99 protein-coding genes are annotated in these 115,343 nt (G+C 61.9%); 59 read left to right on the top strand and 40 right to left on the bottom strand.

The genetic code is table 11. The features are described from left to right. The 4 genes from repA (at position 1) to T8A63_RS18000 (ending at position 5,643) form a co-directional block, all read left to right on the top strand. A complete protein-coding gene (gene repA, locus T8A63_RS17985) occupies positions 1-1,176 on the top strand; it encodes a plasmid partitioning protein RepA (protein WP_067628715.1) in 1,176 nt (391 codons plus the stop codon). Next, positions 1,176-2,171: a plasmid partitioning protein RepB gene (gene repB, locus T8A63_RS17990; protein ID WP_322345962.1), complete on the top strand. Its 996-nt coding sequence runs from the start codon at positions 1,176-1,178 to the stop codon at positions 2,169-2,171. The genes repA and repB overlap by 1 nt, the downstream gene beginning before the upstream one ends. Positions 2,172-2,349: 178 nt before the next feature. Then, positions 2,350-3,504 (top strand): plasmid replication protein RepC, encoded by a 1,155-nt coding sequence (gene repC, locus T8A63_RS17995; protein ID WP_322345964.1) that lies wholly within the window; start codon positions 2,350-2,352, stop codon positions 3,502-3,504. A gap of 153 nt (positions 3,505-3,657) precedes the next feature. Beyond that, positions 3,658-5,643 carry a cache domain-containing protein gene (locus tag T8A63_RS18000; protein ID WP_322345966.1) on the top strand — a complete coding sequence of 662 codons (1,986 nt, stop codon included), beginning with the start codon at positions 3,658-3,660 and terminating at the stop codon, positions 5,641-5,643. A 15-nt stretch (positions 5,644-5,658) separates the two neighbouring features. On the opposite strand, the gene T8A63_RS18005 is transcribed toward T8A63_RS18000, so the two are convergent. From T8A63_RS18005 to T8A63_RS18025, 5 genes are all read right to left on the bottom strand, one after another. Next, positions 5,659-6,711: a M42 family metallopeptidase gene (locus T8A63_RS18005; protein ID WP_322345968.1), complete on the bottom strand. Its 1,053-nt coding sequence runs from the start codon at positions 6,709-6,711 to the stop codon at positions 5,659-5,661. A 95-nt stretch (positions 6,712-6,806) separates the two neighbouring features. Next, positions 6,807-8,120 (bottom strand): TRAP transporter large permease, encoded by a 1,314-nt coding sequence (locus T8A63_RS18010; RefSeq protein WP_322345970.1) that lies wholly within the window; start codon positions 8,118-8,120, stop codon positions 6,807-6,809. Further along, positions 8,117-8,620 (bottom strand): TRAP transporter small permease, encoded by a 504-nt coding sequence (locus T8A63_RS18015; protein ID WP_067628726.1) that lies wholly within the window; start codon positions 8,618-8,620, stop codon positions 8,117-8,119. The genes T8A63_RS18010 and T8A63_RS18015 overlap by 4 nt, the downstream gene beginning before the upstream one ends. 58 nt (positions 8,621-8,678) lie before the next feature. After that, a complete protein-coding gene (locus T8A63_RS18020) occupies positions 8,679-9,698 on the bottom strand; it encodes a TRAP transporter substrate-binding protein (protein WP_322345972.1) in 1,020 nt (339 codons plus the stop codon). 138 nt (positions 9,699-9,836) lie between these two features. Beyond that, complete coding sequence (locus tag T8A63_RS18025; protein WP_067936449.1) at positions 9,837-10,331, bottom strand: MarR family winged helix-turn-helix transcriptional regulator; 495 nt, start codon at positions 10,329-10,331, stop codon at positions 9,837-9,839. 137 nt (positions 10,332-10,468) lie between these two features. Here T8A63_RS18025 and T8A63_RS18030 point away from each other — a divergent pair, with 137 nt between their 5' ends. From T8A63_RS18030 to T8A63_RS18065, 8 genes are read left to right on the top strand one after another with little or no spacing between them, the layout of a single operon-like run. Further along, on the top strand, positions 10,469-11,419 hold the full coding sequence (locus tag T8A63_RS18030; RefSeq protein WP_067936446.1) for a PDR/VanB family oxidoreductase: 951 nt from the start codon (positions 10,469-10,471) through the stop codon (positions 11,417-11,419). A gap of 11 nt (positions 11,420-11,430) precedes the next feature. After that, positions 11,431-12,765, top strand: coding sequence for an aromatic ring-hydroxylating dioxygenase subunit alpha (locus T8A63_RS18035; protein WP_322345975.1), 1,335 nt, complete (start codon positions 11,431-11,433; stop codon positions 12,763-12,765). Further along, positions 12,762-13,241 carry an aromatic-ring-hydroxylating dioxygenase subunit beta gene (locus T8A63_RS18040; RefSeq protein ID WP_322345977.1) on the top strand — a complete coding sequence of 160 codons (480 nt, stop codon included), beginning with the start codon at positions 12,762-12,764 and terminating at the stop codon, positions 13,239-13,241. The genes T8A63_RS18035 and T8A63_RS18040 overlap by 4 nt, the downstream gene beginning before the upstream one ends. Next, a complete protein-coding gene (locus tag T8A63_RS18045; protein WP_322345979.1) occupies positions 13,238-14,863 on the top strand; it encodes an AMP-binding protein in 1,626 nt (541 codons plus the stop codon). Before T8A63_RS18040 ends, T8A63_RS18045 begins: the two co-directional genes overlap by 4 nt. Further along, a complete protein-coding gene (locus T8A63_RS18050; protein WP_322345981.1) occupies positions 14,860-16,029 on the top strand; it encodes a thiolase family protein in 1,170 nt (389 codons plus the stop codon). The genes T8A63_RS18045 and T8A63_RS18050 overlap by 4 nt, the downstream gene beginning before the upstream one ends. Further along, the gene (locus T8A63_RS18055; protein WP_322345983.1) at positions 16,026-17,273 is read left to right on the top strand and encodes an SDR family NAD(P)-dependent oxidoreductase; all 1,248 of its coding nucleotides are present in this window, start codon (positions 16,026-16,028) and stop codon (positions 17,271-17,273) included. The genes T8A63_RS18050 and T8A63_RS18055 overlap by 4 nt, the downstream gene beginning before the upstream one ends. After that, a complete protein-coding gene (locus T8A63_RS18060) occupies positions 17,270-18,052 on the top strand; it encodes a cyclase family protein (RefSeq protein ID WP_322345984.1) in 783 nt (260 codons plus the stop codon). The genes T8A63_RS18055 and T8A63_RS18060 overlap by 4 nt, the downstream gene beginning before the upstream one ends. Further along, a complete protein-coding gene (locus T8A63_RS18065; RefSeq protein WP_067942336.1) occupies positions 18,049-18,774 on the top strand; it encodes an SDR family NAD(P)-dependent oxidoreductase in 726 nt (241 codons plus the stop codon). Before T8A63_RS18060 ends, T8A63_RS18065 begins: the two co-directional genes overlap by 4 nt. 9 nt (positions 18,775-18,783) lie before the next feature. Here T8A63_RS18065 and T8A63_RS18070 read toward each other — a convergent pair whose 3' ends face one another. Then, a complete protein-coding gene (locus tag T8A63_RS18070; RefSeq protein WP_322345986.1) occupies positions 18,784-19,656 on the bottom strand; it encodes an NAD(P)-dependent oxidoreductase in 873 nt (290 codons plus the stop codon). A gap of 180 nt (positions 19,657-19,836) precedes the next feature. On the opposite strand from T8A63_RS18070, the gene T8A63_RS18075 reads away from it, so the two are divergent. Then, positions 19,837-21,333 carry an aldehyde dehydrogenase family protein gene (locus T8A63_RS18075; RefSeq protein WP_322345988.1) on the top strand — a complete coding sequence of 499 codons (1,497 nt, stop codon included), beginning with the start codon at positions 19,837-19,839 and terminating at the stop codon, positions 21,331-21,333. A gap of 49 nt (positions 21,334-21,382) precedes the next feature. On the opposite strand, the gene T8A63_RS18080 is transcribed toward T8A63_RS18075, so the two are convergent. From T8A63_RS18080 to T8A63_RS18135, 12 genes are all read right to left on the bottom strand, one after another. Next, on the bottom strand, positions 21,383-22,666 hold the full coding sequence (locus tag T8A63_RS18080) for a TRAP transporter large permease (protein ID WP_322345990.1): 1,284 nt from the start codon (positions 22,664-22,666) through the stop codon (positions 21,383-21,385). Next, complete coding sequence (locus T8A63_RS18085) at positions 22,659-23,177, bottom strand: TRAP transporter small permease (RefSeq protein ID WP_067942339.1); 519 nt, start codon at positions 23,175-23,177, stop codon at positions 22,659-22,661. The genes T8A63_RS18080 and T8A63_RS18085 overlap by 8 nt, the downstream gene beginning before the upstream one ends. 67 nt (positions 23,178-23,244) lie before the next feature. Further along, positions 23,245-24,228 (bottom strand): TRAP transporter substrate-binding protein, encoded by a 984-nt coding sequence (locus T8A63_RS18090; RefSeq protein WP_067628759.1) that lies wholly within the window; start codon positions 24,226-24,228, stop codon positions 23,245-23,247. 191 nt (positions 24,229-24,419) lie between these two features. Further along, a complete protein-coding gene (locus T8A63_RS18095) occupies positions 24,420-25,133 on the bottom strand; it encodes a FadR/GntR family transcriptional regulator (RefSeq protein ID WP_322345993.1) in 714 nt (237 codons plus the stop codon). Further along, positions 25,130-25,972 carry a sulfite exporter TauE/SafE family protein gene (locus T8A63_RS18100; RefSeq protein ID WP_317389132.1) on the bottom strand — a complete coding sequence of 281 codons (843 nt, stop codon included), beginning with the start codon at positions 25,970-25,972 and terminating at the stop codon, positions 25,130-25,132. Before T8A63_RS18100 ends, T8A63_RS18095 begins: the two co-directional genes overlap by 4 nt. 4 nt (positions 25,973-25,976) lie before the next feature. Continuing rightward, complete coding sequence (locus T8A63_RS18105) at positions 25,977-26,738, bottom strand: DUF1028 domain-containing protein (protein WP_322345996.1); 762 nt, start codon at positions 26,736-26,738, stop codon at positions 25,977-25,979. Positions 26,739-26,741: 3 nt separating this feature from the next. Beyond that, complete coding sequence (locus tag T8A63_RS18110) at positions 26,742-28,535, bottom strand: gamma-glutamyltransferase family protein (protein ID WP_322345997.1); 1,794 nt, start codon at positions 28,533-28,535, stop codon at positions 26,742-26,744. 11 nt (positions 28,536-28,546) lie between these two features. Beyond that, positions 28,547-29,446, bottom strand: coding sequence for an ABC transporter permease (locus tag T8A63_RS18115; protein WP_067942343.1), 900 nt, complete (start codon positions 29,444-29,446; stop codon positions 28,547-28,549). Continuing rightward, a complete protein-coding gene (locus T8A63_RS18120; protein WP_067628831.1) occupies positions 29,446-30,390 on the bottom strand; it encodes an ABC transporter permease in 945 nt (314 codons plus the stop codon). The genes T8A63_RS18115 and T8A63_RS18120 overlap by 1 nt, the downstream gene beginning before the upstream one ends. Before the next feature lie 67 nt (positions 30,391-30,457). Further along, positions 30,458-31,972 carry an ABC transporter substrate-binding protein gene (locus tag T8A63_RS18125; protein WP_120352332.1) on the bottom strand — a complete coding sequence of 505 codons (1,515 nt, stop codon included), beginning with the start codon at positions 31,970-31,972 and terminating at the stop codon, positions 30,458-30,460. A gap of 41 nt (positions 31,973-32,013) precedes the next feature. Further along, positions 32,014-33,123: an ABC transporter ATP-binding protein gene (locus tag T8A63_RS18130; RefSeq protein ID WP_067628768.1), complete on the bottom strand. Its 1,110-nt coding sequence runs from the start codon at positions 33,121-33,123 to the stop codon at positions 32,014-32,016. After that, a complete protein-coding gene (locus T8A63_RS18135; protein ID WP_322345999.1) occupies positions 33,120-34,139 on the bottom strand; it encodes an ABC transporter ATP-binding protein in 1,020 nt (339 codons plus the stop codon). The genes T8A63_RS18130 and T8A63_RS18135 overlap by 4 nt, the downstream gene beginning before the upstream one ends. 347 nt (positions 34,140-34,486) lie before the next feature. Between T8A63_RS18135 and T8A63_RS18140 the strand changes: the two genes are divergently transcribed. From T8A63_RS18140 to T8A63_RS18170, 7 genes are all read left to right on the top strand, one after another. Then, positions 34,487-35,185: a GntR family transcriptional regulator gene (locus T8A63_RS18140; protein WP_259950303.1), complete on the top strand. Its 699-nt coding sequence runs from the start codon at positions 34,487-34,489 to the stop codon at positions 35,183-35,185. Positions 35,186-35,317: 132 nt separating this feature from the next. Next, complete coding sequence (locus T8A63_RS18145; RefSeq protein ID WP_067628772.1) at positions 35,318-36,280, top strand: dihydrodipicolinate synthase family protein; 963 nt, start codon at positions 35,318-35,320, stop codon at positions 36,278-36,280. Positions 36,281-36,472: 192 nt separating this feature from the next. Further along, positions 36,473-37,246, top strand: coding sequence for a cyclase family protein (locus tag T8A63_RS18150; RefSeq protein WP_416153255.1), 774 nt, complete (start codon positions 36,473-36,475; stop codon positions 37,244-37,246). 51 nt (positions 37,247-37,297) lie between these two features. Beyond that, entirely contained in the window at positions 37,298-37,729 is a 432-nt protein-coding gene (locus tag T8A63_RS18155) for a MarR family winged helix-turn-helix transcriptional regulator (RefSeq protein WP_120352448.1), read from the top strand. 9 nt (positions 37,730-37,738) lie between these two features. Then, the gene (locus tag T8A63_RS18160) at positions 37,739-39,889 is read left to right on the top strand and encodes an indolepyruvate ferredoxin oxidoreductase subunit alpha (RefSeq protein ID WP_322346002.1); all 2,151 of its coding nucleotides are present in this window, start codon (positions 37,739-37,741) and stop codon (positions 39,887-39,889) included. Beyond that, complete coding sequence (locus T8A63_RS18165; protein WP_322346003.1) at positions 39,886-41,430, top strand: indolepyruvate oxidoreductase subunit beta family protein; 1,545 nt, start codon at positions 39,886-39,888, stop codon at positions 41,428-41,430. Before T8A63_RS18160 ends, T8A63_RS18165 begins: the two co-directional genes overlap by 4 nt. Before the next feature lie 128 nt (positions 41,431-41,558). Next, positions 41,559-42,161, top strand: a complete 603-nt coding sequence (locus T8A63_RS18170; RefSeq protein ID WP_322346005.1) for a LysE family translocator — start codon at positions 41,559-41,561, stop codon at positions 42,159-42,161. Here the strand turns inward: T8A63_RS18170 and T8A63_RS18175 are convergent. Next, a complete protein-coding gene (locus T8A63_RS18175) occupies positions 42,158-43,933 on the bottom strand; it encodes a glycoside hydrolase family 15 protein (protein WP_322346006.1) in 1,776 nt (591 codons plus the stop codon). The genes T8A63_RS18170 and T8A63_RS18175 overlap by 4 nt on opposite strands. A gap of 45 nt (positions 43,934-43,978) precedes the next feature. After that, complete coding sequence (otsB, locus tag T8A63_RS18180; RefSeq protein WP_300053050.1) at positions 43,979-44,728, bottom strand: trehalose-phosphatase; 750 nt, start codon at positions 44,726-44,728, stop codon at positions 43,979-43,981. A gap of 221 nt (positions 44,729-44,949) precedes the next feature. Between otsB and T8A63_RS18185 the strand changes: the two genes are divergently transcribed. The 3 genes from T8A63_RS18185 to T8A63_RS18195 all read left to right on the top strand — a co-directional run bounded on the left by T8A63_RS18185 (position 44,950) and on the right by T8A63_RS18195 (position 48,182). Continuing rightward, on the top strand, positions 44,950-45,924 hold the full coding sequence (locus T8A63_RS18185; RefSeq protein ID WP_322346008.1) for a DNA topoisomerase IB: 975 nt from the start codon (positions 44,950-44,952) through the stop codon (positions 45,922-45,924). Between the two features lie 93 nt (positions 45,925-46,017). Then, positions 46,018-46,614, top strand: a complete 597-nt coding sequence (locus tag T8A63_RS18190) for an exopolysaccharide biosynthesis protein (RefSeq protein ID WP_067628788.1) — start codon at positions 46,018-46,020, stop codon at positions 46,612-46,614. Between the two features lie 164 nt (positions 46,615-46,778). Next, complete coding sequence (locus T8A63_RS18195; protein ID WP_322346010.1) at positions 46,779-48,182, top strand: alpha,alpha-trehalose-phosphate synthase (UDP-forming); 1,404 nt, start codon at positions 46,779-46,781, stop codon at positions 48,180-48,182. A gap of 9 nt (positions 48,183-48,191) precedes the next feature. Here the strand turns inward: T8A63_RS18195 and T8A63_RS18200 are convergent, their stop codons facing one another. Continuing rightward, a complete protein-coding gene (locus T8A63_RS18200; protein WP_322346086.1) occupies positions 48,192-48,959 on the bottom strand; it encodes a DeoR/GlpR family DNA-binding transcription regulator in 768 nt (255 codons plus the stop codon). 196 nt (positions 48,960-49,155) lie between these two features. Between T8A63_RS18200 and glpD the strand changes: the two genes are divergently transcribed. The 9 genes from glpD to T8A63_RS18245 all read left to right on the top strand — a co-directional run bounded on the left by glpD (position 49,156) and on the right by T8A63_RS18245 (position 59,487). Continuing rightward, the gene (glpD, locus tag T8A63_RS18205) at positions 49,156-50,769 is read left to right on the top strand and encodes a glycerol-3-phosphate dehydrogenase (RefSeq protein ID WP_322346012.1); all 1,614 of its coding nucleotides are present in this window, start codon (positions 49,156-49,158) and stop codon (positions 50,767-50,769) included. Positions 50,770-50,782: 13 nt separating this feature from the next. Beyond that, positions 50,783-51,868 carry an ABC transporter ATP-binding protein gene (locus tag T8A63_RS18210; protein WP_067936725.1) on the top strand — a complete coding sequence of 362 codons (1,086 nt, stop codon included), beginning with the start codon at positions 50,783-50,785 and terminating at the stop codon, positions 51,866-51,868. Next, positions 51,868-52,953, top strand: a complete 1,086-nt coding sequence (locus T8A63_RS18215; protein WP_322346014.1) for an ABC transporter ATP-binding protein — start codon at positions 51,868-51,870, stop codon at positions 52,951-52,953. Before T8A63_RS18210 ends, T8A63_RS18215 begins: the two co-directional genes overlap by 1 nt. Continuing rightward, positions 52,950-53,822, top strand: a complete 873-nt coding sequence (locus T8A63_RS18220; protein ID WP_067628794.1) for a carbohydrate ABC transporter permease — start codon at positions 52,950-52,952, stop codon at positions 53,820-53,822. The genes T8A63_RS18215 and T8A63_RS18220 overlap by 4 nt, the downstream gene beginning before the upstream one ends. Continuing rightward, positions 53,822-54,709, top strand: coding sequence for a carbohydrate ABC transporter permease (locus T8A63_RS18225; protein WP_067628796.1), 888 nt, complete (start codon positions 53,822-53,824; stop codon positions 54,707-54,709). The genes T8A63_RS18220 and T8A63_RS18225 overlap by 1 nt, the downstream gene beginning before the upstream one ends. Positions 54,710-54,722: 13 nt before the next feature. Continuing rightward, on the top strand, positions 54,723-54,995 hold the full coding sequence (locus T8A63_RS18230; RefSeq protein ID WP_067936718.1) for a DUF2160 domain-containing protein: 273 nt from the start codon (positions 54,723-54,725) through the stop codon (positions 54,993-54,995). 85 nt (positions 54,996-55,080) lie between these two features. Further along, on the top strand, positions 55,081-56,778 hold the full coding sequence (locus T8A63_RS18235) for an ABC transporter substrate-binding protein (RefSeq protein ID WP_322346088.1): 1,698 nt from the start codon (positions 55,081-55,083) through the stop codon (positions 56,776-56,778). 76 nt (positions 56,779-56,854) lie between these two features. Then, complete coding sequence (glpK, locus tag T8A63_RS18240; RefSeq protein WP_322346018.1) at positions 56,855-58,351, top strand: glycerol kinase GlpK; 1,497 nt, start codon at positions 56,855-56,857, stop codon at positions 58,349-58,351. Further along, positions 58,315-59,487, top strand: coding sequence for an iron-containing alcohol dehydrogenase (locus tag T8A63_RS18245; protein ID WP_322346020.1), 1,173 nt, complete (start codon positions 58,315-58,317; stop codon positions 59,485-59,487). Before glpK ends, T8A63_RS18245 begins: the two co-directional genes overlap by 37 nt. Before the next feature lie 36 nt (positions 59,488-59,523). On the opposite strand, the gene T8A63_RS18250 is transcribed toward T8A63_RS18245, so the two are convergent. The 7 genes from T8A63_RS18250 to T8A63_RS18280 form a co-directional block, all read right to left on the bottom strand. Further along, positions 59,524-60,918, bottom strand: coding sequence for a M20 family metallopeptidase (locus tag T8A63_RS18250; RefSeq protein ID WP_322346021.1), 1,395 nt, complete (start codon positions 60,916-60,918; stop codon positions 59,524-59,526). After that, positions 60,915-62,504, bottom strand: coding sequence for a gamma-glutamyltransferase (locus T8A63_RS18255; protein ID WP_322346023.1), 1,590 nt, complete (start codon positions 62,502-62,504; stop codon positions 60,915-60,917). The genes T8A63_RS18250 and T8A63_RS18255 overlap by 4 nt, the downstream gene beginning before the upstream one ends. 4 nt (positions 62,505-62,508) lie before the next feature. Then, positions 62,509-63,504, bottom strand: coding sequence for an ABC transporter ATP-binding protein (locus T8A63_RS18260; protein WP_300053010.1), 996 nt, complete (start codon positions 63,502-63,504; stop codon positions 62,509-62,511). Continuing rightward, positions 63,501-64,499: an ABC transporter ATP-binding protein gene (locus T8A63_RS18265; RefSeq protein ID WP_322346024.1), complete on the bottom strand. Its 999-nt coding sequence runs from the start codon at positions 64,497-64,499 to the stop codon at positions 63,501-63,503. The genes T8A63_RS18260 and T8A63_RS18265 overlap by 4 nt, the downstream gene beginning before the upstream one ends. 3 nt (positions 64,500-64,502) lie before the next feature. Continuing rightward, positions 64,503-65,405, bottom strand: coding sequence for an ABC transporter permease (locus T8A63_RS18270; protein ID WP_322346026.1), 903 nt, complete (start codon positions 65,403-65,405; stop codon positions 64,503-64,505). A gap of 1 nt (position 65,406) precedes the next feature. After that, a complete protein-coding gene (locus tag T8A63_RS18275; RefSeq protein ID WP_322346027.1) occupies positions 65,407-66,324 on the bottom strand; it encodes an ABC transporter permease in 918 nt (305 codons plus the stop codon). Positions 66,325-66,438: 114 nt separating this feature from the next. Then, positions 66,439-67,956, bottom strand: coding sequence for an ABC transporter substrate-binding protein (locus T8A63_RS18280; RefSeq protein ID WP_067628811.1), 1,518 nt, complete (start codon positions 67,954-67,956; stop codon positions 66,439-66,441). Between the two features lie 165 nt (positions 67,957-68,121). Here T8A63_RS18280 and T8A63_RS18285 point away from each other — a divergent pair, with 165 nt between their 5' ends. Beyond that, positions 68,122-68,904 carry an IclR family transcriptional regulator gene (locus tag T8A63_RS18285; RefSeq protein ID WP_067936249.1) on the top strand — a complete coding sequence of 261 codons (783 nt, stop codon included), beginning with the start codon at positions 68,122-68,124 and terminating at the stop codon, positions 68,902-68,904. A 38-nt stretch (positions 68,905-68,942) separates the two neighbouring features. Here the strand turns inward: T8A63_RS18285 and T8A63_RS18290 are convergent, their stop codons facing one another. From T8A63_RS18290 to T8A63_RS18315, 6 genes are all read right to left on the bottom strand, one after another. Next, positions 68,943-71,006 carry a catalase gene (locus tag T8A63_RS18290; RefSeq protein ID WP_322346031.1) on the bottom strand — a complete coding sequence of 688 codons (2,064 nt, stop codon included), beginning with the start codon at positions 71,004-71,006 and terminating at the stop codon, positions 68,943-68,945. A gap of 101 nt (positions 71,007-71,107) precedes the next feature. Next, the gene (locus T8A63_RS18295) at positions 71,108-72,154 is read right to left on the bottom strand and encodes a glycosyltransferase family A protein (protein WP_322346033.1); all 1,047 of its coding nucleotides are present in this window, start codon (positions 72,152-72,154) and stop codon (positions 71,108-71,110) included. Next, positions 72,151-72,714, bottom strand: coding sequence for a class I SAM-dependent methyltransferase (locus T8A63_RS18300; RefSeq protein ID WP_067628818.1), 564 nt, complete (start codon positions 72,712-72,714; stop codon positions 72,151-72,153). Before T8A63_RS18300 ends, T8A63_RS18295 begins: the two co-directional genes overlap by 4 nt. Continuing rightward, on the bottom strand, positions 72,714-73,412 hold the full coding sequence (locus T8A63_RS18305; RefSeq protein ID WP_322346037.1) for a PIG-L family deacetylase: 699 nt from the start codon (positions 73,410-73,412) through the stop codon (positions 72,714-72,716). The genes T8A63_RS18300 and T8A63_RS18305 overlap by 1 nt, the downstream gene beginning before the upstream one ends. Continuing rightward, positions 73,409-74,497 (bottom strand): acyl-CoA dehydrogenase, encoded by a 1,089-nt coding sequence (locus T8A63_RS18310; protein ID WP_322346038.1) that lies wholly within the window; start codon positions 74,495-74,497, stop codon positions 73,409-73,411. The genes T8A63_RS18305 and T8A63_RS18310 overlap by 4 nt, the downstream gene beginning before the upstream one ends. A gap of 173 nt (positions 74,498-74,670) precedes the next feature. After that, complete coding sequence (locus T8A63_RS18315) at positions 74,671-75,300, bottom strand: glutathione S-transferase family protein (protein ID WP_322346040.1); 630 nt, start codon at positions 75,298-75,300, stop codon at positions 74,671-74,673. Positions 75,301-75,434: 134 nt separating this feature from the next. Between T8A63_RS18315 and T8A63_RS18320 the strand changes: the two genes are divergently transcribed. Further along, positions 75,435-75,938 (top strand): CinA family protein, encoded by a 504-nt coding sequence (locus T8A63_RS18320; protein WP_300052978.1) that lies wholly within the window; start codon positions 75,435-75,437, stop codon positions 75,936-75,938. Next, a complete protein-coding gene (locus T8A63_RS18325) occupies positions 75,935-77,998 on the top strand; it encodes an NAD(+) synthase (RefSeq protein ID WP_322346042.1) in 2,064 nt (687 codons plus the stop codon). Before T8A63_RS18320 ends, T8A63_RS18325 begins: the two co-directional genes overlap by 4 nt. A 6-nt stretch (positions 77,999-78,004) precedes the next feature. Here T8A63_RS18325 and T8A63_RS18330 read toward each other — a convergent pair whose 3' ends face one another. Continuing rightward, the gene (locus tag T8A63_RS18330) at positions 78,005-79,225 is read right to left on the bottom strand and encodes an MFS transporter (RefSeq protein ID WP_067916452.1); all 1,221 of its coding nucleotides are present in this window, start codon (positions 79,223-79,225) and stop codon (positions 78,005-78,007) included. A 313-nt stretch (positions 79,226-79,538) separates the two neighbouring features. Between T8A63_RS18330 and T8A63_RS18335 the strand changes: the two genes are divergently transcribed. From T8A63_RS18335 to T8A63_RS18345, 3 genes are all read left to right on the top strand, one after another. Continuing rightward, on the top strand, positions 79,539-80,651 hold the full coding sequence (locus T8A63_RS18335) for an efflux RND transporter periplasmic adaptor subunit (RefSeq protein ID WP_300052969.1): 1,113 nt from the start codon (positions 79,539-79,541) through the stop codon (positions 80,649-80,651). After that, positions 80,648-83,767 (top strand): efflux RND transporter permease subunit, encoded by a 3,120-nt coding sequence (locus T8A63_RS18340; protein WP_322346044.1) that lies wholly within the window; start codon positions 80,648-80,650, stop codon positions 83,765-83,767. Before T8A63_RS18335 ends, T8A63_RS18340 begins: the two co-directional genes overlap by 4 nt. 92 nt (positions 83,768-83,859) lie before the next feature. After that, on the top strand, positions 83,860-85,425 hold the full coding sequence (locus T8A63_RS18345; protein WP_322346046.1) for a phospholipase D-like domain-containing protein: 1,566 nt from the start codon (positions 83,860-83,862) through the stop codon (positions 85,423-85,425). Here T8A63_RS18345 and T8A63_RS18350 read toward each other — a convergent pair. From T8A63_RS18350 to T8A63_RS18370, 5 genes are all read right to left on the bottom strand, one after another. After that, positions 85,422-86,684, bottom strand: a complete 1,263-nt coding sequence (locus tag T8A63_RS18350; RefSeq protein WP_322346047.1) for an OpgC domain-containing protein — start codon at positions 86,682-86,684, stop codon at positions 85,422-85,424. The two genes, T8A63_RS18345 and T8A63_RS18350, sit on opposite strands and share 4 nt — an antisense overlap. Further along, positions 86,671-88,476, bottom strand: a complete 1,806-nt coding sequence (gene mdoH / locus T8A63_RS18355) for a glucans biosynthesis glucosyltransferase MdoH (protein WP_322346049.1) — start codon at positions 88,474-88,476, stop codon at positions 86,671-86,673. The genes T8A63_RS18350 and mdoH overlap by 14 nt, the downstream gene beginning before the upstream one ends. Before the next feature lie 5 nt (positions 88,477-88,481). Further along, on the bottom strand, positions 88,482-88,652 hold the full coding sequence (locus tag T8A63_RS18360) for a hypothetical protein (RefSeq protein ID WP_322346051.1): 171 nt from the start codon (positions 88,650-88,652) through the stop codon (positions 88,482-88,484). Continuing rightward, positions 88,649-90,148 (bottom strand): glucan biosynthesis protein G, encoded by a 1,500-nt coding sequence (locus T8A63_RS18365; RefSeq protein ID WP_322346090.1) that lies wholly within the window; start codon positions 90,146-90,148, stop codon positions 88,649-88,651. The genes T8A63_RS18360 and T8A63_RS18365 overlap by 4 nt, the downstream gene beginning before the upstream one ends. A gap of 397 nt (positions 90,149-90,545) precedes the next feature. Next, positions 90,546-91,574: an Ldh family oxidoreductase gene (locus tag T8A63_RS18370; RefSeq protein WP_322346053.1), complete on the bottom strand. Its 1,029-nt coding sequence runs from the start codon at positions 91,572-91,574 to the stop codon at positions 90,546-90,548. A gap of 105 nt (positions 91,575-91,679) precedes the next feature. Between T8A63_RS18370 and T8A63_RS18375 the strand changes: the two genes are divergently transcribed. The 21 genes from T8A63_RS18375 to T8A63_RS18475 all read left to right on the top strand — a co-directional run bounded on the left by T8A63_RS18375 (position 91,680) and on the right by T8A63_RS18475 (position 115,299). Then, complete coding sequence (locus tag T8A63_RS18375) at positions 91,680-93,197, top strand: aldehyde dehydrogenase (NADP(+)) (RefSeq protein ID WP_322346054.1); 1,518 nt, start codon at positions 91,680-91,682, stop codon at positions 93,195-93,197. 244 nt (positions 93,198-93,441) lie between these two features. Continuing rightward, on the top strand, positions 93,442-94,248 hold the full coding sequence (locus tag T8A63_RS18380) for a transporter substrate-binding domain-containing protein (protein ID WP_067624957.1): 807 nt from the start codon (positions 93,442-93,444) through the stop codon (positions 94,246-94,248). Positions 94,249-94,308: 60 nt separating this feature from the next. Further along, positions 94,309-94,974, top strand: coding sequence for an amino acid ABC transporter permease (locus tag T8A63_RS18385; protein WP_067624959.1), 666 nt, complete (start codon positions 94,309-94,311; stop codon positions 94,972-94,974). 13 nt (positions 94,975-94,987) lie between these two features. Further along, entirely contained in the window at positions 94,988-95,641 is a 654-nt protein-coding gene (locus tag T8A63_RS18390; RefSeq protein ID WP_067260889.1) for an amino acid ABC transporter permease, read from the top strand. Then, a complete protein-coding gene (locus T8A63_RS18395) occupies positions 95,634-96,356 on the top strand; it encodes an amino acid ABC transporter ATP-binding protein (RefSeq protein ID WP_322346057.1) in 723 nt (240 codons plus the stop codon). Before T8A63_RS18390 ends, T8A63_RS18395 begins: the two co-directional genes overlap by 8 nt. Then, a complete protein-coding gene (locus T8A63_RS18400; protein ID WP_322346058.1) occupies positions 96,356-97,579 on the top strand; it encodes an NAD(P)/FAD-dependent oxidoreductase in 1,224 nt (407 codons plus the stop codon). Before T8A63_RS18395 ends, T8A63_RS18400 begins: the two co-directional genes overlap by 1 nt. An 8-nt stretch (positions 97,580-97,587) precedes the next feature. Next, positions 97,588-98,589 carry a 4-hydroxyproline epimerase gene (locus T8A63_RS18405; protein WP_300052934.1) on the top strand — a complete coding sequence of 334 codons (1,002 nt, stop codon included), beginning with the start codon at positions 97,588-97,590 and terminating at the stop codon, positions 98,587-98,589. Between the two features lie 16 nt (positions 98,590-98,605). Further along, positions 98,606-100,303: an aconitase family protein gene (locus T8A63_RS18410; RefSeq protein ID WP_322346061.1), complete on the top strand. Its 1,698-nt coding sequence runs from the start codon at positions 98,606-98,608 to the stop codon at positions 100,301-100,303. Further along, entirely contained in the window at positions 100,296-101,327 is a 1,032-nt protein-coding gene (locus T8A63_RS18415; protein WP_322346063.1) for a trans-3-hydroxy-L-proline dehydratase, read from the top strand. The genes T8A63_RS18410 and T8A63_RS18415 overlap by 8 nt, the downstream gene beginning before the upstream one ends. A gap of 202 nt (positions 101,328-101,529) precedes the next feature. Further along, a complete protein-coding gene (locus tag T8A63_RS18420) occupies positions 101,530-103,146 on the top strand; it encodes a peptide ABC transporter substrate-binding protein (RefSeq protein ID WP_322346065.1) in 1,617 nt (538 codons plus the stop codon). 94 nt (positions 103,147-103,240) lie between these two features. Beyond that, positions 103,241-104,158 carry an oligopeptide ABC transporter permease OppB gene (oppB, locus tag T8A63_RS18425; protein ID WP_067625840.1) on the top strand — a complete coding sequence of 306 codons (918 nt, stop codon included), beginning with the start codon at positions 103,241-103,243 and terminating at the stop codon, positions 104,156-104,158. 1 nt (position 104,159) lies between these two features. Further along, positions 104,160-105,074 (top strand): ABC transporter permease, encoded by a 915-nt coding sequence (locus T8A63_RS18430; RefSeq protein ID WP_322346067.1) that lies wholly within the window; start codon positions 104,160-104,162, stop codon positions 105,072-105,074. After that, positions 105,074-106,042, top strand: coding sequence for an oligopeptide/dipeptide ABC transporter ATP-binding protein (locus T8A63_RS18435; RefSeq protein WP_322346069.1), 969 nt, complete (start codon positions 105,074-105,076; stop codon positions 106,040-106,042). The genes T8A63_RS18430 and T8A63_RS18435 overlap by 1 nt, the downstream gene beginning before the upstream one ends. Next, positions 106,039-107,046: an oligopeptide/dipeptide ABC transporter ATP-binding protein gene (locus tag T8A63_RS18440; protein WP_322346070.1), complete on the top strand. Its 1,008-nt coding sequence runs from the start codon at positions 106,039-106,041 to the stop codon at positions 107,044-107,046. The genes T8A63_RS18435 and T8A63_RS18440 overlap by 4 nt, the downstream gene beginning before the upstream one ends. A gap of 186 nt (positions 107,047-107,232) precedes the next feature. Further along, the gene (locus T8A63_RS18445; RefSeq protein WP_322346072.1) at positions 107,233-108,291 is read left to right on the top strand and encodes a LacI family DNA-binding transcriptional regulator; all 1,059 of its coding nucleotides are present in this window, start codon (positions 107,233-107,235) and stop codon (positions 108,289-108,291) included. Continuing rightward, positions 108,288-109,583 (top strand): xylose isomerase, encoded by a 1,296-nt coding sequence (gene xylA, locus T8A63_RS18450; protein ID WP_322346075.1) that lies wholly within the window; start codon positions 108,288-108,290, stop codon positions 109,581-109,583. The genes T8A63_RS18445 and xylA overlap by 4 nt, the downstream gene beginning before the upstream one ends. Positions 109,584-109,602: 19 nt before the next feature. Then, on the top strand, positions 109,603-110,658 hold the full coding sequence (locus T8A63_RS18455) for a sugar phosphate isomerase/epimerase (protein ID WP_322346077.1): 1,056 nt from the start codon (positions 109,603-109,605) through the stop codon (positions 110,656-110,658). Next, the gene (locus tag T8A63_RS18460) at positions 110,658-111,794 is read left to right on the top strand and encodes a Gfo/Idh/MocA family protein (protein WP_067915841.1); all 1,137 of its coding nucleotides are present in this window, start codon (positions 110,658-110,660) and stop codon (positions 111,792-111,794) included. Before T8A63_RS18455 ends, T8A63_RS18460 begins: the two co-directional genes overlap by 1 nt. Next, the gene (locus T8A63_RS18465) at positions 111,791-113,308 is read left to right on the top strand and encodes a sugar ABC transporter ATP-binding protein (RefSeq protein WP_322346079.1); all 1,518 of its coding nucleotides are present in this window, start codon (positions 111,791-111,793) and stop codon (positions 113,306-113,308) included. The genes T8A63_RS18460 and T8A63_RS18465 overlap by 4 nt, the downstream gene beginning before the upstream one ends. 11 nt (positions 113,309-113,319) lie before the next feature. Then, positions 113,320-114,318 (top strand): ABC transporter permease, encoded by a 999-nt coding sequence (locus T8A63_RS18470; protein WP_322346080.1) that lies wholly within the window; start codon positions 113,320-113,322, stop codon positions 114,316-114,318. A gap of 33 nt (positions 114,319-114,351) precedes the next feature. Continuing rightward, on the top strand, positions 114,352-115,299 hold the full coding sequence (locus T8A63_RS18475; RefSeq protein ID WP_322346081.1) for an ABC transporter substrate-binding protein: 948 nt from the start codon (positions 114,352-114,354) through the stop codon (positions 115,297-115,299). Positions 115,300-115,343: the final 44 nt, after the last annotated feature.

A 115,343-nucleotide genomic window follows, 5' to 3' on the forward strand; every position in this document is an offset into this window, starting at 1 on the left:
GTGACGGACACTGTACACATCAATACACGGATCCGCCGTAATGCGGAAACGCTTTCCGAGGCGTTGGAAAGTCACATGTTGAAGGTCTTTGCGCCCGACGCGCGCAAGGAGTTACGCCGCTTTTCAGCCGGGGAAGCCGCTGAATTGCTTGGAATTTCAACCAGCTTCCTTCGCAAGCTCCATTTCGACAATAAGGTCGTCGATGTTCAGACAAGCCCGGGCGGGCGGCGGCATTACAGTGCTGAAGATCTGCTCTCGATCCGGCGCACGCTTGAGTCCACTGCCAAATCACGCGGTGCCTACCAGCGTGGGCGGCGTGATGGGGACAAACTGCAAGTATTGTCCTTTTTGAACTTCAAAGGCGGCAGCGGGAAGACGACGAGCGCAATCCATGCCGCGCAACGATTGGCCTTGAAGGGCTACCGTGTGCTCTGCGTCGATATTGACCCGCAAGCGTCTCTAACAACGCTTTTTGGCTATCGGCCAGAGTATGATTTCCTGAACTCGGGGACCATTTACGATGCCATCCAATATGACGATCCGGTCCCTTTGGCCGATGTCATTCAGAAAACATTCTTTACTGGCATTGATCTTGCTCCCGGAGGGTTGATGCTTCAGGAGTTTGAGCATGAGACACCCCAGGCTCTGCTGAACAACACCCAGCCAGCATTTTTCGCTCGGTTGGCGACCTCTTTGCAGGACGTAGAGCAGAATTACGACGTCGTTATCTTCGATTGCCCGCCGCAACTGGGGTACCTCACGATGTCGGCGCTTTGCGCATCGACGGGCGTGTTGATCACAGTGGTCCCGAACATGCTCGACGTCGCATCAATGTCGCAGTTCCTGCAGATGAGCGCGGACCTGCTTGACGTAGTCTCTAATGCAGGGGCGAGCATGGAATTTGATTTCCTGCGTTTCCTGATCAATCGGTACGAGCCGAATGACGGGCCGCAACAGCAGGTTCTATCCTTCCTGCGCCAGCTCTTTGACGAAGAAGTCATGGTCGCACCGATGCTGAAATCAACCGCGATTTCGGATGCCGGGCTGACCCATCAGACAATCTATGAGGTCGACCGGTCCCAATTTCACCGATCAACCTATGACCGGGCGGTGGATTCACTCAATCTTGTGAATGATGAGATCGAAAGCATGATCCAGAAAGCATGGGGGCGGTAATGGCACGTAAAGGCATTTTATCTTCTGCACCGGCGAATGTTGAGCAGCCAGAAAAGCCTAAATCCCCCGCGATAGAGCCTAATAAGAGCCGGGGTAAGGCCAATTTAATGCCGCGCGGCGCGGTGGGGGCGCTTCAGTCTTCGTTGAACCGGATGCAAGAAAACGCGGTTCAGGAATTGGACGGCAATCTTATCGACATGGCTGGTGTCGAAGACCGTTTAGGCACTGATACGCAGGCTCAAAAGCAGCTGCAAGAAAGCCTCAGAACCTACGGGCAGCAGGTTCCTGTGCTCGTTCGACCCCACCCCAAAACCCCCGGCCGGTTTGAAATTGTCTACGGGCGGCGGCGGCTTCAGGCACTGAAAGCGCTTGGGATGCCCGTGAAGGCAATGGTCCGCCAGTTGGACGATCATGCGCTGGTAATGGCGCAGGGGCAGGAGAATACCGCGCGACAGGATCTGTCGTTTATCGAAAAGGCGAGCTTTGCTGCTCAGTTAGATGTGGGCGGGCATGACCGGCAGACAATCGCAGACGCGCTGTCGATCGATCTGCCGATGGTCAGTCGCATGCTCAAGGTTGGTCATGCGTTTGAGCTACCTTTTTTGCGCCAGATCGGTTCTGCCCCGTCCATCGGCCGGGACCGCTGGATGGCTTTGGTCAAGCTTTTTGAGCAACCCGCAGCAAAAGCGCGGGCGGACAAACGGATGTCGCACGCCGACTGGGAAGGGTTCAATTCAGATGAACGGTTCGAGGCGATCTTTGCCGAAGCCTCAGCCCAGCCCGAGAAAGCTGCCGCCTCCCCTGCCCCATCGGCCAAGCCCCGCACCCTTCGGAGCCGTGATGGCAAAGCTTTGGCGGACATTCGCAGCGGCAAACGTGGTGTCACGGTGACCGTCCCTGCCCGCTCTGCCGAGGGGTTTGATACATGGCTCGATGCGCATGCAGAAGAGCTTTTGCAAGAGATTCACGACCGCTGGCAAAAGACGCGCGCGTGAGACATTGAGGAAGTAGCAACAGGAGGCACATCCAAGACCACAAAAGAAAAGCCCCCCAGGATAAATCCCGGAAGGCCCTTCTCAAACTTTGCACCTTCGAGATAGCCCCAAAGATTTATCGATGTCAACTCTACCCGATGGGATAGGGCCGGTATTTTGTTGTCTTTCGTGATTTTAGATGGAAAACACGTTCCGAACTGCGTTCGGGCGGCCGAAATCGGCTACCCAAGTGTCGTGCGAGGGGCCGGACAAATGGGCTTTGCTCGACCGGCTGACAACTGCGGCTGACTGTTTTGAATTGTCGCACCGCACCCTCACCGTATTAAAGGCGTTGCTCAGCTTTCTGCCGAGCCGTCATATTCCAGATGGCGCGGCAGGGATCGTATTTGCCTCGAATGCTCGGCTGTCCGAGCGGTTACACGGGATGCCAGAAAGCACGCTTCGACGGCATCTTGCCCAGCTTGTGCGTACTGGGCTTATTGCCCGGCACGATAGCCCCAATCGCAAACGCTTTGCACGAAACCGGGGCGGCGCGATTGCGCTGGCCTTTGGCTTTGACCTCTCCCCCCTTGTCGTTCAGTCAGACCTGATTGAGATCGCCGCTGAGGCAGCCGAAGTGCTACGTGAACGGCTGCAAGCGCTGAGGGACCGGGTGCTTGTTCTGAGGCACGCGCTGATCCGTCAGGGTGGTGCTGAAGGGGTGGCAGATGAGGCGGGGCGTGTTCTTCGACGTAAGCCGGATGAAGCGGCATTGACCCTGCTCGAGAATGCGTTACGTGAAGCGCTTGAGAGCACGGCCAGCATCGTTGATGAGGCCGAAGCAGAACCGGTTTCCCCTGCCCCATCTACAGACCAAATGATCGCCAGTGACGGCGAAAATGAGCGGCACATACAGGATTCAATTAAACCCTATTTTGACTCTGAACAGCAGACCGGTCCGAAAGTCGCTCTCCCTCACTCGGCTGACAACATTGACAGTGAAGGCAACGAGCCGAAGAAAGGGGTCACTTTGGCTGAGGTGGTCGCGGCTTGCAAAGAAGTTCAAAGTTTCTTCCCAGAAGCGATGCGCAATTGGAGCGATATTGTACGGATCGGAGATCAGATTGCCCCAATGCTGGGGATTGACCTGCCGGTCTTAAATGAGGCAAAACGGGACATGGGTGCGGAGAGCGCAGCGGTGACAGTCCTTTGTCTGTTAGAGAAAGCCGCGACCATCCGAAGCCCGGGCGCATATCTTCGCCGTTTGACCCAAATGGCCCGTGATGGCGCATTTTCCCTTAATCCCATGGTGGCGGCACTGGTAAATCAGCGCAATTGTCAGCTGACAATTTGAAAAACTTTGTTTTTACAGTGGGTTAGGTATATGTACGGCTGGCAATTTGGACCAGAAAACTGAATCGGTGGGATTTGTCGGGCAAAATACGCCCCCACACTTCACCCTTGAAGGCGCAGCGGCTAAATTGGCCTCAGTTTTCCGGGAAAGCCCATGACCTCCGTTCGCCTACGCCTGCTGATCCTCGCGCTAACACCGCTTATCGTGTTGATGCCGCTGCTACTGGTTTTGGGCATGTCGCGTTGGACGGCGGACTATGACGAAGTGCTCATCGCGAATGTCGAGAGCGAGTTGAGGATCGCCAACCAGTATCTCGCGCGGTTGTTGGCGCAGACCGGCAATGAACTGGATGCCGTCGCAGGCTCTGTCGAATTTGCCCGCGTGTTTGAGATGTCGCCAGCAGATCGCGCGGCCTTCTTTGCCAAGATACAGGATCGGCTGGGCTTGGATTTTCTGCGCTTCCTCCCCCTCGAAACAGCGGTCGATGAAGGCGAGGATTGGCCGGTGATCGCCCGCGCGGCGCGGGGGGCCAGCGGGGCGGAAATCGACGTGTTTAGCAATGCACGGCTGACAACTTTGAACGACGCGCTCGCGGTACGCGCGCAGGTGCCGGTGATCGACACGCCCGCCGCCGTGCCCACCAACCGGAAAGTCGAAGACCGCGGGATGGTGGTCCATGCGGCAAGCCCGGTGGCGCTGAACGGCAGGCAGGGCGTTTTGGTTGGCGGAATGCTTTTGAACCGAAACCTCGACTTCATCGATACGATCAACGATCTGGTCTATTTGAACGCGGTAACCGGCGGCGACCGGCAGGGGACCGCGACGCTGTTCCTCGATGATCTGCGCATCTCGACCAATGTGCGCCTGTTCGAGGATGTGCGCGCCCTTGGCACGCGCGTCTCGTCCGAAGTGCGGGAGGCCGTGTTGATCGAAGGGCGCACCTGGCTCGACCGGGCTTTTGTGGTGAACGATTGGTATATCTCTGGCTACCAGCCCATCACCGACAGTTTCGGGGAGCGGGTAGGGATGCTCTATGTCGGCTTTCTCGAGGCGCCCTTTGCGCAGGCGAAGCGCGAGGCGTTCTGGTGGATGCTGGCGGCATTCTTTGCCGTGCTGGCCCTCTCGGCGCCGGTGTTCCTGTGGCTGGCGCGGGGCATCTTTTCGCCGCTTGAACGGATGACAAAGGTCATGCATCGCGTCGGCAAGGGAGAGCTTTCGGCGCGGATCGGGCCGGTGCCCGCGCGGGATGAGATCGGCGCCGTGGCGCATCACCTAGATTGGTTGCTGGAGCAGGTTCAAGAACGCGACCGGCAGTTGCGCAGTTGGAATGATGAGCTGAACCAGCGCGTGGATCAGCGTACCGGTGAATTGCGCGAGGCGAATGAGAAGTTGGAGCAGACCTTCCGCCAGTTGGTGATGAGCGAAAAGCTCGCCTCCATCGGGGAAATCACCGCCGGGGTCGCCCATGAGATCAACAACCCGGTCGCGGTCATCATGGGCAATGTCGATGTCATCCGTGAGACTCTAGGCGAGGATGCCGCGCCCGTGGCCACGGAACTGGGGCTGATCGACAGACAACTGTCGCGGATCGAGGTGATCGTCGGCAAATTGCTGAAGTTCGCCGCGCCGTCTGAGTTTTCCGACTGTGAACATAATATCGCGCTACGGCCCTTGGTGCAGGATTGCCTCGTGCTCGTTGACCATCTGATCAGCCGGGGCGGGATTGAGGTGGATTGCGATTTTGAAGAGGTCCCGCCCGTGCGCGCGGACTCGGGCGAGATTCAGCAAGTCGTGGTGAACCTTGTGGTCAATGCCGTGCAGGCGATGCGGGGGGCAGGGCGGTTGGATCTGTATCTAAGGTCTGAGGAGCGCGACGCTTTGCCCGGTGTCGCGCTTTCTGTCCATGACAGTGGGCCGGGGGTGCCAGAGGCGTTGCTCGGCTCGCTGTTCGATCCCTTCTTTACCACGAAACCCGGAGAGGGGACGGGGCTGGGCCTGTCGATCTCTCAGACGCTGATCCAGCGCGCCGGGGGGATCATCACGGTGCGCAACCGGGACGAGGGAGGCGCGGCCTTTACCGTCTGGCTGCCGCAAGCGCCCGATGATGGAGGCCCCCCTGAACGCGCGCGGCGCGTTTAGGGGGGGCAGGGGGCTCTAGGCGGCCTTGCCGTCGAAGCCTTCCAGATAGGCCACGAGGATATCCAGCGCCGCCTGTAGGTCACTCTTGGAGACCATCTCCGTCACCGTGTGGATGTAGCGGGTGCCAACCACGATCCCCACGGCCCGCGCGCCAGCGGCGGCCTGCTGCGCCGCTGCACCGTCTTGGCCGCCGGCGGCGAGCATGGTGCGTTGAAAGGGGATTTTGCGGGCCTCGGCCAGCTTTTCGATGTCGCGCACCAAATCCACATCGGCGATGAAGCTGCTGTCACGCACGTGTAAGCCAAAGCCCTTCCCGAGGCGTGTGGTGGACAGATGCTCGGGCACGCCGGGCGTGTCGCAGGCCAGCGTCGTGTCGATGCCAAGACCGATGTCGGGCTGTACCTTATAGGCTGCCGTGCGCGCGCCGCGCAGTCCGACTTCCTCCTGACAGGTGAAGGCCACGTGAATTTCCGCCCCGCGCCCCTTGTCGGCCAACTTGCGGATCGCTTCGATCCCCAGCCAGCAAGCCACCCGGTTGTCGAGCGCCTTGGACACGAACTGATCGCCCATTTCGAGGAAGGGTTCATCCATCACCACGAAGTCACCGACCTTGACGATGTCCTTGGCCTTCTCGCCCAGTCCCAGATCGACGAAGAACTCCGACACTTCGGGAATTTTCTTGCGGTCTTCGGCAGAAGAGATGTGAATGGGTTTGCCGCCGGGGTTCATCACGCCTTTCAGATCGCCCTGATCGGTGCAGACCAACACTCGGCGCGAGAACAGGTTGCGCGGATCAAAGCCGCCTACGGGTTGAAGGTACAAAAACCCGTCTTTCGAGATATGGCTGACCAGAAAACCGATCTCATCCATGTGGCAGAGCAGCATGATCTTGGGCGCTTTGCCATCGCCCGCCGTCGCATCCCGGCGGCAGAGGAGAGATCCCATGGCGTCGGTCTCTACATGGTCGAACAGCCCCTCGATTTGCTGGGTGATCAGGTCACGCACGCGGTGCTCGCGCCCCGGCACGCCGGGGGTTTCGCAAAGGTCTTTGAGTAGGTCGATGTTCATGCTGGCCTCATCCTTGGTGATTTGGCCGCACTATCGCGCCGCGTTGGTCGAAGTGCAAACAGACGCGGCACGATGAGGCTGAAAGGGCAGGGGGCCTACATTTGCCCCGGTAGGAAAAGCACCAGCGCGGGGAAGATCAGCAGCAGGATCAGGCGCAGGATATCGACCAGCCAGAAGGGCGTGACGCCGCGAAAGATCGTCCCGGTCGAGACATCGCCAACCACGCCCTTAAGCACAAAGACGTTCAGACCCACGGGTGGGGTAATCAGGCTGATCTCTGTCACCACAACGACGATGATGCCGAACCACACCGGATCAAACCCAAGGCTGGTGACCAGTGGAAAGAAGATCGGCACCGTCAGCAGCAGCATCGACATGCTCTCGAAAATGCAACCAAGCGCGATGTAGATCAAAAGGATCAGCCCCATGACCACCCATGGGCCAAGGTCCAGCGCCGTGACGGTCGCAAGCAGCCCTTCGGGCAGGCCCGCGAGGTTCACGAAGTTTGAGAAAATCCACGCGCCGATCAGCACCGAGAAAAGCGAGGCGGAGGTAAGCGTGGTTTCCTCCAGCACCTCACGCAGTCCAGCCCAGCTGAGCCCGCCACGCGCCCAAGCGATCAGGAAAGCACCTGCAGCGCCCATGCCCGCCGCTTCGGTCGGGGAGAAGGCGAGGTGAATGGGCCAGAAATCAAGCACACCGTAGAGCCCGCCGATCACCAGCGCGAAGAGCGCCAGCACCGACCAGACGTGGTTAAGCGCGCGCAGCCGCTCACCCCATGTGGCGCGGGGGCCAGCGGGGCCTGCCTCGGGGTTCATGGCGACGGAAAAGCGGACCGCGCAGAGGTAGAGCAGGATGCCAAGCGCCCCGGGCACGATGCCCGCGATGAACAACGCGCCGATAGAGGTCTCGGTCAGCAGCCCATAGATCACAAGGATCACCGACGGCGGGATCAGGATGCCGAGCGTGCCGCCAGCGGCAATGGACGCGGTCGAAAGACTGTCAGCATAGCCGTATTTGCGCATCTCTGGCATGGCGACTTTGGACATGGTCGCCGCCGTGGCCAAGGATGAGCCACAGATCGCCGCAAAGCCCCCGCAAGCGACGATGGTGGCCATGGCCAAGCCGCCCCGGAAGTGGCCCAAAAAGGCGTTGGAGACTTGGTAAAGCTCGCGGCTGATGCCGCCTTTGTTGACGAAAAGTCCCATGAGGATGAAAAGCGGGATCACCGACAGCCCGTAGTCTTGGCTGGTGTCGATGATCAGCCGCGACACCATGGAGATCGACGCGTGGTAGCTGGTCTCATAGACCAGCCCGATCATCCCAACGAGGCCCATGGCAAAGGCAATCGGCAGGCGCAGCAAGACGAGGACGAAAACGGCGGCAAAGCCGATGGCAGATGCGATCATGTGGCAGGGTCCAGAAGTTGCGGCGCAAAGAGGCGCAAAAGCCCGCGCAGGATCAGCACAACGGCGGTGAGATAGGTCATCACCGCGATGAACATGCCGATGTAAAAGGTCGGAATTTCAAGGTATTCTGTCACGTCACCATAGCTCAGCGCGCGGTAGGCTAGGTCCACCACTCGCCCGGCTGGAAACCACAGCATCACCCCGCACCCCAGCGTCACCAGCCCGTCGCGCCAGCGTTGCAGCCCCCAATTTTCAAAGGGGCGGTCCAGCAGGTCAGCAGCGATATGCCCCTCGCGGCCCGACAGAACGGGCAGGGCAGAGAAAACGATCAAGGCGATGCCGATGCGGATCAGTTCCGTCGCGGCCTCAATGGGCGCGTTGAACACCGAGCGCATGATGACATCGGCAAAGGTCAGCACCATCAGCGCGAAAAGCGCGACAGAGGCCATCGTCATCGGCAGGGCCGAGAGGGCGGTGGTGAGGCGGATCAAAGAGCGCATGGCGGTTCCCTGGCTGGGGGCCGACCGCCTGTGCGACCGGCCCCTTTGGCGGTGGGGGTTACTGGCTAGCGTTGGCCATTTCCTCACGCATCATCTCATAGGCGGCCTGACCGTCTACCCCGGCTTCGTCGAGTTCGGCGATCACCTTGTCGCGCACCTTGGCGGCCATTTCGGCAAAGCGGGCCTGATCCTCTTCAGAGGCGGTGACGATCTTGTTGTCGCCTGCGGCCTCGGTGGCCTCACGCGCGTCCACGTCGCTCTGATCCCAGACGGCACCCATCATGCGGCTCGCCGTCTCGCCAAAAACTTCGCTGTCGAGCTTTTGCTGAACGTCTTCCGGCAGGCCATCAAAGGTCTCTTGGCTCATGATGACCGAGAAGGAGCCACGGTAAAAACCGCCGGGCATTTCATAGACGTTCTTGGCGACTTCGTTCAGCTTGAAGCTGATCCGCTCGCCCATGTTCATCGCTACCGCGTCAGCGGCACCGGAATCGAGGGTTTCGTAAACCTTGGGCGCGGGCACCTGAATGCCGACGAGGCCAAGCTCCGCCCCCACATCCGCCGAAACACCGCCACCAAGACGGGTTTTCAGCCCTTGGAGGTCTTCCAGCGAGGCGACTTCTTTGTTGGAGTGAATCTGCCCCGGACCGTGGGTCGTCAGCGCGATCACTTTCACGCCGCGGTGCTCGTCCAACTCGGCCAGCATCGCCTCATGGACGCGCCAATGGGCAACCGATGCGGCTTCGGCATTGCCCTCGTATCCGGGAATTTCCACCAGCTTGGTGCCGACGAAACGACCGGGCGTGTAGCCATGAAACAGGATCGCGATATCGGCGGCACCGTCCAGCAGCAGGTCCATCTGCGCGGGCGGCGGGGCAAGGCCGTTTTTCAACTCGGTCTCGATCAGCCCATCGCTGGCTTCCGACATCATGTCGGTCAATTGCGTGAACATGCCAGTGTTGACCGGGTGGCTTGGCGGCAGCCAAGTGGAAATGGTCAGCGTCTCGGCAGCAAATGCGCCGGTCGCGGTGCAGAGCGCAAGCGCACTCGTCGTGAGAAACTTGGTGAATTTGGTCATTTTGGGCTCCTCCCCATACCGTTCGATATGCCTTGGCGGGGTTCTCCCAAACCCGTGTCGCCAAGTATATGCTTTTTCATGTATTCACATTTACAGCACGATTGGAACCATTTTTTGCGCGCAGGGCAAGGGCTGCGATCAGCCGCGTTGATCCGCAGTGTCGTCCAAGGCGGCCAGCAAGGATTTCAGCGCTGGTTTCAATTGCGCGCCCTCATTGCCCTTGAGCATTTCCATCAAAGCGGCCTCATGACGGCGCGCTTGCGGCACCAGTTCGGCGGCCAGCGCCCGGCCCGCACCGGTCAGATAGACCCGCACCCGGCGGCCATCGGCGGGGTCACTGCGGCGGATCAGCAGGCCGCGTTCCTCCATTTGGGCGATGATCCGGGTGAGTCGTGATTGCTCGGCCAGCGCCTGCCGGGCCAGTTGCGTAATCATCGCGCCATCAGTGTCCGACAGACAGGCCAGCACGCGCCATTCCGGCACGCGCAGCCCCGCCTTGCGCACCTGCGCGTGGAACTGTGCGCTCGCCACATCGCTGGCCGCCGCCAACAAATAGAGCAGGTAATCGGAGACGAATCCCCCCTCCTGACCCGTGTCTTTGTCAGAGGTTGCGTCGGTCTTTTGCTGCGTCACACCTGTTAAGCCTTTGATGAAAAGAGGGCTCCTTGCGCCTCGGCACCTCTAAATGGCGGTCAAATTCGCGCTTGGCAAGAAAACCCTTGACCAAAACTATATGAAAAATCATATTGTTTACCACGGGAGGACACCACATGTCGAAGATCAACGCTATTGTGCGCGAGGTCACAGCGCTGACCGATCGCATCAGTGAGTTCCAGATCGCTGCCGCAGATGGCAGCGCGTTGCCGCAGTGGGAGGCGGGGGCCCATGTGCTTTTCGATCTGCCCGACGGCGACACCCGCGCCTATTCTCTAATCTCCTTCGACCCGATCCCCGAAGCCCCCGAAAGCTACCGCATCGCGGTCCAGCGTGAGCCTGAGGGCAAGGGCGGCTCAACCCATATGCACGGGCTGAAACCGGGGGCAGAGATCACCTGCGCCGCGCCAAAGAACGATTTTGCCCTGACCCCGGACGCGCCTGCTGTGCTGTTGGCCGGGGGGATTGGCATCACGCCGATGATCTCAATGGCGACGACGCTCAAGGCCGCTGGTCAGGCGTTTGCATTTCACTACTCTGGCCGCAGCGCGCCGCTCATGGCCTATCGCGATCCCCTTCGCGAGACCTTCGGCAATGCCTTGCATCTGCATTGTGACGACGATGACAGCGCGCTGGACCTTGATGCGGTGGTTGCCTCTACGAGTGCTGACGCGCACCTCTATGTCTGTGGCCCCAAGGGGCTGATCGACGCGACCAAGGCAAAAGCCGAAGCCGCAGGCATCGCCGCTGAGCGCATCCATTTCGAACTCTTCGACGCACCCCAAGAGCAGCAGGGCGACAGCGCCTTTGAGGTCGAGTTGGCCTCAAGCGGGGAAATCTTCACCATCCCGCCCGGCCAATCCATCATCGACGTGCTGGAGGCGGGCGGCGTCGACGTCATGTATGACTGCCAGCGCGGCGACTGCGGCATCTGCCAATGCGATGTGCTCAGTGGCGCCCCCGATCACCGCGACGTGGTGCTGTCCGAGGCCGAACGCGCGGCAGGCAATGTCATGCAAATCTGCGTTAGCCGCGCCAAGTCACCGCGCCTTGTACTCGACATCTGAGGGAGGAACTCATGGGACGTTACGACAGCCCGGCGGCACTGGCCGCTCTCGTGCAGCCACATCAGGTGCACCGCGATATCTACACCGACGCGGAGGTGTTCCAACAAGAGATGAAGCATCTTTTCGCCAATGCGTGGGTCTTTGTCGGCCATGAAAGTCAGACGCCGAACAAGGGCGATTATTTCAGCACCCATATCGGCAACCAACCGGTCATTCAGGTGCGTCATTCCACCGGCGACATCCATGTGCTGCTGAACCGTTGCCCGCATAAGGGCACGAAAATCGTCATCGACCGGCAGGGCAACACCGGCAAGTTCTTCCGCTGCCCCTATCATGCATGGAGCTTCAAAACTGACGGCTGCCTTTTGGCGATCCCGCTCAAAAAAGGCTACCAAGATACCGGGCTGGAAGAGACCGACAGCGGCAAGGGCATGCGCAGCGTTGGCGATGTGAAGAACTACCGCGGCTTCATCTTTGCCCGGCTCGCGGAAGAGGGCATCAGCTTCGAAGAGTTCTTTGGCGCGAGCCTGACCTCGCTCGACAATATGGTGGACCGTTCCCCCGCCGGACGGCTCGAAGTCGTCGGCCCGCCGCTGCGTTACATGCATCATTGCAACTGGAAGATGCTGGTCGAAAATCAGACCGACACCTGCCACCCGATGGTAGCCCACGAAAGCTCTGCCGGGACGGCGGTGAAACTCTACGAGGAAATGGACCTCCCCGAAGGTGCCCCCAAGCCCCCCGCGATGGAGATCATCGCCCCCTTCATGTCTCCTTACGAATTCTTCGAAGGCATGGGCATCCGCACTTGGCCCAACGGCCACGGGCACACGGGCGTAAACCATTCAATCCACTCCGATTATTCCGCCATCCCCGGTTATTTCGAAGCACTCTGCGAAAGCTATGGAGAGGAAAAAGCCAAGGCGATCCTGGACGAAAACCGCCACAACACGGTCTATTTCCCCAACATCATGATCAAGGGGCCGATCCAGCAGCTGCGCGTATTCATCCCCCTCGCGGCAGACCGCACGGTAGTGGAAAGCTACATCTACCGCCTTGTCGATGCCCCGGATGAGCTGACCGCCCGCACCGCGATGTACAACCGCATGATCAACGCGCCGACCTCCATCGTCGGCCATGACGATTTGGAAATGTACGAACGCGCCCAAGAGGGTCTGATGGTCGACGGTTTGGAATGGGTGAACATCCAGCGCCTGATCGAAGACGACGAAGATTTTGAAGTGGAAGCGGTCGAAAACGGCACCACCGAACGGCAGATGCGCAACCAATTCCACGCTTGGGTCAAGTTCATGACCATGGGCCAAACGGCGGAGGCTGCGGAATGAGCGTGACGCGCGACACCCTAATCGACTTCATCTATGACGAAGCGCGCATGTTGGACGAGGGGCGCTATACCGAATGGCTGAACCTATGGCTGGCGGACGGGCATTACTGGATGCCGCTGGACTATCAGCAGACCGATCCGATCAACGAAACGTCGTTGATGTATGAGGACATATTCATGCTCAAACTTCGCGTCGAACGGCTCAACGGCGCGCGGACCTTCAGCCAAAAGCCAAAAAGCCGCTGCCATCATGTGATCCAGCGGCCTTTCGTGGATGAGATGGATATGGAGGCGGGGCGCTTCGTCACGACCACCTTCATGCACTACGTCGAGACGCGGCTTGATGAGCAGCAACTGCTCGCCGTCACCGCGCGGCATGAGTTGGCCATGGTCGATGGCGCGCTGCGGATTGCCAACAAACGGGTCGATATCGTCAATTGCGATGCGGCCTTTCGCAACATTCAGTTGCTGCCATGATCGCGCCAGAGATCGAAACGGTTTGCGCGGCGTTTGAGGACGCCGCCGCGCGGCATCCCAACCGCGCCTTTCTCAATGTTTTGCCAGAAACGGCGGAAATCTACGGCATCGCGGCGGGAGAGGTGAGCTATGCCGCAGCCGCGCGCGAGGTTGCGGCTTTGCGTGAAAACATCGCGGCGGCGGGCTACCTTCCCGGCCAGCGGGTCATGCTACTGATGGAGAACCGCCCGGCGTTTTTCCTTTGGTGGCTGGCGCTGAACGGTTTGGGTCTGTCGGTCGTGCCGGTGAACCCCGACCTGCGGGCGGCGGAGCTCAGCTATATGATCGACCACGCCGAGCCTGTTTTGGCCGTGGCGCTCCCTTCACGGGGCGATGATCTGCGCGCGGCGGCGCAGCAAGCGGGGCGCGACATGCCGATGATTGCACCGGAGGATCCCCTGCCCGCACCCGTCACGACCCAAACCATCGCGGCACGGCAGGGCGGGGCGGAGGAGGCCGAGGCGGCACTCCTCTACACCTCCGGCACCACGGGCCAGCCCAAAGGCTGCATCCTCACCAATACCTATTTCCTAGATGCCGGACGCTGGTACGCAGACACCGGCGGGCTCTGCGCCCTGTCGCAAGACGGCGAGCACATGATCACGCCCCTGCCGATCTTCCACATGAACGCGATGGCCTATTCTTTCATGGCGATGATCGCCGTGGGCGGCTGCCTGACCGCGCTCGACCGCTTCCACCCGCGCAGCTGGTGGGCCTCGGTCCGCGCCTCGGGGGCGACCTGCCTGCACTACCTGGGTGTCATGCCATCCATGCTGATGGGGGCCGAAGAAAGCGAAGCCGACCGCGACCATGCCGTGCGCTTCGGCTTCGGCGCAGGGGTGGACCCCAAATTGCATGCCGCCTTCGAGGCGCGTTTTGGCTTTCCGCTGGTCGAGGCTTGGGCCATGACCGAAACCGGCGCGGGTGCCGTGATCTGCGCCAACCGCGAACCGCGCCGCGTGGGTGAAAGCTGCCTCGGCGCGCCCGAAGGGGGGCTGGAGGTCCGGCTGCTCGACGATGCCGGGCAAGTGGCCGATCAAGGCGAGCTTCTGGTGCGCCGCGCCGGTGCCGACCCGCGGCGCGGGTTCTTTGCGGGCTACTTCAAGAATGCCGAAGCCACGGATGAGGCTTGGACAGATGGTTGGTTTCACACCGGCGACATCGTGCGCCGCGCCCCCGATGGTGCGATGTATTTCGTCGACCGCAAAAAAAACGTGATCCGCCGCTCGGGCGAAAACATCGCGGCGGTCGAGGTGGAATCGACCCTTATGCGCCACCCCGCCGTGGCCAGTGCCGCCGTGGCCGCCGTGCCTGACGCGGTGCGGGGGGATGAGGTTTTCGCCTGTATTGTACCGAAGGACGCAGGCGCTGACCCTGCCGTCTTGGCCCGTGAAATCACCGAATGGTGCCTCACCCAGCTTGCCTATTACAAAGCCCCCGGCTTCATTGCCTTTGTCGAGGCGCTGCCCCTGACCGCCACCCAAAAACTCCAACGAGGGGTGCTGAAAACGCTGGCCGCCGACCTGCTCGCCGACCCTGCCACGCAAGACCTGCGCAGGCTGAAGAAACGGACAGCGGCATGAGGCGTCAGGGCTATGACGGTGTGGTGCTCGCGGCACCCACCTCGGTTCCCTACGCGCGCTACAGCACCGAGACCGCGCACTGGTGGATCGCCCGCGCCCTGCGCGAGATGTTGGGCGAAGCGGGGATCGCGCCGGGAGAGTTGGACGGATTTTCGGTTTCTAGCTTCTCGCTTGCCCCCGACACGCCGGTCGGGTTGACCCAACATCTTGGGCTTTCCCCGCGCTGGCTCGATACCGTGCCCACAGGCGGGGCAAGCGGGGTGATCGCGCTGCGCCGTGCGGCGCGGGCGGTGCAAGCGGGCGACGTGGATGTGGTCGCCTGCGTGGCGGGGGACGCAAACCGGATCGACAGTTTTCGCACCCTGCTCAGCGGCTTTTCGCGCTTTTCGATGGATGCGACCTTTCCCTATGGGTTCGGCGGCCCCAACGCCAGTTTTGCGCTGCTGATGGACCGCTATATGCAAGAATTCGGCGCCACGCGCGAGGATTTCGGCCATATTGCGGTGTCGCAACGCGCAAATGCGCTGAACTATCCTGCGGCTTTAATGAAGACTCCGCTAACCTTGGCGCAGTATATCGACGCCCGGATGATCTCAGACCCCATCGCGCTCTTCGACTGCGTCATGCCCTGCGCCGGGGCCGAGGCATTTTTGGTCATGCGCGAGGACGAGGCCCTGCGCCGCGACCTGCCCTTCGCCCGGATCAGCGGCACGATCGAGCGGCACAACGCCTACCCCGAAGACCCGATGCAACTGCGCGGCGGTTGGGGTGTGGATATTGGGAAACTCTACGAGCTGGCGGGTCATGGCCCCGAGGGTGTCGACCTGTTGCAGACCTATGACGACTACCCGGTGATCTCGATGATGCAGTTCGAAGACCTCGGATTTTGCGCCAAGGGGGAGGGGGCCGCCTTTGCCCGCCAGCGTGATCTCACGACCAACGGCGACTTCCCGCATAACACCTCGGGCGGGCAGTTGTCGGTCGGGCAAGCCGGGGCCGCGGGCGGCTATCTGGGACTGGTTGAGGCGATCCGGCAGGTGACGGGGCAGGCCGAAGGCACGCAGGTGGCGAACGCCCGGCGGGCGCTGGTTTCCGGCTTTGGCATGATCAACTATGACCGGGGCGTCTGTTCGGCGGCGGCGATCATCGAAGGGGGCGAGGCATGACCGAGCCATTGATGCCGCCGCAAAAGAAGAACCCGCAAAAGCGCAGCACGGTGCCGACCCTGCCGCCTGCCCAACGCTCGCGCGCGGCGCTTGGGCTGGCGATTGCCGCAGGGCGCGGGCAGTTCGCCCTGCAGCACTGCGCGGATTGCGGCGCGGTGCAATATCCACCGCGTGATGCCTGCTGCAAATGCCTGTCGGTGGCGCTTGAGTGGCGCGAGAGCGACCCCGCGGGCGAGGTATTGGCCGAAACGACGATCCGGGTCTCGCCCGATCCCTATTTCCGCGAACGTCTGCCATGGCGCATTGGCACGGTCCAACTCGCCGCCGGACCGGTTGCGGTGTGCCATCTGCACGGCGATGTCGGGCGCGGCGATCACGTCCGTCTGGCGCTCAAATTGGACCGGGCAGGGCAGGGGGTCATGGTGGCCCTGCCGCGAGAGGAAAGCGAATTTATGCAAGACGATCCAATGCTGCGCGCGATGTCGAGCGACCCGAAACACCGGAGGGTGCTGATCACCGATGCCCGCTCCCCCTTGGCTCTGCCGCTGGCCCAAGCGGTTTTGAAAGCTGGTGCGGCGCAGGTCTTTCTGGGCGAGCCGGAACATTGGCGGCGGTGGGAAGGGCGCGCGGGGTTCGAGGGGATGGAGAACGTCAGCCTCATGCCGCTCGACGTGACCGATACCGCCTCGGTCTCGCGCCTTGCGGCAGAGATCGGCGGCAAGGTCGATATCCTCATCAACACGGCACAGTTCATCCGCCCCGGCGGGGTGTTGGGCAATGATACGATCTTTGCCCGCGAGGGGATGGAGACCAATGTGCTGGGCCTGATGCGACTGGCGCAGGGCTTTGGCCCGGCGATGGCGTCGCGCACGGCGGATGGTGTGAATTCGGCAGTGGCGTGGGTGAACATCCTGTCGGCGGGAGCCTTGGCGCCCGAGGCAGGGTTTGGCGGCTTCGATGCCTCGCAGGCAGCGGCGCGGTCGCTCAGCCAGACGCTGCGGGCGGAATTTGCCGGGTCCGGGCTGCGGGTGATGAATGTCTACACCGGCCCGGTAGACGATGAATGGCACCAACCCCTGCCACCGCCCAAAGTCACCCCCCGCGCGCTGGCGCGGACGGTGGTGACTGGCCTGATTGACGGCCTCGAAGAGCTCGCCTGCGGGGATGTGGCCAAGGATGCTCTGGCCCGTTGGCTGGACGATCCGGCACTGATGGAACGTGAGATGCGGGGGAGCGGCGCATGAGCGATGCAATCACAGCACTGGCCGTTGCGCTGGCCAGCGGGGCGGCACGGGTCGTCGATCTGACCCATAGGCTCGACCCGGACTTTCCGGTCATCGTGCTGCCGCCCGAGTTCGGCCAATGCGCGCGGTTCCGGATGGAGGAGGTCTCGGCCTATGACCATCGTGGCCCGGCGTGGAAGTGGCATAACCTCACCCTCAATGAGCACACTGGCACCCATTTCGACGCGCCGATTCACTGGGTCTCGGGCAAAGACGTGGCGAATGGCGCGGTCGATGAAATCCCGGCAGAGACCTTCATCGGCCCGGTCGTTGTGATCGACTGCTCCGAGGGGGCAGGGCAGGACGATGACTTTGAACTGGCCCCCGAAATCATCCGCGATTGGGAGGGCCAGCACGGGACGATCCCCGCCGACGCTTGGGTGCTGATGCGCACCGACTGGTCAAAGCGCAGCGGCGCGGATTACCTCAACATGCACGAGGACGGCGCCCATTCGCCCGGTCCCACACCCGCCGCGATCAACCTTCTGTTGGAGCGCGGCATTCGTGGCTTTGGCACCGAAACCGTCGGCACCGATGCGGGGCAGGGGATGCATTACGACCCGCCCTTTCCGGCGCATTACCTGCTGCATGGGGCCGGCAAATACGGGCTGCAATGTCTGTGCAACCTCGACCAACTGCCGCCCACCGGGGCCATGCTGATCGCACCGCCGCTCAAGATTAAAGGCGGGACCGGCAGCCCCTTGCGGGTGCTGGCGCTGATACCGGGAGCGAGACCATGAGCAATTACACCGCCGTCATCACCGGGGGCAGTAAGGGCATCGGCGCCGATCTGGCGCAGCGGCTGTTGGAGCGCGGCTATCGCGTCGTCTCAATCGCGCGGGGCAAGCCGGAATGGGAGGCGGAAGGATGTGAGCATATCGAAGCCGACCTTCTCGACCCCGCCTCCGTCGCTGCCGTCGCCGCCGATATCGCTGCACGCTATGACGTGACCCATCTGGTGCATAACGCCGGGTTGATCTGGCCCAATCTGATTGAAGAGGCCAAGCCCGAAGACATCACCGGCCTTGCGCAACTGCACCTCGGTTCGGCCCTGACGCTGCTGCAAGCCTTCCTGCCCGCCATGAAAGAACGCGGTTTTGGCCGGGTGATGTTCAACGCCTCGCGCGCGGCCTTGGGCGCGCCGACGCGCACGGCTTATTCGGCGTCCAAGGCCGGGATGATCGGCATGGCGCGCACTTGGGCGCTAGAGCTTGCGCCGCATGGGATCACCGTCAACGTCGTGGCCCCCGGCCCGGTGCAGACTGACAACTTCTGGGGCATCATCCCCAAAGAAAGCGAACGCGAAGCGGCGCTGGCCAAACGCATCCCCGTGGGGCGGTTGGGGCAGGTGGAGGATGTAACCAACGCCTTTCTATTCTTCTGCGATCCGGCCAATAGTTTCGTCACCGGCCAGACGCTTTTCGTCTGTGGCGGGTCGAGCATCGGGACGCTGACGCTCTGACACCGACCCTTAATCCTTGCGGAAATGCTGCACCAATTCAGGGACATAGGCATCGCCCGCGCCCTTTTCGACGACTTTGGAAAGGGCGCGATAGACCCCATCGGCAATCTCAACCTGCGCGCCGGCTTGCGCTGACATCTGGCGGTAATAGTCGAAATCCTTCAGCGCGTTGCTGATCGCAAAGGGCAGCGCCTCGCGGTCTCCGCTGACGATGAAAGGCGACAGCCGATCAAGCGCGACACTGGCCCCGCCGCCACTGGCCAAGACATCCACGAAACTCTGCGGATCGATGCCTGCGTCCGCCGATTGCGCAGCGGCTTCGGCAAGCAGGGACATGAAGCCGACCGAGACGTAGTTGTGCAGCAGTTTCAAACGGTGGCCTGCGCTGACCTCGCCCACATGTTTCACCTCTTCGGTGAAGGAGGCGAGGATGGGAGAGACTTTTTCAACCACCGCGGCCTCACCCCCGACCAGCAGGTTCAACTTCCCCTCATGGGCGAATTGCGCGGTGCGGGTCATTGGCGCGTCAACGAATTCGCCCCCCGCCGCTTTGACCGCCTCGGCCATCTTTACCGTCGAGGCGGGCAGGGAGGTAGAGCAATCGACCACAACCGCACCGGGCTTCAGTCCGGCAATCACGCCGCCCGCCCCGGTCAGAATTCCTTCGACCTGCGGGGAGCCGGTCACGCAGAGAATAATCACATCCGACGCGGCGGCCAGATCGCTAAGACTGTCAAAGGCCGTGGCCCCCAGCCCGTCCAGCTCATCGGTCGGCTGGTTGCCGGGGTGGCCAAAATAGCCAAGCGCAAAACCCCCGCGCCGCATCACGTTGCGCGCAATTCCGTGGCCCATCAGGCCGACACCGATCATACCGATTTTCATGGGTTTTCCCTCGCTTGCCACCGCCGCTCCTGCGCGCGGTTCCCTTGGGGAAAGGTGTACCCCGCCGCCCGCCACGGCGCAACGCGGGCGGGGCGGATTTTCTCGGCCAAACAGGGCTTTGTATATTTGAAACCGACACGGCGCTTGATAGGAATGGCGCATTGATTGCATGAGGCTGATATGACTTTGACCATCGACCCCCACCAGATTGCCCAAGACCTCTATCACGGGCAGTTCTGCCCGATGTTCATCGACGGCAAAGATGTACCCGCGCTGTCCGGTGAGGTGCTGAATGTGGTCGATCCCGCCTCGGGCCGGGCGCTGGCGACGGTCCCGCGTGGCGGGCCCGAAGATGTCGATGCCGCCGTCGCTGCCGCGCGTCGGGCCTTTGAGGGGGCGTGGTCGAAATTCACGCCCTATGACCGGCAAGAGGTGCTTTTGCGCATTGCCGATGTGATGGAGCGCGATTGGGAAAAACTCTGCGTCTCTGACACCGCCGACATGGGTCTGCCGCTGGCGCGGACCTTGGGCAACAAGCGGCGGGTGATCGGGATGCTGCGGTTCTACGCGGGGCAGGCAGTGGTGCTGCATGGCGATGTGATCGAGAACTCAGTCTCGCAGTCGATGTTCTCTTTTACAACGCGCGAGCCGGTGGGCGTGGTGGGGGCAATTATCCCTTGGAACGCCCCGACCGCCGCCTCGATCTGGAAGATCGCGCCAGCACTGGCGACAGGCTGCACCGTGGTGTTGAAGCCCTCCGAAGACGCGCCGCTGACGCCCTTGATGATCGCTAAGTTGATGCAAGAGGCAGGCGTGCCCGATGGGGTGGTCAACGTGGTCACCGGCACGGGCCGCGAAGCGGGCGCGCGTCTGGCAGAGCATCCTGACGTCAACAAAGTGGTTTTCACCGGTTCGACTGCCACGGGCAAGACCATCGCCCGCGCTGGCGTTGAGAACCTCAAGCGGATCACGTTGGAGTTGGGCGGGAAATCTCCGCTGATCATCTGCAAGGATGCTGACATCGACAAGGCGGTGCCTGTCGCGGCGATGGCGGTCTACGCGCATTCGGGGCAAATCTGCATCGCAGGCTCGCGGCTGTTCGTGGCGCGCGAAATTCAGGATGAGTTCATCGAGAAACTGGCCGCTTTCGCGCGGGGGCTGAAGATCGGGCATGGCTTGGATGAGGGCACGGACCTCGGCCCGCTGATCAACCGTGTGCAGGCCGAAAAGGTCGAGGGCTATATCGCTGCGGGCAAGGCCGAAGGCGCGCGGCTGGTCACCGGCGGGGCGCGGCCCGAGGGCGCGGGCTATGAAGGCGGCAACTTTCTTGAGCCGGTGATCTTTGCCGATGTGACCGACGACATGACCATCGCGCGGGAAGAGATTTTCGGCCCCGTGATCTCTGTCCTGCCCTTCGACACGATGGAAGAGGTGATCGCGCGCGCCAATGCCACGCCCTACGGGCTGGCGGCGGGCATCTTTACCCGCGATCTAAGCACGGCGCACCGCACGGTGAAACGGCTGAAAGCGGGCTCGGTCTGGGTGAACATGTACCACGCGATCGACCCGGCGGTGCCGTTCGGCGGGCTCAAGATGTCGGGCTATGGCAAGGAAGGCGGCGTGGAGCACCTGCAGGCGTATTTGGATACCAAGGCGGTTTGGATTCAGACCGAGTAGGGAAACGCGACCGGCAACGCCGCCCGGTCTGATGCCGGGCGGTAACCTGTTAAAATCCGCTGACCTTCGGCAGCCATGTCGAAATCGCCGGCACGAAAGTCAGCAGCATCAACACGACAAAGTTCGCCAGAAAGAACGGCGGCATCTCACGGATCAGCGCCGCAGGGCGCAGGTTCACCGCCGATGACACCACAAAAATCAGGCTCCCCACCGGCGGCGTCGTCAGGCCGAGCGTCAGGTTCACGATCACCACAATCGCAAAATGATCCGGCGCGATGCCAAGCGCATGGCTGATCGGCGCCAAGATCGGCACCAAGATCATCACGCCCGGCAGCGGGTCCATAAACAGGCCAAAGAGCAGCAGCAACACGTTGACCGCCAAGAGAAACAGGATCGGCGACAGATCCCATGCGATGATCGTCTCGGCCAGAAACTGCGGCACGCCTTCGATCACCAGAACCCATGCAAAGGCCCGCGCGGCTCCGAGGATGAGCAGCACTGCCGAAGAGATCAGCGCGGCGCGGAGGATCAGCCCCGGCAGGTCCCGCAGCCGCAGCGCGCGGTAGACGAAAAAACCGCAGAAGAGGGCATAGAACACCGCGATGACCGACGCTTCGGTGGGCGTGAAAATACCACCCCGGATGCCGCCGACGATCAGCACGATCAGCCCAAGTGCTGGCAGCGCCATAAAGGTATTGCGCCACATCTGCGCCCGCTCGGGGCGTGCATCCGCGCTGCGATAGTCGCGTTTCCAACTGACCCACCCGTTGGCGGCAAGACTGCCACAGGCCAGCAAAAGCCCCGGAATGACACCGGCCATAAACAGCGACCCGACCGAGACTTCCTGATCCTGCAGCGCATAGATGATCATCACGATAGACGGCGGAATGATCGGCCCCACCACCGCCGAGGAAATCGTCAGCGCCCCCGCGTAGGAGCGGTCATAGCCGCCTTTCTCCATCATGCGGATCATCATCGCCCCCGGCCCCGCCGCATCGGCCAAGGCCGAGCCGGAAATGCCTGCGAACATGGTGGAGGAGATCACATTAGCATAGCCCAGCCCCCCGCGCAGATGCCCGACGAACTGAGCGGCAAAGCGAAGCAACGTATGCGTGATCGCGCCGCCGGTCATGATCTCGGCGGCGAGGATGAAGAAGGGCACAGCCAAAAGCGGGAAACTGTCGAGGCCGGAAAACATCTCTTTGACGACGACGATCTGCGGATAGGAGCTGCCCAAGCCAATTGCCGCAAAAACCGAAATGGCCATGGCAAAGGCCACGGGCAGGCCCAGCACCATCAGCACGAAAAGCGAGATAAAGAGGATCTCAGCCATTGGCGGCTCCCGGCATGTTTTCGGTTTGGCCATCGGACTGATGGTAGTGGCCCGCCATGATGAAAGGCCGCGCGATCAGCAGCAAATGCACGATCAACAGCGAGAACCCAACGGGCATGGCAGCATAGACATAGCGAAACGACAGCCGCATCGCGGGTGTCATCTGGTACTGCGCGCGCTGCATATAATCCCAGCCGACCTTGACCATGAAAGCGAAAAAGAACAACAGGATCAATAAGATGGCCGCGCGCAGGATGCGCTGCGTCCGGGTGTTCATCACGTCGTGCAGATTGGTGATGGCCACATGGCCGCCCTGCCGCAGGGCCAGCCCGGCCCCCAGAAAGGCCATCCAAATCATCAGGTAACGAGCGGATTCATCGGACCATGACAGCGAGTGATTGGTACTGAACCGCAAAGCGACATTGGCCCCCACGACCAAGACCATCCCCGTCAGGCAGGCGATCACCACCGCGGCGTTCACCTTGACGAATAACTGTTCCAATCTGCGCATGGTTTCCCCTCCCGTGCAAAACGGCCGGAAGCGCTGCTCCCGGCCGCCTTTTCTTTCAACGACGTGATTACTCAGTCGCGGCGATCTGGTCGATCAGCTCTTTACCGTAGGTCTCATAATAGCCTTCATAGGCGCTCTCAATCGAAGCGCGGAAGGTCGCCTTTTGCTCTTCGGTCAGCTCGTTGACTTCCATGCCGCGCTCTTTCAGCGTCTCGACGCCGCTCTGTTCGACATCATCAACGAAACCACGCATGGCGGCGACAGCCTCGGTCGCGCCCTTCTCAAAGACGGCTTTGTCTTCGTCAGACAGACCTTCCCAGAAGGGTTTGGAGACCAGCAGCATGGCGGGCGAATAGACGTGGCCCGACAGCGTCAGGTACTTTTGCACTTCGTCGAGTTTCACCGACACGATCACCGAGAGCGGGTTTTCCTGCCCGTCGATGGTGCCTTGCTGCAGCGAGCTGATGACCTCGGGCCATGCCATCGGGGTGGGGGCAGCACCGGCAGCGTTGAAGGCATCAAGGTGCACCGGGTTTTCCATGGTGCGCAGTTTCATGCCCGCAATGTCTTCAGGAGTCTCGATCGCGTTGCGGTTGTTGGTGATGTGGCGGAAACCCTGCTCACCCCATGCCAGCGCCACCATGCCGGCGCCGTCGAACTCGGCCAGAATGTCTTGGCCAATGGGGCCGTCGAGCACGCGGCGGGCGTGGTCAAGGCTGCGGAACAGGAAGGGGATGTCGGTCACACCGGTGGCGGGGACGAAGTTGCTCAGCGTGCCGGTGGAGACGATGGTCGCCTCGACGGTGCCAAGCTGCAGACCTTCGACCACTTCACGCTCACCGCCCAAGCCGGAAGAGGGGAAATGGCGGAAGCTGAACTTGCCGTCGGTCTCGGCTTCGACGACTTCCTGCCACTTCTGCGCCGCGACGCCGTAGTGGCTGTCGGGGGCGAGGGCGTAGCCGATCTTGACTTCGGTCTGGGCGCTCAGTGCTCCTCCGGTGAGCGCGGCCAAAGTGGCGATAATTGCCGTGGGCTTGGTGATTTTGAACATTTTGTATCCTCCAGCGATCTTATTAACAAGGTCAGGAAAACTGCTAGCGCTGGACGCTCAAAATGGCAATGGGGTGAGGGCGCTTTGTGGACAATGAATCCACAGCGTTTTGAGGGTGGTTTCCTTCGTGATATGAGCGGACTCGATGCTACAACCCTTGACCACTTCAGCAGTGCTCAGGACTGACCCAGCTAGAGATCGAGCTCGATCTTGCGCACCCGGTCACGGAGCAGGGTTTTGGATACGGTCAGCAAATGCTGTTCCATCGCCGCGGCCGCACCGAGCGTATCGCGCCGGGCGATGGCGTCGTTCAGGGTCATGTGTTGTTCGCCAAGTATCTGTAACGTCTCTGGCGCGTGAGAGCTGCGGCGGCGCGAGGTCCAAGCCACTTCGCGCCGCACCGCGCGGATGGATTCGTAGACCGTGAGGAACAGCGGGTTCCGGGCCATTTCGGCGATCTTGTAGTGGAACATGTCATCCGCCGCCTCATAGGCGTCGGGATCACTGAGGTTCAGCGTGGCGCGCATCAACTGGTCCAGCCGCTCGATCTCTTGCGGGCGGGCGCGGTCGGCGGCGAGGGCGGCCAGCGCGGGCTCGACCTCAAGCCGGACTTCCATGACATCGCTTGGTGTCACTTGCCGGGCGAGGTGGCGCAGGCTGTCGGCATTGGTGGCGGGCGGCGGCGTGGCAAAGGTGCCTTGGCCGTGGCGGCGGTAAATGGTGCCATCCTCTTGCAGCAGGCCAAGCGCCAGCCTCAGCCGCGCGCGGCTCACGCCGAAATGCTTGGCCAATGCCCGTTCGGGCGGCATCCGCCCATCGTTCAGGATATCCCCTTGCCGGATCGCTCCGCGCAGCCGCTCGGCCAATTCATCTTCACTTGGGGCGGTCTGGGGGGGCTGTGTCATGAGTTGGAAAACGCTTCAAATAAATCAATGAACATACGCAACGACGTTACCATCAGGAAAATTCCAAAGGCAAACCGAAGCGCCCTGCGCGGGATGCTATGGGCCAATTTCACGCCCACATGGGCAAAGCTGCTGGTCAGCGGAATGATGATGGCCGCAGCGGCAAGGTTTACATAGCCAAGCGAGAAGGGCGGCAGCCCTTCTGCGCCGAGGCCCGTCAGCGCATAGACCACCGCGCCGGGCAGCCCGATGATAAAGCCGATTGCGGCAGAGGTGCCGACCGCGCGGCGGATGTCATAGCCCAGAAAGTTCAACAGCGGCACGCCAATGGTCCCGCCCCCGATGCCCATCATCGCCGACAGCCCGCCGGTCACGACACCCAGCACCGCCCAGATCGGCTTGGCAAAGCCGCGCGGGGTGGGGTCGTCTTTGGTCTTGCGAAAGATCATGTCGAGCGCGACGAGTGCCGCCACGGTGGCAAAGACGCCGACAAGGATCAGCCCCGAGACGTAGCCTCCTAAAAGCGCGCCGATGACAACGCCAACCAAAAGCGACGGCGCCCAGAGTTTCAGCAGATCCATATCAATCGCGCCGCGTTTGAAGTGACCATAGCCAGAGGACAAAGAGGTAAAGACGATAGTCGCCAGCGAGGTGCCAACGGCCACCTGCATGGTAATCGCCGGGTCCATCCCCGCCGTCGACAGGGCAAGATAGAGCGCGGGCACAATCACAATACCGCCGCCAACACCCAGCAGACCCGCAAGGATACCGCCAAAAATACCGGCGGTCACCGCAATGGCGAGGAGGGGCAGAAGCTGGCCAAAATCGAGCGCGTTCATCGGGTTAATCTTTCTTTGTCTCTACATCTGTCGCCAGTGACCGGCTGGCTTTGCCCGCTGCTTTGCGCGCCTCTTCGGCCCGCGCAATTGCGGCATCAATCGGTGCGCGGTCCGAGGTGCCCGAGAAATTGTCGAGGCTCGGCATCGCTTCGGCCACATGTAGGTAACGCTCTCCTGCGACCTCAAGCAGCCGGTCAAGTTCGCTGAGCGGATCGCCGTGATCGTCGACCCGCAGGTCGAGATAGGCGTGGTCCTGCCCGCGGTGGATGACCAGCCCCGCCGCCTGACGCCCGCGTTTGTCGCCGCCCGCCTCTTCGCCTGCGCGCATCGCGGCAAGCAGGCGTTCGGCCATCGGCAGATCACTGCGGGCGGCGTAGGTGTCGAACGTGGCCTCCACCACCTCCGGCCCGGTTAGCATATTGCCTGCAACGGAGTGGATCGTGCCAACGCGGTGCCCGGCCCATTCGACACAGCCCGCGCCTGTGTGCGCGGCGAAATTCCCCTCGGCGTCGAGCATGTGGGACTGGCGGATATCGCGGCCTGCGTCGCGCGCGGCGAATTCCTTCAGCAGTGCTTCGGCGGGGTCGCCGCTTTCCAACATGCGCCGGCCTTCGGTCCCCCAAAGCGGATTGACGAAAGCCTGTGTCGCCACGGCGACACGGCGCCCCATATAGGGCACAGCAGCCCCGCAGGCGAAAAAACGGCTCGCCACGGCGATGCCGATCTCATGGCTTTCGGGGTCACGGGCGATGATGGAATAGGTCATGGGTTAACGTCCTACGGCATAGGCCTGCATCAGGCGGGGGGTCGCGGCGGCCTGAAGGCTGCCATCGGGATTACGCAGCGCAGCGGTCATGCGCCCCACCGACCACGGTTCGGCCACGGTGACGATATGGCCCCGTGCGCGCAGCGCGTCGATCACCGCAGCGCCGACATTGGGTTCGATCATCATCTCGCCGGGCAGGGCTTGGCGGGGAAAGAAGCTGCTTTGAAAATGCATGGTGTGGAACAGCGGCGCGTCCATGCCCTCTTGCAGGTCGAGCCCGTGATGCACAAAGCGCAGGAACCAGATCAGCTGCCATTGATCCTGCTGATCGCCACCCGGTGTGCCAAAAACCAACTGCCGCCCGTCTGAATGTTCGGCAAAGGAGGGGGTCAACGTGGTGCGCGGACGCCGACCGGGGGCGAGGGAGGTGGGCAAACCGCGTTCAAGCCAAAACATCTGCGCGCGCGAGTTCAGTGGAAAGCCAAGCCCCGGCACGACCGGATTGCTTTGCAGCCACCCGCCCGAAGGCGTGGCCGAGACCATATTGCCCCAGCGGTCGATCACATCAAGGTGCACGGTATCGCCGCGTTTTTCGGTCAGATGGGCCATCGTGGGCTCTTGCGGGGCGGCATTCTGGACGCCGAAATCACGGGCTGCGCGTTCGATATAACGCTCGGCCAAATGCTCCAACCCCGCGATCACGCCGGGGCGCTGCTCAAGGGACGCTTTGCCGTTGACCAGTTTCGCACGCTCAGCGTTATAGGCGTCAGAAAGTAGTTCTTCCATCGGGATGATGCTCTGTTCGGGGTCGCCGTAGTAGGCTTCGCGGTCGGCATAGGCGAGTTTCATCGCCTCGATAACCGTATGGGTAAAAGAGGCACCCATCGGGTCCATCGCGGCCAGATCAAAATGCTTGAGAATGGCGAGGGCCTGCAAAAACACCGGCCCCTGCGACCATGCGTGGGTCTTATGCACCGTCCAGCCGTGATACTCATACGTGAGCGTGTCTTCGTAGCTGGCCTGCCATTTGGCCATATCTTCGCGCGCCAGAAGGGCGCTGTTCTTTTGCTCGGACACGTCATGCACGCAGGCGTCTTCGAGGTAGTCGAAAATGGCATCCGCCACGAACCCTTCGGACCAGATTTTGCGCGCCGCTTCGATCTGCGCGCTCCGGTCTTCGCCCACGGCTTCGGCCTCGCTGACCAACCGTTCATAGGTGGCGGCCAGATCGGGGTTTTTAAAGTTGGCATTGGGCTCTGGCGCCGCGCCGCCGGGCGTCCAGACGGCGGCGGAGCTGGGCCATTCGGCGGCGAAATATTCGGCCAGCCCCTTGATGGTGTTCGACACGCGCGGCAGCACCGGATGGCCATCGCGGGCATAATCGATCGCGGGCTGCAGCACGTCGCGCAGACCCATGGTGCCATGGTCGCGCAGCATCAGCATCCAGCCGTCAAAGGCACCGGGCACCACTGTCGACAAAAGCCCCGAGCCGGGGATCAGTTTCAGCCCGAGTTCCTCAAAATGCTCCAGCTTGGCGGCGGCGGGGCTGACCCCTTGGGCGCAGACGACCTTGGTCGCCTTCTTTTCCGCGTCGTGAAAGATGATCGGCAGATCGCCCGCCGGGCCGTTCAAATGCGGCTCAACAATCTGCAAAACGAATCCCGCAGCCACAGCGGCGTCAAAAGCATTGCCGCCTTTTTCGAGGATGCCAAAACCCACGGTCGAAGCGATCCAATGGGTCGAAGTGGTGACACCGAATGAACCGCGGATCTCGGGGCGGGTGGTAAAGGGGGTCATGTCGTCTCCGGTCAGTGTTCGCGCGGGTCCAGCGCATCGCGCAGACCATCGCCGAGAAGGTTGAAGCCAAGCACGACCATGAAGATCGCAATGCCGGGCCAAAGCGCCATCCATGGCGCTTGATTGAGGAAGTTCTTCGCCGTGTTCAGCATCGACCCCCAAGAGGGCGCGGGCGGCTGTTGGCCGAGGCCGAGGAACGACAGCGAGGCTTCGGCGATGATCGCAGTGGCGACGGTCAGCGTGGCTTGCACAAGCACGGGCGGCAGCACGTTGGGGAAAATATAGCGGCGCAGGATGCGTGGGGTCGACAGGCCAATGGCACGCGCGCTTTCGACGTAATCCTCGGCGGCGACGCTGAGCACTTGACCACGGGTGAGGCGGATGAAGATCGGCGTGGCCGAGATGCCGATGGCGATCATCGCGTTGGTCAGGCTCGGCCCAAGGAAAGCCGCCAGCGCGATGGCAAGGATCAGGAAGGGCGCGGCCAGCAGCGCCTCGGTGCAGCGCGAAATGATCGCATCGGTCCAGCCGCCGAAATAGCCGGCAATGATGCCCAGAGGGACGCCAAGCCCAAGCGCGATGGCAACCGAAACGACCCCCGCCAGCAGGGATGCCTGCGCCCCCCAGATCAGCCGCGACAACACATCGCGGCCCAATTCATCGGTGCCGAACCAATGCGCGGCGGAGGGCCCTTTGCGCACAGCCCCCCAATCGGTGGCGGCAGGGTCGGGGATCGGCAACAGGGGGGCCAAGATAGCGATGGCGCAGAAGAAAACCACCAGCACGCCGCCAAGCATGGCGCTGCGGTGGTGGCGGAATTTCTTCCAGACCCGGTTTTCCGGACGGGCAGAGAGGACCGGATCAGCGGCGCTTTCGGCGTCGATGGTGATGGGGGTGGCAGGTTGGGCCATTATTGCTTCCTCAGGCGGGGGTTCAGCAGCACATAGGCGACATCGGCCAGCAGGTTCATAAAGATAAAGCCAACGGCGGTAACGAGGACGATCCCCTGAACCACGGCGTAATCGCGGTTGAATACGGCATCGACCACAAGCTTGCCAAAGCCGGGGATGGTGAAAATCTGCTCGGTCAGCACCGCGCCCGCGATAAGTTCACCAAACAAGAGCGCAGTCAGGGTAACGATGGGCGTCAGCGCATTGCGGAAGGCGTGTTTGAGGATAACCTTCCGCTCGACCAGACCCTTGGCGCGGGCGGTGCGGACGTAGTCACTGCTCAGCACGCTCAGCATGGCCGACCGCGTGTGGCGCATCAGCGTGGCGGCGAGTGCTGTGCCCAGCACGAAGGCGGGCATGATCATCACGGTGATGGAGCGGATGGGGTCTTCGCTCAGGGGCACATAGCCCGAAGCGGGCAGCAGCTTCCATTTCACCGAGACCAGCAGGATCAGCATGATCCCTAGCCAGAAGTTCGGGATCGACAGGCCCGAGAGCGCCACCACATTGGCTACATAATCGGTCACGGTGCCCTTCTTGACGGCCGAGAAGATGCCCGCAGGCACGCCGATCAGCAGGGCAAAGATCATCGCCATCGTCGCCAATTGGATCGTGACGGGCAGCTTTTCCCCGATCAGCTCAAGCACGGGCTGGTTGGTGCGCAGCGAAATGCCCAAGTCCCCCGTCAGCGCGTTGCCGATCCAAGTGAAATATTGCACCGGGATTGGGTCATTCAGGCGGTATTTCTCGCGCAGGAATTCCAGCACCTGCGGGTCGCGTTCTTCGCCGGCCATGGCCAGCACCGGATCGCCCGGCAGCAGCTTTTGCAAGGTGAAGACAAAGACCGAGATCAAGATGATCGTCGGGATCGCGATCACCAGACGGCGCAGGATGAAGGACAGCATTTTGAAACGTCTCGCTCAGGGGAGGGGCACCGCCGGGACCGGCCCGGCGGTGCATATGGAGAAGGTTTTACCCTTCTTCTTTTTTCATACCTTCAAGGCGGATCATGCCATCAGGATAGGGGGTGAAGCCGGAGATGTCGGAGTCCAGCGCCCAGATCCATGTCTGGTGATAGAGGTACACGATCGGCAGCTCTTCGTTCAGGATCGCACGGGCCGCGGTGTAGCTTTCGCGACGCACGTCTTGATCGTTGGATTTGCGCGCTTTGTTCAGCAGCTCATCCACTTCCGGGTTCGAGAACTTGGAATCGTTGATGCCGCCATCGGAGGTCATGAACTGGTGGATGTTGCCATCGGGGTCCACACGGCCCGACCAGCCGATCTGGCTCGCCTGATAGTCCCCCGCCGATTGGTCGGCCAGCAGCGTCGCGAATTCCTTGGAGGTGATCGAGATGTTGATCCCCGCCTCAGCCGCCATGGATTGCACGACCTGCATCAGTTGCAGCGGGATCGTAGTGTTGGGCACCTGCACCTCAAGGTCGATCCCATCGGCAAAGCCTGCTTCGGCCAGCAGTTCTTTGGCCTTTTCTACGTCACGCTCGGGCACGGGAAAGTCGGTGCTGTACCAAGGCGAGTTCGGCGGGAAGGGCTGGTTGCCCGCGGCGAAGGCACCGTTGAAGACGACCTGATTGATTGCTTCGCGGTCGATCGCATAGCTCAGCGCCTGACGCAGACGTTTGTCGTTGCCCCAAGGGTTGTCGCCCTTTTCGCCATTGGCGACATTGATGGTGATGCCTTGATAGCCCAGCGACACGGCGCTTTCGACCTTGATGCCGTCGTCACCCTCGGCCTGCGCCAGATCGGTTGCGGCGAGGCGCTCCAGCATGTCGATGTCGCCCGATTGCAGGTTCGCCAGACGCACGGTGGTGTCGGGGATCGGCAGGTAGGTCACGCTGTCAAAGTGGTATTCGTCGGCGTTGTAATAGTCGGCGAATTTCTCCAGCACGATCCGGTCTTGGGCTACACGCTCTTTGAACTGGTAGGGGCCCGAACAGACCGGGTTCAGGCCAAAGTCATCGCCCGCCGCTTCGGCAGCTGTGGGGGAAACCATCATGCCCGCGCGGTCGGCGAACTGCGCCATCAGCGTGGCGTCGGCATCGGCCAGATCAAAGCGGATTTCATGGCTGCCCAGCACTTCGACGCCGGTGATGGAGGAAAGCTCGGACTTGCGGCGCGAGGTCTCAAGGTTCTGGCTGCGGTCGATGTTGGCGGCCACGGCCTCGGCATCAAACGGTGTGCCGTCATGGAAGACCGCATCGTCGCGCAGCATCATGGTCAGTTGCTTGCCATCCTCAGAAAAGGACCATTCGGTCGCCAGTTGGGGGATGATTTCCAGATCAGGCGTGATGTCCACCAGCTTGTCGCAAAGCGAGGTATAGACGATCCGCCCCACAAAGGTGCGCGACTGGTCGGGGTCCAGCACATCGGCGTCAGATTGCAGCGCGATGCGCAGGTCAGCCGCCTGCGCGCCGAGGGTGGTGGCCCCCAGCAGCGCGGCGGCGAGGGTCATTTTGGTCAGTGTCATATCGAACTCTCCTGTCGTTTCATTAAGTCTGTTTTAGCCTGTTATTCTTGGTCTTGGCGGGGGCGGAGCGTTGTCCGATCCCGCATGGCGTCTTGGTAAAGCGCAAAGCGCGCGGCAGCGCCGGGAGCACGTTCGGGCGCATCGGCAAGGCCGAGGTCCGGCGTCGCGGCGGCGATCTCTTCGAAATAGTGGCAAGCGGCGATATGGCCGTCGCCGGCATCGGTTTCGCGCAAGGCAGGCGGCTCACTCGCGCAGCGTTCTTTGGCATAGGGGCAGCGGGTGTGAAAACGACAGCCCGAGGGTGGGTTGGCCGGGCTTGGCATCTCGCCCTCAAGTGCAGTCTGCGGCGTGCGTGCCCCATGGGCGGCGACCGGAATGGCCGACAAGAGGGCACGGGTGTAGGGGTGACGCGGATGGTTGTAGACCGTATCGACATCGCCCTGTTCGACGATTTGCCCCAGATACATCACCGCCACACGGTCGCTCATGTGGCGGATCACGGCGAGGTCATGGGCGATGATGACCAGCGTGAGACCCAATTCATCGCGCAGATCGCCCAGCAGGTTAATCACCTGCGCCTGCACCGACACATCAAGGGCCGAGACAGGCTCATCCCCGATCACCAGCTTCGGGGCCGAGGCCAGCGCGCGGGCAATCCCGATCCGTTGGCGCTGGCCGCCCGAAAATTCATGTGGGTAGCGTTCCGCGTGCTCGGGGCGCAGGCCGACTTTGGCCAGCAGTTCCGCCACTTTGCCGCGCCGCTCAGAGGCGGACATTTTTGGGAAATGCGTCTCCAGCGGTTCGCCGACCAGCTTGCCGACGCTCATGCGCGGGTTCAGCGACGAAAAGGGGTCCTGAAAGATGAACTGCATGTCTCGGCGCAACGCGGTCAGGTCGCGCCCGGCAAGGCTGCGCACATCGCTGCCGTCAAACTGCACATCGCCCTCGGTTGGGGTCAGCAGTCGCATGAGCAGCCGCGCGAGGGTGGATTTGCCGCAGCCGGATTCACCGACGATGGCAAAGGTCTCTCCGCGGCGCACGTCGAAGGAGACACCATCGACCGCCTTGACCGTGGCCCCTTTCGCCAAGCCACCGCCCGAGGTCTTGAAATGTTTCTTTAGCCCGCGCGCGGTCAGGATCTTGTCGGTCATGCGCTCTGCTCCAGATGGGTCTCTAGCGGGGCGAAATGGCAGGCGACGGCGTGGCCACCTTCCAGCGGCGCAAGCGGCGGTTCCTTGGCGCAGATGGGCTGGGCGAAAGGGCAGCGCGTGGCAAAACGGCAGCCTTCAGGCATGTTCTGCGTCGTGGGCACCATGCCCGGCACGGTGGCCAAACGCCCGCGCGGACCGCTCAACTGCGGGATCGAGGACATGAGGCCAATCGTGTAGGGGTGCTGCGGGTCGTTGAAAATGCGCTCCGCCGGGCCGGTCTCAACAATCGTGCCCGCGTACATGACGGCCACGGTATCGGCGATTTCGGCCACGACGCCGAGGTCGTGGGTGATCATGATCGTGCCCATGTCGGTCTCGGCCTGAAGGTCGCGGATCAACTCAAGGATTTGTGCCTGAATGGTCACGTCGAGCGCGGTTGTAGGCTCATCCGCGATCAGTAGCGCGGGGTCGTTCACCAGCGCCATGGCGATCATCACCCGTTGGCGCATCCCGCCCGAGAGCTGATGCGGATAGTCGCGCATCCGCTTTTCCGCCGCCGGAATGCCGACCCGCTTGAGGATCGCCAGCGCCTTATTCTCGGCCTCGGACTTGCTGGCGTTGCTATGGGCAAGCACGGCTTCGGTGATCTGGTCGCCAATGCGGAACGCGGGGTTGAGCGAGGTCATCGGCTCCTGGAAGATCATGGTCATCCGACTGCCGCGCAATTTGCGCATGGCGGTGTGATCGGCAAGGTCGAGCTTTTGCCCCTCGAAAACCATCTCGCCCGATCTGATCGTCGCAGCGCCTTCAGGTAGCAGGCCCATCATCGCCAAGGAGGTCACGCTTTTGCCGCACCCACTTTCCCCGACAACGCAAAGCGTCTTGCCCGGATGGACCGTGAAATTCACGTGGTTGATCTGGTCGCTCGGCGCACCGCGAAAGCGCAGGCTGAAGTCGCGCACTTCGAGCAAAACCTTGTCTGTGTCGGTGTTGAGGCCGATGTCAGGGCTGGGCAATGGACCGCTTTCTTGAACCAATATAAGATTGGTCTAGTATGCGGTTGCAAGTTTCTCGCTGTCAATCCGGCGATTTTAATTTTTGGGAAAGCCTTTTTCGGTCAATCTATTGCGACAGAAATTGCCTGCCGTATCAACGGCGATGCTTGATTTTTGAGCGGTCTGTGAAGGTCTGTTGGGAGGCTTGATTGCCAAGGATGGCGTTTGGTGAGATTGCGGACGGTATTTAAGAAAGGATGAATTGAAGGGGGCGGGCGCGCATTCGGTGGGGCCGCGCTATTGTAAGGCGGTCGATTTGTTGCTTTATCGAGGGGGAGCCAAGAATTTCGAAAGGGCGGCATCCCCGCATGACCAGCAAACCTAAAACGGCGGAACGCAAGCGCGGGTCCGGGGCGCAATTTGTCTATTCTATCCTGCGGGATGAGATTCTTGATTTGACCCTGCTGCCCGGCAGCCCGATCGACGAGATTCGCCTATCCGAGCGTCTTTCGATGTCGCGCACGCCGATCCGTGAGGCATTGGTGCGGCTGGCGAGCGAGGGATTGGTGACCACGTTGCCCAACCGTTCGACCGTGGTGGCGAATATCGACTTCATGAACCTGCATACCTTCTTTGACGCGATGACGTTGATGTACCGTGTCACCACGCGGCTGGCGGCGCAGTTTCATACCCCGGCCGATATGGCGAAGATCCGCGCGCGACAGGCAGAGTTTGCCAAGGCCGTATCGGCGCAGGACGCGCTGTCGATGATCGCCACGAACCGTGAGTTTCATGCCGAGATCGCGCGGGCGGGGCGCAACCCTTATTACGAATCGCTTTGTTTGCGCTTGTTGGATGAGGGGCGCCGCTTGCTGCGGATGTATTACCAATCCTTCGACGATCAGCTTCCCAGTGAGTATGTCCAAGAGCATGAGGATTTGATCGCGGCCATCGAGGCACGCGATATCGGGCGCGCGGATTCTTTGGCGGAGACCCATGCGGATCAGATTGTACGGCAGATTCAGGCGCTGATTTCGCGGGATCGGCGGCAGCACATCGAACTATAACAATAGGTAAATGCGTGGTTTTTGCGCGCGCAGAAAGCTTGCGGCGATTTTATGTCGACAAATAAAATACAATAGCTAAGATGCAGCCAATCCCGGCAATATCGCAGCCGGATTCTATGAATGGAGAGACAAATGACCCCTTCGATTTTTTCCGGCTGCATCCCGGCCCTGATGACCCCCTGCACGGCAGACCGGAAACCCGATTTCGATGCGCTGGTGCGCATGGGCAAAAAGCTAATCGCCGATGGTATGAGCGCGGTCGTCTACTGCGGCTCCATGGGCGATTGGCCGTTGCTGACAGATGCAGAGCGGATGGAGGGCGTTGAGCGTTTGGTTGATGCGGGTGTGCCGGTCGTTGTTGGCACGGGTGCTGTGAACACCAAGCTGGCCGCCGAACATGCGGCCCATGCGCAAAGGGTCGGCGCGAAGGGGTTGATGTTGATCCCACGCATCCTGTCGCGCGGCACGTCGGTTGCGGCGCAGAAGGATCACTTCAAAACCGTTTTGTCGGCCGCGCCAGAACTTCCTGCCGTGATTTACAACAGCCCCTATTACGGCTTCGCCACCCGCGCCGATCTGTTCTTTGCCCTGCGGGCCGAGCATTCGAACCTCGTGGGTTTCAAAGAGTTCGGCGGTGCGGATGATCTGCGTTATGCAGCAGAGAACATCACCAGCCGCGATGATGAAGTTACGCTGATGATCGGGGTCGATACCACCGTGTTCCATGGTTTCGTCAATTGCGGTGCCACGGGCGCCATCACCGGGATCGGCAATGTGCTGCCCCGCGAAGTGCTGCATCTCGTAGCCCTCAGCCAAGCCGCAGCGGCGGGCGATGCCGAAGCGCGCCAGCGGGCGCAGGAACTCGACGCGGCGCTTGGTGTTCTTTCCTCCTTTGATGAGGGGCCGGACCTCGTGCTTTATTATAAGCACCTGATGGTGCTTGAGGGCCATGGGGAATATGCGTTGCATTTTAACGAGACCGACGCTCTGACCGACAGCCAGCGCGGCTATGCCGAGGCGCAGTACCGGCTGTTCCGGACATGGTATGCCGATTGGAGCAAGCAGGGCGGCGCGGTCGCGAAATACGCCGCCTAATCCTCCTCCCAACTCTCCCCGGCTGGGCAGGCCCGTCGCATCTGCGGCGGGCCTTTTGCGTTGTTTTGCGCCCTTTCGAAGAAGATAATTGCAAACGCATATAAATTTGACTAGCATCTTTTCAGGGGCCAACGCATCGGGAGTGGGTGCGCCATTTGAGGGAGAATGTTTGAAATGAGTGCTACGGATTTAATGCGTGATTTTGGGGCGATGCTCGCCTCTGGCGGGGTCGAAGTGGTGGATTGTTCGGGCGTTTTGGGGCCGGATACGCCGATCCTGCAACTGCCCGCAGACTTTGCAAAGCCGACACCGAAGGTCGAGATTCACAAGATCAGCGAATATGACGAGGATGGCCCGTTCTTTGCATGGAACTGGATGGTGCTGGGAGAGCATTCCGGCACGCATTTCGATGCGCCGCACCACTGGATCACCGGCAAGGATTACGACGACGGCTTTACCGATACGCTCGACGTGCAGCGCCTCGTTGCGCCGGTGAATGTGATCGACTGTTCGCAGCAATCTCAAGAAGACCCGGATTTCCTGCTCGACGCCAAGGGCATCAAGGAATGGGAAGCAGAATATGGTGAGATTGGTAAGGGCGAATGGGTCGTCATGCGCACCGATTGGGACAGCCGTGTGAACGACGAAGCGCGGTTCCTTAACGCGGATGAGACCGGCCCCCACAGCCCCGGACCGACCCCGGATGCGATTGAATATCTGATGAGCAAAAAGATTGTTGGTTGGGGCACCCAATGCATCGGCACCGACGCGGGCCAAGCGGGCGAGATGGAGCCGCCGTATCCTGCGCATAACCTGCTGCATAAGAACAATTGTTTCGGTCTTGCCAGCCTTGCCAACCTCGACAAGCTGCCGCCCAAGGGCGCGATCCTGATTGCGGCACCGCTGAAGATCAAGAACGGTACCGGCAGCCCCATTCGGGCGCTGGCGCTGGTGCCGAAGGGCTGACCGGTGGCAGATACATCACCTTCCGAGGCGGGGAATGCGCCGCTGGATCAGATGGGCCTCGATAATTTCGCGCCCTATTTGATGAACCGGATCATGGGGCGGTATAACGCCGCCCTGTCGGCGGAGATGGCCGCGCTTGGGCTGACCACGCCGCAGATGCGCTCTCTCGCCGTGCTGTCGGTGACCGATGGCATCCTGATCCGCGAATTGGCCGTCTATGCCGTGGTGCAGCAATCCACGCTGAGCCGCGCGCTCGACGCGCTGGTGCGCGACGGGTTGGTACGGCGCGAGACCGATGCGGCCGACAGCCGTGCTACGCGCGTCTATCTGACCGACAAGGGGCAAGAGGCCTATGCAAGGCTTTGGCCGCATATGGCAGAGGCCTATGACGCGATGTTCAAAGGCATCGGCGCGGCCGAGAAAGAGGCCTTTGTGGCCACGCTGCGCACCATGCTGCGCAACATCCGAAAACACGATTTTTAAGAGGGTCCGATGGCCGAACGTTCGTTCAAGGCAGAGGTGGAACACCTGCGCAAAGGGGATGGCGACGTCTTCACAGGTGAGGGTATCCTCGCGATTACCAAGGCGCTGTTGGAGAACGGGGTCGGCTATGTGGGCGGCTATCAGGGCGCCCCGATCTCGCATCTGATGGACGTGTTGGCCGATGCCGAAGAGCTGATGGGCGAACTTGGCGTGCGGTTCGAGGCGAACGCTTCAGAGGCCGCAGCGGCGGCGATGCTGGCGGCTTCGGTGCACTACCCCATTCGCGGGGCGGTGACCTTTAAAGGGCCGGTGGGGGTGAATGTGGCCTCGGACGCGCTGGCGAACCTTAGTTCCTCCGGCGTGACCGGCGGCGCGCTGGTGATCGTGGGCGAAGACTATGGCGAGGGCTCTTCGATCATGCAGGAGCGCAGCCATGGTTTCGCGATGAAGTCGCAGTTCTGGATGCTCGACCCACGCCCGAACCTGCCTTGCATTACCAAAGCGGTGAAAGACGGGTTTGAACTGTCGGAGGCGAGCAACACGCCCGTCATGCTGATGGTCCGCATCCGGTCTTGCCATGTGACGGGCAGTTTTGAGACGCGCGACAACCAGCGCCCACCGCTGACCGTGGCCGAAGCCGCCGCCAACCCGCGCTCGGACTTCAACCGCGTGGTGCTGCCGCCGATGTCTTATCTGCATGAGAAGGACAAGATCGAAAACCGCTGGCCTGCCGCTGAAAAGTTCATTCGCGACAATGGGTTGAATGAGTTCCTTGGCCCCGAGAAAGCGCCCTTGGGCGTCGTGGTGCAGGGCGGCATGTACAATTCGGTCATCCGGGCGCTGCAACGGCTGGGGCTGGCCGATATCCACGGCCAGACCGAAGTGCCGCTTTATGTGCTGAACGTCACCTATCCGCTTTTGCGGGACGAGTTCGACGAATTCTGCGCGGGCAAAGAGCATGTGCTGGTGGTCGAGGAAGGCCAGCCCGATCACATCGAACAGCAACTCGGCTCCTACCTCTACAGGCTCGAACGCAAGGTGAAACTGCACGGTAAGGACGTGCTGCCGATGGCGGGTGAATATACCGGGCAGGTGCTGCTCGATGGGATGACTGCTTTCCTAAAAATTGCCGCGCCCGAAATGCTCCCCGGCGCCGTGCGCGCGCCCAATGCCGAAGCGCCCGCAATCCCCGATCTGTCCGACACCGTGCCGATCCGCCCGCCGGGTTTTTGCACTGGCTGCCCTGAACGCCCGATTTTTGCCGCGATGAAACTGACCGAGCAAGAGCTGGGCAAGCACCAGATCACCGGCGATATCGGTTGCCACCTTTTCGGGTGCCTGCCGCCCTTTGAGATCGGCGGCTCGACCATGGGCTATGGCCTTGGCCCCGCGTCGAATGCGGCCTTTGACGGGGGTGGCGACAGGCGCGTGATTTCGATCCTTGGCGATGGCGGCTTCTGGCACAACGGGCTCTCGACCTCAATCGGGAACATGGTGTTCAACAAGTCCGACAGCGTCGCGGTGATCGTCGACAACTACTATTCCGCCGCCACGGGCGGGCAGGACGTGATGTCCTCGCGGGCGCATAACGACACGAAATCAACCAACAATCCGATCTCTAAGGCGCTCAAAGGCGTCGGCGTCGAATGGGTGCGCCAGATCGACCGGACCTATGACGTGGGTAAACTGCGCGAGGTGCTGCGCGAGGCGCTGACCACCGATTATAAGGGGCCGAAGGTCATCGTGGCCTCCTCGGAATGTATGCTCAACAAGCAGCGCCGCGAAAAGCCCCTGCGCAACAAGGCGATCAAGGAAGGTCGCCGCATGGAGGTGCCGCGCTTTGGCGTCGATGCGGATGTTTGCACCGGGGATCATGCCTGCATCCGGCTCTCGGGCTGCCCGTCGCTGTCGCTGAAACGGCTCGACGATCCACTGCGCGACGATCCGGTGGCGCATATCGATCAGACCTGTGTGGGCTGCGGCAACTGCGGCGAAGTGGCCGATACGGCGGTGCTTTGCCCGTCGTTTTACCAAGCGGATGTGGTGCATAATCCGACGCGGTTTGAGCGGTGGCGTGCCGATAAATCCAGCCAGATCATCGCTTGGCTGCAAAGACGGCGCGACGCCAAGCGGCTGCGCAGCGAAGGAGTGACGACGTGAATTTGGTTCTGCCGCAAAAGACACCCGACGCGCGTGTCGGCGAAATCATCAAGCTCGCGGTCATGGCCGTGGGCGGGCAGGGCGGCGGCGTCTTGACCGGGTGGATCGAATCTATGGCCCGGGCCGAAGGCTATGTTTGTCAGGCGACCTCGGTCGCGGGGGTGGCGCAGCGCACTGGGGCCACGATCTATTACGTTGAGATGGCACCGAAAACCGCGTTTGAGCCGGTCTTTGCCCTCGCCCCTGCGGCGGGCGATGTCGACGTGTTGATCGCGGCTGAGATGATGGAGGTTGGCCGCGCCGTGATGCGCGGTTTTGTGACGCCAGACCGCACCACGCTGATCGGCTCGACCCACCGCGCCCTTGCGGTGAGCGAGAAGATGGCGCCCGGCGATGGCATTGCCAATGCCGATGAAGTGCGCGCGGCGGCTGAGATCGCGGCGCAGAAACTGGTGCTCGAAGACATGGAAGGGCTGGCCGTGGGCGCGGGCTCTGTCATCTCGGCCTCGCTCTTTGGCGCTTTGGCCGGGTCTGGCGCGCTGCCGTTCCGCCGGGAGGCCTATGAGGATGCGATCCGCGCCGGGGGCAAGGGGGTGGAGCCCTCGTTGCGTGCCTTCGCCGTGGGCTTTGACGCGGCGCAGGGCCGTCTGCCCAACGCCGCCCCGGTCCCTGTGGAAGACCCCGAAACCGCATTCCGCCTTGCCGGGCCGGACGCGCTGCAAAGCCAGTGGGACGCGCTGGTCACCCGCGCCGATGCGCTGCCCGAAGCGGTGCATGATCTGGCTTTTGCGGGGCTTGCCAAGGTCGTGAACTACCAAGGCTGCGCCTATGGCACGCTCTATCTTGATCGGCTCGATACCGTGTTGGCCCGTGACAACGCCGCGCAGGACTGGCGGCTTTCGGCGGCTGCGGCGAAATATATTGCCAACGCCATGGCCTATGACGACATCATTCGCGTTGCAGACCTGAAAACCCGCGCGCCGCGCTTTGCGCATATCCGGCAAGAGATGCGGGCGGGCGATGCCAACCTCATGCAGCTGACCGAATATTTTCACCCCCGCGCCGACGAAATCGCGGGCCTGATGCCTGCCCGTCTTGGCGCAAAGGTAGAGGCGAGCGAGAAGTGGATGGCGCGTCTGAACCGCTGGTTCGACAAGGGCCGCCGCCTGCGCACCGACAGGCTGCCTGCGTTTCTCATGCTGCATGTTCTGGGCGGGCTTAAAGGGTATCGTCTGAAAACCCACCGCCATGCCATCGAAGTGGCCCATCTTGAGAATTGGCTGTCGCGCTGTATGGCGGAGGTCGAAGCCGATTACGACTCGGCGGTTGAACTGGTGAAATGCCGACGGCTCATCAAAGGCTATTCCGACACCCATGCGCGGGGTCTGGGCAAGTTCGACAAGGTGATGGATGCCGCCGCGCTGCTGCGCGGGCGAAAGGACGCGGCGCAGTGGATTGCACGTCTGCGCGAGGCGGCGCTGCAAGATGCCGAAGGAAAGGCGCTCGACGGGGCCATCGCGACGGTGCGGTCTTTCGTCTAGGGGCCGTGCCCGTTTTTTGGGCAGATGTGGGGCGGATCAACCTCCCGACGGTGCGGGGTCACCCAATCTCAGTTGACCGGGTGCCTCAGCCCCGCATAGCTGGGGGCGCACAAAGGGGGGCCGCTGCCATGGAACTGTCGCATCTCATCGCCTTTAACATCGCGCTCATCGCGTCGATCCTCAGCCCCGGCCCGGCCTTTCTGATCGCGCTGAAAACCACGCTGAGTTCGGGGCGGCGGGCGGGTGTTGCCGTGGGGCTTGGTCTTGGCCTCGTGGCATCGTTCTGGACCCTCGCCGCGCTCTTGGGGTTGGAGGCGGTGTTCCTCGCTTTCCCATGGGCCTATGCAGTCGTGAAATCCCTGGGCGCGGTCTATCTGCTTTATGTGGCCTTTGGCATGTGGCGCGGGGCGCGGACGCCGGTGGCAACCACGGTGACCCCCGCCCGCCATGCCTTTCGGCAGGGGCTGATGATCAACATTCTGAACCCCAAATCAGTGCTTTTCGCCGCGGCGGTTCTGGTGGTCATCTTCCCCGAGGGGATGCGCCTGAGCGAGAACCTTTTGATCGTCGCCAACCACCTGATCATCGAAGTCGCCTTTTACACCACCATGGCCTTCGGCATGAGCCGCCCGGCAGTGAGCCAAGGCTACCTCCGCGCGAAGGTCTACTTTGACCGGGTGGCCTCAGCGGTGCTGGGGCTGTTGGGCCTGCGTCTGCTGTTCGCGCGTTAAAGCTCGGCCTCCCACCGCCGCGACAGGCGCATCGCGCCGTTGATGATGCCGACCATGGAATAGGTCTGCGGGAAGTTGCCCCAGCCCTCGCCGGTGGCGAATGCGGTGTCTTCGGACATAAGGCCAAGGTGATTGCGGGCTTCTAGCAATTCTTCGAACAGTTTGCGGGCCTCCTCTTCGCGGCCGATCCGCGCCAGCGCATCAATCCGCCAGAAAGCGCAGACGTTAAAGCCGACCTCGGGCACGCCGAAATCATCCGCCTCTTCGTAGCGCAGCATGAAGGGGCCGCGGCCCAGCACTTCGGAAAGACGCTCGACCGTGGCGATGAACCGCGGGTCTTTCGGTGGCAGGAAACCGACCTCCCCCATCAGCAAGACACTGGCGTCCAAGGTGCTGCCGCCAAAGCTTTCGACAAAAGCGCCGCGTTCTTCTGACCAAGCGTTGTCGAGGATCTTGTCGCGGATCACCTCGGCGCGCTCGGCCCAAAGGGCGGCGCGGTCGTCCAACTTCAAATGGCGCGCAATCTTGCCCAAACGGTCGCAGGCAGCCCAGCACATCAGCGACGAAGACGTGTGAATGCGGGCACGGCTGCGCAGCTCCCAAATCCCGGCATCAGGTTCGTCGTGCAGCTCCCACGCCTGCTCGCCCAAGGGCTCTAGCTGTTCAAAGGCCGTGCGCCCGGTGTTCATCGGCAGGCGGTGATCAAAAAACGCGGGTGCTGCGCCAAGGATGATATTGCCATAGGTGTCATGCTGGAAATGCTCATGCGCCTGATTGCCGATCCGCACCGGCCCCATCCCGCGGAAGCCTTGTAAGCTGGGTGAGATACGTTCGGTTAACGCCGTCTCAAGCCCGAGCCCTAGCACGGGCTGGATATGCCCGCCTTCGGCATCCGCCACGGCATTCATCAGCCATTGGAAATAATGCTCCAAGGTGCGGGTCGCGGCGAGACTGTTGAGCGCGCGCACGGTGAAAAACGCATCGCGGACCCAGCAATAGCGGTAATCCCAGTTGCGCCCCGAATCCGGCGCTTCGGGCAGCGAGGTGGTGATTGCGGCGATGACACCGCCCGTGGCCTCATAGCTGCAGAGTTTCAGCGTGATCGCGGCGCGAATGACGGCCTCTTGCCACTCGAAAGGGATCGCCAACCGCTGCGTCCAGCGCTGCCAATAGCGCGTGGTTTTGGTGCGAAAGGTGGTGCCGATCTGCTCAGGACTGTCCGACAGCGTCTCATCCGGGCCAAGGATGAAGGTCATTTCCCCTTCGAGGTTGATCATGCGCCCGTCGAGCACATGGTCAATCGGCGCGTCGGTGGTCAGACGCATGTTCTGCTCAGGCCCGACAAAGCGTACATGGTTCGACCCGCGGGTAAGCGTGGGAGCCACCTCTCCCCATTGAAAGCGCGGTTTCAGGCGCATCCTAACGCGAGGCGAACCCTCAATGCGTCGCACTTGCCGCACCAGCATCTGCGGGCGAAAGCTGCGGCCATAGGCGGTGAAACGGGGGCAGAAATCAACAATCTCAACCGCGCCCTTTGCGCTGCGCAGGACCGTGCGCAGGATCGCGGTATTGGGCAGATAGCTTTGTTCGCTTTCTGTCATGTCTTCGAGTTCGACGGCAAACTCCCCGTCGCCCTCTTCGCCCGCGCCATGACCCATCAGGCTGTGAAAGACCGGATCGCCGTCAAACCGTGGCAGGCAAAACCAGTTGATCGCTCCTTCGCGGCTGACCAGCGCCGCAACCGCGCAATTCCCGATGACACCCAGATCCATACGTCCCTCTTTTCTATTCTCAATGCGTTTGCCGGGCGGGCCGGATCAGCGCAAAATTTCTTTCAGCCAATCGGCAAAGCCGGCCACATCTGCGATGCGATGTTGTGCGTCGGTTGGCCCTTGGCCGATCTTGATGCCAAAGCCACCCATGGCCTGCGCCGCGCGAAAGCCATCTTCGTCCGTTACGTCGTCGCCTACCATTACCGGCAGCCGCTCGGCAAAGGCGGGGGAGGCCATGAAACGCGTCACCGCGCCGCCCTTGTCGACACCTTTCAGAGCGACTTCGCTGACCATCTTGCCATGCAGGCCGCGCAGGCTGGCGTCTTCGCCAACCAGCGTATCGACAAAGGCGCGGCAGGCTTCGCCCTGATCGGGGGCCTTGCGGTAATGCAGCGCAATCGCGCCGGGTTTGCGTTCTGACGTCACCCCATGCAGCACGGCGAATTCCTCTACCCGGTCGATCACGGGGGCGGGGATCCCTGCGCTCTGCGTTGGGGTGTGATCTGCCGCGGTGCTCAACCGTAGCTCCAACCCATGCGAGCCAGAGACCGGCAGCCGCAGTGCGCCCAAGATACGGTCCACATCCGCTAGCGCCCGGCCCGAGATCACCGCCACCGCCCCATCGGTCTGCGCAACGAGTTGCGTCAGCAGGTGGCGCGTTGCCTCCGGCAGGCAGGCGTCTTCGGGGTTGTCGACGATGGGGGCCAGCGTGCCGTCGAGATCAAGGAAAAACGCATGACGCTCGAGCGGGATTACGGGCGGCAGATTGCTGTGCGACAAGGTGGTGCTATCCATAGTGTCTGGTCTATCCGTTTCAGGGCACTGGCGTTTTCAGCGCGCGGGCGTTCTCACGAAACCTATGCGCCAGCGCAGCGAAATCAAAGGATTTATGCTGCAACTGCGCAAAGATGCGCGTCCTGCGGGGCGGGAACCCAGCCAATGCAGCGGCGTTTGCCTAGACGGCGGGCAATCTGCGCGCCCCCGCAAGACCCCGCATCACACATTCGGAACCCCAGATGACCGCACCGTCCACGCTTAGGTACTACCCCGACAGCAAACCCGGCATCGCGCGGCGGCGCTGCGGGCGGGGGTTTTCCTATCACGCGCCCGATGGCCGCTGCATCAAGGACAAGGCCGAACGTGAACGTCTGGTGAAATTGGCGGTGCCCCCGGCCTATGAGCAGGTCTGGATCAGCCCCCATGTTAACGGCCACCTACAGGCGACGGGGTTTGATGCGCGGGGGCGCAAACAGTATCGCTATCATCCGCTCTGGTCCGAGGCGCAGGCGCAGGAGAAATACGCAAGCCTGCCCGAATTTGCCGAGACCCTGCCGCGCATCCGCCGCCGCGTGCGCCGGGACCTCAAGGAAGAGTTGGGCGAACGTGACTTTGCACTGGCCGCCGCTGTGGCGATGATCGACCGCCTGTCGCTGCGCGTGGGCAATCAAGTCTACGCCAAGACCAACCGCACCTATGGCACGCTGACCTTGAAGCGGCGGCATCTGGTCTTGAAAGACGGGAAATTGCAGGCCTCCTTCATGGCGAAGGGCGGCAAGCGGGTTCGCCGCCAGATCGCTAACCGCACCCTGATGCGCGCCTTGGAGAAAATCCGCGATCTGCCGGGCGCGGACCTGCTGACCTGGCTCGACGAAGAGGGGGAGCCGCGCGGGCTGACCTCTTCGGCCCTGAATGATTATATCGCCGAGGCCGCTGGAGCCGAAGGGTTCTCTGCCAAGACCTTTCGCACTTGGGCCGGGTCTGTCGCGGCCTTCGACGTGGCGCTAAAGGACGACAAACCGACCATCAAAGCCATGGCCGAAGCGGCGGCCCAGCGGCTGCACAACACGCCCACCATTGCACGCAACAGCTATATCCATCCGCAGGTCATCGACCTTTGCCAAACCCCCCAAGATCTGCCGGACCCGCCTGATATTGACGATATGACCCAAGCCGAACGGGGGCTTCTGGCCTTTTTGCGCAGCACCGCGTGACCCTGAATTGACGGAATGGGCGAACTTTAACCGCGCTCAGGCATTGTTAACATGAATACTGGTATCGCCCGGCTTCAGAAGGACTGAAATTTCATGAACGAGACAGGTGGGCCGACCCTCAGCGGTGTCCTTGACCAGATGGAGCATCTGTCCGGCGGTGCGGATCGGCAGATTACTGTGGAAGAGATCATCGATTGTCTGGGCAAACATTCATTTGCTTCGACAATCCTGACCTTCAGTCTGATCTCTACCTCTCCGGCCAGCGGCATCCCCGGCTTTACGGCGTTTATCGGGTTGGTGGTCTTGTTTTTAGTGGTGCAGATGATCTTTGGCCGCGAAAGCTTGTGGCTGCCGGGCTTTATCATGCGCCGCGACATTGCTGCGAAGAAGCTGCGCGCGGGGGTGCGCTGGCTGCGCCGCCCGGTGGATTTCGTGGATCAATATTTGCATGAGCGGTCGACCTTTATCCTGCACCGCCCGTGGATTTACTTGCCGTTGTTGATGGTGATGGCCCTGTCGATGTTCATGCCGTTCATGGAACTCGTGCCCACTTCCGGCTCTATCGCATCGGCCATGATCGCCATTTTCGCAGCGGGCTATCTGATGCGCGACGGTAGGGTCGTGATTTTTTCGATGGTTCTGATGTCCCTGCTTCCCGTGGGGGTTGCATGGTTCTTTCTTGGGCGCTGAAAAAATAATCGCGGCGGATTGCCATGCTGCGGCTGCAAAAGAATTGACCAAAGCCGACCAAGCTGGGAACATTTACCGACCTAAACCATTAAACCGTTAGTGGTGGTCGGCGTTCCGCCTTAGCAGGCTCGGCGGCCAAAAATTGATTGTTCCCGAGGCATAAAATGGCTGGCAGATTGATTGTAATCTCAAATCGCATCCCGTCAGAGGCCGCCCCCTCCGGTGGGTTGGTCTATGCGCTTCACGAAACCCTGCGCAAGATCGGCGGCATCTGGATCGGGTCGCACCCGGAAACCACCGAAACCCCGTCAGAGAGCCTGAGCGAATATGGCGATCAGGGCAAATACACCCGGCTGAGCTTCAGCCTCAGCCCCGAAGATTACAACAATTTCTACCTCGGTTTTTCGAACTCGGTGCTTTGGCCGGTCTGTCACCGTCGCGGCGATCTGGTGGAGTTGGACCGGGGGTTCGAGCGGGGCTACAGCGCTGTGAACGCGCGGCTTGCGCGGCAGGTAATGAAGGTGGCCCGGCCGGACGATATGATCTGGGTGCACGACTACCACTTCTTTCCCCTCGCAACACAACTGCGCAAGCTGGGTTTTGCGGGTAAAATCGGGTTTTTCCTGCATATTCCCTTCCCCGCTTTGGGTGATATGGGCGCCCTACCGAGGGAGGCCAATCTGGCGCATTGGCTGGCAGACTATGACCTTGTGGGCCTGCAAACCCGCGCTGACGTGGCGCGTTGCCTTGAAATGTTCCGCGCCGAGACGGACTCCGAATTCTTGATGAACGGCACGATCAAATGCGGGTCTCGGGCGGTGGCGCTGCGGTCATTCCCTATCGGGATCGATGTGGAGACCTTTGTGCAGGCCGCCCAAGGCGGCAGCGCGCAGGACCGGCTTGCCGATGATATGGCGGGGGACATCGTGATCGGGGTGGACCGGCTGGACTACTCCAAAGGTCTGCCCAACCGCTTCCGCGCCTTTGGCCGCTATCTGGAAACCCGCGATGAGCGTGACCGGCGGGTGAGCATGGTCCAGATCGCCCCGCCAAGCCGCGAAGAGGTCGCCGCTTACCGCGAGTTGCGCTACGAATTGGAAGAACTTGTCGGCCGGGTGAACGGCGAACATGGAGAGATCGATTGGACCCCGCTGCGCTATATTCACCGCAACCTTGATCGCGATCTCTTGGCGCGGCTCTACCGCCGTGCGCGGGTGGGGATCGTCACCCCCTTTGCCGATGGGATGAACCTTGTCGCCAAGGAATATGTCGCGGCGCAAGACCCCGAAGACCCCGGCGTGCTGATCCTGTCGCATATGGCCGGCGCCGCCGAAGACTTGACGGATGCTATTCAGGTCAACCCGTACGACATCGAGGACATGAGCGAGGCGCTCAAAACCGCGCTTGCCCTGCCGTTGGAGGAACGCAAACGCCGCCATGCCAGTTGCATGGCGCAGGTGCGGGCGACGGATGTGAACCGCTGGAGCCAGAACTTTGTCGAAGCATTGCAAGCCTGCCTGCCGACGCTGGTGACCAAACCCGTCGCGCGGGAATGGACGGACGCCTAGCGGCGCGCGTCAGGCATCCGGGGCAAAGATCACTTCGGTCTCCCAACCCTTGCATTTCTCTGCAAGCCCGGCGGGCAGGGGCAGATCGGTAAAGAACATATCCACCTCCCGCGCCGAAGCGATGCGCGCCGGGGCGGAGCGTTTGAATTTGGAATGATCCGTCACCAAAAAGGTCTTGCGCGACTGCGCGATGATACATTGGCTGACCCCCACTTCTTCGATGTCGAAGTCGAGCAGATCACCATCCGCGTCCATGGCCGAACAGCCGATCACCGCGATGTCGAACTTGAACTGGCGGATCGTTTCGATTGTCAGATTGCCGACCAGCCCACCATCCATGCGGCGCAGCGCCCCGCCCGTGAGCACAATGCGGCATTCGGGATTGTCGACCAGAATATTGGCGACATTCATGTTGTTCGTCACCACCATCAGATCGCGGTGATGCAGCAGAGCGCGGGCCACCGCCTCGGTGCTGGTGCCGATATTCAAAAAGACCGAACAACCGTCGGGAATATGTTCGGCACAGGCGCGGGCGATGTGATTCTTGGCCTCTTCGTGCAGGTTGCGCCGCTCGGCATAGCCGATGTTGCTGGCCCCCGAAGGCAGCACCGCGCCGCCATGCACCCGCTCAAGCTTACCACTATCGGCCAGTTCCGTAAGGTCACGGCGGATGGTCTGATGGGTCACGCCGAAATGCTCGGCCAGCCCGTCGACGGTGACTTTGCCTTCGCGCCGGGCGATTTCAAGGATGTCGGGATGGCGGAATGTCTGTGAAATGGGTGTCGCTCCTGCCTGCTGTTGGCGCATTATCTCCAGTGTTTTGTCTAACGCAAGCAATCGCGCAGCAGGTTGTGGTTAGCATGTTCGATATGCTGGCGAAACGAACATAAACGAAAATAATTCTTGTGCAGATGAGAGTCGTTTCGTAACACTGCCCCCAATTGGACAGTCTGAGCTGGGGGAGGGCCGGATTTTGAACCAACAGCCCGATAGCCATGTGCCCGCTGCCCCGGTCGATCTTTTCGTCATCGGTGGGGGCATCAACGGCGCCGGGATCGCGCGCGACGCCGCAGGACGGGGGCTGAGCGTGACCTTGGCCGAGATGAATGATCTGGCCTCGGCGACCTCTTCGGCCTCGACCAAACTGTTCCACGGCGGGCTGCGCTACCTTGAGTATTTTGAGATCGGCCTTGTGCGCCACGCGCTGACCGAACGCGAAGTGCTGCTGAAAGCGATGCCGCATATCTCTTGGCCGATGCGTTTCGTGCTGCCCTATCACCGCGACATGCGGTTTGAGGGGGACACGCCGACCTCCAAATTGCTACGGCTGTTCATGCCTTGGATGCGGGGCCGCCGCCCGGCGTGGCTGATCCGCTTGGGCCTGTTTCTCTATGACAATCTCGGTGGTCGCGAGATCCTGCCCGCCACCCGCAGCCTTGCGCTGCGCGGCACGCCCGAAGGGGCACCGCTGGAGGATCGCTTCGAGAAAGCCTTTGAGTATTCCGACTGCTGGATCGAGGATTCGCGCCTTGTGGTGCTGAACGCCCGCGATGCGGAATTGCGCGGCGCACGCATCATGACCCGGACAAAGGTGATCTCGGCCGACCGCAATGCCGAAGGATGGGCTGTCACGGTGGAGCATGGCGCCGATGGTCAGCGCGAGGTGATCCAAGCGAAGATGCTGGTCAACGCGGGCGGCCCGTGGGTGGGCGAGATCATCCACAACACTGCGCGGCTGAACTCCTCCGAAGGGGTCCGGCTGGTGCGGGGCAGCCATATCGTGACCAAACGGCTTTACGATCACGACAAATGCTATTTCTTCCAAGGCACCGATGGGCGGATCATCTTCACGATCCCTTATGAGCAGGATTTCACCCTGATCGGCACCACGGACGCGGATCACCCTGATCCATCCGTTACCCCAGAATGCACCCCCGAAGAACAGGATTACCTGATCAACTTCGTGAACGGCTACCTCAAGCAGGACATTACCCGCAAAGATATCGTCTGGACCTATTCCGGTGTGCGCCCGCTTTATGACGATGGGGCCAGCAGCGCTACGGCGGCCACGCGGGATTATACGCTCAAGGTTGACGAAACCGGCGGTGCACCGATCCTCAATGTCTTTGGCGGCAAGATCACCACTTACCGCAAACTGGCCGAAGATGCGCTGGAGTTGATCGCCCCGCATTTCGGCGGGCTGCCGGATCATTGGACCGCTGGCGTGGCGCTGCCCGGCGGTGATTTCCCGGTGGACGGTGTCGCGCAGTTGATAGCGCGGCTGAATGCGGATTATGACTTTCTTGATGAAAGCTGGGCAGCACGGCTGATCCGCGCCTATGGTACCGATGCATGGGCGATGATGGGCGCGGCGAAAACGCTCGCGGATATGGGCGAGCATTTCGGCGCGACTCTCACGGCGGGTGAGGTCGCGTGGCTGATGAACAAAGAGTATGCTCTCAGCGCAGAGGACGTCGTTTGGCGCCGCAGCAAGTTGGGCCTGCGAATGGATGAGGCGCAGATCGCGCGTCTTGATGAATGGATGCAGATGCGTGCGGCGAAACAAGCCGCCTCTGCGGCGGAATGAGGGGAGGACGAACGTGAGTTTGATCCTAAAAAACGTGTCGAAAACGGTGGGCGGTCAAACGCATATCCACCCGACCGACCTGACCTTGGAAAAGGGCACGATGAACGTGCTTTTGGGGCCTACGTCTGCGGGCAAGACCTCGCTGATGCGGCTGATGGCCGGGCTGGATGTGCCTAATACTGGCCAAGTGATCTGGAACGGTGAAGATGTCACCGGCATGCGCGTCCAAGACCGCAAAGTGGCGATGGTCTATCAGCAGTTCATCAACTACCCCTCGATGACCGTCTATGACAACATCGCCTCGCCGATGAAGCTGGTCGGTAAATCCAAAGACGAGATCGACCGCGCGGTGCGCGAAACCGCCGAGCTGATGCAGCTAACCCCGATGCTTGACCGCAAACCGCTGGAACTTTCGGGCGGTCAGCAACAGCGTTGCGCCTTGGCGCGGGCGCTGGTGAAAAACGCAGGTCTCGTGCTGCTGGATGAGCCGCTGGCGAACCTCGATTACAAACTGCGCGAAGAACTCCGCGCCGAGATTCCGCGCATCTTTGAACGCGCCGGGTCGATCTTTGTCTACGCCACGACAGAGCCGGAAGAGGCGCTGCTTTTGGGCGGCAACACCGCGACGCTTTGGGAGGGCCGCGTGACGCAATTCGGCCTGACGCCAAGCGTCTACCGCCGGCCCGAGAATGCCACAACGGCGCGTGTTTTCTCTGACCCGCCGATGAATTTTCTCAGCATGACCAAATCGGGCAACACGCTGCGGTTTGACGGCGGTGAAATGCCCGCGCCTGCCACGATGGCAAGCCTGAAAGACGGTGAATATACCGCCGGTTTCCGCCCCAACCACCTGACACTCGCAGCGCAGACCCCCGGCGCGATCGGCTTTGACGCGGTGCTGAACGTGACCGAGATTACGGGGTCGGAGACGTTTATCCACCTCGACTATCACGGCGCGAAATGGGTCGGGCTGGTGCATGGCATCCAGCACTTGCAACCCGGCCAGCCGCTGCCGGTCTATCTGGATCCGGCGCATATTTATCTCTTTGACGCGAACGGGGCGCTCGTCTCTGCCGCGCCCTATGCGGAGGCGGCATAATGGCCAAGATCACGCTTGATAACCTTGCGCATTCCTATCTGTCCAATCCGAGCAGTGAGGATGATTTCGCCCTCAAGGAATTGAACCACGATTGGATCGACGGCGAAGCCTATGCGCTTTTGGGCGCGTCGGGCTGTGGCAAGTCGACGCTGCTCAACATCATCTCGGGGCTTTTGCAGCCGTCGCAGGGTCGTATTCTGTTCAACGACGTGGACGTGACCCACGCGCCGACAGCCGAGCGCAACATCGCGCAGGTCTTCCAGTTCCCGGTCGTCTACGACACGATGACCGTGCGCGATAACCTCGCCTTTCCGCTGCGCAACCGGGGCGCGGATGCCTCTTATGTTGCAGAGCGCGTGCAGCAGATCGCACAGATGATCGGCATGGAAGACGAGCTGAATCGCAAGGCGCGGGGCCTCACGGCGGATGCCAAGCAGAAGATTTCGCTGGGTCGGGGCATGGTGCGTGAGGACGTGAACGCCCTGTTGTTCGATGAGCCGCTGACCGTGATCGACCCGCATATGAAATGGGAATTGCGCACGCAGCTAAAATCCCTGCACCATGAATTCGGCCACACGATGATCTATGTGACCCACGACCAGACCGAGGCGCTGACCTTCGCCGATAAGGTGGTGGTGATGTATGATGGCCGGGTGGTGCAGATCGGCACGCCGCAGGAACTCTTCGAGCGGCCCGCGCACACATTCGTGGGCTATTTCATCGGCTCGCCGGGGATGAACCTGTTTGATGCGCAGATCGCGGGCAATGCCGCGCAGGTTGCAGGCACAAGCATCAACTTGAATAAAACTTACGCCCCCAAGGGCGGCAAAACCCAGCTGGGCGTCCGGCCCGAGTTTATCCGCCTTAACGGCGAAGGGCTGGGCCTGCCTGCCAAGGTGACGCGCGTCGAAGACGTGGGCCGCCACAAAATCATCCGCCTTGATGTGGCCGGCCAGCCGGTCAGCGCCATCGCCGAAGAAGGCGCGTCCGTGCCGAGCGAAAACACCGCGATCAGTTTCGATCCGGCGGGCATCAATGTCTATGCCGACGATTGGCGCATTAGCGCAGAGGGAGAAGCCGCATGAACAAGACCGTCAACCAAAAGGCATGGTTCCTTGTCCTGCCCGTTCTGATCCTCGTGGCTTTCTCGGCGGTGATCCCGCTGATGACCGTGGTGAACTATTCGGTGCAAGACACCTTTGGCCGGAATGAATTTTTCTGGGCCGGGCTTGAGTGGTTTTCCGACATGCTGGACAGCGACCGGATGTGGGATGCGCTTGGCCGACAGTTGATCTTCTCGGGTGTCATTCTGGCGATCGAAATTCCGCTCGGCATCTTTGTTGCGCTGAACATGCCGAAAAACGGGTTCTGGGCCAGCTTTTGTCTGGTGCTCATGTCGCTGCCGCTGCTGATCCCGTGGAACGTGGTCGGCACCATCTGGCAAATCTTTGGCCGCGTCGACATTGGCCTTTTGGGCTACACGCTCGACAAGCTGGGCATCACCTATAATTACACCCAAGACATCACCGCCGCTTGGATTACCGTCGTGGTCATGGACGTCTGGCACTGGACCTCGCTGGTGGCGCTTCTGGCCTATGCCGGGCTGCAATCCATCCCGGACGCCTATTATCAGGCCGCCAAGATCGACCAAGCCAGCCGTTGGGCCGTGTTCCGCTATATCGAACTGCCCAAGATGGCAGGCGTGCTGATGATCGCGATTCTGCTGCGCTTTATGGACAGTTTTATGATCTATACAGAGCCGTTCGTCGTGACGGGTGGCGGGCCGGGCAATGCCACGACCTTCCTGTCCATCGACTTGGTGAAAATGGCCATCGGCCAGTTTGACCTCGGCCCCGCAGCGGCGTTCAGCCTGATGTATTTCCTCGTTATCCTGTTGATTTCATGGGTATTTTACACCGTGATGGTCAACCTCGACAAAAGGGATGGTGTGTGATGACCGACACAACCGTGCAAGCCCCCGGTGCCGCGCCCATTCCGGGTGACGTGACCACCGACAAACGCGCCCGGCGCAGCCGCTTCCGGCCCAAAGGGTCTGTGGTGGTGATGACCCTCTACCTGCTTTTCCTGCTGCTGCCGATCTACTGGCTGATCAACATGAGCCTGAAGACCAACGCAGAGATCCTGGGGAGCTTCTCGCTCTATCCGCGTGATTTGACGCTGGCGAACTATGCCAAGATCCTCACCGATCCGAGCTGGTATATGGGCTATGTCAACAGCCTGATCTATGTTGTGCTGAACACTGTGATCTCGCTCGCCGTGGCGCTGCCGGCGGCCTATGCTTTCTCGCGCTACAGCTTCATGGGCGACAAGCATCTGTTCTTCTGGCTGCTGACCAACCGCATGGCCCCGCCTGCCGTATTCGCGCTGCCGTTCTTCCAGCTCTATTCCTCGGTCGGGCTGTTCGACACGCATATTGCCGTGGCGTTGGCGCATTGCCTGTTCAACGTGCCGCTGGCGGTTTGGATCCTAGAAGGCTTCATGCGCGGGGTGCCAAAGGAGATCGATGAGACCGCCTATCTCGATGGCTATTCCTTCCCGCGCTTCTTCATCCGCATCTTCACGCCCCTGATTGCCAGCGGCATCGGCGTCGCGGCCTTCTTCTGCTTCATGTTCTCATGGGTGGAACTGCTGCTCTCGCGCACGTTGACGTCGGTCGATGCCAAACCCATCGCCGCCACCATGACCCGTACGGTTTCCGCCTCGGGCCTCGATTGGGGCGTGCTTGCCGCCGCCGGGGTGCTCACAATCGTACCGGGCGCTTTGGTGATCTATTTCGTCCGCAACTACATCGCCAAGGGCTTTGCCCTCGGGCGCGTATAAAGGGAGACCGCTCATGTCTTGGATGGCTTGGACCATGCCCACCGCGATCTTCTTCGGTGTCATCGCGCTGTTGCTTATCACCTTCACGATCCTCGCGATCAAATTTCCTGAGACGCCCCGCACCGGCATTCTCAGGATCGAAACAACCCGTGGTGACCGTCTGTTCATCACGCTTCTCGGCTCGGCCTTTATCAACTTGATTTGGCTGGGTTTCGAGGCGGGTCCACAGCCCTATGCGCTGCTGGTCTGCCTTGCCTATGCCGCAGCCGTATTTCGCTGGGTCTAGGCGCTATCACGGCTGATCCCGGTTAATCGGGGCAGCCATACGACACGACCAAATGTCTAGGGAGGACATAATGAAACGATCTGTCATGAAATCGAGTACCGCACTTGCGGTCACGCTCGGTCTGCTCGCCGGACCAGCATTCGCGGATATGGATGCCGCGAAAAAATTCCTCGACGAGGAAATCGAACGCTCCGCGCTGAGCCGCGAAGAGCAAGAGGCGGAGATGCAGTTCTTCATCGACGCTGCTGAGCCGTTCAAGGGCATGGACATCAAAGTGGTGTCCGAGACAATCACCACCCATGAATACGAGGCCAATGTGCTGGCCCCGGCCTTCACCGCGATCACCGGCATCAATATCACCCACGACCTGATCGGCGAAGGTGACGTTGTTGAGAAGCTGCAGACACAGATGCAGTCGGGCGAGAACATCTATGACGCCTATATCAACGACTCTGACCTGATCGGCACCCACTGGCGCTACAAGCAGGCGCGCAGTCTGACCGACTGGATGGCGAATGAGGGCAAGGGCGTGACCAACCCCGGTCTCGATCTCGACGATTACATCGGCCTCGACTTCACCACTTCGCCCGACGGCGAGTTGTATCAGCTTCCCGACCAGCAGTTCGCGAACCTTTACTGGTTCCGTCAGGACTGGTTCACCGATCCTGAGTTGATGGCCGAGTTCAAAGAGAAATACGGCTATGATCTGGGCGTGCCGGTGAACTGGTCTGCCTATGAAGACATCGCTGAGTTCTTCACTGGCCGCACCATCGACGGTGTCGAAGTCTTTGGCAACATGGACTACGGTAAAAAAGACCCGTCGCTTGGCTGGCGCTATACCGATGCGTGGATGTCCATGGCTGGCATGGGCGATGTCGGTGAACCCAACGGCCTGCCGGTCGACGAATGGGGCATCCGAGTCAACGAAAACTCGCAGCCCGTCGGTTCCTGTGTGACCCGCGGTGGTGCGACCAACGATGCGGCGGCGGTCTATGCGATCTCCAAATCCATCGAATGGCTTGAAAAGTACACGCCCCCCGCCGCCGCTGGCATGACATTTGGTGAAGCTGGCCCGGTTCCTGCCCAGGGTGCGATTGCCCAGCAGATGTTCTGGTACACCGCCTTCACCGCCGACATGGTCAACGACAGCGCCAAGGCCGTGCTGAACGAAGACGGCACGCCCAAGTGGCGTATGGCCCCCAGCCCGCATGGTGCCTACTGGAAAGATGGCCAGAAGGTTGGCTATCAGGACGTGGGCAGCTGGACGCTGATGGAAAGCACCCCCGTCGACCGCGCCAAGGCTGCATGGCTCTACGCGCAGTTCGTGACCTCGAAAACCGTTGATGTTGAAAAGGCCCACGCCGGTCTGACCTTCATCCGCGAGTCGACCATCCAGCACGAAAGCTTCACCGAACGCGCGCCGAAACTTGGCGGTCTGGTGGAATTCTACCGTTCGCCCGCGCGGGTGGCATGGTCGCCCACCGGGACGAACGTGCCGGATTACCCCAAGCTGGCGCAGCTGTGGTGGCAGAACATCGGCGACGCAATGTCCGGTGCGAAAACCCCGCAAGAAGCACTCGACAGCCTCTGCGCCGAGCAGGAAAAGGTCATGGAACGTCTTGAGCGCGCAGGCGTCCAAGGTGATCTGGGTCCGAAAATGAACGAAGAGCAGGAAGCCTCCTACTGGCTGGAACAGCCCGGCTCGCCGGTTGCCAAGCTCGACAACGAAGACCCCGAGCCTGAGACCATCAGCTACGAAGAGTTGATCAAGTCCTGGCAGTAAGCCAAACTTTGGGGGGCCGGGGCGCAGCAGCGTTCCGGCCCCTTTTTCATTCCATAAGACAACCGGGGGCTGCGCCATGACCCATATCCTCGCCATTGATCAAGGAACCACATCCTCGCGGGCGATCCTTTTTGACGGCAACATGGCCGTGACGGCCACCGCCCAAGAAGAGTTTCCGCAGCATTTCCCCCGTTCCGGTTGGGTTGAGCACGATCCCGGCGATCTGTGGTCCACCACTGCGGGCACCTGCCGCGCGGTGATCGAAAAAGCAGGCCTGCGCCCCGATGACATCACCGCCATCGGCATCACCAACCAACGTGAGACGACGCTGGTCTGGGACGCCAAGACCGGCCAGCCAGTCTATAACGCCATCGTTTGGCAAGACCGCCGCACTGCCGATTTCTGCCGCGCGCTGCGCGAGAGTGGTGACGACAAGATCATCACCGAACGCACGGGCCTGCTGGCCGATCCTTATTTCTCCGGCACCAAGCTGAAGTGGATTTTGGATAACGTCGACGGGGCGCGCGACCGCGCACAGGCGGGCGAGTTGCTTTTCGGCACGGTCGACAGCTACCTGATCTGGAAGCTCACAGGCGGCGCGCGCCATGTGACTGATGCCACCAACGCCGCGCGCACTATGCTTTATGACATTCACAAGGGCCGATGGAGCACGACGATCTGCAAGATGTTCGACATTCCCGTCGAGATGCTGCCCGAGGTCAAAGACTGCGCCGCCGATTTCGGCATGACCCGTCCCGATCTGTTTGGCCGCGAGATTCCGATCCTTGGTGTGGCAGGCGACCAGCAGGCGGCGACCATCGGGCAGGCTTGTTTCCAGCCCGGCATGATGAAATCGACCTACGGCACGGGCTGTTTTGCGCTGCTGAATACGGGCGAGACTGCGGTGACTTCAACCAATCGGCTGCTCACCACCATTGCCTATCAACTCGACGGCAAGCCGACCTATGCGCTCGAAGGCTCAATCTTTGTCGCCGGGGCTGTGGTGCAATGGCTGCGCGACGGACTCAAAATGATCCGCGAGGCGAGCGAGACCCAAGCACTGGCCGAACAGGCCGACCCGCATCAAAACGTCGTGCTGGTGCCCGCCTTCGTGGGCCTCGGTGCGCCTTACTGGAACGCCGAATGCCGTGGCGCGATCTACGGGCTGACGCGCAACTCCGGCCCCGCGGAACTGGCCCGCGCGGCGCTGGAAAGCGTCGGCTACCAGACCCGCGATTTGCTGGAGGCGATGCAGGCGGATTGGGCCGCACAGGGGCAGGCGGGCGAGATCGCCACGCTGCGTGTCGACGGCGGGATGAGCGCCAGTGACTGGGCGATGCAGTTCCTGTCCGACGTGATCGGTGCCTCGGTCGACCGTCCTGATGTGCTGGAAACCACGGCACTTGGTGCGGCATGGTTGGCGGGGCAGCGGGCAGGCATCTATCCGGACATGGAAGGCTTTGCCCGCGAATGGGCGCTGGATCGGCGGTTTGAGACACAAATGGATGCGGCGACGCGGGATGAGAAATACGGCGCATGGAAGCGCGCTGTGAACGCCACGTTGCAATTCTGATGGAGGAGATCGCAGCCTTTGGTTTCGCCACCGCCGGGCGCATCCGCTTTGGCCGTGGGACCGCTACAGAAGCCGTCGGCGCCGCGCTCAGCTATGGCCGCCGGGTGCTGATTTTACGCGGTGGTTCCGTCGCTTGGGTCGATGAGCTTAGCCGTGACCTGACGGCGGCTGGATGTGACGTGACCGAGGTCCGCAGCAGCGGCGAACCCTCGGTCGAGGATGTCCGCTCTGCCGCTCTGGCAGGGCGCGGAGCGCAGGTGGTGCTGGGCGTCGGCGGAGGGGCGGTCATCGACCTTGCCAAAGCCGCAGCGGCGCTGATCCCGTCGGATTGCGACGTGATGGAGCATCTCGAAGTCGTGGGCGAGGGCCAGCCGTTGCAAGCCGACCCGCTGCCGATGATCGCGATCCCGACCACCGCGGGCACCGGGGCCGAGGTCACCAAAAACGCCGTTATCGCCGTGGCGCAAGCCGCGCGAAAAGTCAGCCTGCGCGACGACCGAATGCTGCCGCGTTTGGCCTTGGTCGATCCTGCGCTGACGGATGGTGCGCCGCGCGGCGTCACGTTGGGGTCGGGCCTTGATGCGTTGGTGCAGGTGATCGAGCCCTATCTTTCAAGCAAAGCCAACCCGCTCAGCGATGCGCTCTGCCGCGCCGCGATTCCGCAGGGGATTGCCGCGCTCAAACGTCTGGCGGCGGGCGAAGACCCTGCCGCGCGGGATGCGATGGCCTATGTCAGCCTGTCGGGCGGTTTGGCGCTGGCGAATGCGGGCCTCGGCGCGGTGCATGGGCTGGCCGGTGTGATCGGCGGGCAGTTTGGCGCGCCGCATGGGTTGATTTGTGGGCGTCTGCTGGGGCCGGTACTGGCCGCCAATAGTGATGTGCTCGGTGCCTCCCGGCGGTTTTCCGAAGTGCAGACATGGCTGGCAGAGGGTTTTGATCTGCCCGAGACCGGCACCTTCACCGCCCTCTCGGCCCTGCTTGACGATTGGGGGCTAGAGCGTCTGAACCGCTGGATCCCCGAAGGGACCGACCTTGGAGAGACTGCGCAGGAAGCGGCGGCGTCTTCCTCCATGCGGGCAAACCCCTGCGCCCTGAGCCAAGATGCGCTGGAAAATTGCATCCGGGCTGCATTGTAAGTCGGGCAGGGGCCAGATGCCCCCGCCCGTTTCTTCTCACGTGGCGCGCGGCGGCGTGTTGCCCTCGCCCAAGTCCCAAAATACGCCCGCCATTACCCGCAGCGCGTCGCGGCAGACGGGTTTCAGCACATGTTCGTCCGGTGCGTGTTGCGAGCAGCTGCGGTAGGAATGCGGCACCCAGACCGTCGGCAGACCCAGAATATCGCTGAAACTGTCGTTGGGCAGGGAGCCTGCAAGGTTCGGCAGGATATGTGGCGCTTTTCCGGCGCTTTTCGTGAGGGAGGCGGCCACGAACTTCACCCAAGGGTGATCCGCATCCAGCCGCGTCGCGCGGAAGAAGCCGCGGTCATGCGGTTCGATCCGCACATCCTCGAACCCGTGTTTATCAAGGTGACGCCGCAGCGCGGGCAGGATGTCTTCGGGATCGGTGCCGACGACATAGCGCAATTGGCAGGTCGCGGTGGCGTGGGCCGAGATCGCGTTGACCGGCGCTTCGGGCACGCCGCTCTTCATCGCGAGAATGGCAAAGCTGTTCCAGCCGTAGGCGCGCTCGACCGGGGTCAGGTCTTCTTCGCCCCAGTCGGTGTCGATGGCGGGGCCGTCATCGCTCTCGATCGGCAGGTCTTTCAGCGCGTCGCGGACCGAGGGGGTCAGGCTGTCGGGCCGCCATTCGGGGATCTGGATTTGCCCGCGTTTGTCGGTGATGGTCGACAGGGCCTGCGCCAAGATCATCGCCGGATCGGCCAGCAAGCCACCCCAATTGCCCGAGTGATGCGCCCCGTCGCGTTTGTCGATGATCAGATCAAAAGAGACCCCGCCGCGCGAGCCCATGAACATGGTCGGCACATCGGGTTGCAGGCGCGGCCCGTCCGAGGCGATCAGCACATCCGCCGTCAGCTTCTCGCGATGTTCGGTAAAGAACTCTGGCAAGCCCGCGCTGCCGGTCTCTTCGCTCATCTCGATCACGATGCGGCAGTTGAACCCCAGCTTGCCGCGCGTTTTCAGCACGGCCTCAAGAGCGGCGATATTGATCAGGTGCTGGCCTTTGTTGTCGGCGGTGCCGCGGCCATAAAGCTTGTCGCCTTCCTCAACCAATTTGAACGGATGCAGCCCCTCGCGCCACTGGTCGGTCTGGGCGCGGATCACGTCGCCGTGGCCATAGGTCAGCACGGTCGGCAGGTCATCGCCCTCGCGGCGCTCGCCCACCAGAAAGGGGCCACCGCGCGGGTCGGGATTGTCGTGAAAGCTACAGGCAAAGCCCATTGCCGTCAGCAGCGGCTCCATCGTCTCGACCAGATAGCGTTTGAGTTCGGGGGCTTGGTCGGGGTTCTGGCTCTCGGTCTCATAAGAGACGAGGTTGGCAAGTTCGGCTTGGAATGTCCCCTCATCGAAATAGGTCGAGATCGCTTCGATCGCGCTGTCGCGGGTCATGCTTCAATGTCCTTTGTCATATCTTCGGAAATGGCGTCGCCCCAAGGCGACATGATCTCGGTGCAGCCGGAATTCTGCCCGTTCGCGCGCATCACGCCTGCGGGACAGGCGAAAGCGTAGGGAAAGATCGTGCGCTTTGTTTCGGCGACGGTGCTGTCTTCGCGCAGACGGTCGAGCACATCGTGCGGCAGGCTTTCATCGGCGATGAGTTGGTTCGCGTCCGAGGCGTCGATGCGCGGCGCGTGGAAGCTTTCCTCCAACGACATGTCGAAATCGGTGACGAAGGAGGACAGTTGCGCCACCGCGCCGAGAATTTTGCGCCCGCCGGAGGCCCCGAAGGCAAAGCGTTTTTCACCCTGTTCGCCGATCACCGGGCAGACGTTCATCAGGCAGCGCTTGTTCGGCCCCAGCGAGTTCGGGCGGCCCTGAACCGGGTCGAACCACATGATGCCATTGTTCATCAAAAAGCCCGTGGAGGGCGAGACGACGCGGGAGCCGAAGATCGACAAAAGCGTCTGCGTCTGCGCCACCATATTCCCGTGACGGTCGACGACCGAGAAATGCGTGGTGCAGCCCGGGGCCTCGGGGCTTTCGCCGGTGTCGCCCATCGATCCGAGCCGCCGCGCATAAGCGCCCTTCAGCGCCGCAGCCATCGCGGCATAGCTGTCGGGGCCGGGAGCACTGCCGAGGTCTTCGGTTTCCAGCGAGGCAAAGGTATCGCGGAAAGTCGGGCCAGCGGTCAGCCCCGGGACGACATGGAACCGCGCGTCGCGGTAGGCGAAATCGAGCGGGGCGTGGAACTCGGCGCGGTAGGCTTGCAGGTCGTCGCGGCTGAGGCAGCCGCCCTTGTCCTGCACATCCCGCGCCATCGCGGCCCCGAGGTCTCCATCATAAAGCGCGCGCGCCCCGTGCCGCGCGATCTGGTCAAGGCTGTCGGCCATGCGCGATTGATCCAGCCGTTTTTCGGCCAGCGCGGTCCAACCGCTGATCGTCGGCCATTGCCCATCTTCGAGGAAAACCGCCGCAGCGTCGGCATCTTTGGCCAATTCGCGGGTGCAAGAGGCAATGACGAGCGCGGCATACCAATCCACCGTCAGCCCCCTGCGGGCGTGGTCAATCGCCGGCGACAGCAGTTCGCCCCAAGGCATCTTGCCGAACCGTTCATGCGCTTGGCCCAGCCCGTCGACCACGCCGGGCACGGCGATGGCGGTGGCACCCTGCACGTTGCGGTCCCCCTCCACATGCTCCCACGGGAAGAGATCGCCTGCCTTTCCGCGCCCGCTGAGCGGATAGTTCGCCGGGTCAAGCGCGCCGGGGCTGCGCATGCCGTGGTTCAATGCGTGGGCCTGACCTTCGTCAGCGCGCCAGAGCATCATTGCCCCGCCGCCCGCCGGGCCGCTCATCCAAGGTTCCAACACGCCGATAACGAATGAGGTGGCAACGGCCGCATCCACCGCATCGCCCCCCGCCGCGAGAACTTCGGCCCCCGCGATTGCTGCCAGACGGTGCTGTGCGGCAACGACGCCATGTTCGGTTTCGATGACGGTTTTGCGGGTTTGGCTGCTGTGCGACAGGTTCGATGACATGGGATTACTCTTGCTCGTACATGGGGGTTTCCGGATCGTGCAGATGGCAGGCGACATGCCCCTGCGGGATCGGGGTGTGACGTGGGGCTTTTTGTTTACAGAGATCCGTGGCGCGTGGGCAGCGCGGGTGGAAATGGCAGCCCGGCGGCGGCGCAATCGGGTTTGGATAGGCCATGCCAAGCTGCGTGTCTGGCACGCCCAGGCCCGGCTCGGGTGTCAGCACGGATTTCAGCAGCGCCTTGGTGTAGGGATGACGCGGCGCGTCAAAAAGCCCGGCGACCGAGTTCTGCTCAACGATCTCGCCCAGATACATCACCGCCACGCGGGTCGCGAGGTGTTCGACCACCGCGAGGTCATGGCTGATGAAGAGATAGGTCAGGCCGAATTCTTCGCGCAGCTCGCCCAGAAGGTTGAGGATCTGGCTCTGCACCGACACATCCAGCGCCGAAGTCGGCTCGTCGCAGATCACCACTTCGGGCTTCATGATCAGCGCGCGGGCAATCGCTACACGCTGGCGCTGGCCGCCCGACATCTGGCTGGGATAGGTGTTCATCACCCGCTGCGGCAGGCCGACAACATCGAGGATTTCCTTCACCTTTTTCTTGCGGCTGGCTTCATCCCCGATGCCATGCACGCGCAGGGGCAGGGAGATCACGTCATAGATGCTTTTGCGTGGGTTGAGCGAGGAATAGGGGTCTTGAAAGATCGGCTGGATGCGCCGCGCCAGCGCCAGACGGCCCTGCTGCGTGATCTCTTCGCCGTCGATTTTGACATGACCTGCGGTGGGTTGCTCCAGCCCCAATAGGATCTTGGCGAGGGTTGATTTACCGCAACCGGATTCACCGACGAGGCCCAGCACCTCCCCCTTGCCCAATTGCAGCGATACGTCGTTCACAGCCGTCAGCGGTTTGACCTTGCCGAACATGCCTTGTTTCACCCGGTAGGTCTTGCTGACGCCCGAAAGCTCCAGCACCGGGGGGGTGTTTACGCTGTCCTTCATACGGTCAGCTCCTTCTCGGAATGGCGTTTGCCATCGGGGAAAATGCAGCGGAAGGCGTGGTTGCCGTCCTCGCGCTTGGGGATGTCGCCACGGCATTCGGCGACCGCATGGGGGCAGCGGGTGCGGAAGACGCAGCCCTCGACCTCGCCCACCAGCGAGGGCACGATGCCCGGAATGGTGCCCAGTTTCGCACCGCGGTCGGTCTTGCCGGGCAGGGGGATGCAGCGCAGCAATCCGCGGGTATAGGGATGCGAAGGCGCGTTGAAGATGTCGCCCACCGGCCCGGTCTCGACCAACTCGCCCGCGTACATCACGGCGACCTTATCGGCCACGCGCGCCACAACGCCGAGGTCATGGGTGATCAGGATCACGGCCATGTTCATCTCGCGGCCCAGATCGTGCAGCAGCCGCAGGATCTGCGCCTGAATGGTCACATCAAGCGCGGTTGTCGGCTCGTCCGCAATGATCAGTTCCGGCTCGCACATCAGCGCCATCGCGATCATCACGCGCTGGCGCAACCCGCCTGAGAGCTGGTGCGGATACTGCGACAGACGGCTCTCGGCGGCGGTGATGCCGACTTTTTCCAGCAGTTCAATCGCCCGGTCCCGTGCCTGTTGGCGGCTGACCTTGCGGTGCAAGAGCAGCGCCTCGGCCAATTGGTCGCCGATCGTATAGGCGGGGTTCAGCGAGGTCATCGGCTCTTGAAAGATCATCGCCATCCGCGCGCCGCGCAGCTTGCGCATCTGGCCTTGGCTGGCGGTGGTCAACTCGGTGCCATCAAAGGTCATCCGATCCGCGTTTCGCTTGATGGATTTGCCCAAGAGCCCCATCAGCGCCAGCGAGGTAAGCGATTTGCCCGACCCGCTTTCGCCAACGATACACAGGGTTTCGCCACGGTTAAGGTCAAAGTCGATCCCGCGCACTGCATGCAGGGTGCCGCTGCCCGTGGGAATGTCGAGCCGCAGGTTGCGGACGCTCAGAAGTGGTTCTGTCATGGGTCAGCTCCGGTTTTCGGGGGCGGTCACGTCGCGCAGGCCGTCACCCATCAGGTTGATCGCCAGCACCAGCACGAAAAGGACAGCGCCGGGGATCAGGACGAGCCACGGCTCGAACAGCATCATGTTCTTGCCTTCGGAGACCATCAGCCCCCAGCTTGGCGTCGGCGGTTGCACGCCAAGGCCAAGGAAGGACAGGGCCGCCTCGAGCAGGATCGCATGGGCCATTTCCAGCGTCACGACGACGATCAGGTTGTTGGCGATATTGGGCATGATCTCAGACAAAAGGATGCGCGGGGTGGAGGCGCCGATGACCTGAGCCGCCGCCACATATTCGCGCCGCCGCACCTGCATGGTCGAGGCGCGCATGACCACCGCGAAACGGTCCCAAAGCAGCAGGCCCAGAACGCCGATCACGACTTGAAGCGAGCCGCCGAGGATCGCCACAACCGCGAGGGCCACCAACACCACCGGCATCGCCAGACGCACGTTGATCAGGAAGGTGACGACCGCGTCGACCTTGCCACCGAAGTAGCCCGCAGCGACGCCCATGGCTGTGCCGATTACGCCCGAGATCAACGCCGCCACGGCTCCGATCAGCAGCGAAATACGCGCACCGTAGATCAGGCGCGACAGGTAATCGCGGCCAAGGTGGTCGGTGCCCAACGGATGTTCCCAATCGCCGCCAAGGAACACAGGCGGCTCCATCCGGGTCATCAGGCTTTGGGCATAGGGATCATGCGGGGCTATCCACGGCGCGAGGATCGCAATGATCGTGAGGATGATCAGAACGACCGCCCCGATCAGCAGACCTTGGTGCCCAAAGATGCGCTTGCGCAGCATCTGGCCGGGGGTCGGGCCGGTGATTTCGTCTAAAAGGCTGTCATGTGTACCAGCGGTGATCATGTCAGCTGCTCCTCATGCGGGGGTCGAGCCATGCGTTCAGCACGTCTGCGAGGAAGGTGAAAACGATGTAGAACATCGAGAAAATCAGGATCAGCGCCTGTACGGTGGGCAGGTCATTCCGCGCGATGCTTTCCCACGCCAGATAGCCCGCGCCATGCAGGGCAAAGATCGATTCAACCACGATGGAGCCGCCAAGCATGAAGCCCATCTGCACGGCGGCAAGGCTCACCACCGGGATGATCGCGTTGCGCAGCGCGTGGCGGAACAGCACGCGGCGTTCATTGGCCCCCTTGGCCCGCGCGGTCCGGATGTAGTCCGAGTTCAGCACGTCCAGCATCCCGGCGCGCGTCAGGCGCATGATGGCGGGCATGGCGTAATAGCCCAGCACTACGGTCGGCAGGATGAAATGCCGCCACGTGTCGGTGCCCGAAGGCGGCAGCCAGCCCAGTTGGATCGCGAAGACTACGATCAGGATTAGGCCGAACCAAAAGCTCGGCATCGCTTGCCCCGCGACCGAGATAAACAGGGCCACACGGTCAATGATCGAATTGGGGCGGATCGCGGCGACCACGCCAAGCGGCACGGCTGTCAGCAGGGCAAATACAATGCCACAGACACCCAGCGTCATGGTCACGCTCAGACGGTCGGCAATCAGCGAGGCGACGGGCAGGCGGAAATAATAGCTCTCGCCGAAATCGCCCTGAAGGACCGAGAACAGCCATTCGCCGTATTGCACCAGCATGGGCCGGTCGAACCCGTAGAGGCGGCGCAGCGCCTCGATGTCTTCGCCACTGGCGGTTTCGCCCGCAAGTGCTGCGGCAGGGTCGCCCGACAGAAACAGCAGGCTAAAGCTGATAAACGACACGGTAAAGGCCACGAGAAGGGCCAGTCCCAAGCGTTTGAGAATGAATTGAAGCACGGGTGCAACTACCTTGAGGCTGCGCCGCAGGCGGATGGCCTGCTGCGTGGGTCTGGGTGGGGTGCGGAAAAAAGCAGGGCAGGGGCACCGAGCACGGCGCCCCTGCAGATTGGTTTACTTCCAGCTGGCCGTGGTGAAGCGCAGAACTTCGTCGGCTGTGGGCGTGTAGTCCACCTCATTGGTGGTCACGTAGTTGGTGTTGTAGGAGAACATCGGCGCCCAATAGGCTTCCTCGGTGATGCGCTCAATCGCCTTGGAGTAGTTCTCTTTGCGGACCTCTGGGTCGGTCGAGCTGTCGGCTGTGTTGAGGTATTCCAGCGTCTCATCGTCCATCGCGTAGTCGAGCGAGCCATGTTTGAAGAACTGGCTGACCATGGCAGAGGCGTCGTTGATCGAATAGCTGCCCCATGTCTGGAACGACACGGCGGTTTCACCCTTCATGTTCTGCTCGCGCAGGGCGGAATACTGCAACATCTTGAAGTTGGTATCGATGCCCACGGCGTTGAGATAGCTGGTGATCGCCTCGGCATATTCACGGTCGCGGTAGGCATAAAAGTCGATGGTCAGACCGTCTTCATAGCCCGCTTCGGCCAGCAGTTCTTTGGCCTTCTCGGGGTTGTACTCATATTCGACCGCCGCCTCTTCGTCGCAGCCAAACTGGCTGGGGAAGCAGGGGGTGTAGACGACTTTGGACTTGCCCTTGAGCAGCGCGTCGACCAGTTCCTGACGGTTGATGGCGTAGTTCACGGCCTTCCGCACGCGGATATCGGTGAAGGGGCTGTCTTCGGAGCGGCCTGCCGCATCCAACGTCAGATAACCCACACGCATAGTGGATTCGTTGGAGACTTGGAACTCGTCCCGCTCCGCCAGCTTTTCGGCTTGATCGGATGGCACCTGCCAGATCAGATCGAGCGACCCGCTGAACAGTTCGGCCATCTGGGTGTTAACATCCGGAATGGTGCGGATATCTACGTTTTTGATGCTGGGCTTGCCTTTGGGGCTGTCGTGATAGCCTTCATAGGCTTCCAGTTTGAAGTGCTGGCCGGGGACGACTTCGGTCACTTTGTAGGGGCCGGTGCCGACGGGTTTCAGGCCCATGCCTTCGGGGCCAGCTTCTTCGTAGTAGTCGCTGGGGTACATCGACACGGGGCCGGACAGGAATTCGATGGCCGCTGGGAATTTCTCTTTCAGCATGATGCGGACGGTGTAATCGTCGATCTTCTCGGCCGATTTCATCCAGTTCACGTTGCGCTGCGTTTTCACGCCATTGGCCTCATCGGCTACGTAGTTGACGGTGAACACCACATCGTCAGCGGTGAAGTCCGACCCGTCGTGAAATTTCACACCTTCGCGCAATTTGAATTCGATGGTCGTGTCGTCGATCCATTCCCATTCGGTAGCGAGGTTGCCCATGTATTCGTTGCTGACCGGATCGCGGTAGATCAACCCGTCCCAGACCGCGCGCTGCAGCACAACGCCTTCGCGCGATGAGTTGAAGTAGCTGTCGACGTTCTCAAGCTCTTTTGTGAAGGCGACGTTCAGCGTGTCGTCTGCCTTGTCCGCCCAAGCCGCACCCGTGGCGGCGGCAAGGACAAGCCCGGTGATGGTAGATTTCAGGACCGTGGATTTCATGGTCAACTCCCCTGTTGGTTTACGAACTCGGTTTCGTATCGTTTTTGACTTGCGAAGCGTATCATATAATAATACTTGATATCGCTATACGATTAGTAAACGCAATGAGCTTGGCATACGTCAAGCCCCGGTTTGAAGAATTAGGCCGGTTTCAGGGGTAGGTGATTGGAAAAGAAGCAAAATACGCTCTATGTGGGATCACTGGCCAAGGGGCTGCGACTGCTCCGCGCTTTTGATGAATCGCATACGGAATTGTCACTGGTAGAGCTGGCCGCGCGCAGCGGGCTGGACAAAAGTGCCGTGCAACGCCTTGCGAATACACTGCATATCGAAGGCATGTTGGAGAAGGATCCGGCCACCCGGCGCTATCGCCCCTCCCATGCATGGCTCGAACTGGCCTATGCTTATTACTGGTCAGATCAACTGGTCGGGCAGGCGATTCCCAAGCTGATCGACCTCAGCCAAGAGATCGGTGAGACGGTGAATCTGGCCGAGCTTTCCAAGGACCATATCATCTACGTCAGCCGCTTGCCCTGCCAACGGACCTACTTCGCGGCGACGGTGATCGGGCGGCGGTTGCCTGCGCTTTCGACATCGGCGGGGCGGGCGATCATCTCGACCTTCTCGCCCGAGGATCGGGAAGAGGCGATTGAGACTTGGCCGCTCAAACCCTTTACCGCGCGCACCACGATGGACCGCGCCACGATCCGCAACAGCATCAATGAGGCCGTCCAACATGGCCATGCGATTTCAAGCGATCAGATGATTCTGTCAGAGATCGGTGTGGCTTGCCCGATCACCGGCCCCGACGGGCGCGCCTTTGCGGCGGTGCAATGTTCGGTCTCGGCTCACACCTGGACGCGCGAGCGGATCAGGGCCGAAATTCTGCCGCGGTTGCAGGACACGGCGAACGCGATTTCACCATCCTCACAGGTGCATCGGCGCTAGAAAAAGGCCGGAGCATTTCTGCCCCGGCCTTTGATTTCTTATTCCCAGTTCAGCTTTTCTTCGCGCTGCCAGAACCGCAGCTTGCGGCAGGATTGAAGGAAATCATCGGCATTCTCGGCAGAGACTTCCACCGTGCCCTCGTCCTTCTCAACGCCGGCGGCTTTGAGCAGCGGGTCCGCGGCTTTGGTCCACGCGATGAACTTGTTATGCGCAAAGGCGTCCGAGACGAAATCCTGCGAGGGTTTGTTCTTGGCGATCTTGTCAGCCTTTTCGTCGCCAAAGACCAAGGCCACCGCATCAAAGACCACCGACGGCCCGCCGTCGATCTTCTCATCCGCCGCGCGGGTGCTGCCATCTGACAGGGTTACCCCTTGGATATGCGGCGTCACGATCGCGACCATCGCACCTTCATCGGCGAATGTTTTCTCCAAGGCTTCCACGATCGACGCATCGGCGCCCTCCGTCAGGAACAGACCCAGCTTGCGGCCCGCGAAAGTGTTCGGCGGGTTTTTCAGAATGCTGAGCGCATCTGATGGCGGCAGATCGGTGATCGGTTCCCGCGCGGGTGTGGCCGGTTCCGGCATCTCGGTCACGCCAAGACCTTCGGCCACTTGTTTGGCCAGATCGTCATGCACGTTCATCAGATGCGACAGCATCCGCAGGCGAATGCGCTCTTCCTGACATTTCGACAGCTCGAACGTATAGGCCGCCGCGATATGCTGCTGTTCGATCTCGGTCTGGCTGATGTAGAACTGCCGCGCTTGGCTGTAGTGGTCGGCGAATGTCTCAGAGCGCACGCGCTGTTTGGTGCCACTGACCTCTTCCGTGTAGCTTTTGAACCCAATCTCAGGGTTTTCACGCGGGCCACCATCGTCGCCCCAGCTGTTGGGCTCATAGTTCACGCGGCCCTTGGGGTTGTGCATCGCCATATGGCCGTCTTGCTGGAAATGGTGGAACGGGCATTTCGGCGCGTTGATCGGAATATGGGTGAAGTTCGGCCCGCCGAGCCGTTTGATCTGCGTGTCGAGGTAGGAAAAGTTCCGACCCTGCAGCAGCGGGTCGTTCGTGTGGTCGATCCCGCGCACGATGTTCTGGGTGCAAAAGGCCACCTGCTCGGTCTCGGCAAAGAAGTTGTCGACATTGGCATCCAGCGTCAGCGTGCCGATAATGCGCACTGGCACCTGCTCTTCGGGGATCAGCTTGGTCGCGTCGAGGATGTCGAACTCAAAGTTATCGGCAAAGTCGTCATCAAAGACCTGAATGCCCAGATCCCACTGCGGGTAATCGCCCGCGTCGATGGCATCCCACATGTCGCGGCGGTGGAAATCAGGGTCCGCGCCGTTGATCTTGAGCGCTTCGTTCCAGACCACTGATTGCACGCCCTGCTTGGGCTTCCAGTGGAACTTGACGTAGTGGGATTTGCCCTCGGCATTGACCAGCCGGAAGGTGTGCACGCCAAAGCCTTCCATGAAGCGGAAGGAACGTGGGATCGCCCGGTCAGACATCTGCCAAACCGTCATGTGGATCGCTTCGGGTGAGAGGGACACGAAATCCCAAAAGTTGTCATGCGCCGATTGCGCCTGTGGGAAGCCCCGGTCGGGGGCGGCTTTGACGGAGTGGATGAGGTCGGGGAATTTGATCGCGTCTTGGATGAAGAACACGGGGATGTTGTTGCCCACCAAGTCCCAGTTGCCCTCTTTGGTGTAGAACTTCGTCGCAAAGCCGCGCACGTCACGGGCCAGATCGAAAGAGCCTTTGTTGCCCGCGACGGTTGAGAAACGGGTGAAGGTCGGGGTCTTTTCACCGACGCGCTGGAAAATATCGGCGGCAGAGAGTTCGGGGATCGCTTCTTTGAGTTCGAAATGCCCATGCACCCCGTAGCCGCGGGCGTGAACGACACGCTCTGGAATGCGCTCGTGATCAAAATGGAATATCTTTTCGCGGAAAACATGGTCTTCCATCAAAACCGGGCCGCGCGGGCCTGCTTTGAGCGAGTTCTGATCATCCGCGATCGGACCGCCCTGCGCAGTCGTCATCGTCTTTTCGCGGTCCGTGGTTCGCTGGCGGGGTTCACCGCCTTTGCCAAGTTCTTTGTCTGTCATGATCTTTCTCCACAGCGCCCCCGGAAATAATCGAGAGGATTTCTTGCTAATATGTGGCGGGCACAGATGGCCGCTCCAGAGGGGGCGGTAATCGCCCGACCCTATGAAAGTTCAACCGTCCCGGCGGTGCGGGGTTCCGAGGTTACTGCGACTTGAGCGGGAAAGTTCTCGCCCCTCCAGCAATTGGTTAGCGCCTGAGCGGGCGACGCGGTTGCTTCCTCTCTCTCTGGCAGGTTTAGAAAGGCGCGCAGCTTTGCGATATGTACAGGCAGTTCTCGGACCGGGACGCGCTGCGGTTGCGGCACCTGCGCGGGCCAGCACCCCAAAGTGCCGCGCTGCACCTGATCAAGAAGGGTCGCTACATTCGGCAAACAGTCGTCGGCCAGATATTCCGTTCCGGCCAGCCGAATGCGCAGGGTATCCGCCATTCCGCCCGCCGCCCGTCCGACAAGCCTGCAAGAGGCTTCGACCCAGATGTCATCCGCGTGATGCACCCGAAGGCCCGCCGCCCGCGCGGCGCGGATGATCGCGCGGTCCTCGCCGCAGGGAATCGGGGCGAAGCCGCCGACGGCCTCATAGGCCGCGCGGGTAAAGCCAAGGCTGGCCCCCGGTGCTTCGCCGTGGCTGTTTTGCAGATCGGCGCAGTTGGGGGCATGGCGGGCGTAGAGTTCCAGCACCAAGCGGCGATAGGCGGACTCATTGGCCTCTAGGCCGGGGTCTTGCCACGCCAGACAGGCGGCTTCTTCGGGGTTCAGCGTGACCTTGCCACAAAGGGCATCGTAGCGGTGCAGGTGTTGAATGCTGCGGGCGACCCAATCGGGGCTGACGCGGCAATCGGCATCGGTGGTCAGGATCTGGCGCAGATGGGGCATCTGCTCCATGGCCACGGCGCAGCCCTTCCGCCGCGCCGCCCCGACCCCCATGCCGGGCGGAAAGGTGAGGTCGAGCACAGAAAGGTCGATGCCATGTCGCGCCGCCGCAAGCGTGGCAATCTTGGCGGTGTCGTCGTCGGTGTTGTTCACCACAAGGATCACGCGAATACGGTCATTGCACTGCGAGGCAAGAGCGCCCAGGCAGGCGCCGATCCGCTCCGCCTCATTTCGGGCGGGGATGATGATTGCGGTGTCCTTCCAGCGCTCGAAACTCATGCCCGCTCCCCCGGAAACGCGCGGTCGATGCGGTAGTTCTCGGTCTCACTCACGCAGGTGAATTCATGGGTGCTGAGCGCACGTGCAAAGCCCTTGAGCGCCTCTTCTCCCTGAAGCGGGTTCCCGGTGTCACCGCGCCAGGTCACACAGATGATCTCGGCCTGCGGCCAACGGGTCGCGATGTCGGAGGCCAGATGCTCCAGCCCCGGATGATCCAGAAAATAAAGCACCTCTGACAGGATCAGCAGATCAAAGTCACCCTCGGGCAGGGGGCCGGGATAGAAGCCTTGAATGAACCGCCCCTCAGGCACCGCTTGCCGCGCGGCGATGAGGGCGCTGGCCACGGCGTCCATCCCGGTATAACGCGCGCAAAGGTCAATCAGGTGCCGCGCCAATTGCCCATTGCCGCAGCCCAACTCAAAGGCCGAGCGGTAGCCATCTTGCGCAAGCGCCGCCCGTGTCGCCGCGAATTTGGCCTGCTCATAGGCGCTGTGCTCAAACCCCCAAGGATCGCTCGTCTCGGCATAAAGACCCTGAAGATGATCCAACCCCACGCCCATCACGGCATCCTCCAGAAAATCTCATCTTGCTGCGCGAAAAGGTCGATCATCGCACCGGGCAGGACAAACCCTTGGGGGTCGTCTTGCACGACCTGTCCAAGCTGGCTGCGATGCGCCCGGATCGCGGCAGTTTTGGCCCCACGGTAGGTGGCGGTGTCGAGGGTGAGGGGGGCGTAGCCTGCGGTCTTCGCTGCGAAGTTTGGATCGTCAAAACGGCTCCAGACCGGGTAGCTGTGGAAATGCAGATTGGGGCGCTGCGCCCGCAACGCCTCGGCCAGTTGTGCGGTTGTCTGATGATCGCAATGCTTGTCTTCGCGGGCGGGAACAAAGACGTGGCGCGCGGCTTGGCCGTCGATTGCCGCTGTCAGCGGGGGCAGGATGTCGGCAGCGGAAACCTCATGCAAACGGCTGTCAGGGTGGCCGAGCCACGTCAGGTCCGCCGCGCCGCCGCCGAGGATTTCAATCGCCTCAATCAGCTCGCCACGGCGCATTTCGGCCAATCGCTCCGGGGGCCATTCGCGAGAGGCGGGGTGGCTGGCGCTGCCATCGGTCACGCAGACAACATGCGCCCCGGCGCCTGCAAAGGCACGGGCCAAAAGGCCGCCGCAGCCAAGTGTTTCATCGTCCGGATGCGGTGCCAAGACCACGATCTTTTCACGGCCCGACAGGGCATCGGCCAGAGGCGCGTTGCGGCTCATCCAAAGACACCCCAAGTCGCTTTTTCACTGGAAAGTGCCTGGCCCGCGGCACGTTGCAGAAAGGCGTCCCGCGCTGCTTGGCGCAGGTAGACCGACAGGTCCCGCGCCATGCGGCCAGTCTCAGAAGAAGCCGTGAAATGCCGCAGGCCGAGGCTTTGCTCAACCGCTTTGATCGTGTCGAGGGCAACTTCCTCGGTGTAGAGCCGCGCCGCGATGGAGGTGCCGACGATGGTCTCTCCCTCGTGGTCGCCCACGCTGGCCTCGCCTGCGCGTTCGACCAGTGCCATCCCGGCCCAGACCCGCATCAAGACCTGCATCAGCCGCGCCAATTGGGCTTCGGCTTCAAGTCGGTCTATATCGCGCAGGGTGCTGGCCGCCGCATCGATCAACCCCGCGGCCGCGCCAGCCTGAAGCGCCGCGATCCGCCAGACCCCGCCGATGAAATGTGGCTCTTTCAGGTAGTCACCCGGGGCACCGATAAGGGCGTCCTCGCCCAAGGGCAGCCCGGAGAAATTATACGTCCCCGAGGCCGTGGCCCGCATCCCCAGCATGTCCCATTGCGTGGCATCGCCCCGTTTCGGGGCGGTCACATCGATCAGCGCAAGCTGCACCTGCGCGCCGGAATTGAGCGTGATAAGCGCGTGCGTGACGGTACCGAGACCAGAGGCGAAGATCTTCTCACCTTGCAACACCCCGCACTCGGCCGTTGTAGGCGTGCCGCCATTGGCCCCCCAAACCCCCAACAGTCCCCCGTCTTTGATCACCTGTTTTGCGTGTTCTGCCTGTGCCGGACTGCCGTAGAGCCGGATCAGGCGCAGCGCGTTAACGTGGCCTTCCCACAAACGCCCCACGCTAAGATTGGCCGCGCCGATTTGCATCAGCGCATGGGCGGTGCGCAGGGGGGAGGCAGCACCGTCTTCGAGCATCAGACCCGCGTCGCGCAGAATGTCGATGGAGGCGCTGATCGGTGCCGTGCCCGCCTCCTCATCCCGGGCCGCTTTGCGCAATGCGCTTCGGGCCGCTTGAGAAAGGACATCCGGTTGAGAACTGGGCGGAAAAGGATCGAAACGCGGCGCACTGTTCATGGCAGTTTCCGACAGCCGCTCACGGGTATCATCATCAGATCAAGCATCACGATTCAGCCCCCATTCATGAAACGGGCAGCCTGCGCGGTCGGTAGCACTGCCTTTGACAGTGCAACCGATCAACTTATGCCTTGGTTCCCCCTTACGTTGCAGCCGCGAGGGGGGAGCCGATTTCAGCCCTCAGGAATCTCGCCCATCACCTTGGGCACATGGTATCCCTTTCGCACTGCCTCGCGCGCGCGCAGCCGCTGGTACCACGCCCGGACATTGGGGTAATCGGCAAGGTCGATCTGCTGCCATTCATAGCGCGACACCCAAGGCCAGCAGGCCATATCGGCGATGGAGTATTCGCCGCAGATGTGATCACGCCCCTCAAGCTGTTTGTCGAGCACGCTGTAGAGGCGTTTGACCTCGGCGCCGAAGCGTTCTTCGGCATAGGCGGCCTTGCCGGGATTGAAATGCAGGAAATGATGCGCCTGCCCGGCCATGGGGCCAAAGCCGCCCATTTGCCACATCAACCATTGCATCACCTCGGCCCGCGCGGCCTGACCTTCGGGCAGAAAGCGGCCATATTTCTCAGCGAGGTAGACCATGATCGCGCCGGATTCCATCAAGCTCACCCCGGTGTCATGGTCCACGATGGCGGGGATTTTGTTGTTGGGGCTGATTTTGAGGAAGGCGGGACTGTGCTGCTCATCCTTGCCGATGTTGATGGAATGCACGTTATAGTCGATCCCCAATTCTTCCAGTAGGATCGAGACCTTGCGGCCGTTCGGGGTGGTCCATGTGTAAAGGTCAATCATCGCTTTGGTCCCATATGCAGATGCGCGGTTTAATTTCTTGCAATGTTAAGCAGGCAGTTTGCGGCGGGTCAACGTAAGGAACCGCGGGGGTGGCAGGAGGTTTGCTTGACAAGGCACCAATTTGCGGAGCGAAGATGCAGAAAAGTGATCCCCTATCGCAGCCCGACATCGCTGATCGCGCGAAATCCGTTTTGGAAAAGCTTTGCGCGCGGGACATCCATATCGCCACCGCCGAAAGCTGCACCGGCGGGCTGGTTGCCGCCCTTCTGACGGATATCGAAGGTTGCTCTCATGCGTTTGAGCGTGGTTTCGTCAGCTATACGGATCAGTCCAAACACCAGCTTTTGGGGGTCGACCGGGCGCTTTTGGACGCATGTGGCGCGGTCTCCCGCCCTGTGGCGATTGCGATGGCCGAAGGGGCAATGGCGCGCTCAGGTGCGCAGATCGCCGTCTCGACCACCGGATTTGCCGGACCGGGACGCCCCGAGGACGAAGAGGGGCTTGTGCATTTTGCGCTTGCACGCGAGGGATGTAACACGGTTCATCGGGCCGAGTCCTTTGGGGCCATTGGCCGCGATGCAATCCGGCAGCGATGCCTTGAAACGATATTGGATATGTTGGAAGAGAGCCTGATGTGAGCAAGAGCCAAGCCGCCGCCTTTACCGCCTACCACCGTCACGGCTTTGTCCGGGTGGCGACCTGTACACCCCATGTGCGGCCTGCTGATGTGGCCTTCAACCGCGATAGCCTGCTGGACGAAATGCGCCGCGCCGATGCGGCGCGTGTCGATCTGCTGGTCTGTCCCGAACTGTCGCTCTCGTCCTATGCCATTGACGATCTGCACATGCAGGATGCGCTGTTGAATGCGGTGGAAGAGGCGCTTGGCGCGCTTGTCGAAGCCAGTGCCGAGATGACCCCCGTGATCCTGCTCGGCGCGCCGCTGCGCCGGGAGGGGCGGCTGTACAACTGCGCCATCGCCATTTCGCGCGGGCAGGTGCTGGGCGTTGTGCCGAAGTCTTATCTGCCGAATTACCGTGAGTTCTATGAGAAACGCTGGTTCGCCCATGGCCGGGACACCGGGGGAGAGATCACCGTCGCGGGCCGCCGGGTGCCCTTCGGGGATGATCTGATTTTTGAAGCGACAGACCTGCCCGGCCTGATCTTCCATGCCGAGATCTGCGAAGACCTCTGGACGCCCGCGCCGCCCTCGTCGGAGGCCGCACTTGGGGGGGCGCTGATCCTTGCCAACCTTTCGGCCTCCAACATCGTGATCGGGAAATCCTCTGACCGCCATCTGCTGTGCCGGTCGCAATCCATGCGCGCCTTTGCGGCCTATGTCTATTCCGCCGCCGGACCGGGAGAAAGCACAACCGATCTGGCTTGGGACGGACAGGGGATGATCCATGAGTTGGGCGACCTTTTGGCGGAATCCACCCGCTTCTCGCTTGAGCCGGAACTGACCATCGCTGATGTGGATTGCGGGCGCATCCAGTCCGAGCGGATGCGGACGGGCAGTTTCCACGACGCCGCGCGGCACCACGCGCCAGAGTTTCGCCGGGTGACCTTCGCCCATCAACCGCACTATGAGAACGCCGGGTTGATCCGCCCGCTGCGCCGTTTCCCCTATGTGCCGAACCGCGAGAGCCACCTCGACCAAGACTGCTACGAGGCATTCAACATTCAGGTCGAAGGGCTGCGCCGCCGGTTTGACGCGACCAAGGGCAAGACCATGGTGATCGGCATTTCCGGCGGGCTGGATTCGACCCATGCGCTGATCGTGGCGGCCAAAGCCTGTGACCGTATGGGCATCCCGCGCGACCGTATTCTTGGGTTCACCATGCCCGGCTTTGCCACCTCCGAAGGGACCAAGTCCAACGCTTGGAAGCTGATGAAGGCGATAGGCATCACTGCTGATGAGATCGACATCCGCCCCGCCGCGCGGCAGATGCTTGAGGATATGGATCACCCCTTTTCAGACGGGGAGCCGGTCTATGACATCACCTTTGAAAACGTGCAGGCCGGGCTGCGCACCGATTACCTTTTCCGGCTGGCCAACCAGCGGCAGGGCTTCGTCATCGGCACTGGCGATCTGAGTGAGCTGGCGCTTGGCTGGTGCACCTACGGCGTCGGCGACCAGATGAGCCATTACGCGGTGAACACCGGCGTGCCGAAGACTCTGATCCAGTATCTGATCCGTTGGGCCACCCGCTCGGGCCAGTTCGACGCAGAGACGGACGGGGTGCTGCAAGCCATTCTGGACACCGAAATCTCTCCCGAATTGGTGCCCGCAGGCGAAGATGAAGAGATCCAAAGCACCGAGGCGATGATCGGCCCCTATGAGCTGAACGACTTCTTTCTCTTTCACACCATGCGCTATGGGCTTGCGCCGTCAAAGGTGGCCTTTCTGGCGTGGCACGCATGGCACGACATCGAAGAAGGGCGCTGGCCCGAAGGCTTCCCGCAGGCCAAACGCAACGCCTATGACTTGGAAACCATCCGCCATTGGCTCGAAAAATTCCTGCACCGTTTCTTTGCCACCAGCCAGTTCAAACGCTCGGCCTTGCCGAATGGGCCCAAGGTCAGCGCCGGGGGCGCGTTGTCGCCGCGCGGTGACTGGCGCGCGCCTTCGGATAGTGTCGCAACCCCGTGGTTGGAAGAGTTGCGCAGCAACGTGCCGGAAAGCTGGCCGAAAGGCTGAGCCGCGCTATTCCTCGCGGCTCAACTCACCTTCGACAAAGTTCGGGGTCAGCGGCGGTGCCGCGTGACGCTCTTGGGTTTCGGGATCGCTGCGCAGGGTCATGCGCAGCAGCCCCCATGCCACAATAATAAGTTGAAAGCCGCCTAGCGCCAGCGGCAGGCCGCGCGGCCCCAATGTATCCAGCAGCACACCCGCCAGCAGCGGGCCGATTGCCGCGCCAATCCCCTGCATCAACACCAAACCGCCCGAAACGGCCACCACCGCCGAGCCGGGGGCGCGGTCGTTGACATGGGCGATCACGATGGACTGCGCGGGCAGGACCAGCCCGCCGATGGCGAACCCCAGAACCAGCAGCATCGTCCCCGTCGGCGCCGGGATCGGCAGGGTCAGCAACATCAAGGCGCTGCCTGCGGCGGCTAGCCCCACGCCAAGACCGCGGCGGCTCATCCGGTCGGACATCCAACCCAGCGGGAACTGAAGCACCAAGCCGCCGATCGTAAAGGCCGCGATCAGCAGGGCGATGCGGGACTGCGTGTATCCCATTTCCTGAGCAAAGAGTGGTGCCAGCCCGTAGAATGTCCCGATGGAGGCCCCGACCAGCCCCGCGGCCACCGCGCCATAGGGCGACAGGCCCCAAAGGCGGCGCAGCGAAGGCGGCTCTTGCGCGCCCTCAGAGCGCGGCCCTTCCACGCGGCTCAGCGAAATCGGCACCAGCGACAGCGACATGACGATCGAGACGAGCACGAAGAGGATGAACTCAGCCGGATCCCCAAGGTTAAGGAGGAACTGCCCCGCCGCCCCCGATGCCATGCCGACCATGCCATAAACCGCCAGCAACTTGCCCCGCTGCGCGGAACTGACCGACGCATTGAGCCAGCTTTCCGTGACGATGATCAGCCCGGCAAAGGCGAAACCCGTCAGGCAGCGCACCGCGATCCAGACCCAAGGGTCGACAAAGGCCAAATGCATCAGCGCCGCCGCAGAGGCGACAGAGGCGAGCGCGGCAAAGGTGCGGATGTGCCCCACGCCGCTGATCAGCCGCGGCGCGACGAAAGACCCAATGCTCAGCCCCGCGAAAAAGCCCGACATGATCAGGCCGGTGGTCGCCCCGCCAAACCCCTCAAGCCCCGCGCGCACGGCCAAAAGCGTGCCTTGCAGCCCGTTGCTCATCTGCAAAAGCGAGAAGCCCAGTAGCAGTGTCGCCAGTGGTAGAACCGTCGCGCGCATGATGTCCCCTTTGGTCTTTTGTCTGGCCTTGGCCCCGGTGATTGCCTGGCCTTTGGGCCGGAATATGTGCGGCGGCAATCGAATTTCTAGTAATCAACCCCCGCGCCCTTTCACCGGGCTGGGTTCCGCGCCATAGTGGTAACAGCCAGCGGCCCCGTCAGGGAATGCCCGGCCATTGATCAAGCAGATTTGACGTGCCTTTTTCGGGGGGATGCTCAATTATGCGCCTTGTAAAACAATTTGAAAGCGCATCCCTGTGAAATCCCTGCGCCAATTTTTCGTATTTTTGCTGGTTCTCATTGCTGGTCTTTACATGATGTTGACCTTCGTCCCCGCCTCCCGCCCCTATGTGGCTGAGACGGGTCTGCTCGATCTTTTGGGGATCGAGGTCGCATCGCAAGAGCCGGGGTCGTCAGGCCGCGGTTGGGGTGGCGGCGGGCCCTCGCTGGTTGTCACGGCAGCGGTCAGCCAAGAGACCTTGGCCGACCGGATCACCGCCATCGGCGACGGGCGCGCGCGCCGCTCGGTCACGCTGCGCTCCAACGCCGTGGGGGTCATCACCGATCTCAACCTGCCCGCCGGACAGTTGATCGAGGCGGGCACCGTGGTCGCCCTGCTTGAGAATGAGGCCGAGCAGATTGCCCTGAAACAAGCCGAATTGCAGCTCGAAAACGCCCGGACCGAGCAAGACCGGGTGAAGCGGTTGCAAAACACCGGCGCCGTCAGCGAAGTGCGCCTACGCGAGACGGAGTTGGCCCTGCAAAGCGCCGAACTTGCGCTCAGCCAAGCGCAGTTTGATCTGTCGCAACGCCGCATCCTCGCGCCGATCTCGGGCTGGGTGGGGATCACCGACATCGAAGTAGGCGACCGGGTGAATGCGCAGGATCAACTGGCCACCATCACCGACCGCAGCGAGATCCTGATCGATTTCCGCGTGCCCGAGCGGGTGGTGGGCAAGCTGGACCTTGGCAAAGAAATCACGGTCACCCCGCTTGGGATGCGTGATTTGACGCTGACGGGCGAGGTCAGCGCCATCGACAGCGTGATCGACCGCGCCAGCCGCACGCTTTTGGTCCAAGGCCGGGTGCCGAACGCAGACGACCAGTTGCGCGCGGGCATGGCCTTTTCGGTCAGCCTTACCTTTGTCGGCGACCCTTTCTTGGCGATCCCGCCGCTCGCGGTGCAATGGTCCTCGGACGGGCCATTTGTCTGGACGGTGCGGGAGGGCAAGGCGCATCAAGTCGCGGTCGAAATCGCGCAGCGCAACAGCAATTCCGTTCTTGTCCTGTCGGAGGGCCTGACCGCCGAAGATGTGGTGGTGACCGAAGGCGTGCAAACCCTGCGCGAAGGTGGAGAGGTGCGCGAGACAAACCGCTCGGGCCGTGCTCAATCGGGTGCCGCCATCTCTGAAAAGACAACCCTATGAGCGCCCCGCCCTCTGATGAAGGCGCCCCGCCGCCTGCCACCGCGTCGGGCACAGCGCTTTTCGTACGGCGGCCTATCCTCGCCTTTGTGCTGAACGCGCTGATCGTGCTGGCGGGGATTGCCGCGCTTTTTGGCGCCGAGGTGCGTGAGCTTCCCAATGTCGACCGGCCCGTCGTTACCGTCACCACGACATTCTCGGGCGCGTCCCCGGAATCCGTTGATCAGGAATTGACGGGGCGGATCGAAGGGGCGGTGGGCCGCGTCTCGGGTGTGCGGGCGATTTCTTCAAACTCTCGCTTTGGGCGCAGCCGGGTCACGCTTGAGTTCAACGACAGCACGGATATCGACGTGGCTGCGACCGATGTGCGCGACGCGGTGGCGCGGATCGTGAACCAACTGCCCGAGGGTTCCGAACAGCCGCAGATCGTTAAAGCCGACGCCAACGCCCAGCCGGTGATGCGTATCGCCGTGACCTCCATGGGCCGCTCGCCTCAAGAGTTGACCAAACTGGTGCAGGACCGCGTCGAAGACCGGCTGATCTCGGTCAACGGGGTGGCGGATTTGCAGGTCTATGGCGACCGCGAACCGTTTTTCCGCGTCGATATTGATCAGTTGGAACTGGCCAGCCGGGGCCTGACCTTGGGCGACATCCAGCGCGCCTTGGCCGATGTCGCCTATGACACGCCTGCGGGTGATCTGGCCGGGGACCGGCAGTCGATCAACGTGCGCACCACCGCCAGTGTCGCGACCACGCAGGCCTTTGAGGCGATGGAGATCAAAGAGAATGTCCGGCTCGGCGATGTGGCCACCGTGACGCTCGGCCCCGCCGATGGTGAGACGATCCTGCGGGCCAATGGGCAGTTGGGTCTGGGCATCGGCATCATCCGACAGGCGACCTCGAACACGCTTGAGATTTCGCGCGATGTGCGCGCCGTGGTGGCAGAGTTGAACGAGACGTTGCCCCAAGACGTGCGGATTTTCGTGACCTCGGATGATGCGACCTTTATCTCTGGCTCGATCCGCGAGGTGCTGTCGACGCTGGCCTTTGCCGTGGGCATCGTGGTGGCGGTGATCTTTATCTTCCTGCGCGATTTCCGCGCCACGCTGATCCCGGCGCTGACCCTACCCGTGGCGCTGATCGGCACTTTGGCGGCGATCTATCTGGTCGGGTTTTCGATCAACATCCTGACCCTTTTGGCACTGGTTCTGGCCACTGGCATGGTCGTGGATGATGCGATTGTGGTGCTAGAGAACATCGTGCGCCAGCGCGCGGCGGGGATGGGGCCTCGGGCGGCGGCGGTGCTGGGCACTTCGCAGGTGTTCTTTGCCGTGGTCACCACCACGGCCACGCTGGCGGCGGTCTTTATCCCGCTGTCGTTCCTGCCCGGTCAGGCGGGCGGGCTGTTTCGGGAGTTTGGCTTTACCCTCGCCATCGCGGTGATGCTGTCCTCGGTGGTGGCGCTGAGCCTTTGTCCGGTGCTGGCCAGCCGTCTGCTGACCAAACCAGTGGCAGAAAACCCGCGCGGCCCTGTCGTGGCGCTTGGCAATGCGTTGTTTCGGCTCTACGCCGCGACCCTCAAAGGGGCGCTGGCGATGCCCTATGTCGTGGTGCTGATCGCGGCCTTTGTGGCGTTGACGGCAGTGCTGGTGGCGGGCGAAATTCGCCAAGAGTTGACCCCGCGCGAAGATCGCGCTGTGGCCTTGCTCAGTGTCTCGGCCCCGCAGGGCGTCTCGCTCGATTACACCCAAGCCAAGATGCGCGAGATCGAAGACTTGATCACCCCGCTGCAAGAGGCGGGAGAGGTGACGAACATCTTCTCCATCACCGGGTTTGGCGCGGATAATCGCGGGTTCATGGTCTTCACCCTTGCCGGATGGGAAGACCGCGCGCGCAGCCAAGATGAGATCGTGGGGCAGATCAACGGCAAGCTGCGCGGCATCGTCGGCGTGCGGGCTTTTGCGATCCAGCCCAACTCCCTCGGTATTCGCGGCGCGGGGCGGGGGCTGTCTTTCGCGATCACGGGCAACAATTATGAGCAACTGTCGCAGGTCGCGCAGGCCATGGTGGACCGGCTGAGCACGAACCCCGCGATGGGCCAAGTGCGGCTGGAATATGAGCGCACGCAGCCGCAGCTTTTCGTGCAGATCGACCGGACGCTCGCGGCTGATTTGGGCGTCGACATCACCGGGCTGGGCCAAGCCTTGCAAGCCATGCTCGATGGGCGCGAGGTGGCATCGGTCTTTATCGACGACACCAGCTACGGCGTGCAGATGTTGTCGACCTCGGACCCGGTGAACGACCCGCGCGACCTTGAGAACGTCTTTGTTCAGTCGGGCAACGGGCAGATGATTTCGCTGGCAAGTTTTGTCACCCTCGAAGAACGTGCGGTCGCCCCTGAGCTGGACCGGGAGGGGCAGAACCGCTCGGTCGAGATCTCAGCCGGGCTGACGCCGGGCCTGTCGCTGGGCGATGCACTGGCGCAGGTGCGGACGGTCGGCCAAGAGGTGCTGGACGACGAAAACCTGATCGTCCCCTTGGCCGAAGCCGCCGCATTGGATCAAACCAGTTCCGGGCTGTTCGTGACCTTCGGCTTTGCGATCCTTGTGGTTTTCCTTGTCCTCGCTGCGCAGTTCGAGAGTTTCGTCTCTGCCATCGTGGTGATGGCCACGGTGCCATTGGGCCTTGCCTGCGCGATTTTCGCGCTGCTGATGACGGGGCAAAGTCTGAACGTCTATAGCCAGATCGGGCTGGTCATGCTGATCGGGATCATGGCCAAAAACGGAATTTTGATCGTCGAATTTGCCAACCAGTTGCGCGATAAGGGGGCGGATATTCACGATGCGATCTTCGGGGCCTCTACCATCCGTCTGCGCCCGGTGATGATGACGATGACCTCGACCGTGCTGGGGGGCGTGCCGCTGATCCTGTCCTCGGGCGCGGGGGCCGAGGCGCGCGAGGCGCTCGGCTGGGTGATTGTCGGCGGCTTGGGCATGGCCACGCTTTCGACGCTCTATCTTACGCCCGTCGCCTATTTCTTGCTGGCACGTTTCACCACGCCCAAAGCCGCCGAAGAAGCCCGCCTTCAGGCCGAATTGTCAGAGGCGCAATTGGTCTGAGCGGCCGTTGCCGCCGATATTTCTGCGCCCATGCAACTTCCGACCGCACTGGGCGTTTAGCCATGTAGGATCGAACCGAAAGGGACAGACACGTGCGTGGCGATTTGGATTTAGCGAAGGCGGACCAGCAGCATCCGACTGACGCGGCAACGCGCCAGAGCCTGTTTACCGATAAGTCCACATGGCGCGTCGCGCGGGCCGAGCGATTTGGCCTTGTGGTCGATGCGGCGGATTACTTCCGTGTCTTGCGCAAGATCTTTCTCGGGGCGCGGCAGCAGTTGATGCTGATCGGTTGGGATTTCGACTTTGAACTTGAGATGCTGCCGGGCGAAAGCGATGAGGACGGCAATGCGCCGGATGGCTATCCCAATCAACTCGGCGCCTTCGTAGAGGCGGTGGTCGAGCGGACGCCGGAGTTGCATGTCTACCTGCTGAAATGGAACGGGGCCGTGCTGGCCGCGCCGGGGCGGCTGGTTCCTTCGCTGGCGCTGAGCTTGTTTGGCGGTGACCGGATCCATTTCGCTTTGGACGGGCATCACCCCTTTGGCGCCTGCCACCACCAGAAGATCGTCGTGGCCGATGACGCCTTGGCCTTTTGCGGCGGCATCGACGCGACCGAAGACCGTTGGGACACGCCCGATCACCTGCCGCATGATCCGCGCCGGGTGCGCAAAGATGGCTCTCCCTCCGACCCATGGCACGATGCCACCTCGGCGATGTCCGGCCCTGCCGCTGCGGCCTTGGGCGAACTGTCGCGCCGGCGTTGGTTGCGGGCCACGGAGGATGAGATCGCGCAGCCCAAGGGCGCGCCGAAGTTTGAATGGCCCAACGACCTGCCGGTGGATGCCGAAGACATTGATGTGGGGATCGCCCGGACCGAGCCGCCTTTCGACGAAGAGCCGCTGATCAATGAGATCGAACACCTCTACCTCACCGGGATCAGATCGGCCCGCGACTATATCTATATTGAATCGCAGTACCTCGCTGCAGACTCGGTCTGTGATGCGCTCAAAGCGCGTTTGGCCGAAGAGGGCGGGCCCGAGATCGTTATCATCAACCCGCGCGATGCGGAATCGCAGCTGGAAGATGACGCCATGCATGTCCTGCGTGAACGGCTGGTCGAAGACTTAAAGCGGGCGGATCACCAAAACCGCTTCCGCATCTACTTCCCCGTCACCGACGAGGGAGAGCCGATCTATGTGCATGCGAAGATCATGATCATCGACGACCATCTGCTGCGTCTCGGCTCCAGCAACCTCAACAACCGCTCCATGGGGTTTGACACCGAATGCGACGTGGCGATCGAGCGCCCCGCGCAGGTAATCGAAGGGTTCAGGACCCGCCTCATCGCCGAGCACTTGGGCCTGCCGCCCGCCCGTGTGGCCGAGGTGATGGCCGAAAAGGGGTCGATAATCGGGGCGATTGAAACCCTGAACCGCAAGAAAGGTCGCGGCCTGCGTGCCGTGTTCCGGGGCAGCGAAACGGTTGTCGGCGGCTTTCTGGCAAACACCCGGCTGCTTGACCCGCGCTATCATCCCGGAGAGGGCACCACGACCGGGCGCGGCATTCGCCCGCGTCACATGGCGTTGATCGCGGGGGGGCTGGGCCTTGCATGGCTGGCATGGCGCAAATGGGGCCGCCGCGATCCCGAGGTCTAAGGTCTGGGCTCAGCGGCAGGTGCCGCGAAACGCGCGTTATCTTGCACAGGGTTACGCTCTGCCGGTGCCGCTGGCGCGGTGAGCACGCGCCGCGAGGTCTCAGCAGTCCAAGCGATCCCATAGAGGGCCGCCGTTCCCACCGCAGGCAGCACCCATGGCATCCAAGCTGCCTCGGGCCGTGCCATCATCACCGCCTGACAGACCAGTGCGAGCACCGTGCCGCTGGCAAAGATCAACAGCCCATGCCGACCAATCAGCCGGAAGGGGCTCGCCATCTGATGTCCAGAGAGGCGGGTCACGCTTGGCAATTGCGACAGAAAATATCCCAAAGCCAGAATATGGATAAACCGCGGGGCGGAGAGATAGGTCTTGTCATGCGAGGTGATGTTGAAGGGCACCCCGGCTTCGCGCATGTGATGCATCTGTAGGTTCAGGAATTTGCCCAAGCCTGGCACATAGCGCCATGCCAGCACCCCAAGCAACACCGCGACGGACAGCCAAAACAGCGCTTTCGACGCGGGAAAGAACCGATAGCCCTGCCGTTGGCTGAGCCCAACCAGCAGGCCGCAGACAAAGATCGCCTGCCACGCAAAAGGGTTAAAGAACCAGCCGCCCGGATTGGGGTAGTTCGGCAGGTTCAGTCGGAAAACGCCGGTCAGCAGCCAAAGGGTCAGCGACAGCGCCAAAAGCAGCCGCGGCCAGCGCAGCCCCAGCATGATCGCCGCAGGGGCACAGACCAGCAGGACCGAATAGGCAGGCAGGATGTTCACATAGCCAAACTGATGCGTCAAAAGCGGTATCCCAATCACGGATTGGGTCGGGTTTTGAAAAACTTGCCGCATGTTGATCTTGGTCAGAAACTCGGCCTCTGTCGTGATCTGGAAAGCGGCGGCAAAGATGCCCAGAGCCACGGCCGAGAGCATGATCTGCACGAGATAGAGCGACCATGCCCGCTTCCACAGGGGGGCGACCGCGCGCCAGAGGCCATGCCGCAGGCGGTCTCTCTCAATGAACCGGGGCGTATAGGCCAATCCCGCCGCGATGCCCGACATCAAAAAGAACGCCTCTGCAGCGTCGGCAAAGCCTAGGTTGCGGATGGTCAGAGCTTCATAGGGGTTGCCGGGGACGTGGTTGATGAAAATCATCACCAACGCCAAACCGCGAAACACATCGATGCGCGGGTCGCGGGCAGGTTTGGCCGTGGGGGCAGAGCCGAGCGATCTCGCCGCAGGCGACAGCCCGGTGCTAGGCTGGGGCATGGGTCAGGTCCGCCGCTTTGGGTTTCGCCATCAGATGTTCGTCATTCCACGTCAGCCGCCAGACATCGCAGATACTGTCGTATTCCGCGACGACATCCAGCGGTGCCGCATCCTCTGGCACGGCAAAGAGCGTCCGAGGCAGGGGGCGGGAGGTCCATGCGATAAGCAGCGGGGCCAACAGCATCGGAACCGCCACGGGCAGCAGCCAGATCGTCAGGTCAGGCGCGACCCATTGCACCGCCGCGATGATCGCCGCGCCGATGAAAACGATCCACCGGCCCGCCGCCCAGCCATCCGCCAAGCTCAACCGGCCTTCGTTGCGTTGGTTGGCAGGCCAGCCCCCGTCTTGGCCCGAGAGCACCTGCAACACCGCGCGGCTGTGATAGAGCAGCATCAAGGGGGCCAAAAGCGTGGTCAGCACGATCTCGGTCAGAACCGAGAGCGACATGCGCAGGCTGTGGCCAAAGTCGCGTGCGCGTTTGGTCAGGGTCGCGTGCAGCAGGATCAGCAGCTTCGGCACCACCAGCAGACCCAAAACGCCCAAGGCCAGCAGCGTGATCTCGCGCGTGCTGGTGTCGGGGAAGACGGGGAAAAGCTGATAGGGGCCGGGGAAATACTCAGGCGGCGGCGCGTAAAGCGTGCTGATGGCCGAGGTGATCAGAAACGCCGCCCAAAGAAGCGAGACGACATAGGCGGTGACGTTCTGCAAAAAGACAAACCGGCTCCAGCCCGTCAGCCCGGGGGCAAAGATCAGCCGCGCATGTTGCAGGTTGCCTTGGCACCAACGCCGCTCTCGCCGCGCAAAGGACAGGACATTCTCAGGGCCTTCTTCGAAAGAGCCGCCCAAGGTTTCATCCACCTCGACCTTCCAACCGGCGCGAGCAAGCAACGCCGCCTCGACATAATCGTGGCTGAGGATATGCCCGCCCAAGGGCGGGGGGCCGGAAAGCTCGGGCAGCCCACAGCTTTCGGCGAAGGCGGGGACGCGAATGATTGCGTTATGGCCCCAGAACGGCCCCGTCGGGCCCTGCATACGGGCAAGGCCACGGGTGAAGATCGGGCCATGAAACCACGAAGCGAATTGCAGTGCCCGGCCAAAGAAAGACCGCGCGCCGATGATCTTGGGCAGGGTCTGTAGCAGCCCCAGTTGCGGATCGGCTTGCATCCGCGCGATCATGGCGCGGATCGTCTCGCCCTCCATCAGACTGTCGGCGTCAAGGATCATCGCAAGGTCATAGGCCCCGCCGGAGCTGCGAATGAACTCTTCGATATTGCCCGCCTTGCGGCCCGCATTGTCGCGCCGTCTGCGGTAGAAAATACGCCCTTGGCCATCTGTCTCGCGCAGCAATCGGGCAAAGGCGAATTGCTCTTTCCCGGCGAGTGCGTCATCGCGCGTGTCCGACAGAACGACGAAATCCGCCATCACACCGGCCCGGGTGACAGAACGGTCAATGGCGGCAATGCGGGCAAAAGTGGTCAGCGGGTCTTCGTTGCAGATGGGTACCGCGATCACGGTGCGCGGCTGCGGCGCGTCCAGCGCGGGGCGGGGAGCCGTTGATCTGCCGCCGAAAAGCCCGATCAGCGCCAATGACGCCCCCCAAGCCAGCCAAGCCGTGGTCGCGAAAACGAGCAGGGCGCGGATGCCGTCCCACCCGCTGAACCCGTCGCGCGCCGCCGCCTCGGCCAAAAGCATTGACGCAAGGGCCGCACAGCCGAGAGACAAAAAGACGGCGACCGCCCGTGCAAAACGGGTCGCCCCGTCCGCCGCAAGCTGCCTTTGCTGAAGTGTCATTGAACCTAGGCCTTGCGCCGCAGCAGGAACGCCCGCGCGACATCGGCCAGCCCGGCCAGATGGCCGCGCCGTTCCAAAGTCTGCCGTGGCATGGCAAGGGGGGCAGCGGGTGGCTTCCAGGTCTCTGCCTCAACCGTCATTGCGGAGTAGGGGGTCGTCGCTTCTTGAAGGGTCATGCGTTGATCCATTGGTACACCCATGTCTCTGTAAGATTGCGGTCATATCCCGATAGAACTGCCTTGATCTCGACGATGGCGTCAGGCGCTGCACGTAGTTCCAGCACCAGCCGCCATTCGTCTCTGCCATCTACCCGGCTCAGGATCGCCTCGACGATTTCGCCGTTCTGCGCGCTGGCGATCGGCTGCAACTCTGCGTCGCTTGGCATATCGCTCAGTTGTCCGCCGGCGAAGTCGATGACGAATTTGCGGGTCTCGGTATCTGCCTCAACACCCGCAACCCCGCCGTGGCCCGAGCGCAGCCGCACCACGCGGCCAAGGGTCTGCGGGGTCGCGCCCGGTGGGTTCATCCCCCAGTGCATGCGGTAATCATAGGCCAATTCATCCCCGGCCCGGGTTTCGCCCTCGGGAATCCAATAGGCGACGATGTTGTCATTGCCCTCCAGATCGGAGGGGATTTCGACCAGTCGCACCGTGCCCTTGCCCCAGTCGCCCATGGGTTCGATCATCAGCGAGGGGCGCCGTTCGTAATGGGCCTGCGCATCGAGGTAATGCTCAAAGTCCCGGTTGCGCTGTGCCAGCCCGAAGGAGCGCGGGCTCTGCGCCCCGAAATAGGAACTCGCCAAACGCGGCGGATTGTTCAGCGGGCGGCAAAGGGTCGCATCCTTGCCCGCGTTCAGCACCAAGACTTCGCTGTCGTGAACCGAGGGACGGAAATCGTCAAAGCTGCCCTTGTCCGCGCCATTGTGCAGGAACATCGAAGTCAGCGGCGCGATGCCAAGTTGCTTGATGTCTTTGCGCAGGAACAGCCGCATGGTAACCTCGACGGTGGTGTCCTCGCCCGGTGTGATCACGAACCTATAGGCCCCGGTCACCGAGGGGCTGTCGAGTGCGGCATAGATCGTGGCGCTGCTATCGCTCGGTTCGGGGCGGCGCAGCCAGACCTCGCTGAAACGGGGGAACTCTTCGCCTTCGGGCAGGCCGGTATTGACGGCAAGGCCACGCGCGCTCAGTCCATAAAGCGTGTCTTTCCCCAGAGCGCGGAAATAGCTCGCGCCTTGGAAGACGATCAATTCATCGAAAATATCGGCGCGGTTGAGCGGGGTGTGCAGACGGAAACCGGCAACGCCCGGCATCTCGGCATTGGGGGGGATCGACTTGGCAAGCGCCGCGTCGTCATACTCAAAATCCGCGGTGGTAAAGCTCATGGGCTCGACCGTCTCGCCCCGGACCTCGTTGATCTTCACCGCTTCTTTGAACAGCCAGCCGGGGTGGAAGGCGTGCAACCTAAAGGTAACGCCCTTTTCCTGCCAGCGCGCCTGTTCGGGTCGGAATCGAATCCGTTGGTAAGCGTCGTAATCAAGATCGGCGAGGAATCCTTTTACCGGCTTCGGAGCCGCATAGGACGACTGCGCCAAGTCCCGCATGTCATTGACCAGATTGTCGAATGTGAAGGAGGCGGCAGGCACCTCTTGCGCGCGACCGCGCAGCGGCATCAGCGCGGCGGCAAAGGACGCGGCGGAGAGGGTCAGAAACTGACGCCGCTCTAATCCTTCGGTCCGCAATTTTTTCGATCGTGTAGTAGAAGAATTTGGCAAAACAATACCCCGAGAGACACGTTAAGAGTGTGCAATTTTTTCCCTATCTAATCCTTTCGGCGGCGCTGGAAACTTGATTCAGTAACTTTCAGCGGAATGCTGCAGAGCAGCGCGGAAAATCGCCTATCCGGGCTTTCCTTGCCGGGGTCTGCACAAAATTTTGCCCAGATTACCGTAGCATCGCCGCTTTTTTGTGACATTTGATCGTGCGCAGCGGCGCGGTCGGATGAGGCTTTGGGGCATGCCACGGCTCTCAACGCTCCAACCTCAGGCGGGGCCGGAGCGCGGGAGGGGGTCAAACTGCGTCGAGCCCGTTGGCCAACAGGCGCTCTAGGCTTTGCCTTTCCGCCTCCGTCAGGGGAATCCCCTTTGCGCGGGTTTCAGCGCGGGCCTTGAACCGGCGCTGCGAGGGCAGCCGCGCCCCTTGGCCCATGATCGCGGCAAAGAGCGTTTCCGCCCGCGCAAAGGGATCGCCGGAGCGGCCAGCGGCAAACTTTGCCGGGTCGAAGGCGATGATCAACTCACCATGCGCCGGCGCGAGGGTGAGAGAGCCCAAGGCGTCGCGCGCCTCTGGGCTGGTCAGGTCGCCGATCATCACCCCGGCGAGAAGTTCGATCATGGTGGAAATGGCGGATCCCTTATGTCCGCCAAAGGGCAGCATGGCCCCGGCAAGGGCGGCTTCGGGATCGGTTGTGGGCGCGCCGTCGGGCGCGACGGCCCAGCCTTCGGGCAGGGGCGTGCCCGCGCGGCGGTGAAGTTCGATCTCTCCTCGGGCGGCGACGCTGGTGGCGAAGTCGAAGACGTAAGGGTTGCCCTCTGCCCGTGGCCAGCCAAAGGCGAAAGGGTTGGTCCCCATCAAGGGGTCGGTGCCGCCCGACGGGGCCACGCTGGCATAGCTGGGGCACATCGCCATGGCGGCGAGGCCCATATCGGTCAACGTCTCAATCTCGGGCCAGAGGGCGGCGAAATGGGTGCAATCGTTGATCACCATGGCGGCGATCCCGGTCGTGCGGCAACGCTCTGCCAGCACCGGCGCGCCCGCGTCGAATGCAGCGTTGGAAAAGCCGCCGCCCGCATTTACGCGCACAATGGCGCTGTCATCTTGGTGCACCTGCGGCACCGCATCAGGCACCACTTTGCCCGCCTTGATCGTGCGCAGGCAGCCTTCGATCCGGTAGATGCCATGGGATTTGCAGGCATCGCCTTCGCCCGCAACGATCACCCGCGCGAGGGCGGCGGCATTCTGCGGCGACAGGCCCGCGCCTTGGAAAATCTGCAAGACAATTCCGTTTAGGGCGTCGTGGGACAGGGTCGTATCGGTCATCTGGATCCTCGCAGGGCTTGGGTTGCAATCATGCATACATCATGTATCCAGTTGCGCAGAGACGCAAGCTGACACCGGGCCGCGGCCCGCATGAAAGGAAAGACGATGGCCTTTACCCCCCATGGCAAACACCTGATCGCTGGCGAATGGATCGCCACCGACGACCGCTTTAGCTCTAGCCCTGCCCATGGGCCTGTGCATGACTTCTCGGTCGGGACGGTGGATTTGGTCGACCAAGCCTGCGAAGCCGCCGAAGCGGCGTTTTGGGACTTCGGCTATTCCAGCCGCGCCACCCGCGCTAAGTTTCTGAACGCCATCGCCGATGAGATCGACGCCCGCGGTGCCCAGATCACTGAGATCGGCAGCCAAGAAAGCGGCCTGCCCACAGCGCGTCTGGAAGGAGAGCGGGGCCGGACCGTCGGCCAGCTGCGCCTCTTTGCCGCGCATATCGAAAAGGGTGAGTATCTCGACCGCCGGTTTGATGGGGCGATGCCAGAGCGTCAGCCCGCCCCGCGCCCGGCGATCACCATGGTGCAACGCCCGATCGGCCCTGTCGCCGTCTTTGGCGCGTCGAACTTTCCGCTGGCATTCTCGGTTGCGGGTGGTGACACGGCGGCGGCGCTGGCGGCAGGCTGTCCGGTCGTGGTCAAAGGCCACTCCGCCCATCCCGGCACGGGTGAGATTGTTGCAGAAGCGATCCATGCGGCGGTTGAAAGCTGCGGCATACCGCGCGGGGTGTTTTCGCTGATCCAAGGCGGCAACCGCGCGGTTGGTCAGGCCGTGGTGCAGCATCCGCGGATCAAGGCCGTAGGTTTCACCGGCTCTCTCGCCGGGGGCCGGGCGCTGTTCGATCTCTGCGCCGCGCGGCCAGAGCCGATCCCCTTCTTTGGTGAGTTGGGATCGGTCAACCCGATGTTCATGCTCCCCGCCGCGATGGAGGCACGGGCCGAGGAACTGGGCAAAGGCTGGGCCGCGTCCCTGACCATGGGCGCAGGCCAGTTCTGCACCAATCCGGGCATTGCCGTGGTGATCGACGGGGCAGGGGCAGACGCCTTCGTGCAAAGTGCCGCCACCGCACTGCAAGACGTGGCCGAACAGGTCATGCTGACCGACGGCATCGCCGAAGCCTTCTGTGCGGGTCGCGACAAGTTCAAATCCGCGCCAAGCCTGCGCCAAGTACATGTGGCCGACAGCACTGGCCGCAACGCCGCCCCGGCCCTGTTCGAGACCACGGGCGCAGAGTTCAAAGCCAACCCGGCGCTGCATGAAGAGGTCTTTGGCCCGCTGGGGCTGGTGGTGCGGGTTGCTTCGCTGGAAGAGATGCGCGCACTGGCGGTTGAGCTGGACGGGCAGTTGACCATCACCCTGCATATGGATGACGCGGATGTTAAGGCCGCGCGGGTCTTGATGCCGGTGCTGGAACGCAAAGCCGGGCGTCTGTTGGCAAACGGCTTCCCCACCGGCGTCGAGGTGGTGGACTCCATGGTGCACGGCGGGCCATATCCGGCCAGCACCAACTTTGGCGCGACCAGCGTAGGTACCCTGTCGATCCGGCGTTTCCTGCGGCCTGTTTCCTATCAGAACCTGCCGGAGGCGCTTCTGCCCGAAGACGCGGCGAAGTGACACCAGACCGAGAAAGCCGGGCCGCGCGTCCGGCTTTCTCATTTCAGCCTGAAAAGGGAGCGGCTGCGGCTCTATCCCATCCCCAAACAACGACGATAGCGTCTCAATAGTTCAAAAATATGTCGACACACCGATAAAAGCTAAAAATACATATTGTATTTTTAATGAGGACATAGTTCCTTCATACCACCCCGTACCCCGCCCAGAGAGAGTCGGGGGCGACCAACCCAAGAGGGAGATATCTATGAAATTCACGCAACTCGCCGGGAGCCTCGTGGCTGCGACCGTGATCGGCACCGCCGCTCAGGCCGACAAACTGGACGACATCATTTCTTCGGGCACGCTGCGCTGCGCCGTGGTGCTGGACTTCCCGCCCATGGGCTCGCGCGATGACAGCAACACGCCCGTCGGCTTCGACGTGGATTACTGCAACGATCTGGCCGCAGCACTTGGTGTCGAGGCCGAGATCGTTGAGACGCCTTTCCCTGACCGTATCCCCGCGCTTGTTTCTGGCCGCGCGGATGTGGGTGTCGCCTCTACCTCCGACACGCTGGAGCGGGCGAAGACAGTCGGTTTTTCCGTCCCCTACTTCGCCTTTACCAACGTTGTGCTGACGCGCGAAGACGCAGGCGTCGACAGCTTTGAAAGCCTCAAGGGCAAAACCGTCGGCTCCGTCGCGGGCACGTTTGAGGCCATCGCGCTGGAAGAGCAGGTCGACGCATGGGACGAGGGCAGCTTCCGCTCCTATCAGAGCCAAGCTGATGTGTTCCTGTCGCTGTCCCAAGGCCAGATTGATGCGACGGTCGTGACCTCCACCGTGGCCTCCTCCATCGTTAACGGCGGCAAATTCGAAGGTCTGACCATCGCGGGCGATGCGCCCTTTGACGTGGACTATGTCGGTCTGATCGGCCTGCGTCAGGAATACGGCCTGCTGAACTATCTCGACCTCTTCGTGAACCAGCAGGTCCGTTCGGGCCGCTACCAGGAACTCTTTGACAAATGGGTCGGCGGCGACGCGCCCGACCTGACCATCGCTAAAGCCTATCGTTGATGGATGCGGGGGCCGCAGCTTGCGGCCCCCACTGCCGATAACCGCTGATCGGAGCAAGAGATGGGCAACTACACCTTTCAATGGCGACAGGCCTTTCGCGCTTTCCCAGAAATGCTGGAAGGCGCGCTGGTTACGCTGCAAATATCGATCCTGTCGATGCTCATCGGCGTAACGATCGCCGTGCTGCTGGCCGTAGGCCGCGATGCCAAGTCGCGCTGGCTGCGTGCTCCTGCGACCGCATGGGTCGAAGTGGCACGTAACACACCCGCGCTTTTCCAAATTTACATGGCGCATTTCGGGCTTGGGTCTTTCGGGATTTACCTCAGCCCCTATGCCGCATTGCTGGCCGGGATCGCGTTTAACAATGCAGGCTACCTGTGCGAGACGTTCCGCGGCGCGATGCGGGCCATTCCGGACACGCAGCTGCGCGCCGGTCGGTCACTGGGCATGGGGCAAGCAAAAGCGTTTCGCCTGATCATCGTGCCGCAGATGTTCCGCATCTCGTTTCTGCCAACCACAAACCAGATGATCTGGGCGATCCTGATGACCTCACTGGGGGTCACGGTGGGGCTGAATTCGGATCTCGCCGGGGTGACGCAAGACCTCAACGCGCGCAGCTTCCGGACCTTTGAATTCTTCGCACTGGCGGCAGTGATCTACTACGTGATCGCCAAAGCCGTGATGCTCGGTGCACGGCTTCTGGCCGCCCGCCTGTTTCGCTACTGAAGGAAGAGAATAGATGTTTGATACGGCTCTGACCTTCAACGACCTGTTGTTCATGCTCAAAGGCGCAGGCGTGACGCTATCGGTCACCGCCTTTGCGGTGGTGGGCGGCACGCTGCTTGGCGTCTTCTTCGGGGTACTGCGCAGCCAGATCAGCCCTTGGGCGGCCCTGCCGCTGACCTTTGTGCTGGATATCTTCCGCTCGGTTCCGCTGCTGATCCAGCTGATCCTCGCCAACGCTTTTCAGGCCATCGCGGGCTGGGGGATTTCCCCCTTCGTGACCTCCTGCATCGTGCTGGCGCTTTATACCTCGGCCTATTGCACCGAGATCGTGCGCGGCGCGATTGAGGCGGTGCCTTCGGTCACCCGCCGTGCGGCGCGTTCGCTTGGCATGACATGGGGCCAAGACCTCACGCAGATCGTCTTTCCCATGGCGCTGCGGGTGGGCCTGCCCAGTTGGATCGGCCTCACGCTTGGCGTGATGAAAGACAGCGCGCTGGTGATGTGGCTTGGCATCATCGAACTGCTGCGCGCCTCACAGATTCTGGTGACACGCCTGCAAGAGCCGATGTTCATCCTGCTCGTGACGGGTGCGATCTATTTCGCGCTCAGTTTCCCCATTGCCCGGCTTGGCAGCCGCTTGGAAAAAAGGTGGCAAGAAAATGATTGAGATTGAAAACGTCCATAAGTCCTTTGGTGCGCTTAAGGTGCTCAAGGGCATCGACCTGACCGTGCAGAAGGGCGAGGTCGTCTCGGTGATCGGCGGCTCTGGTTCGGGCAAATCGACGCTTTTGACCTGCATCAACGGGTTGGAGCCGATCGACAAGGGCCGCATCGTCGTAGACGGGACCGAGGTTCACGCCCGCGACACCGACCTGAACAAGCTGCGCCGCAAGATCGGCATCGTGTTCCAGCAGTTCAACGCCTTCCCGCATCTGACGGTGCTGGAAAACGTCACGCTTGCCCCGCGCAAGGTCAAAGGTATGGGCCGCAAAGAAGCCGAAGAGATCGCGGTGCAGCAGCTTTCGCATGTGGGGCTGGCCGACAAGCTGGGCGTCTACCCCAGCCGCCTGTCGGGCGGGCAGCAACAGCGGATGGCGATTGCGCGTGCATTGGCGATGTCGCCCGATTACATTCTCTTTGACGAGGTGACCTCGGCGCTCGACCCGCAGCTGGTGGGCGAGGTGCTCGATACGCTCAAATTGCTGGCAGATGAAGGGATGACGATGATCTGTGTCACCCATGAGATGAGTTTCGCACGCGATGTGTCGGACCGGGTGGCGTTCTTTCACAAGGGCGTCATGGCCGAGATCGGCGCGCCGGATCAAATCTTTGGCGATCCGCAGCAAGAAGAGACCCGTCAATTCCTGTCGAGCGTCCGGTAATGAACCAAACCCCGGTGACGGTTGTCGGCGCGGGCGTGGTGGGCCTGTCCATCGCGCTGGCGCTTCAGGCGCGCGGGCTGCCCGTGCGGGTGATCGACCGCGAAGGTCCGGCAGCGGGCGCCTCGGCGGGCAATGCGGGCGCCTTTGCCTTTACCGAGATCCTACCGCTCGCCTCACCCCGGATGATCCGACAGGCGCCGAAGTGGCTGCTTGATCCGCTGGGGCCGCTGTCGGTACCGCCGCGCTACGCCGCGCGGATCGCGCCGTGGATGTGGCGGTTTTGGAAAGCGAGTTGGCCCGCGCAGGTCCGTGCCTCGACCGTGGCGCAGACGGCGCTGATGAAGCTCTCGCAGGCCGCGCTCGACCCGCATCTGGAGTTGAGCGGCCTGGCCCATATGCTGCGCCATGACGGCCAGTTGCAGGTCTATGAAAGCGAGGCCGAGTTTCGCGCCTCGCTCCCCGGCTGGCAGGCCCGCGAAGAGGCGGGGATCGCCTTCAACCATCTCAAGGGCGATGAAATCGCGGCCTATCAGCCCGGTCTTGCGCTTTCTTTCACCCATGCGACCTTTACCCCGGAATGGCAGTCGATCTCGGACCCGCGCGACTATGTGTTGGCGATGGCCGAGCGTTTTCGCGCAGGGGGCGGTGAGATCACGATCACCCGCGCCGAACGTCTCGTCGCGGGCGGGGTCGAGACCTCAGATGGCTTCATACCGGGCCGCGTGGTGCTGGCCGCAGGGGCGCATTCGCATCACTTGGCCCGCACCGCTGGCGTAAAAATTCCGCTGGAAACCGAGCGCGGTTATAACACGACACTGCCTGCAGGCGCGTTTGATCTAAAACGACAGATCACCTTCGGCGGCCATGGCTTTGTCATCAGCAAAGTCGGCGACGGCCTGCGCGTCGGCGGGGCGGTGGAACTGGGCGGGCTAGACCTGCCGCCGAACTTTGCCCGCGCCGATGCGATGCTGAAAAAGGCCAAGCGCTTCCTGCCGGGGCTCGATACCTCGGGCGGCACGCAGTGGATGGGTTTCCGCCCCTCGCTCCCCGACAGCCTGCCTGCCATCGGGGCATTGCCAAACCGCCCGGATGTCTTCTGCGCCTTCGGCCACGGCCATCTCGGCCTCACGCAATCCGCGGGCACCGCCGCCATCATCGCGAACCTGTTGACCGGCCAAGACCCCAGCATCGATCTGACCCCCTTCTCTCCCGCGCGTTTTTAGAGGCTGACATGACGCAACACACATTTCCTTGTATCGACGGCCATACCTGCGGCAATCCGGTACGGCTCGTCACCGGCGGCGCGCCACTGCTTAAGGGCGCGAACATGCTGGAAAAGCGCGCGCATTTTCTGGCGGAATACGACTGGATTCGCACCGGTCTGATGTTCGAGCCGCGCGGCCATGACCAGATGTCCGGCGCGATCCTTTACCCGCCAACGCGCGACGACTGCGACATCGCCGTGCTCTTCATCGAAACCTCAGGCTGCCTGCCGATGTGCGGCCATGGCACCATCGGCACCGTCACCATCGCGCTGGAAAACGGGTTGGTCACGCCCGCCACCCCCGGACAGTTGCGCCTTGAGACCCCCGCCGGGCGGGTCGATGTGACCTACCGCCAAGAGGGGCGTTTCGTCGAAGAAGTACGGCTGACCAATGTGCCCGCCTTCCTCCATTCCGAAGGGCTGACGGCCGAGGTCGACGGATTGGGCGAAGTGGTGGTCGACGTGGCTTATGGCGGGAACTTCTATGCCATCGTCGAGCCGCAGAAGAATTTTCGCGACATGGCGGATTTTTCGGTTTCCGAGCTGGTCGGTCTCAGCCCCAAACTCCGCGCGGCACTCAATGCGAAATACGAATTCATCCACCCCGAACACCCGGCGATCAACGGGTTGAGCCACATCCTTTGGACCGGTGCCGCCCAAGCGCCCGAGGCCCACGCCCGCAACGCGGTCTTCTACGGCGACAAGGCGATCGACCGCTCCCCCTGCGGCACCGGCACCTCGGCGCGGATGGCTCAGCTTGCGGCCAAGGGGAAGCTGAAGGTGGGCGACGACTTCGTGCATGAATCCATCATCGGGTCGATGTTCAAGGGCCGCGTCGAAGCGGCGGCGGAGGTGGCGGGAAAGCCCGCGATCATCCCCTCTATCGCAGGTTGGGCGCGGGTCACCGGCTTTAACACCATCTTTATCGACGAGCGCGACCCCTTCGCGCATGGCTTTGTCGTCACCTGACTTGGAAAGGCTCCCCATGGCGCAAATTATCGTTCCCGCCGAGGCCAAAGGCGCGGTGCTCGCATCCTCCGAGGGGCTGAGTTTCTGGGGTGGCGTCGATCCGGCCAGCGGCAAGGTCATCGACGCGCATCACCCGCTGTGCGGTCAGTCGCTGGCGGGGAAGATCGTGTTGATGCCCACCAGCCGGGGGTCTTGCACCGGCAGTGGCGTGCTGTTGGAACTGGCGCTGAATGGCCATGCCCCTGCTGCCCTCGTGTTTCGCGAGGCCGAAGACATCCTGACCTTGGGGGCGCTGATCGCGGGCAAAATGTTCGACAAGCCGCTCGCGGTACTGCGCCTCGGCGCAAAGGACTACGACCTGCTCGCCAAAGCGCGCAGCGCGCGGATTACGCCGGAGATGCTGAGCACGGATGAGTGGGTTCTGCCCCTGTCGGACAAGCCCGCCCGCGATCTGCATCTCACCGCTGAGGATCAAGCAATGCTGGACGGAGCCCACGGCCCGGCCGTGCAACTGGCGATGGAGATCACCTGCACCATGGCGCGCGGGCAGGGGGCCGAGCGGCTGGTCGACGTGACGCGCGTGCATATCGACGGCTGCATCTACGCCAGCCCCGCCAACCTGCTTTTTGCGCAGACCATGGCCGATATGGGATCACAGGTGCGCGTGCCGACCACGATGAACGCGATCTCGGTCGATCACGGCAATTGGCGCGCCCAAGGCGTGCCGCCAGATTTCGGCCTGCCCGCCAGCCGTCTGGCCGACGCCTATGTTACCATGGGCGCGCGGCCCAGTTTTACCTGCGCGCCCTACCAACTGCCCGCCCCGCCCGAGCGTGGCGAGTTCATCGCGTGGTCGGAATCCAACGCGGTGATCTATGCCAATAGCGTGCTTGGCGCGCGGACGGTGAAACATCCCGACTTCCTCGATCTCTGCATAGCGCTCACGGCGCGCGCGCCGCTCTCGGGGGTCTATCTGGATGAACACCGCGCCCCACGCCGTGTGATCGATGTGACATTGCCCGCGCAATATGACGAGGCGATTTGGCCGATGCTCGGCTGGCTGGCGGGGCAGGCAGCGCCAGACCGGAGCCCGCTGCTGCGCGGGCTGGAAACCGCTGCGCCGAACGAGGATGACCTCAAAGCGCTCTGCGCCGCCTTTGGCACCACCTCCGCCGCGCCGATGCTGCATGTGGCTGGCGTCACGCCCGAAGCCGATCTGCCCCCCGTGGCTAAGGCCGATACGCTGCGCATCACGCCCCAAGACCTGCGCCGTGTCTGGCGGCAATTCAACGCGGGGCCTGCGCAGGTCGATCTCGTGGCCTTCGGCAGCCCGCATTTCTCGCTCGCGGAATGCCGAGCTTTGGATGCGGCTCTGGCCGGGCGAAAACGTCACCCAGACACGGCGGTTATCGTCACCCTTGGGCATGACACGCTCACGGCGGCGCGCGACGACGGCACCGTGGCGCGGCTCGAAGCAGCAGGGGTGCAGGTCGTGCCCGACATCTGCTGGTGCTCGATTTCCGAGCCGGTCTTCCCGCCCTCGGCCAAGGTGTTGATGACCAACTCGGGCAAATACGCCCATTACGCTCCGGGCCTTTCGGGCCGTGCGGTGCGCTTTGGCAGTATCGCCGATTGCGTGGAGGCCGCCGTGACCGGGCAGGCCGGAGAGGCTTTGCCGAAATGGCTGGCCGAAGAGGAAACAAACGATGCGTAGCAGCAAGACCATTCACGTCATTTCCGCCCATGCGGAGGGCGAGGTCGGCGATGTGATCGTCGGCGGTGTCACCCCGCCCCCCGGCGACACGCTCTGGGAGCAAAGCCGTTGGATCGCGCGGGACCAGACGCTGCGCAACTTCGTGCTGAACGAGCCGCGCGGCGGGGTGTTTCGCCATGTGAACCTGCTCGTCCCGCCGAAAGACCCGCGCGCCGATGCGGCCTTTATCATCATGGAGCCGGAGGACACGCCGCCGATGTCGGGCTCCAACTCGATCTGCGTGTCGACTGTCCTGCTGGACGGGGGGATCCTGCCGATGACGGAACCGGTGACGGAGCTAACGCTCGAAGCGCCGGGCGGGCTGGTGACGGTCCGCGCGGAATGTCGCAATGGCAAGGCGGAGCGTATTTTCGTGCAGAACCTGCCGAGCTTCGCCGCCCGGTTGGATGTGCCGCTTGAGGTCGAAGGGCTGGGCAGGCTCACCGTCGATACCGCCTATGGCGGCGACAGTTTCGTGGTCGTCAACGCCGCCGCGATGGGGTTTTCACTGGAGGCGCATGAGGCCCATGATATCGCCCGCCTTGGCGTGCGGATCACCAATGCCGCGAATGCCGCGATCCGGTTTGAGCACCCCGAGAACCCCGATTGGCAGCATTTCTCATTTTGCCTTTTTGCCGGGCCAGTCACCCGCGACGCGACCGGTCTGCGCGCCGGGGCGGCGGTGGCGATCCAGCCCGGCAAGGTGGACCGTTCGCCCACTGGCACCGCACTCTGCGCGCGGATGGCCCTGCTGCACGCGCGGGGGGAAATGGGGCTGGAGGACAGTCTGACCACCGTGTCGCTGATCGGTTCGACCTTCACAGGGCGGATCTTGGGCGAGACGCGCGTGGGCGATCATCCGGCGATCCTTCCCGAACTCTCTGGGCGGGGCTGGGTCACAGGCATCCACCAGCACATGCTAGACCCCGATGACCCGTGGCCCGGCGGCTACCGACTGTCCGACACTTGGGGGGCACGCGGTTAGGCGCCCATCCCTTTCGACCCCCGATCCCCCGGCCAGAGCGGGGTCGGGGCGCGGGGTGGATATGCGCCGCGCTACCGCCGCGCCGCCTCGGCGCGAAGCCGCGGTCCTTGGCTGACGCGAGGCAACGTCTTGCATGCGCTCTTCGTTTTCGATTGATTACTTTTCAATCAGAACACGAACTTTCAATCAACGGAGAGTCACCATGAAGCTACGCACCACACTTGCATCCTCCGCATTGGCGCTCGGCCTTGCGTTTCAGGCCCAAGCCGCCGATGTCCCCGAGGGTGTGAACCTTGCCGAAGATCAAAGCTATACCTTCTGGCTGCTTGACGCGATCAAGTCGATGGACCCGCAGATCAACACCGATGTCGAAGGTTCGGACGTGCTGCGCAACCTCTTTGAAGGGCTTTATAACGAAGACGGCAATGGCGAACTGGTCCCCGGTGTGGCGCTTGACCACGAAGTCTCCGAAGACGGCAAGACCTACACCTTCAACCTGCGCAAAGACGCCAAATGGTCCAATGGCGAGCCGGTCACGGCCAATGATTTCGTCTATTCTTGGCGCCGTTTGGCGGACCCGGCGACCGCGTCGGAATACGCATGGTATATGGAGTTGATGCAGGTCGAAAACGCGCCTGAGATCATCGCCGGGGACAAGTCGCCCGAGGAATTGGGCATCCAAGCCGTCGACGACCACACGCTTGAGGTCAAGATCACCACGCCGCTGCCCTATTTCCCGCAGATGCTGGTGCATGGGTCGACCTTCCCCGTGCTGCAAAGCGTGGTGGAAGAGCATGGCGACGATTGGACCGATGCGGGCACGCTCATCGGCAACGGCGCTTATAAACTGGTCGAGCATCAGTTGGGCGAACGTGTCGTGATGGAGAAGAACGACACCTATTGGGACGCCGCCAATGTCGTGATGGAGAAGATCACCGCGCTCACGATCAATGACGTGAACCAAGCGCTGACCCGCTATCTGGCTGGTGAGTTGGACCGCGTGGATATCCCCGCCGGTCAATACCCGCGTCTGAAGAAAGAGTACCCCGAACAGGCGGTCTCAACCCCCTATAACTGCTCCTATATCTACATGCTGAACGTAGGGGAAAAGGGCCCCGAGGCGCTGAAAAACGTCAATGTGCGCAAAGCGTTGGCCTATGCCATCGACCGCGACATCATTGTCGAGCGTATCCTGCAAGGCGGTCAGAAGCCGTCGTACAACTGGACCCACTGGGCGATCGCCGATTTCGAGCGTCCCGAGTTGGATTGGGCCGACAATATGGATCAGGCGCAGCGCGTGGAAAAGGCCAAAGAACTGTTGGCCGAGGCGGGATATGGCCCCGACAACCCGCTGGACCTGACGCTGCAGTACAACACATCGGAAGATCACAAAAAGATCGCCATTGCGGCCTCGCAGATGCTCAAACAGATCGGCGTGAACCTCACGCTCGACAACTATGAGTGGAAGGTCCACACCGACCGCATGCAAAACCAAGACTACGACATGGCGCGTTACGCTTGGTGCGGCGACTACAACGAGGCCTCGACTTACCTTGATCTGCTGACGTCATATTCGGGTCACAACAACGGCGAGTTCTACAATGACGCTTATGACAAGCTCATGAAGGACAGCAAAACCGCCGAAGACCCGCAGCCGCTTTACAAAGACGCGGAGCGTATCTTGGCCGAGGAAATGCCGATCATCCCGATTTACCACTACGCCAACGTCGACATGATCGCGGAAGACATCGAAGGTCTGCCCGAGAATAACGTGAACAACACGTGGTACGGCAAGGACCTCTATCGTACCGCCGAGTAACCTCTCGACATTCGGGCAGCCCGGCGGTTAAGGCACGGGCTGCCCGATTCTATTCTACACCCCCCACAAACCCCGTATTCGGAGCGCGCGCCTCTTGCTCAGTTACATCCTCAAGCGCCTTGCGATTGCGATCCCGACACTTTTGGTGTTGATCGTGATTTCCTTCCTGCTGATGCATTCTGCGCCCGGTGGCCCCTTCACCTCGGAACGCGAGTTGCCGCCGCAGGTGCTGGCCAACCTCAACGCGAAATACGGGCTGGATGATCCGCTGTGGAAGCAGATCGGTAGCTATGTCTGGGGCATCGTGACCGAGTTCGATTTCGGGCCGAGCTTTGTTTACAAAGACCGTTCGGTGAATGAGATCATCGCCCAAGGTTTCCCGATTACGCTGACCTATGGGCTGTTGTCCTTTGCTGTCGCAGTGATCGTCGGCGTTGGCCTTGGCGTGGCCGCAGCGGTCCGGCACAACTCGCTGCTCGATTATGTCGCGGTTGGCGTCTCTATCGGGGCGCAGGTGCTGCCGAATTTCGTTATGGCGCCGATCTTGGTGCTGGTCTTTACCCTTTGGCTCGGCTGGCTGCCGGGCGGTGGTTGGCAGGGGCCGGAATATTGGATCATGCCGGTGATCGCGCTGTCGACGTCTTTCATGGCGTCCATCGCGCGGATCACGCGCTCGTCGATGCTCGAAGTGCTGACCTCCAACCACATCCGCACCGCGCGCGCCAAGGGGCTGCCCGAACGCCGGGTGATCCTGCGCCATGCGCTGAAACCCGCGATGTTGCCGGTGATTTCCTATCTCGGGCCGGCTTTCGTGGCCATGATCACTGGCTCTGTGGTGGTCGATATCTATTTCTCCACTGGCGGCATTGGCAAGGCTTTCGTCGATTCAGCGCTCAACCGCGACTACGCGGTGATGATGGGGGTGACGATCCTCGTGGGCGCGCTGACCATCTTCTTTAACCTCGTGGTCGATATCCTCTACGGGTGGATCGACCCCAAGATCCGGTACTGACATGGTGATGACATCCGAACAACGGGTCGAGGCCAGTGAGATCGCAGGCAAGGGCCGCTCGCCTTGGGCCGATGCGCGGCGGCGGTTCTTTCGCAACAAGGCGGCGCTGATGGGGCTGGTGATCCTCGGCTTCGTCGTAGCCTTCGCGCTTTTTGGCAACAGCTTTGCGCGATGGTCGAACGAGGAATTGGACTACAACGTCATGGGCCAGATCGTCGAATTGGGTGGGCCGTCGATTGAAAGCGGCCATTACTTTGGCACCGACGATCTGGGGCGCGATTTGTTCGCCCGCACCGTGCAAGGCACGCAGATCAGCCTCGCGGTGGGCCTTGTCGGCGCGTTGATTGCCTGTGTGGTCGGCACGCTTTACGGCGCGGTAGCGGGCTACTTCGGTGGGCGCACCGACAGCATCATGATGCGGCTCGTCGATATCTTCATGGCCGTGCCTTACATGTTCGTGCTGATCCTGCTCTTGGTCATGTATGGCCGCTCGATCACCATCCTTTTTGCAGGCGTCGGACTGATCTCTTGGATGGAGATGGCCCGCATCGTGCGCGGCCAGACGCTGACCATCAAGGGCCGCGAGTTTGTCGAGGCCGCCCGCGCCACCGGCGTCTCGGCCCCGGTCATCATCCTGCGCCATATCGTACCCAACCTCTTGGGCGTGATCGCGGTTTACGCCACGCTGCTGGTCCCGCTGATGATCCTGACGGAAAGCTTCATTTCGTTCCTCGGGCTTGGCATTCAAGAGCCGCTCACCTCCCTCGGGGCGCTGATCTCCGAAGGGGCGGGCACCATCGCCTATGGCACCACTTGGCAGTTGGGTTTCCCGCTGCTGTTCTTCTGTCTCACGCTCTTTGGCCTGTTCTTTATCGGCGACGGATTGCGTGACGCCCTCGACCCCAAGGATCGCTGATGTCTCTGCTGGAAATCGACAAGCTCTCTGTCGCCTTCGACGGCGAAGATGGCCCCGTGCATGCGGTCAACGACCTGTCGCTGTCGATCAGCCGGGGTGAGACCTTGGGCATCGTCGGCGAAAGCGGCTCGGGCAAGAGCCAGACCGCCTTCTCAATCATGGGGCTGCTTGCGCCGAATGGGCGCACGGGCGGGTCGGTGCGCTTTGACGGGCAGGAGATTTTGGGCGCGAAGCCGAAGGTGCTGAACAAACTGCGGGCTGAGCGGATCGCGATGATCTTTCAAGATCCGATGACTTCGCTCAATCCCTATATGCGCATCGCCGACCAGATGACCGAGGTGCTGACCCTGCACAAAGGCATGTCCAAACGCGACGCACTGGCGGAGTCGGTGCGGATGCTCGACGCGGTGAAGATCCCCGCAGCCAAGGAGCGCATCCGCCTCTTCCCGCACGAGTTCTCCGGCGGGATGCGCCAGCGGGTGATGATCGCCATGTCGCTGCTGTGCAAACCCGACCTGCTGATCGCGGATGAGCCGACCACCGCGCTCGACGTGACGGTGCAGGCGCAGATCATGGACCTGCTGGGTGATCTGCAAAAGGATTTCGGCATGGCCACGATCCTCATCACCCATGACCTTGGCGTCGTCGCGGGGTTCTGCGAGCGGGTGCTGGTGATGTACGGTGGCCGCGTGATGGAGCAGGGCCCGACCGAGCCGCTTTTTGCGCAACCGACGCACCCCTACACCCGTGGCCTTCTGGCTGCCGTGCCGCGGGTCGATGACCAAGACGCCACCATGAAGGCGATCCCCGGCAACCCGCCCAACATGGCCGCGCCGCCCCAAGGCTGCCCGTTCCGCCCACGCTGCACCTACGCCGGCGAGGATTGCCGCGTGATGCCGCCCCTTGCGCCTTTTGCCGAAGGCCGCGCCCGTGCCTGCCACCGCCCGATTGCGGAGGTCACCGCATGAGCCCGCTTCTCTCAGTGCGCGACCTCCACGTGCGTTTCCCCATCACCCGCGCTGGCGACATGCCTTGGATGAAACCGCGCTATCTGCACGCGGTGAACGGGGTGAGCTTTGATCTGGAGCCGGGCAAAACGCTTGGCGTGGTTGGCGAATCCGGCTGTGGTAAATCCACCCTCGCGCGGGGCTTGATCCAAATGGTCCCGGCGACGGGGCAGGTGAACTGGCGCGGAGAGACGGACCTGCTGTCACTCTCCCCCCGGCAGATGAAACCCTACCGTTCTGAGATCCAGATGGTGTTTCAAGACCCTCTGGCCTCGCTCAACCCCCGCATGACGCTGGGCCAGATTATCGCAGAGCCGCTGCGCACGCACCGGCCCGAGATCTCTGCCAAGGAACGCCGCGCCCGTGTCGCGCAGATGATGAAGCGCGTGGGTCTGCTGCCGCAGATGATCAACCGCTACCCGCATGAGTTCTCGGGCGGCCAGTGCCAACGCATCGGCATCGCCCGTGCCCTGATCGTAGAGCCGAAGTTGCTGATCTGCGATGAGCCGGTCTCGGCGCTTGATGTGTCGATCCAAGCGCAGGTGATTGAGTTGCTGAAGGAGCTGCAGCGCGATCTGGGGCTGGCGATGATCTTTATCGCCCATGACCTCAGCGTGGTGAAGAACATTTCGGACGAGGTCATGGTGCTCTATCTGGGCCGCATCATGGAAAAGGCCCCCAAGGCGCAGCTCTACGACAACCCGCAGCACCCCTATACGCAGGCGTTGCTTTCGGCAGTGCCGATCCCCGATCCCGTGGCCGAACGCGCCAAGCAGATCGTGCCGATGACGGGCGATATGCCCTCTCCGATGAACCCGCCCTCGGGCTGTGTTTTCCGGGGCCGCTGTCCGCGCGCGCAGGCCGATTGCGCTGAAGTGGTGCCAGAGCCGGGACGGGGCGCGCATCAGGTAGCCTGCATTCACCCCGGCCCGATGCAGGAAAATGAAGTGGCCGTAGGGCGCTGACGCCCTTCTGCTGATTTAAATCCCTTTACAATAACGCTTTACCTGCTGCCTCGGAGCCCTGCGGCGGCTTTGCATTCTGCAAAAATGATATACGTCTATCAAAAATGATTGACGTATATCAAAATATCCTCATAGATAGGGTCAAGACGCGCCGCTTGGGAGGGTTGTTGCGATGGGGGAGGGATCATGACAAGTCCAACGCTGAGCGATGTCGCACGCGCTGCCGGGGTGAGCTATGCCACCGCGGACCGGGTGATCAACAACCGCGGCAATGTGGCCGACAAGTCCATCGCCAAGGTGCGCGAGGCGGTCACCTCTCTTGGCTATGTGCGCAATGTCGCGGCGGCCAACCTGTCGCGCGGTCGGATCTACCGGCTCGCGTTTTTGATCCCCCGCGGCTCCAACGCTTTCTTCAACCGTATCCGCCAGCACATCGACCACGCCGCCGCCCATCACGTCAGCGAGCGTGTGACCGCCGAGGTGATCGAGGTCGCAGCCTTCGCGGTGGAAGGGCTGCAAGACAGTATCTCGGCCCTGCTTGAGCGTGATTTTGACGGTGTCGCCATCGTCGGGCTGCAAAGCGCTGCGCTTGAGGCACCTTTGGCCGAATTGCGCGCCAAAGGGGTGGCTGTGGTGGGCCTTGTCTCCGACCTGCCCCACGCCGCCCGCGCGGCCTATATCGGCATCGACAATATCGCCGCCGGGCGCACTGCCGGGCGGATGGTGGGCCTTGCCCATGGCGGGCAAGGCGGGCAGGTACAGACCTTTGCAGGCTCGCTCGACGCGCGTGACCACGCGGAGCGCCTTGCCGGATTTCGCGAAGTGCTCAACGCTGATTTTCCGCAGGTTTCGGTGCTCGACCCGATCATGACCAAGGACGATGCGCAGGTGCTTCAGGCGCAGACGCAAGAGGTCCTGACCCAGCAAGGGCTGACGGCGCTTTACAACGTTGGCGCGGGCAACAGCGGCCTGATCGCCGCCCTTCGCGGCGGGCAGGGGACACGCCCCTTTTGCGTGGTGCATGAGCTTGTCGCCCATTCCCGCCAAGCACTGATGGAGCGGCAGATTGATCTGGTCATCGACCAGCGGCCTGACGTGGAAATCAACCGCGCGTTCACCGTGCTGCGCGCCCTGATTGACGCGAAAGACCTGCCGCCGATGCCGGAACTCGTGCCGACGATTTATGTGCGGGACAATCTGCCCGCCGACGCTTTGACCGATCAGATGAAGGCCCAAGATACATGAGTGATTTCTTTAAAGATATTAAGCCCCTGTCCTATGACCCAGAAGGGTCTGACCTGACCTTTCGCCACTACAATCCTGACGAAGTGGTCATGGGCAAACGGATGGAAGACCACCTGCGCTTTGCTTTGGCCTATTGGCATTCCTTTGCGTGGCCCGGCGGCGATCCCTTCGGCGGCCAGACATTTGACCGCCCGTGGTTTGGCGAGACGATGGACATGGCACGCCTCAAGGCCGATGTGGCGTTTGAGATGTTCGATCTGCTGAACGCGCCTTTCTTCTGCTGGCACGATGCCGACATCCGCCCCGAAGGCGATACATTCGCCGAGAGCCTGCGTAATTTCGAAGAGATCATCGACTACTTCGGCACCAAGATGGAAAGCTCCAAGACCAAGCTGCTTTGGGGCACCGCGAACCTCTTTGGTCACCGCCGCTTTATGTCGGGCGCGGCCACCAACCCCGACCCGGAGGTCTTTGCCTGGTCCGCGGCGACGGTCAAAGCCTGTATGGATGCGACCCACAAGCTGGACGGCCGGAACTATGTGCTTTGGGGCGGGCGCGAGGGCTATGAAACCCTGCTGAACACCGACCTGAAACGCGAACGCCAGCAGGCCGGACGGTTCTTGCAGATGGCGGTGGAGTACAAACACAAGATCGGCTTCAAAGGTGCCATTCTGGTGGAGCCGAAGCCGCAGGAGCCCACCAAACACCAGTATGATTTCGATGTCGCGACCGTCTATGGTTTCCTTAAGGAGTTCGGGCTGGAGGGCGAGGTTCAGATGAACATCGAACAGGGCCACGCGATCCTTGCGGGCCATTCGTTCGAACATGAATTGGCGCTGGCGTCCTCTCTGGGGATCTTCGGCTCCATCGACATGAACCGCAACGACTATCAATCGGGCTGGGACACGGACCAGTTCCCCAACAACGTCCCCGAGGTCGCGCTGGCCTATTACGAGGTGCTCAAAGCGGGCGGGTTCACCACCGGCGGCACCAACTTCGACGCCAAGCTGCGGCGGCAATCGCTTGACCCGATCGATCTGGTCGCGGCCCATGCAGGCGCGATGGATGTCTGCGCGCGGGGCTTCAAAGCCGCCGTCGCGATGTTGGAGGATGGCACGCTCGAGGCCATGCGCGATGAACGCTACGCGGGCTGGGAGAGCCCCAACGCCAAGGCCATGCTGGAGGGGGATCTGGCCAGCATCGCGGCGCAGGTTGCCAAAGACGGCATCAATCCGCAGCCCCGCTCGGGCCGGCAGGAAATTCTGGAGAATATCGTAAATCGCTTCGTGTAAGCGAGGAGGGAGGACCACCATGAAAACGATCAAGGGACCAGCGCTGTTTCTGGCGCAGTTTGCAGGCGACGAAGCGCCGTTTAATTCTTGGGACAGCATCACCAAATGGGCTGCCGATTGTGGCTATAAGGGTGTGCAGGTGCCCAGTTGGGACGCACGGCTGATCGACTTGGCCAAAGCGGCGTCAAGCAAGGATTACTGCGATGAGTTCAAGGGCAAGGCAGTCGAGAACGGCGTAGAGGTCACCGAACTTTCGACCCACCTTCAGGGCCAGTTGGTCGCGGTGCACCCGGCCTATGACACTGCCTTTGACGGCTTCGCAGTAGAGGAAGTGCGCGGCAACCCCAAGGCGCGTCAGGAATGGGCCGTCGAGCAGGTAAAGATGGCGCTTTCGGCGTCCAAGAATATGGGGATTGGCGCACATGCGACCTTCTCGGGCGCGCTGGCGTGGCCTTATGTCTACCCATGGCCACAGCGCCCTGCGGGGCTGATCGAGACCGCCTTTGATGAGTTGGCCGCGCGTTGGCTGCCGATCCTGAACCACGCCGAAGACAGCGGCGTCGATGTCTGCTATGAGATCCACCCCGGCGAAGACCTGCATGACGGCATCACCTATGAGATGTTCTTGGAGCGCACGGGCAATCACGCGCGGGCCAATATGCTTTATGATCCCAGCCACTATGTGCTGCAATGCCTTGATTATATTGATAACATCGACATCTACAAGGACCGGATCAAGATGTTCCATGTCAAGGATGCGGAGTTCAATCCCACCGGGCGGCAAGGGGTCTATTCGGGCTACCAAAGCTGGACGGACCGCGCCGGGCGGTTCCGGTCTTTGGGCGATGGTCAGGTTGATTTCGGCGCGGTCTTTTCCAAAATGGCGGCGAATGATTTCGATGGCTGGGCCGTGGTGGAATGGGAATGCTGCCTAAAACACCCCGAAGACGGCGCGCGCGAGGGGGCGCAGTTCGTCTCAGATCACATCATCCGCGTAACCGACAAAGCCTTTGACGATTTCGCCGATGGCGGCACCGATGAGGCGGCAAACCGCAAGATGCTGGGGATCGACTGATGGCACGTATTCGACTTGGCATGGTGGGCGGCGGCAATGACGCCTTTATCGGCGGGGTGCACCGCATCGCCTCGCGCATCGACGACCGGTTCGATCTGGTCGCAGGCGCGCTGTCTTCGACCCCTGAAAAATCCGCTGCCAGTGCAGAGGCTTTGGGCATCCCACGCTCCTACGGCAGTTTCGAAGAGATGGCCGAGGCCGAAGCCGCCCGCGACGACGGGATTGAGGCGGTTTCGATCGTGACGCCTAACCACGTGCACGCCGCCGCAGCCCAAGCATTCTTGGCCAAGGGCATCCATGTGATCTGCGACAAGCCGCTGACCTCCACGCTTGAGGATGCGGAGGCGTTGGCGGCCAGCGTCGCGGAGGCCGAGGCGCTTTTCATCCTCACCCATAACTACACCGGCTACCCCATGATCCGCCAAGCGCGGGCCATGGTGGCGGCGGGTGATCTGGGCGATATTCGCATCGTTCAGGCAGAGTACCCGCAGGATTGGCTAACCGCGCCGATGGAGAACGAAGGCGTCAAACAAGCCGAATGGCGCACCGATCCCGCACGCTCTGGCGCGGGCGGCTCGGTGGGGGACATCGGCACCCATGCCCATAACCTTGCGTGCTTTGTCAGCGGTCTGCAGGTCGAAAGCCTTGCCGCAGATCTGCAAAGCTGGGGCAAGGGGCGAAAGCTCGACGACAACGCGCATATGATGCTGCGTTTTGCGGGCGGCGCGCGCGGCATGCTGTGGTCAAGCCAAGTGGCCCCCGGTAACGAAAACGCGCTGAAGCTGCGGGTTTATGGGGAAAAAGGCGGTCTGGAGTGGTCGCAGGAGGACCCGAACTACCTGTGGTTCACGCCATTGGGAGAGCCGAAACGCCTGATTACCCGCAACGGGGCCGGAACATCAGAAGCCTCGCAGTCGGTGAGTCGCATTCCCGGTGGCCACCCCGAAGGCTACCTCGAAGGGTTCGCCACAATCTATAATGAGGCCGCCGATGCGATCCGTGCGGTGCAGGGCGGGGCGACCCGCGAAAGCGCCATGGGCGTGCTGCCCGGCATCACTGCGGGCATGGCGGGGATGCGTTTCATCAACGCCTGTGTCACCTCCTCGGCCAATGATGCGGCGTGGACCAAGCTATGAGCGCCACCCCCGTTCTTGCCCTGCGCGACGTGAGCAAGAGCTTCGGCTCGATCGAAGTGCTGCATGGCGTGACCCTCGCGCTGGAGCCGGGGACCGTTCATGCGCTCATTGGTGAGAACGGGGCGGGCAAGTCCACCACGATGAAGATCATGGCGGGCTATCAACTGCCCAGCAAGGGCGATGTGCAACTCGACGGCGCGCCGGTGCGGTTCAACAGCCTGCACGAAGGCGAGATGGCGGGGATCGTGATGATCCACCAAGAGTTCAATCTGGCCGAACAGCTGACCGTTGAGCAAAACATCTTTCTGGGCCGCGAGTTGAAACGCGGGCCACTGCTCGACAAGGCCGAGATGCGGCGGCGCACGCGGGACTATCTTGATCGGGTGGCCTGCAACGTTTCTCCGGATGCGCTGGTGTCGCGCCTGTCCAACTCCGACAAACAGATGGTCGAAATCGCCAAAGCCCTGTCGCGCGATGCGCGGGTGTTGATCATGGATGAGCCGACGGCGGTGCTGACCAAACGCGAGACCGATGTGCTGTTTAAACAGGTCGCGGCGCTGCGCGCGGCGGGCACGGCAGTTCTGTTCACCTCGCATAAATTGGACGAAGTGGCCGAGATCTCGGACCATGTGACCATCATGCGTGACGGGGCAGTGGTGCATTCGGGGCCAAGCTCGGACATCACCGAAGACGAGATGGCCACCGCTATGGTGGGCCGGGATGTGTCGGACCTCTATCCGCCAAAACCCGGCGTGGCACAGGGCGCGCCAGAGGTGCTCTCGGTCGAAAACCTCAGCGTGCCGGGCTTTGCCAGAAACGTCTCCTTTTCGTTGCGGCAGGGCGAAATTTTGGGTGTCGGCGGGCTCATCGGCTCGGGCCGGACCGAAGTGATGGAAGGGCTGGCGGGGCTGCGCCCGGCGACGTTCGATCGTGTCACCCTCTTTGGGGAGCCGGTGCAGTTCAAGAAGCCGAGCGACGCGCAGCAGGAGGGGCTTTGCTACCTCACCGAAGACCGCAAGCTGCGCGGGCTGCTGTTGGAACGCGGCATGCGAGAAAACCTAACGCTGCAGAACCTGCATAAATTCGGCGGTTTCCTGATCGACCGAGGCGCCGAGGAAACGGCGCTGACCCATGCGATCAGCGAATTCGACATTCGCGCAGGCAGCCGTGATGTGCGCGTCGGCAATATGTCGGGTGGCAACCAGCAGAAACTGCTGCTGGCCAAGATCATGCTCTCTGAGCCGCGCATCCTGATCGTCGATGAACCCACACGCGGCATCGACATCGGTACCAAGCAGCAAATCTATGCCTTCCTGCGCAAACTGGCCGATCAGGGTCATGCGATCATCGTGATCACCTCTGAAATGCCCGAACTCATCGGCCTTGCCGACCGTGTGATGGTCATGCGGCTGGGCGAGGTCAGCGGCACGCTGAACGCGGGTGAAATCACGGAAGACGCGATTGTGCGCCTCTCGATGGGGCTGAGCGCCGAACAAATGCCGATGACGGCCTAAGGAAACTGAAGATGACAGATGTAACCACACCTCACACCAAAAGCTTCCGGATGCCGTCGATGTCCGTCCTCGGGCCAATCATCGCGCTGATCGTCCTTTTGGTCATCGGCGCGCTGATGAACTCAAACTTCCTGAGTGCGGCGAATATCACCAACGTCCTCGCCCGCTCGGCCTTCATCGGGATCATCGCGGTGGGCATGACCTTTGTCATCACCGCCGGGGGGCTCGACCTCTCTGTCGGGTCGATGGCGGCCTTTATTGCGGGGCTGATGATCTTGGTGATGAACGCCGCCTTGCCAAGCCTCGGTGTCGGCGTGCCGATCATCCTGTTGGGGATGTTCACGGCCATCGTCGCGGGGCTATTGGCTGGCCTGTTGAACGGCTTTTTGATCACCGCCCTTGGCATTGAGGCCTTCATCGTCACGCTCGGGTCCATGGGCATCTACCGCTCGCTGGTGACGTGGCTGGCCGATGGCGGCACCCTGTCGCTCGATTTCGGGCTGCGCAGTTTCTACCGGCCCGTGTATTTCGACGGGATCCTCGGGATCAGTTGGCCGATCATCGTTTTTGCGCTGGCGGTTATCATCGGCGAAATCATCATGTCGCGCACCGTCTATGGCCGCCACTGCGCCGCCACGGGCTCTAACGAACATGTCGCGCATTATTCCAACGTGAACGTCAATCGCACCCGTCTGATCTCTTATGCCGCCTTGGGCATCTTGGTGGGCATCGCGACAATCATGTATGTGCCACGGCTCGGCTCGGCTTCGGCCTCGACCGGGGTGCTGTGGGAGCTGGAAGCCATCGCCGCCGTGATCATTGGCGGCACGGTATTGAAGGGCGGTTTTGGCCGGGTCTGGGGCACCGTCATCGGCGTGCTGATCCTGAGCCTTATCGGCAATATTCTGAACCTTACCGATTTCGTGTCGCCATATCTCAATGGGGCGATCCAAGGGATTATCATCATTCTCGCTGTGATCCTACAGCGCGAAAGGAAGACGGCGCTTTAAGCCGTAGTTGAACGCTTCATGGGAGGAGCAAAAATGACATTTACCAAAACATTCATTGCGACGGCGCTGGCCACGGCTGTCGGTACGGGCGCCTTTGCCCAAGAGACCAAGGTTATCGGCGTCTCGATCCCGGCGGCGACCCACGGCTGGGCGGGGGGCATGAACTTCCACGCCAAGGAGACCGTCGAGCGGCTGGAAGAGGTCTATCCCGATCTCGACTTCGTCCTCGCCACCGCGTCGGACCCCGGCAAACAGGTGAACGACATCGAAGACATGGTCGCCACACGCAACATCGACGCGCTGGTGGTGCTGCCGTTCGAATCCGACCCGCTGACCCCGCCGGTGCAGGCTGTGGCCGATGGCGGCGCATGGGTGACGGTGGTCGACCGTGGCCTCTCGGTCGAGGGGATCCAAGACCTCTATGTTGCGGGTGACAACAGCGGCTTTGGCAAGGTCTCGGGTGAGTTCATGACCCAGCAGATGCCAGATGGTGGCGACATCGTCGTGCTGCGCGGCATCCCCACCACCATCGACAACGAGCGTGTAGAAGGCTTCAACACAGCCATCGAAGGCGCCGGGATCAACGTGCTCGATATGGAGCACGGCAACTGGAACCGCGACGACAGCTTTACCGTGATGCAGGATTTCCTGTCGAAATACCCCAACATCGACGCGGTGTGGGCCTCGGATGATGACATGGCGATTGGCGTTCTGGCCGCGATTGAGGCCGCAGGCCGTGACGATGTGAAATTCGTGCTTGGCGGTGCTGGTATGAAAGAAATGATCAAGCGTACCGCCGATGGCGACGCGATGATCCCGGCCAATGTGACCTATCCGCCGTCGATGATCGCCACCGCGATTGAACTGACCGCCGTGGGCCTCACCTCCAACGCGCCGGTCTCGGGCACTTTCGTCATCGGCTCGGTTCTGGTGACCCAAGAGAACGCGATGGATTTCTACTATCCTGACAGCCCGTTCTAATGAACATCGCCACCGGCAGATTGCCGGTGGCATTTTCCCACCTG

Source organism: Sulfitobacter sp. OXR-159 (genome assembly GCF_034377145.1).
Lineage (GTDB): Bacteria > Pseudomonadota > Alphaproteobacteria > Rhodobacterales > Rhodobacteraceae > Sulfitobacter.

Excerpts from the sequence above, each read along its gene's own strand:
- repB (WP_322345962.1), top strand. The coding sequence starts at position 1,176 with ATGGCACGTAAAGGCATTTTATCTTCTGCACCGGCGAATGTTGAGCAG.
- repC (WP_322345964.1), top strand. The coding sequence starts at position 2,350 with ATGGAAAACACGTTCCGAACTGCGTTCGGGCGGCCGAAATCGGCTACC.
- T8A63_RS18000 (WP_322345966.1), top strand. The coding sequence starts at position 3,658 with ATGACCTCCGTTCGCCTACGCCTGCTGATCCTCGCGCTAACACCGCTT.
- T8A63_RS18005 (WP_322345968.1), bottom strand. The coding sequence starts at position 6,711 with ATGAACATCGACCTACTCAAAGACCTTTGCGAAACCCCCGGCGTGCCG.
- T8A63_RS18010 (WP_322345970.1), bottom strand. The coding sequence starts at position 8,120 with ATGATCGCATCTGCCATCGGCTTTGCCGCCGTTTTCGTCCTCGTCTTG.
- T8A63_RS18015 (WP_067628726.1), bottom strand. The coding sequence starts at position 8,620 with ATGCGCTCTTTGATCCGCCTCACCACCGCCCTCTCGGCCCTGCCGATG.
- T8A63_RS18020 (WP_322345972.1), bottom strand. The coding sequence starts at position 9,698 with ATGACCAAATTCACCAAGTTTCTCACGACGAGTGCGCTTGCGCTCTGC.
- T8A63_RS18030 (WP_067936446.1), top strand. The coding sequence starts at position 10,469 with ATGTCGAAGATCAACGCTATTGTGCGCGAGGTCACAGCGCTGACCGAT.
- T8A63_RS18035 (WP_322345975.1), top strand. The coding sequence starts at position 11,431 with ATGGGACGTTACGACAGCCCGGCGGCACTGGCCGCTCTCGTGCAGCCA.
- T8A63_RS18040 (WP_322345977.1), top strand. The coding sequence starts at position 12,762 with ATGAGCGTGACGCGCGACACCCTAATCGACTTCATCTATGACGAAGCG.
- T8A63_RS18045 (WP_322345979.1), top strand. The coding sequence starts at position 13,238 with ATGATCGCGCCAGAGATCGAAACGGTTTGCGCGGCGTTTGAGGACGCC.
- T8A63_RS18050 (WP_322345981.1), top strand. The coding sequence starts at position 14,860 with ATGAGGCGTCAGGGCTATGACGGTGTGGTGCTCGCGGCACCCACCTCG.
- T8A63_RS18055 (WP_322345983.1), top strand. The coding sequence starts at position 16,026 with ATGACCGAGCCATTGATGCCGCCGCAAAAGAAGAACCCGCAAAAGCGC.
- T8A63_RS18060 (WP_322345984.1), top strand. The coding sequence starts at position 17,270 with ATGAGCGATGCAATCACAGCACTGGCCGTTGCGCTGGCCAGCGGGGCG.
- T8A63_RS18065 (WP_067942336.1), top strand. The coding sequence starts at position 18,049 with ATGAGCAATTACACCGCCGTCATCACCGGGGGCAGTAAGGGCATCGGC.
- T8A63_RS18070 (WP_322345986.1), bottom strand. The coding sequence starts at position 19,656 with ATGAAAATCGGTATGATCGGTGTCGGCCTGATGGGCCACGGAATTGCG.
- T8A63_RS18075 (WP_322345988.1), top strand. The coding sequence starts at position 19,837 with ATGACTTTGACCATCGACCCCCACCAGATTGCCCAAGACCTCTATCAC.
- T8A63_RS18080 (WP_322345990.1), bottom strand. The coding sequence starts at position 22,666 with ATGGCTGAGATCCTCTTTATCTCGCTTTTCGTGCTGATGGTGCTGGGC.
- T8A63_RS18085 (WP_067942339.1), bottom strand. The coding sequence starts at position 23,177 with ATGCGCAGATTGGAACAGTTATTCGTCAAGGTGAACGCCGCGGTGGTG.
- T8A63_RS18090 (WP_067628759.1), bottom strand. The coding sequence starts at position 24,228 with ATGTTCAAAATCACCAAGCCCACGGCAATTATCGCCACTTTGGCCGCG.
- T8A63_RS18095 (WP_322345993.1), bottom strand. The coding sequence starts at position 25,133 with ATGACACAGCCCCCCCAGACCGCCCCAAGTGAAGATGAATTGGCCGAG.
- T8A63_RS18100 (WP_317389132.1), bottom strand. The coding sequence starts at position 25,972 with ATGAACGCGCTCGATTTTGGCCAGCTTCTGCCCCTCCTCGCCATTGCG.
- T8A63_RS18105 (WP_322345996.1), bottom strand. The coding sequence starts at position 26,738 with ATGACCTATTCCATCATCGCCCGTGACCCCGAAAGCCATGAGATCGGC.
- T8A63_RS18110 (WP_322345997.1), bottom strand. The coding sequence starts at position 28,535 with ATGACCCCCTTTACCACCCGCCCCGAGATCCGCGGTTCATTCGGTGTC.
- T8A63_RS18115 (WP_067942343.1), bottom strand. The coding sequence starts at position 29,446 with ATGGCCCAACCTGCCACCCCCATCACCATCGACGCCGAAAGCGCCGCT.
- T8A63_RS18120 (WP_067628831.1), bottom strand. The coding sequence starts at position 30,390 with ATGCTGTCCTTCATCCTGCGCCGTCTGGTGATCGCGATCCCGACGATC.
- T8A63_RS18125 (WP_120352332.1), bottom strand. The coding sequence starts at position 31,972 with ATGACACTGACCAAAATGACCCTCGCCGCCGCGCTGCTGGGGGCCACC.
- T8A63_RS18130 (WP_067628768.1), bottom strand. The coding sequence starts at position 33,123 with ATGACCGACAAGATCCTGACCGCGCGCGGGCTAAAGAAACATTTCAAG.
- T8A63_RS18140 (WP_259950303.1), top strand. The coding sequence starts at position 34,487 with ATGACCAGCAAACCTAAAACGGCGGAACGCAAGCGCGGGTCCGGGGCG.
- T8A63_RS18145 (WP_067628772.1), top strand. The coding sequence starts at position 35,318 with ATGACCCCTTCGATTTTTTCCGGCTGCATCCCGGCCCTGATGACCCCC.
- T8A63_RS18150 (WP_416153255.1), top strand. The coding sequence starts at position 36,473 with ATGCGTGATTTTGGGGCGATGCTCGCCTCTGGCGGGGTCGAAGTGGTG.
- T8A63_RS18155 (WP_120352448.1), top strand. The coding sequence starts at position 37,298 with ATGGGCCTCGATAATTTCGCGCCCTATTTGATGAACCGGATCATGGGG.
- T8A63_RS18160 (WP_322346002.1), top strand. The coding sequence starts at position 37,739 with ATGGCCGAACGTTCGTTCAAGGCAGAGGTGGAACACCTGCGCAAAGGG.
- T8A63_RS18170 (WP_322346005.1), top strand. The coding sequence starts at position 41,559 with ATGGAACTGTCGCATCTCATCGCCTTTAACATCGCGCTCATCGCGTCG.
- T8A63_RS18175 (WP_322346006.1), bottom strand. The coding sequence starts at position 43,933 with ATGGATCTGGGTGTCATCGGGAATTGCGCGGTTGCGGCGCTGGTCAGC.
- otsB (WP_300053050.1), bottom strand. The coding sequence starts at position 44,728 with ATGGATAGCACCACCTTGTCGCACAGCAATCTGCCGCCCGTAATCCCG.
- T8A63_RS18185 (WP_322346008.1), top strand. The coding sequence starts at position 44,950 with ATGACCGCACCGTCCACGCTTAGGTACTACCCCGACAGCAAACCCGGC.
- T8A63_RS18190 (WP_067628788.1), top strand. The coding sequence starts at position 46,018 with ATGAACGAGACAGGTGGGCCGACCCTCAGCGGTGTCCTTGACCAGATG.
- T8A63_RS18195 (WP_322346010.1), top strand. The coding sequence starts at position 46,779 with ATGGCTGGCAGATTGATTGTAATCTCAAATCGCATCCCGTCAGAGGCC.
- T8A63_RS18215 (WP_322346014.1), top strand. The coding sequence starts at position 51,868 with ATGGCCAAGATCACGCTTGATAACCTTGCGCATTCCTATCTGTCCAAT.
- T8A63_RS18220 (WP_067628794.1), top strand. The coding sequence starts at position 52,950 with ATGAACAAGACCGTCAACCAAAAGGCATGGTTCCTTGTCCTGCCCGTT.
- T8A63_RS18225 (WP_067628796.1), top strand. The coding sequence starts at position 53,822 with ATGACCGACACAACCGTGCAAGCCCCCGGTGCCGCGCCCATTCCGGGT.
- T8A63_RS18230 (WP_067936718.1), top strand. The coding sequence starts at position 54,723 with ATGTCTTGGATGGCTTGGACCATGCCCACCGCGATCTTCTTCGGTGTC.
- T8A63_RS18235 (WP_322346088.1), top strand. The coding sequence starts at position 55,081 with ATGAAATCGAGTACCGCACTTGCGGTCACGCTCGGTCTGCTCGCCGGA.
- glpK (WP_322346018.1), top strand. The coding sequence starts at position 56,855 with ATGACCCATATCCTCGCCATTGATCAAGGAACCACATCCTCGCGGGCG.
- T8A63_RS18245 (WP_322346020.1), top strand. The coding sequence starts at position 58,315 with ATGGAAGCGCGCTGTGAACGCCACGTTGCAATTCTGATGGAGGAGATC.
- T8A63_RS18250 (WP_322346021.1), bottom strand. The coding sequence starts at position 60,918 with ATGACCCGCGACAGCGCGATCGAAGCGATCTCGACCTATTTCGATGAG.
- T8A63_RS18255 (WP_322346023.1), bottom strand. The coding sequence starts at position 62,504 with ATGTCATCGAACCTGTCGCACAGCAGCCAAACCCGCAAAACCGTCATC.
- T8A63_RS18260 (WP_300053010.1), bottom strand. The coding sequence starts at position 63,504 with ATGAAGGACAGCGTAAACACCCCCCCGGTGCTGGAGCTTTCGGGCGTC.
- T8A63_RS18265 (WP_322346024.1), bottom strand. The coding sequence starts at position 64,499 with ATGACAGAACCACTTCTGAGCGTCCGCAACCTGCGGCTCGACATTCCC.
- T8A63_RS18270 (WP_322346026.1), bottom strand. The coding sequence starts at position 65,405 with ATGATCACCGCTGGTACACATGACAGCCTTTTAGACGAAATCACCGGC.
- T8A63_RS18280 (WP_067628811.1), bottom strand. The coding sequence starts at position 67,956 with ATGAAATCCACGGTCCTGAAATCTACCATCACCGGGCTTGTCCTTGCC.
- T8A63_RS18290 (WP_322346031.1), bottom strand. The coding sequence starts at position 71,006 with ATGACAGACAAAGAACTTGGCAAAGGCGGTGAACCCCGCCAGCGAACC.
- T8A63_RS18295 (WP_322346033.1), bottom strand. The coding sequence starts at position 72,154 with ATGAGTTTCGAGCGCTGGAAGGACACCGCAATCATCATCCCCGCCCGA.
- T8A63_RS18300 (WP_067628818.1), bottom strand. The coding sequence starts at position 72,714 with ATGGGCGTGGGGTTGGATCATCTTCAGGGTCTTTATGCCGAGACGAGC.
- T8A63_RS18305 (WP_322346037.1), bottom strand. The coding sequence starts at position 73,412 with ATGAGCCGCAACGCGCCTCTGGCCGATGCCCTGTCGGGCCGTGAAAAG.
- T8A63_RS18310 (WP_322346038.1), bottom strand. The coding sequence starts at position 74,497 with ATGAACAGTGCGCCGCGTTTCGATCCTTTTCCGCCCAGTTCTCAACCG.
- T8A63_RS18315 (WP_322346040.1), bottom strand. The coding sequence starts at position 75,300 with ATGATTGACCTTTACACATGGACCACCCCGAACGGCCGCAAGGTCTCG.
- T8A63_RS18320 (WP_300052978.1), top strand. The coding sequence starts at position 75,435 with ATGCAGAAAAGTGATCCCCTATCGCAGCCCGACATCGCTGATCGCGCG.
- T8A63_RS18330 (WP_067916452.1), bottom strand. The coding sequence starts at position 79,225 with ATGCGCGCGACGGTTCTACCACTGGCGACACTGCTACTGGGCTTCTCG.
- T8A63_RS18335 (WP_300052969.1), top strand. The coding sequence starts at position 79,539 with ATGATGTTGACCTTCGTCCCCGCCTCCCGCCCCTATGTGGCTGAGACG.
- T8A63_RS18340 (WP_322346044.1), top strand. The coding sequence starts at position 80,648 with ATGAGCGCCCCGCCCTCTGATGAAGGCGCCCCGCCGCCTGCCACCGCG.
- T8A63_RS18350 (WP_322346047.1), bottom strand. The coding sequence starts at position 86,684 with ATGCCCCAGCCTAGCACCGGGCTGTCGCCTGCGGCGAGATCGCTCGGC.
- mdoH (WP_322346049.1), bottom strand. The coding sequence starts at position 88,476 with ATGACACTTCAGCAAAGGCAGCTTGCGGCGGACGGGGCGACCCGTTTT.
- T8A63_RS18360 (WP_322346051.1), bottom strand. The coding sequence starts at position 88,652 with ATGACCCTTCAAGAAGCGACGACCCCCTACTCCGCAATGACGGTTGAG.
- T8A63_RS18365 (WP_322346090.1), bottom strand. The coding sequence starts at position 90,148 with ATGCCGCTGCGCGGTCGCGCGCAAGAGGTGCCTGCCGCCTCCTTCACA.
- T8A63_RS18370 (WP_322346053.1), bottom strand. The coding sequence starts at position 91,574 with ATGACCGATACGACCCTGTCCCACGACGCCCTAAACGGAATTGTCTTG.
- T8A63_RS18375 (WP_322346054.1), top strand. The coding sequence starts at position 91,680 with ATGGCCTTTACCCCCCATGGCAAACACCTGATCGCTGGCGAATGGATC.
- T8A63_RS18380 (WP_067624957.1), top strand. The coding sequence starts at position 93,442 with ATGAAATTCACGCAACTCGCCGGGAGCCTCGTGGCTGCGACCGTGATC.
- T8A63_RS18385 (WP_067624959.1), top strand. The coding sequence starts at position 94,309 with ATGGGCAACTACACCTTTCAATGGCGACAGGCCTTTCGCGCTTTCCCA.
- T8A63_RS18390 (WP_067260889.1), top strand. The coding sequence starts at position 94,988 with ATGTTTGATACGGCTCTGACCTTCAACGACCTGTTGTTCATGCTCAAA.
- T8A63_RS18395 (WP_322346057.1), top strand. The coding sequence starts at position 95,634 with ATGATTGAGATTGAAAACGTCCATAAGTCCTTTGGTGCGCTTAAGGTG.
- T8A63_RS18400 (WP_322346058.1), top strand. The coding sequence starts at position 96,356 with ATGAACCAAACCCCGGTGACGGTTGTCGGCGCGGGCGTGGTGGGCCTG.
- T8A63_RS18405 (WP_300052934.1), top strand. The coding sequence starts at position 97,588 with ATGACGCAACACACATTTCCTTGTATCGACGGCCATACCTGCGGCAAT.
- T8A63_RS18410 (WP_322346061.1), top strand. The coding sequence starts at position 98,606 with ATGGCGCAAATTATCGTTCCCGCCGAGGCCAAAGGCGCGGTGCTCGCA.
- T8A63_RS18415 (WP_322346063.1), top strand. The coding sequence starts at position 100,296 with ATGCGTAGCAGCAAGACCATTCACGTCATTTCCGCCCATGCGGAGGGC.
- T8A63_RS18420 (WP_322346065.1), top strand. The coding sequence starts at position 101,530 with ATGAAGCTACGCACCACACTTGCATCCTCCGCATTGGCGCTCGGCCTT.
- T8A63_RS18430 (WP_322346067.1), top strand. The coding sequence starts at position 104,160 with ATGGTGATGACATCCGAACAACGGGTCGAGGCCAGTGAGATCGCAGGC.
- T8A63_RS18435 (WP_322346069.1), top strand. The coding sequence starts at position 105,074 with ATGTCTCTGCTGGAAATCGACAAGCTCTCTGTCGCCTTCGACGGCGAA.
- T8A63_RS18440 (WP_322346070.1), top strand. The coding sequence starts at position 106,039 with ATGAGCCCGCTTCTCTCAGTGCGCGACCTCCACGTGCGTTTCCCCATC.
- T8A63_RS18445 (WP_322346072.1), top strand. The coding sequence starts at position 107,233 with ATGACAAGTCCAACGCTGAGCGATGTCGCACGCGCTGCCGGGGTGAGC.
- xylA (WP_322346075.1), top strand. The coding sequence starts at position 108,288 with ATGAGTGATTTCTTTAAAGATATTAAGCCCCTGTCCTATGACCCAGAA.
- T8A63_RS18455 (WP_322346077.1), top strand. The coding sequence starts at position 109,603 with ATGAAAACGATCAAGGGACCAGCGCTGTTTCTGGCGCAGTTTGCAGGC.
- T8A63_RS18460 (WP_067915841.1), top strand. The coding sequence starts at position 110,658 with ATGGCACGTATTCGACTTGGCATGGTGGGCGGCGGCAATGACGCCTTT.
- T8A63_RS18465 (WP_322346079.1), top strand. The coding sequence starts at position 111,791 with ATGAGCGCCACCCCCGTTCTTGCCCTGCGCGACGTGAGCAAGAGCTTC.
- T8A63_RS18470 (WP_322346080.1), top strand. The coding sequence starts at position 113,320 with ATGACAGATGTAACCACACCTCACACCAAAAGCTTCCGGATGCCGTCG.
- T8A63_RS18475 (WP_322346081.1), top strand. The coding sequence starts at position 114,352 with ATGACATTTACCAAAACATTCATTGCGACGGCGCTGGCCACGGCTGTC.